At 51.4% G+C, this 115,343-nt stretch carries 102 protein-coding genes, 1 tRNA gene and 3 pseudogenes (2 of these 106 running past the window's edge); 59 read left to right on the top strand and 47 right to left on the bottom strand.

Features of this window, described 5'->3' with window-relative positions; genetic code table 11:
- Positions 1-56, top strand: the 3' portion of a protein-coding gene (locus tag E3U44_RS14135) for a DsrE family protein (protein WP_134358779.1). It extends 493 nt beyond the left edge of the window; the window shows 56 of its 549 coding nt (coding positions 494-549); the start codon falls outside the window, past its left edge; its stop codon occupies positions 54-56.
- 94 nt (positions 57-150) lie between these two features.
- Here E3U44_RS14135 and E3U44_RS14130 read toward each other — a convergent pair whose 3' ends face one another.
- Together E3U44_RS14130 and E3U44_RS14125 are read right to left on the bottom strand one after the other, a co-directional pair.
- A complete protein-coding gene (locus E3U44_RS14130; RefSeq protein ID WP_240761514.1) occupies positions 151-987 on the bottom strand; it encodes a family 1 encapsulin nanocompartment shell protein in 837 nt (278 codons plus the stop codon).
- Positions 974-1,339, bottom strand: coding sequence for an encapsulin-associated ferritin-like protein (locus E3U44_RS14125; protein ID WP_134358778.1), 366 nt, complete (start codon positions 1,337-1,339; stop codon positions 974-976). The genes E3U44_RS14130 and E3U44_RS14125 overlap by 14 nt, the downstream gene beginning before the upstream one ends.
- A gap of 373 nt (positions 1,340-1,712) precedes the next feature.
- Between E3U44_RS14125 and E3U44_RS14120 the strand changes: the two genes are divergently transcribed.
- Complete coding sequence (locus E3U44_RS14120) at positions 1,713-2,510, top strand: CAP domain-containing protein (RefSeq protein ID WP_134358777.1); 798 nt, start codon at positions 1,713-1,715, stop codon at positions 2,508-2,510.
- Between the two features lie 174 nt (positions 2,511-2,684).
- Positions 2,685-2,849, top strand: a complete 165-nt coding sequence (locus E3U44_RS20705) for a Rho termination factor N-terminal domain-containing protein (RefSeq protein ID WP_134358776.1) — start codon at positions 2,685-2,687, stop codon at positions 2,847-2,849.
- A gap of 123 nt (positions 2,850-2,972) precedes the next feature.
- Here the strand turns inward: E3U44_RS20705 and E3U44_RS14110 are convergent, their stop codons facing one another.
- The 3 genes from E3U44_RS14110 to gltB all read right to left on the bottom strand — a co-directional run bounded on the left by E3U44_RS14110 (position 2,973) and on the right by gltB (position 10,155).
- Positions 2,973-3,776 carry an aldo/keto reductase gene (locus tag E3U44_RS14110; RefSeq protein WP_134358775.1) on the bottom strand — a complete coding sequence of 268 codons (804 nt, stop codon included), beginning with the start codon at positions 3,774-3,776 and terminating at the stop codon, positions 2,973-2,975.
- A gap of 296 nt (positions 3,777-4,072) precedes the next feature.
- Positions 4,073-5,515 carry a glutamate synthase subunit beta gene (locus E3U44_RS14105; RefSeq protein WP_134358774.1) on the bottom strand — a complete coding sequence of 481 codons (1,443 nt, stop codon included), beginning with the start codon at positions 5,513-5,515 and terminating at the stop codon, positions 4,073-4,075.
- Positions 5,515-10,155: a glutamate synthase large subunit gene (gene gltB / locus E3U44_RS14100; protein ID WP_134358773.1), complete on the bottom strand. Its 4,641-nt coding sequence runs from the start codon at positions 10,153-10,155 to the stop codon at positions 5,515-5,517. Before gltB ends, E3U44_RS14105 begins: the two co-directional genes overlap by 1 nt.
- Positions 10,156-10,688: 533 nt before the next feature.
- Between gltB and E3U44_RS14095 the strand changes: the two genes are divergently transcribed.
- Positions 10,689-11,165, top strand: coding sequence for a YbhB/YbcL family Raf kinase inhibitor-like protein (locus E3U44_RS14095; protein WP_134358772.1), 477 nt, complete (start codon positions 10,689-10,691; stop codon positions 11,163-11,165).
- Between the two features lie 41 nt (positions 11,166-11,206).
- The gene (locus E3U44_RS14090; RefSeq protein WP_134358771.1) at positions 11,207-12,124 is read left to right on the top strand and encodes an ADP-ribosylglycohydrolase family protein; all 918 of its coding nucleotides are present in this window, start codon (positions 11,207-11,209) and stop codon (positions 12,122-12,124) included.
- A gap of 41 nt (positions 12,125-12,165) precedes the next feature.
- Here E3U44_RS14090 and gshA read toward each other — a convergent pair whose 3' ends face one another.
- A complete protein-coding gene (gene gshA / locus E3U44_RS14085) occupies positions 12,166-13,734 on the bottom strand; it encodes a glutamate--cysteine ligase (protein ID WP_134358770.1) in 1,569 nt (522 codons plus the stop codon).
- 182 nt (positions 13,735-13,916) lie between these two features.
- On the opposite strand from gshA, the gene E3U44_RS14080 reads away from it, so the two are divergent.
- A complete protein-coding gene (locus tag E3U44_RS14080) occupies positions 13,917-14,426 on the top strand; it encodes an STAS domain-containing protein (protein ID WP_134358769.1) in 510 nt (169 codons plus the stop codon).
- A gap of 59 nt (positions 14,427-14,485) precedes the next feature.
- On the opposite strand, the gene E3U44_RS14075 is transcribed toward E3U44_RS14080, so the two are convergent.
- The 3 genes from E3U44_RS14075 to E3U44_RS14065 form a co-directional block, all read right to left on the bottom strand.
- Positions 14,486-14,806, bottom strand: coding sequence for a hypothetical protein (locus E3U44_RS14075; protein WP_134358768.1), 321 nt, complete (start codon positions 14,804-14,806; stop codon positions 14,486-14,488).
- 75 nt (positions 14,807-14,881) lie between these two features.
- A complete protein-coding gene (gene gor, locus E3U44_RS14070) occupies positions 14,882-16,240 on the bottom strand; it encodes a glutathione-disulfide reductase (protein ID WP_134358767.1) in 1,359 nt (452 codons plus the stop codon).
- Positions 16,221-19,067 (bottom strand): bifunctional diguanylate cyclase/phosphodiesterase, encoded by a 2,847-nt coding sequence (locus tag E3U44_RS14065; protein ID WP_134358766.1) that lies wholly within the window; start codon positions 19,065-19,067, stop codon positions 16,221-16,223. Before E3U44_RS14065 ends, gor begins: the two co-directional genes overlap by 20 nt.
- Before the next feature lie 373 nt (positions 19,068-19,440).
- On the opposite strand from E3U44_RS14065, the gene E3U44_RS14060 reads away from it, so the two are divergent.
- Positions 19,441-20,004, top strand: coding sequence for a hypothetical protein (locus E3U44_RS14060; protein ID WP_134358765.1), 564 nt, complete (start codon positions 19,441-19,443; stop codon positions 20,002-20,004).
- A gap of 93 nt (positions 20,005-20,097) precedes the next feature.
- Here E3U44_RS14060 and E3U44_RS14055 read toward each other — a convergent pair whose 3' ends face one another.
- Entirely contained in the window at positions 20,098-21,123 is a 1,026-nt protein-coding gene (locus E3U44_RS14055; protein WP_134358764.1) for a GlxA family transcriptional regulator, read from the bottom strand.
- 188 nt (positions 21,124-21,311) lie between these two features.
- On the opposite strand from E3U44_RS14055, the gene E3U44_RS14050 reads away from it, so the two are divergent.
- Both E3U44_RS14050 and E3U44_RS14045 read left to right on the top strand, forming a co-directional pair.
- Positions 21,312-22,274, top strand: a complete 963-nt coding sequence (locus E3U44_RS14050; RefSeq protein WP_240761512.1) for a homocysteine S-methyltransferase family protein — start codon at positions 21,312-21,314, stop codon at positions 22,272-22,274.
- Positions 22,275-22,720: 446 nt separating this feature from the next.
- Positions 22,721-23,299, top strand: coding sequence for a DUF2780 domain-containing protein (locus E3U44_RS14045; RefSeq protein WP_134358763.1), 579 nt, complete (start codon positions 22,721-22,723; stop codon positions 23,297-23,299).
- A 90-nt stretch (positions 23,300-23,389) separates the two neighbouring features.
- On the opposite strand, the gene E3U44_RS14040 is transcribed toward E3U44_RS14045, so the two are convergent.
- Positions 23,390-23,821 (bottom strand): DNA polymerase III subunit chi, encoded by a 432-nt coding sequence (locus E3U44_RS14040; RefSeq protein WP_134358762.1) that lies wholly within the window; start codon positions 23,819-23,821, stop codon positions 23,390-23,392.
- Between the two features lie 13 nt (positions 23,822-23,834).
- Positions 23,835-25,343: a leucyl aminopeptidase gene (locus E3U44_RS14035; protein ID WP_134358761.1), complete on the bottom strand. Its 1,509-nt coding sequence runs from the start codon at positions 25,341-25,343 to the stop codon at positions 23,835-23,837.
- A 340-nt stretch (positions 25,344-25,683) separates the two neighbouring features.
- On the opposite strand from E3U44_RS14035, the gene lptF reads away from it, so the two are divergent.
- Together lptF and lptG are read left to right on the top strand one after the other, a co-directional pair.
- Positions 25,684-26,799 (top strand): LPS export ABC transporter permease LptF, encoded by a 1,116-nt coding sequence (lptF, locus tag E3U44_RS14030; RefSeq protein WP_134358760.1) that lies wholly within the window; start codon positions 25,684-25,686, stop codon positions 26,797-26,799.
- Positions 26,796-27,860, top strand: coding sequence for an LPS export ABC transporter permease LptG (gene lptG / locus E3U44_RS14025; protein ID WP_134358759.1), 1,065 nt, complete (start codon positions 26,796-26,798; stop codon positions 27,858-27,860). Before lptF ends, lptG begins: the two co-directional genes overlap by 4 nt.
- Before the next feature lie 20 nt (positions 27,861-27,880).
- On the opposite strand, the gene E3U44_RS14020 is transcribed toward lptG, so the two are convergent.
- Positions 27,881-28,330 (bottom strand): RDD family protein, encoded by a 450-nt coding sequence (locus tag E3U44_RS14020; protein WP_134358758.1) that lies wholly within the window; start codon positions 28,328-28,330, stop codon positions 27,881-27,883.
- A 48-nt stretch (positions 28,331-28,378) separates the two neighbouring features.
- Between E3U44_RS14020 and purL the strand changes: the two genes are divergently transcribed.
- Positions 28,379-32,281, top strand: coding sequence for a phosphoribosylformylglycinamidine synthase (purL, locus tag E3U44_RS14015; protein ID WP_134358757.1), 3,903 nt, complete (start codon positions 28,379-28,381; stop codon positions 32,279-32,281).
- A 7-nt stretch (positions 32,282-32,288) separates the two neighbouring features.
- Here the strand turns inward: purL and E3U44_RS14010 are convergent, their stop codons facing one another.
- Entirely contained in the window at positions 32,289-32,837 is a 549-nt protein-coding gene (locus tag E3U44_RS14010; protein WP_134358756.1) for a Smr/MutS family protein, read from the bottom strand.
- Between the two features lie 173 nt (positions 32,838-33,010).
- Here E3U44_RS14010 and E3U44_RS14005 point away from each other — a divergent pair, with 173 nt between their 5' ends.
- Together E3U44_RS14005 and E3U44_RS14000 are read left to right on the top strand one after the other, a co-directional pair.
- Positions 33,011-35,017, top strand: a complete 2,007-nt coding sequence (locus tag E3U44_RS14005; protein WP_134358755.1) for a sodium-translocating pyrophosphatase — start codon at positions 33,011-33,013, stop codon at positions 35,015-35,017.
- Positions 35,018-35,189: 172 nt separating this feature from the next.
- Positions 35,190-35,265 (top strand) — tRNA-Thr (locus E3U44_RS14000).
- A gap of 72 nt (positions 35,266-35,337) precedes the next feature.
- Here E3U44_RS14000 and E3U44_RS20700 read toward each other — a convergent pair.
- Together E3U44_RS20700 and E3U44_RS13990 are read right to left on the bottom strand one after the other, a co-directional pair.
- A pseudogene (locus tag E3U44_RS20700) lies at positions 35,338-35,822 on the bottom strand (transposase); the annotation flags it as partial.
- A pseudogene (locus tag E3U44_RS13990) lies at positions 35,779-35,988 on the bottom strand (type II toxin-antitoxin system HicA family toxin); the annotation flags it as partial. The pseudogenes E3U44_RS20700 and E3U44_RS13990, both read right to left, overlap by 44 nt.
- A 71-nt stretch (positions 35,989-36,059) precedes the next feature.
- Between E3U44_RS13990 and E3U44_RS13985 the strand changes: the two are divergent.
- Positions 36,060-37,151, top strand: a complete 1,092-nt coding sequence (locus E3U44_RS13985) for a porin (RefSeq protein ID WP_206054804.1) — start codon at positions 36,060-36,062, stop codon at positions 37,149-37,151.
- 222 nt (positions 37,152-37,373) lie between these two features.
- A complete protein-coding gene (locus E3U44_RS20405) occupies positions 37,374-37,502 on the top strand; it encodes a hypothetical protein (protein ID WP_276321939.1) in 129 nt (42 codons plus the stop codon).
- A gap of 289 nt (positions 37,503-37,791) precedes the next feature.
- On the opposite strand, the gene E3U44_RS13980 is transcribed toward E3U44_RS20405, so the two are convergent.
- A complete protein-coding gene (locus E3U44_RS13980) occupies positions 37,792-38,412 on the bottom strand; it encodes a PRC-barrel domain-containing protein (protein WP_134358752.1) in 621 nt (206 codons plus the stop codon).
- Positions 38,413-38,705: 293 nt separating this feature from the next.
- On the opposite strand from E3U44_RS13980, the gene E3U44_RS13975 reads away from it, so the two are divergent.
- Positions 38,706-39,173 carry a cell wall hydrolase gene (locus E3U44_RS13975; protein ID WP_134358751.1) on the top strand — a complete coding sequence of 156 codons (468 nt, stop codon included), beginning with the start codon at positions 38,706-38,708 and terminating at the stop codon, positions 39,171-39,173.
- A gap of 58 nt (positions 39,174-39,231) precedes the next feature.
- On the opposite strand, the gene E3U44_RS13970 is transcribed toward E3U44_RS13975, so the two are convergent.
- Genes E3U44_RS13970 through atpD form a run of 8 tightly spaced genes read right to left on the bottom strand, consistent with a single transcriptional unit; the run spans position 39,232 to position 47,687 of the window.
- The gene (locus E3U44_RS13970) at positions 39,232-41,526 is read right to left on the bottom strand and encodes a response regulator (protein WP_134358750.1); all 2,295 of its coding nucleotides are present in this window, start codon (positions 41,524-41,526) and stop codon (positions 39,232-39,234) included.
- A 4-nt stretch (positions 41,527-41,530) separates the two neighbouring features.
- Complete coding sequence (locus E3U44_RS13965) at positions 41,531-41,968, bottom strand: response regulator (RefSeq protein ID WP_134358749.1); 438 nt, start codon at positions 41,966-41,968, stop codon at positions 41,531-41,533.
- 2 nt (positions 41,969-41,970) lie between these two features.
- Positions 41,971-43,863 carry a sensor histidine kinase gene (locus E3U44_RS13960; protein WP_166805089.1) on the bottom strand — a complete coding sequence of 631 codons (1,893 nt, stop codon included), beginning with the start codon at positions 43,861-43,863 and terminating at the stop codon, positions 41,971-41,973.
- Positions 43,860-45,098 (bottom strand): ABC transporter substrate-binding protein, encoded by a 1,239-nt coding sequence (locus tag E3U44_RS13955; RefSeq protein ID WP_240761510.1) that lies wholly within the window; start codon positions 45,096-45,098, stop codon positions 43,860-43,862. The genes E3U44_RS13960 and E3U44_RS13955 overlap by 4 nt, the downstream gene beginning before the upstream one ends.
- Positions 45,095-45,565 (bottom strand): cation:proton antiporter domain-containing protein, encoded by a 471-nt coding sequence (locus E3U44_RS13950; protein WP_134358747.1) that lies wholly within the window; start codon positions 45,563-45,565, stop codon positions 45,095-45,097. Before E3U44_RS13950 ends, E3U44_RS13955 begins: the two co-directional genes overlap by 4 nt.
- Positions 45,555-45,875, bottom strand: coding sequence for an AtpZ/AtpI family protein (locus tag E3U44_RS13945; protein ID WP_134358746.1), 321 nt, complete (start codon positions 45,873-45,875; stop codon positions 45,555-45,557). Before E3U44_RS13945 ends, E3U44_RS13950 begins: the two co-directional genes overlap by 11 nt.
- Before the next feature lie 4 nt (positions 45,876-45,879).
- Entirely contained in the window at positions 45,880-46,278 is a 399-nt protein-coding gene (locus E3U44_RS13940; RefSeq protein ID WP_206054802.1) for a F0F1 ATP synthase subunit epsilon, read from the bottom strand.
- Positions 46,275-47,687: a F0F1 ATP synthase subunit beta gene (gene atpD, locus E3U44_RS13935; protein ID WP_134358745.1), complete on the bottom strand. Its 1,413-nt coding sequence runs from the start codon at positions 47,685-47,687 to the stop codon at positions 46,275-46,277. Before atpD ends, E3U44_RS13940 begins: the two co-directional genes overlap by 4 nt.
- Before the next feature lie 119 nt (positions 47,688-47,806).
- Between atpD and E3U44_RS13930 the strand changes: the two genes are divergently transcribed.
- Positions 47,807-48,316: a hydrogenase maturation protease gene (locus E3U44_RS13930; protein WP_134358744.1), complete on the top strand. Its 510-nt coding sequence runs from the start codon at positions 47,807-47,809 to the stop codon at positions 48,314-48,316.
- 3 nt (positions 48,317-48,319) lie between these two features.
- Positions 48,320-49,750, top strand: a complete 1,431-nt coding sequence (gene nhaA / locus E3U44_RS13925; RefSeq protein WP_134358743.1) for a Na+/H+ antiporter NhaA — start codon at positions 48,320-48,322, stop codon at positions 49,748-49,750.
- Between the two features lie 41 nt (positions 49,751-49,791).
- Here nhaA and E3U44_RS13920 read toward each other — a convergent pair whose 3' ends face one another.
- From E3U44_RS13920 to polX, 4 genes are all read right to left on the bottom strand, one after another.
- Positions 49,792-51,075: an MFS transporter gene (locus tag E3U44_RS13920; RefSeq protein WP_134358742.1), complete on the bottom strand. Its 1,284-nt coding sequence runs from the start codon at positions 51,073-51,075 to the stop codon at positions 49,792-49,794.
- A 50-nt stretch (positions 51,076-51,125) separates the two neighbouring features.
- Positions 51,126-52,340, bottom strand: coding sequence for a site-2 protease family protein (locus E3U44_RS13915; RefSeq protein ID WP_134358741.1), 1,215 nt, complete (start codon positions 52,338-52,340; stop codon positions 51,126-51,128).
- A 165-nt stretch (positions 52,341-52,505) separates the two neighbouring features.
- Complete coding sequence (locus E3U44_RS13910) at positions 52,506-53,564, bottom strand: hypothetical protein (RefSeq protein ID WP_134358740.1); 1,059 nt, start codon at positions 53,562-53,564, stop codon at positions 52,506-52,508.
- 133 nt (positions 53,565-53,697) lie between these two features.
- Positions 53,698-55,419, bottom strand: coding sequence for a DNA polymerase/3'-5' exonuclease PolX (polX, locus tag E3U44_RS13905; RefSeq protein WP_134358739.1), 1,722 nt, complete (start codon positions 55,417-55,419; stop codon positions 53,698-53,700).
- A 157-nt stretch (positions 55,420-55,576) separates the two neighbouring features.
- Between polX and E3U44_RS19375 the strand changes: the two genes are divergently transcribed.
- Complete coding sequence (locus E3U44_RS19375; RefSeq protein ID WP_166805088.1) at positions 55,577-55,738, top strand: hypothetical protein; 162 nt, start codon at positions 55,577-55,579, stop codon at positions 55,736-55,738.
- A 454-nt stretch (positions 55,739-56,192) separates the two neighbouring features.
- Positions 56,193-56,552, top strand: coding sequence for a hypothetical protein (locus tag E3U44_RS13900; RefSeq protein WP_134358738.1), 360 nt, complete (start codon positions 56,193-56,195; stop codon positions 56,550-56,552).
- Positions 56,553-56,676: 124 nt separating this feature from the next.
- On the opposite strand, the gene E3U44_RS13895 is transcribed toward E3U44_RS13900, so the two are convergent.
- A complete protein-coding gene (locus tag E3U44_RS13895) occupies positions 56,677-57,072 on the bottom strand; it encodes a four-helix bundle copper-binding protein (protein WP_134358737.1) in 396 nt (131 codons plus the stop codon).
- A 246-nt stretch (positions 57,073-57,318) separates the two neighbouring features.
- On the opposite strand from E3U44_RS13895, the gene leuD reads away from it, so the two are divergent.
- The 10 genes from leuD to folC all read left to right on the top strand — a co-directional run bounded on the left by leuD (position 57,319) and on the right by folC (position 69,093).
- Positions 57,319-57,969: a 3-isopropylmalate dehydratase small subunit gene (gene leuD, locus E3U44_RS13890; RefSeq protein WP_134358736.1), complete on the top strand. Its 651-nt coding sequence runs from the start codon at positions 57,319-57,321 to the stop codon at positions 57,967-57,969.
- Entirely contained in the window at positions 57,970-59,058 is a 1,089-nt protein-coding gene (gene leuB / locus E3U44_RS13885) for a 3-isopropylmalate dehydrogenase (protein ID WP_134358735.1), read from the top strand.
- A gap of 43 nt (positions 59,059-59,101) precedes the next feature.
- The gene (locus tag E3U44_RS13880) at positions 59,102-60,124 is read left to right on the top strand and encodes an aspartate-semialdehyde dehydrogenase (protein WP_134358734.1); all 1,023 of its coding nucleotides are present in this window, start codon (positions 59,102-59,104) and stop codon (positions 60,122-60,124) included.
- A 101-nt stretch (positions 60,125-60,225) separates the two neighbouring features.
- Positions 60,226-62,946: a FimV/HubP family polar landmark protein gene (locus E3U44_RS13875; protein ID WP_134358733.1), complete on the top strand. Its 2,721-nt coding sequence runs from the start codon at positions 60,226-60,228 to the stop codon at positions 62,944-62,946.
- A 340-nt stretch (positions 62,947-63,286) separates the two neighbouring features.
- A complete protein-coding gene (truA, locus tag E3U44_RS13870) occupies positions 63,287-64,066 on the top strand; it encodes a tRNA pseudouridine(38-40) synthase TruA (protein WP_134358732.1) in 780 nt (259 codons plus the stop codon).
- Between the two features lie 20 nt (positions 64,067-64,086).
- Positions 64,087-64,707 (top strand): phosphoribosylanthranilate isomerase, encoded by a 621-nt coding sequence (locus tag E3U44_RS13865; RefSeq protein ID WP_134358731.1) that lies wholly within the window; start codon positions 64,087-64,089, stop codon positions 64,705-64,707.
- Positions 64,708-64,744: 37 nt separating this feature from the next.
- Positions 64,745-65,929: a tryptophan synthase subunit beta gene (gene trpB / locus E3U44_RS13860; protein WP_166805167.1), complete on the top strand. Its 1,185-nt coding sequence runs from the start codon at positions 64,745-64,747 to the stop codon at positions 65,927-65,929.
- Positions 65,926-66,741 carry a tryptophan synthase subunit alpha gene (trpA, locus tag E3U44_RS13855; protein WP_134358729.1) on the top strand — a complete coding sequence of 272 codons (816 nt, stop codon included), beginning with the start codon at positions 65,926-65,928 and terminating at the stop codon, positions 66,739-66,741. Before trpB ends, trpA begins: the two co-directional genes overlap by 4 nt.
- Before the next feature lie 9 nt (positions 66,742-66,750).
- Positions 66,751-67,611, top strand: coding sequence for an acetyl-CoA carboxylase, carboxyltransferase subunit beta (gene accD / locus E3U44_RS13850; RefSeq protein WP_134358728.1), 861 nt, complete (start codon positions 66,751-66,753; stop codon positions 67,609-67,611).
- Positions 67,612-67,785: 174 nt separating this feature from the next.
- On the top strand, positions 67,786-69,093 hold the full coding sequence (gene folC / locus E3U44_RS13845; RefSeq protein WP_134358727.1) for a bifunctional tetrahydrofolate synthase/dihydrofolate synthase: 1,308 nt from the start codon (positions 67,786-67,788) through the stop codon (positions 69,091-69,093).
- Between the two features lie 11 nt (positions 69,094-69,104).
- On the opposite strand, the gene trmB is transcribed toward folC, so the two are convergent.
- The gene (gene trmB, locus E3U44_RS13840; protein ID WP_134358726.1) at positions 69,105-69,827 is read right to left on the bottom strand and encodes a tRNA (guanosine(46)-N7)-methyltransferase TrmB; all 723 of its coding nucleotides are present in this window, start codon (positions 69,825-69,827) and stop codon (positions 69,105-69,107) included.
- Between the two features lie 44 nt (positions 69,828-69,871).
- The gene (locus E3U44_RS13835; protein ID WP_134358725.1) at positions 69,872-70,393 is read right to left on the bottom strand and encodes a MarR family winged helix-turn-helix transcriptional regulator; all 522 of its coding nucleotides are present in this window, start codon (positions 70,391-70,393) and stop codon (positions 69,872-69,874) included.
- A 216-nt stretch (positions 70,394-70,609) separates the two neighbouring features.
- Between E3U44_RS13835 and E3U44_RS13830 the strand changes: the two genes are divergently transcribed.
- Both E3U44_RS13830 and E3U44_RS13825 read left to right on the top strand, forming a co-directional pair.
- On the top strand, positions 70,610-71,011 hold the full coding sequence (locus E3U44_RS13830; RefSeq protein WP_134358724.1) for an ectoine synthase: 402 nt from the start codon (positions 70,610-70,612) through the stop codon (positions 71,009-71,011).
- A gap of 67 nt (positions 71,012-71,078) precedes the next feature.
- On the top strand, positions 71,079-72,539 hold the full coding sequence (locus E3U44_RS13825) for an aspartate kinase (protein ID WP_240761508.1): 1,461 nt from the start codon (positions 71,079-71,081) through the stop codon (positions 72,537-72,539).
- An 11-nt stretch (positions 72,540-72,550) separates the two neighbouring features.
- Here E3U44_RS13825 and E3U44_RS13820 read toward each other — a convergent pair whose 3' ends face one another.
- Complete coding sequence (locus E3U44_RS13820; protein WP_134358723.1) at positions 72,551-74,902, bottom strand: hybrid sensor histidine kinase/response regulator; 2,352 nt, start codon at positions 74,900-74,902, stop codon at positions 72,551-72,553.
- Between the two features lie 90 nt (positions 74,903-74,992).
- Between E3U44_RS13820 and sbcD the strand changes: the two genes are divergently transcribed.
- The 3 genes from sbcD (at position 74,993) to E3U44_RS13805 (ending at position 80,341) form a co-directional block, all read left to right on the top strand.
- Entirely contained in the window at positions 74,993-76,249 is a 1,257-nt protein-coding gene (gene sbcD / locus E3U44_RS13815; protein ID WP_240761506.1) for an exonuclease subunit SbcD, read from the top strand.
- On the top strand, positions 76,246-79,905 hold the full coding sequence (locus E3U44_RS13810; RefSeq protein WP_134358721.1) for an AAA family ATPase: 3,660 nt from the start codon (positions 76,246-76,248) through the stop codon (positions 79,903-79,905). The genes sbcD and E3U44_RS13810 overlap by 4 nt, the downstream gene beginning before the upstream one ends.
- A gap of 64 nt (positions 79,906-79,969) precedes the next feature.
- Positions 79,970-80,341: a hypothetical protein gene (locus E3U44_RS13805; RefSeq protein WP_134358720.1), complete on the top strand. Its 372-nt coding sequence runs from the start codon at positions 79,970-79,972 to the stop codon at positions 80,339-80,341.
- A gap of 199 nt (positions 80,342-80,540) precedes the next feature.
- On the opposite strand, the gene E3U44_RS13800 is transcribed toward E3U44_RS13805, so the two are convergent.
- Positions 80,541-80,810: a hypothetical protein gene (locus tag E3U44_RS13800; protein ID WP_134358719.1), complete on the bottom strand. Its 270-nt coding sequence runs from the start codon at positions 80,808-80,810 to the stop codon at positions 80,541-80,543.
- Between the two features lie 64 nt (positions 80,811-80,874).
- Complete coding sequence (locus tag E3U44_RS13795; RefSeq protein WP_134358718.1) at positions 80,875-81,165, bottom strand: hypothetical protein; 291 nt, start codon at positions 81,163-81,165, stop codon at positions 80,875-80,877.
- A 534-nt stretch (positions 81,166-81,699) separates the two neighbouring features.
- Here E3U44_RS13795 and E3U44_RS13790 point away from each other — a divergent pair.
- The 6 genes from E3U44_RS13790 to E3U44_RS13765 all read left to right on the top strand — a co-directional run bounded on the left by E3U44_RS13790 (position 81,700) and on the right by E3U44_RS13765 (position 91,181).
- Positions 81,700-83,796, top strand: coding sequence for a type I restriction-modification system subunit M (locus tag E3U44_RS13790; RefSeq protein WP_134358717.1), 2,097 nt, complete (start codon positions 81,700-81,702; stop codon positions 83,794-83,796).
- Entirely contained in the window at positions 83,793-85,148 is a 1,356-nt protein-coding gene (locus tag E3U44_RS13785; protein ID WP_134358716.1) for a restriction endonuclease subunit S, read from the top strand. The genes E3U44_RS13790 and E3U44_RS13785 overlap by 4 nt, the downstream gene beginning before the upstream one ends.
- A 143-nt stretch (positions 85,149-85,291) precedes the next feature.
- Positions 85,292-86,389 (top strand): Fic family protein, encoded by a 1,098-nt coding sequence (locus tag E3U44_RS13780; RefSeq protein WP_134358715.1) that lies wholly within the window; start codon positions 85,292-85,294, stop codon positions 86,387-86,389.
- Positions 86,390-86,392: 3 nt separating this feature from the next.
- Complete coding sequence (locus E3U44_RS13775) at positions 86,393-90,193, top strand: HsdR family type I site-specific deoxyribonuclease (RefSeq protein WP_134358714.1); 3,801 nt, start codon at positions 86,393-86,395, stop codon at positions 90,191-90,193.
- Between the two features lie 97 nt (positions 90,194-90,290).
- On the top strand, positions 90,291-90,641 hold the full coding sequence (locus E3U44_RS19695; protein ID WP_206054801.1) for a hypothetical protein: 351 nt from the start codon (positions 90,291-90,293) through the stop codon (positions 90,639-90,641).
- 237 nt (positions 90,642-90,878) lie between these two features.
- Positions 90,879-91,181 carry an Rdx family protein gene (locus tag E3U44_RS13765; RefSeq protein WP_134358713.1) on the top strand — a complete coding sequence of 101 codons (303 nt, stop codon included), beginning with the start codon at positions 90,879-90,881 and terminating at the stop codon, positions 91,179-91,181.
- Positions 91,182-91,287: 106 nt separating this feature from the next.
- Here the strand turns inward: E3U44_RS13765 and E3U44_RS13760 are convergent, their stop codons facing one another.
- From E3U44_RS13760 to E3U44_RS13750, 3 genes are all read right to left on the bottom strand, one after another.
- Positions 91,288-92,148 carry a helix-hairpin-helix domain-containing protein gene (locus E3U44_RS13760; RefSeq protein WP_134358712.1) on the bottom strand — a complete coding sequence of 287 codons (861 nt, stop codon included), beginning with the start codon at positions 92,146-92,148 and terminating at the stop codon, positions 91,288-91,290.
- 203 nt (positions 92,149-92,351) lie between these two features.
- Complete coding sequence (locus E3U44_RS13755) at positions 92,352-92,699, bottom strand: hypothetical protein (RefSeq protein WP_240761498.1); 348 nt, start codon at positions 92,697-92,699, stop codon at positions 92,352-92,354.
- A gap of 35 nt (positions 92,700-92,734) precedes the next feature.
- Positions 92,735-94,072, bottom strand: a complete 1,338-nt coding sequence (locus E3U44_RS13750) for an FAD-binding oxidoreductase (protein WP_134358710.1) — start codon at positions 94,070-94,072, stop codon at positions 92,735-92,737.
- A gap of 386 nt (positions 94,073-94,458) precedes the next feature.
- Between E3U44_RS13750 and E3U44_RS13745 the strand changes: the two genes are divergently transcribed.
- From E3U44_RS13745 to E3U44_RS13735, 3 genes are read left to right on the top strand one after another with little or no spacing between them, the layout of a single operon-like run.
- A complete protein-coding gene (locus E3U44_RS13745; RefSeq protein WP_166805087.1) occupies positions 94,459-95,118 on the top strand; it encodes a PspA/IM30 family protein in 660 nt (219 codons plus the stop codon).
- Positions 95,108-96,460, top strand: a complete 1,353-nt coding sequence (locus tag E3U44_RS13740) for a hypothetical protein (RefSeq protein WP_134358708.1) — start codon at positions 95,108-95,110, stop codon at positions 96,458-96,460. Before E3U44_RS13745 ends, E3U44_RS13740 begins: the two co-directional genes overlap by 11 nt.
- A gap of 43 nt (positions 96,461-96,503) precedes the next feature.
- Positions 96,504-98,048 carry a sigma-54-dependent transcriptional regulator gene (locus E3U44_RS13735; protein WP_134358707.1) on the top strand — a complete coding sequence of 515 codons (1,545 nt, stop codon included), beginning with the start codon at positions 96,504-96,506 and terminating at the stop codon, positions 98,046-98,048.
- A 71-nt stretch (positions 98,049-98,119) separates the two neighbouring features.
- On the opposite strand, the gene E3U44_RS13730 is transcribed toward E3U44_RS13735, so the two are convergent.
- The gene (locus tag E3U44_RS13730; protein WP_134358706.1) at positions 98,120-98,980 is read right to left on the bottom strand and encodes an MBL fold metallo-hydrolase; all 861 of its coding nucleotides are present in this window, start codon (positions 98,978-98,980) and stop codon (positions 98,120-98,122) included.
- Between the two features lie 141 nt (positions 98,981-99,121).
- Between E3U44_RS13730 and E3U44_RS13725 the strand changes: the two genes are divergently transcribed.
- Positions 99,122-99,628, top strand: a complete 507-nt coding sequence (locus E3U44_RS13725) for a ZIP family metal transporter (protein WP_134358705.1) — start codon at positions 99,122-99,124, stop codon at positions 99,626-99,628.
- Between the two features lie 21 nt (positions 99,629-99,649).
- On the opposite strand, the gene E3U44_RS13720 is transcribed toward E3U44_RS13725, so the two are convergent.
- Complete coding sequence (locus tag E3U44_RS13720) at positions 99,650-100,102, bottom strand: hemerythrin domain-containing protein (protein WP_134358704.1); 453 nt, start codon at positions 100,100-100,102, stop codon at positions 99,650-99,652.
- 738 nt (positions 100,103-100,840) lie between these two features.
- Here E3U44_RS13720 and E3U44_RS13710 point away from each other — a divergent pair.
- Together E3U44_RS13710 and E3U44_RS13705 are read left to right on the top strand one after the other, a co-directional pair.
- Positions 100,841-101,197: pseudogene (locus tag E3U44_RS13710) on the top strand (transposase); the annotation flags it as partial.
- A 6-nt stretch (positions 101,198-101,203) separates the two neighbouring features.
- Entirely contained in the window at positions 101,204-101,425 is a 222-nt protein-coding gene (locus E3U44_RS13705) for a hypothetical protein (RefSeq protein ID WP_240761496.1), read from the top strand.
- Between the two features lie 13 nt (positions 101,426-101,438).
- Here E3U44_RS13705 and E3U44_RS13700 read toward each other — a convergent pair whose 3' ends face one another.
- Together E3U44_RS13700 and thiS are read right to left on the bottom strand one after the other, a co-directional pair.
- The gene (locus E3U44_RS13700) at positions 101,439-102,227 is read right to left on the bottom strand and encodes a thiazole synthase (RefSeq protein ID WP_134358702.1); all 789 of its coding nucleotides are present in this window, start codon (positions 102,225-102,227) and stop codon (positions 101,439-101,441) included.
- A 45-nt stretch (positions 102,228-102,272) separates the two neighbouring features.
- Positions 102,273-102,503, bottom strand: a complete 231-nt coding sequence (gene thiS, locus E3U44_RS13695; protein WP_134358701.1) for a sulfur carrier protein ThiS — start codon at positions 102,501-102,503, stop codon at positions 102,273-102,275.
- 85 nt (positions 102,504-102,588) lie between these two features.
- Here thiS and E3U44_RS13690 point away from each other — a divergent pair, with 85 nt between their 5' ends.
- From E3U44_RS13690 to E3U44_RS13680, 3 genes are read left to right on the top strand one after another with little or no spacing between them, the layout of a single operon-like run.
- The gene (locus E3U44_RS13690) at positions 102,589-103,950 is read left to right on the top strand and encodes an NfeD family protein (protein ID WP_206054981.1); all 1,362 of its coding nucleotides are present in this window, start codon (positions 102,589-102,591) and stop codon (positions 103,948-103,950) included.
- Positions 103,943-104,713, top strand: a complete 771-nt coding sequence (locus E3U44_RS13685; RefSeq protein ID WP_134358699.1) for a slipin family protein — start codon at positions 103,943-103,945, stop codon at positions 104,711-104,713. The genes E3U44_RS13690 and E3U44_RS13685 overlap by 8 nt, the downstream gene beginning before the upstream one ends.
- Positions 104,714-104,727: 14 nt before the next feature.
- Positions 104,728-106,107, top strand: coding sequence for a YhjD/YihY/BrkB family envelope integrity protein (locus E3U44_RS13680; RefSeq protein WP_240761495.1), 1,380 nt, complete (start codon positions 104,728-104,730; stop codon positions 106,105-106,107).
- Positions 106,108-106,135: 28 nt separating this feature from the next.
- Here E3U44_RS13680 and yhbY read toward each other — a convergent pair whose 3' ends face one another.
- Entirely contained in the window at positions 106,136-106,426 is a 291-nt protein-coding gene (gene yhbY / locus E3U44_RS13675; protein WP_134358698.1) for a ribosome assembly RNA-binding protein YhbY, read from the bottom strand.
- A 439-nt stretch (positions 106,427-106,865) separates the two neighbouring features.
- Between yhbY and E3U44_RS13670 the strand changes: the two genes are divergently transcribed.
- From E3U44_RS13670 to E3U44_RS13650, 7 genes are all read left to right on the top strand, one after another.
- Positions 106,866-107,399 carry a hypothetical protein gene (locus E3U44_RS13670; protein WP_134358697.1) on the top strand — a complete coding sequence of 178 codons (534 nt, stop codon included), beginning with the start codon at positions 106,866-106,868 and terminating at the stop codon, positions 107,397-107,399.
- Positions 107,400-107,562: 163 nt separating this feature from the next.
- The gene (locus E3U44_RS20105; RefSeq protein WP_240761493.1) at positions 107,563-108,438 is read left to right on the top strand and encodes a potassium transporter TrkG; all 876 of its coding nucleotides are present in this window, start codon (positions 107,563-107,565) and stop codon (positions 108,436-108,438) included.
- The gene (locus E3U44_RS20100) at positions 108,398-108,937 is read left to right on the top strand and encodes a potassium transporter TrkG (RefSeq protein WP_240761491.1); all 540 of its coding nucleotides are present in this window, start codon (positions 108,398-108,400) and stop codon (positions 108,935-108,937) included. Before E3U44_RS20105 ends, E3U44_RS20100 begins: the two co-directional genes overlap by 41 nt.
- Before the next feature lie 49 nt (positions 108,938-108,986).
- Positions 108,987-109,256 (top strand): NAD-binding protein, encoded by a 270-nt coding sequence (locus E3U44_RS20095; protein ID WP_240761489.1) that lies wholly within the window; start codon positions 108,987-108,989, stop codon positions 109,254-109,256.
- A complete protein-coding gene (locus E3U44_RS20090; protein WP_240761488.1) occupies positions 109,253-109,513 on the top strand; it encodes a TrkA C-terminal domain-containing protein in 261 nt (86 codons plus the stop codon). The genes E3U44_RS20095 and E3U44_RS20090 overlap by 4 nt, the downstream gene beginning before the upstream one ends.
- 2 nt (positions 109,514-109,515) lie before the next feature.
- Positions 109,516-110,463, top strand: coding sequence for a DnaJ C-terminal domain-containing protein (locus E3U44_RS13655; protein WP_134358696.1), 948 nt, complete (start codon positions 109,516-109,518; stop codon positions 110,461-110,463).
- 3 nt (positions 110,464-110,466) lie between these two features.
- Positions 110,467-110,787, top strand: a complete 321-nt coding sequence (locus tag E3U44_RS13650) for a chaperone modulator CbpM (protein ID WP_134358695.1) — start codon at positions 110,467-110,469, stop codon at positions 110,785-110,787.
- A 69-nt stretch (positions 110,788-110,856) separates the two neighbouring features.
- Here E3U44_RS13650 and E3U44_RS13645 read toward each other — a convergent pair whose 3' ends face one another.
- The 3 genes from E3U44_RS13645 to E3U44_RS13635 all read right to left on the bottom strand — a co-directional run bounded on the left by E3U44_RS13645 (position 110,857) and on the right by E3U44_RS13635 (position 112,668).
- Positions 110,857-111,606: an MBL fold metallo-hydrolase gene (locus tag E3U44_RS13645; RefSeq protein ID WP_134358694.1), complete on the bottom strand. Its 750-nt coding sequence runs from the start codon at positions 111,604-111,606 to the stop codon at positions 110,857-110,859.
- 200 nt (positions 111,607-111,806) lie between these two features.
- A complete protein-coding gene (locus E3U44_RS13640) occupies positions 111,807-112,244 on the bottom strand; it encodes a YeeE/YedE family protein (RefSeq protein ID WP_134358693.1) in 438 nt (145 codons plus the stop codon).
- A gap of 1 nt (position 112,245) precedes the next feature.
- On the bottom strand, positions 112,246-112,668 hold the full coding sequence (locus E3U44_RS13635) for a YeeE/YedE family protein (RefSeq protein WP_134358692.1): 423 nt from the start codon (positions 112,666-112,668) through the stop codon (positions 112,246-112,248).
- A gap of 304 nt (positions 112,669-112,972) precedes the next feature.
- Between E3U44_RS13635 and E3U44_RS13630 the strand changes: the two genes are divergently transcribed.
- Positions 112,973-113,257: a metal-sensing transcriptional repressor gene (locus tag E3U44_RS13630; RefSeq protein WP_134358691.1), complete on the top strand. Its 285-nt coding sequence runs from the start codon at positions 112,973-112,975 to the stop codon at positions 113,255-113,257.
- Between the two features lie 111 nt (positions 113,258-113,368).
- On the opposite strand, the gene mfd is transcribed toward E3U44_RS13630, so the two are convergent.
- Positions 113,369-115,343, bottom strand: the 3' portion of a protein-coding gene (gene mfd / locus E3U44_RS13625) for a transcription-repair coupling factor (protein ID WP_134358690.1). It continues 1,502 nt past the right edge of the window; the window shows 1,975 of its 3,477 coding nt (coding positions 1,503-3,477); its start codon lies beyond the right edge, outside the window; it ends in the stop codon at positions 113,369-113,371.

The following is a 115,343-nucleotide window of genomic DNA, read 5'->3' as shown; positions in this document are numbered from 1 at the left end:
CGTTGACGGTACTACCTGCCTATCAAAGACAAGGATATTCCCTGATCCCTCAGTGAGAAACCTCCTGGGTCCGGAGTGTCCATTTTCTCAGGATACCCCGCTGTACTGCCTCTGGACAAACCACTCCTTCTGGGCTAAACGCTTAAACTATCAGGGGGAGCTTTCCTCATAAACCAACGGTACTGCCGCCTCCGGTGATAGGAGCCGGAATGTGAGGCTCTCCTCTAGATATAGATCGACGGTAGTGGCGTTGTGAGAGGCGTAACCGATTGAAATATCACGGCCAACCACCATCTTGAAGTCGTTACCCCGCATGCTGAGCACGAGTGCACCATTGATTGACGGAGCGCGCACAATAGGCCCATCGAGTAGCCGTTCGACATGTTTAATCACTGGGTAGCCGCCCACGCCAGTAGTCCGGTTGAGGCCGATAAAGCAGCGCGTACCGAGGGCGATGGCATAGGGGCCCTCGATGGCGGCTTCGGTGAGGATTGCCAGTGCATGCGCGACTACCTCCGGGTAAGCATTGTAATCATTGGTGAGTGTCAGTGGCCTGTGCTTCGCGTGGGTGTAAATTCCGCGAATGCCGGCGTTCTCGTGACCATAGAAGATTAGTCGGTCTTCGGTATGCGCCAGATGCTGTGCTGCCTCAATTAGCGGCTCTAGATTGGCGTCCTCCGCGCCGCGGCCGATGGCATCGATCTCATCGCGTTTTAGTGTAAACGAGGCCCGCAGCTCGACTAAGGGCTGCACCTGGCGGATCAGTGCACGCACGCCCTGGCCACCAATATCAGGCAACAAATCAACGCGGCCCATCGGGACCGCCGACTTCGTCCAGCCGTGCGGACCGCTGAAATCCACCAGCTTGCGAGCGGCCAAAGATGCCTTGAGGGTGCGAGTGGCGTCGCCGGTAATTTCTTCCCAAGCCTTCTCCGAGATGGGGGCGAAGTCGCGATTCAGATCGCCAGCCATTTCATTTTTCTCCATGTAGGCTGCCAATATTGAGCGAGCCGTCGCTCATCATAGACTCGTCGTCGGTGCCTTCCTCTTCTTCGTGCTCAGAAATTGTCTCGGTAGTAAACAGATACTGCCGTAGCTTGGCGTCAAGTACTGGATCACAACGGCGCAACCACTCGAGCACCATCGCTGCGTGTTCCTTTTCCTCGTTGGCATTATGCTGGAGGATATTTGCCAATTCCGAATCCTGAGTGCTATCGATCCGCTGTTGATACCAATCGATCGCTTCCATCTCTTCCATCAACGAAATGATGGCGCGGTGCTTGTCCAGAGTCGCCTCACTCATGCGCTCCACCGGTTCGTGGAACATCTCACTGGCCATGTTAGGGGCTCCTTTTTGGTTTGCAGCAGACCGATGCCACGCCACAGCTTACGGCCAAGCGCAACCTGCGTATCGTGGCCTGGCAGTCGGCGGGAATGGAAATATAAATAATTTTTCCGATTTATTTGGTAAATAAATGTAGTAAAGGCCCGGTGAGGTGTCAATCATGCTCTTCATTTTAAAAGCGTATCTAATAGTGAATGCCCTGCGAGCCTTTCGCCTTATTTCCCCACCCCCATTGAGCGAGGGTTTATGGCGATTTTGCTAAACTTACAAGACGGCCAAGCTCTACCAGCGCGGTGGAAGCGCCTATGGGATTAGGCCTATTCGAGACAAACATATCACCTGCCAGTTAGCTGAGAGATAAAAACGGATGTACCGACAAATTTTCCTGGTTTTTGTTTTCGCTTGGTGTCTTCTTCCTGGGTTCACTTATGGTCAAGTCATAGAGGAGGACGAGCTCGAATCCATTGAGACCTTTGGAGGCAAACTCACCCAAGGAGAAAAGTCTCCCCCCTTAACCAAGGTGGTGAAAGAAATTATCAGTCGCACAAACCACTTCCGGCGAGAGAAAGGACGCCCAAAGTTGAAAGTGAACCCCAAGCTCATGGAAACCGCCCAGTATTTCGCAGAATTCATGGCTCGTACTGACCAATACGGCCACTACGCAGATGGTAATCGACCAGCGGAGCGCGCGAAAGAGCAGGGTTATAACTATTGCATTGTCTCTGAGAATATCGCCTCTCGGTTTAACACGGCAGGCTTTATCACCGAGGAATTGGTCCAAGGTTTCTTCCAAGGTTGGAAGTCCTCACCAGGCCACCGCAAGAACATACTCGATCCCGGTATTACGGAGATTGGAGTAGCAGTAGCGAAAAGTGAACAGAGTGGCTATTACTACGCCGTGCAGATGTTCGGCCGACCAAAGTCCCTGAGCATTGAGTTTCAAGTCACAAATAACTCAGTTACTACCATTCAGTATGAATTCGGCAACCGAACGTTCCCGCTTCCCCCACGGTACACACGAAGCCATCAGCTGTGCCGGTCGGAAGAATTGGTTTTTCATTGGCCGGACAAGCAAGAAAGTACTACTGTGCAACCGAATAAGGGGGATCATTATACGATCTGGCAGGAGGATGAAAAGTTTCGGATTAGGACAGGTGGCTATTAAAAATTACTTCGGAAAGTTGCTGACTCTATTTCTGTACTTACCTCTTTGAGTTATTCAGGAGATTATTCTATGGCTAAGACCCCTAAAATGCCTGATCCGCTGCTCAAAAAGCATGAAGAGTATGTAAAACTAAGCAGTGAGCAGGAAAAGAATCGAGAATAGCCCTCACAGCAAATGCCGGGTGGAAGAGGATATGATTTGCCGGAGTATGAGCGGTGGACAGAGGAGGAATTGCATGCTCTTGCACAAAGCCTCAGTATTCCTAATCATGAGAAGATGAACAGAGCAGATCTAATCGACGCCTTAATGGAATTAATGTCTCGACGAAAGCAAGAATAGGATCTTTATTATTTAATTACTTAGCCTATTATATATTGCCGCAACCTATCGAAATTATCTTTGCTTGCTGGCATTTTTCTGAAACAGTCTGGGAAAATAGTTGGCAAAGCTGGAATGTTGCCATTAGATATAAGGCAAAGATCCTAGTGATGAATATTCTTCGTTCAGATTGCTGAGAATTTCCATGTCTTGAGTGCTTATTTCGAAATCAAAAAAGCCAAGATTTTCTTCTAAATGTCTTTTCTGATTAGCTTTCGGTAAAGGAACTGTACCGAGCTGGATATTCCAGCGAAGCATCATTTGCGCGGGTGTTTTATGGTACTTGCTGGCTATTTGATTAAGCGTCTTATTATCAAGCCTGTTACCACGGGTCAGGGGGCTGTATGCTTGAATAATGATGTTATTCCTAATGCAAAAATTCTTGAAATCTCTACTATGGCCGAACGGACTCCATTCAATTTGGTTCACAGTAGGGACTTCGTTACTGGCATCGATCAGTTTCTGACTGAGTTCAGCCGAGTAGTTGCTTACCCCAATATCCTTTGTAAGGCCCTCTTTTTTAGCGCGAATTAAACCGTCCCATAGCTCCTCACCAGCGCCTCTGGCGGGTGGACGATGAATAAGCATCAGATCGGCATATTCCAAATCCATTTCATTCAAATATTCTTTGGTGGCTTGGTAAGCATCGTCGGTTTCCTCTACTTTCGTTACGATATAGAGGCTATCGCGGCTGATGTGGCTTCTTTTTATTGCTTCACCAATGCCTGGCTGCGTACCGTAATCGCTGGAGGTGTCAATCATCCGGTATCCGAGCTCTAAGGCGTAGGCGACGGTGTCTGCAGTATCAATTGTTAATTGCCAAGTACCCAAACCAAGAATCGGCATGGCATTTCCACTGTGAAGCTGGACAGTTGATTGTGCGTTCATGGAATCCTCTCCAAGACAACTTAAGTATCTTAGTAAAAGTTTTGAAGTATTCCTGGGGCGAGCCGGTGGTGTGGAGCCAGGGGACAGGGAAGTCCCCGCAAACCCTTTTTTCAGGGAGGAAAAACGGGTTTGCGGAACACCACCAGCTCGCTCCTAAAACACCTCATATTTTATTCATAGGTACTTAACCCTTTAAACCCTAGCCAAGGGTTTTTCCCTAATCTCCCAGCGCTGCACTGCAGCCCACTGGGGCATATCCCCACAGTTAGCCGGAGTGTTTAGCAGGTGAGAGGTCGTTAGCGAGGCAAGCTCGAGTGGCCCATGAGAAATTCATCCACGGCTCGGGCGGCCTGGCGACCTTCACGAATGGCCCAAACCACGAGGGATTGACCGCGGCGCATATCGCCAGCAGCAAAGATCTTCGGGATTGAAGTTTGGTAGCTTTCAGTATCTGCTTGCACGTTGCCGCGTCCATCTAGGGCAGTGCCAAGCTCCTGCAGCACGCCTTCGTGCACGGGATGAATAAAACCCATCGCCAGTAAGACTAAATCGGCAGGAAGCTCAAATTCGGTATTGGGGATCTCCTGCATTTTCCAATGTCCTTCTTGGTTCTGACGCCATTCAAGGTGCACCACCTGGAGGGCCGTGACCTGGCCGTTTTCGCCTAGAAAGGTCTTGGTCGCTACTGCCCAATCCCGTGAGGCGCCTTCTGCTTGGGAACTGGAAGTGCGGAGTTTATAAGGCCAGTTAGGCCAGCTGAGAAGCTTATCCTCTTTTTCCGGGGGTTGAGGCATAATTTCCAATTGGGTGACAGAGAGGGCACCCTGGCGGAAAGAAGTCCCAATACAGTCTGAGCCTGTATCACCGCCGCCAATGACAACCACATGTTTATCCTTGGCGCAGATGCTCTCTTGTTCGGGAAGGGTATCTCCGGCCACTCGGCGGTTTTGCTGGATTAGAAAATCCATTGCAAAATGAATTCCCATGAACTCCCGCCCGGGGATGGGAAGGTCCCGGGGATGTTCCGCACCTCCAGTGAGGACCACTGCATCGTATGTCTCAACCAGTTGGCGTGCAGGAATGTCTCTCCCAATGTGCGTATCTGGGTGGAATTGCACGCCCTCTGCTTGCATCTGGGCCATACGCTGGTCGATGAGGGATTTACTCATCTTGAAGTCCGGAATCCCATAGCGAAGCAGACCACCAATCCGATTGTTTTTTTCAAATACCTCGACCTGATGTCCCGCCCTAGCCAGTTGTTGGGCACACGCTAATCCCGCTGGACCTGAACCCACGATGGCCACCCGCTTTCCTGTCTTGTGGGCAGGTACGTCTGGTGTAATCCAGCCTTCTTCCCAGCCTTTATCGACGATAGCACATTCGATAGTTTTAATGGTGACCGGTTCATCGGTCAGATTCAGGGTGCATGAGGCTTCGCAAGGAGCGGGACAGATACGTCCGGTGAATTCCGGGAAATTGTTGGTAGAGTGGAGGACCTCTAGGGCTTGACGCCAGTCATCCCGGTACACCAAATCGTTCCAGTCGGGGATGATGTTATTGACGGGGCAAGCGGGATGGCAAAAGGGAATACCGCAATCCATGCAACGTGCCCCTTGCTCTCTGAGTTCGCCCTCGCTTAAGGGAATGACAAACTCCCGAAAATGCTGAGTCCGGTCTGCCACCGGAGCATCGGTCCGGTCCCGGCGCGGAATCTCCATAAATCCAGTAGGTTTACCCATTAACCTAGAGCCTCCTTTTTCATGGCATGGACGGTTTTTCGGGCAGCTTGTGCCCGTTCCATTTCCTGCAAGGCGCGCCGGTAATCCACTGGCATGACTTTTACAAATTTGGGCAAATAATCGCTCCAGTTTTCTAGGATTTGGCGGGCCCGCTTGCTGCTGGTGTACTGCTGATGCTTCTCAATAAGACCTCTGAGGCGTTGAGCATCGAAGCGGCTAATATGGTGGCTGATATCCACTCGACCATGGGTTTCTAGATCACCGCCTTGGTGCTCTAGGTGCTCTAAAGCCTCATCCTCTTCGGCAATGGGTTCCAATTCCACCATAGCTAGATTACAACGCTGCTCAAAATCTCCGCTCTCATCCAATACGTAAGCAATGCCGCCACTCATGCCAGCAGCAAAATTGCGTCCAGTTTTACCTAGCACCGCCACTATACCGCCTGTCATATATTCACAGCCATGGTCCCCCACGCCTTCCACCACGGCAGTGACCCCCGAGTTCCGCACGGCGAAACGTTCACCAGCTACTCCGCGGAAGTAACACTCGCCGCTGATGGCGCCATAGAGTACCGTGTTGCCAATGATAATATTCTCCTCCGGTACAATGGGACATTCAGGAGGGGGGCTGATTATCAAACGGCCGCCAGAGAGTCCTTTTCCTACATAGTCATTCGCTTCACCGATAAGTTCCATGGAAATGCCATGGGCGAGGAAAGCGCCAAAGCTCTGTCCGGCCGTCCCTCGAGCCCTGATCTGGATGGTATTCTCTGGGAGGCCTTTATGGCCATAACGTTGGGCGACTTCCCCGGAAAGCATGGCGCCGACTGTCCGGTGGGTATTGCGCACCGGAATCTCAATTTGCACCGGCTCCTGGCGCTCTAGGGCCGCTTGGGCTTGGATAATGAGCTGTCGATCCACGATCTTATCCAACCCATGATCCTGAGTTTCTCTATTATAGATAGCCACCTTCGGGTTTACGGCGGGCTGGTAAAGGATTCGGGAGAAATCTAATCCCTTGGCTTTCCAATGCTCGATGGCCCGCCGCGTATCCAGGACATCTAAGCGTCCGATCATTTCATCAAAGCGACGAAAACCTAACTTGGCCATCAACTGCCTGACCTCTTCGGCAACGAAGAAGAAGTAATTGACCACGTAGTCAGGTTTGCCGACAAAACGTTTGCGCAATTCTGGATCTTGGGTGGCTACTCCTACCGGGCAGGTATTTAAATGGCATTTGCGCATCATGATACAACCTTCCACAATGAGTGGCGCGGTAGAGAAGCCAAATTCATCCGCTCCAAGAAGGGCCCCGATGACGACATCGCGCCCGGTACGCAGGCCCCCGTCCACTTGGACGGAGATGCGACCACGAAGCTGATTCAGTACCAAAGTTTGTTGGGTCTCAGCAAGGCCAATTTCCCAAGGTAAGCCGGCATGCTTGATAGAGGTCAGGGGGCTGGCGCCTGTCCCGCCATCATGTCCGGCAATGGTGACATGGTCCGCGTGGGCTTTGGATACACCAGCAGCTACTGTGCCCACCCCAACCTCGGAGACCAATTTGACGCTGATTCTTGCCCGGGGATTAACATTCTTAAGATCAAAGATGAGTTGTGCCAGATCTTCAATGGAGTAGATGTCGTGATGGGGTGGGGGAGAAATGAGTCCCACGCCAGGGGTCGAGTGACGCACCTGAGCAATAACGGCATCTACCTTATGTCCTGGAAGTTGCCCCCCTTCGCCAGGTTTAGCCCCTTGAGCCATTTTAATCTGGATGTCATCCGCATTGACCAGATACTCAGTCGTGACACCAAAGCGACCGGAGGCCACTTGCTTGATTGCTGAACGCATGGAGTCCCCATTGGGTAGGGGCTTAAAGCGCTCGGGTTCTTCACCCCCTTCACCCGTATTGGATTTGCCGCCAATGCGGTTCATGGCGATGGCAAGCGTGGTGTGGGCCTCATGGGAAATAGCCCCAAAGGACATGGCTCCCGTGGCAAAGCGCTTGACAATCTCGCTGGCCGGCTCCACTTCCTCCAACGGGATGGATTTCTCGGCAAAACGGAACTCGAATAAGCCCCGCAAGGTGAGCAACCGTTTATTTTGCTCGTTCACCAACTGGGCATACTCTTGATAAGTCTTGGCTTCATTGGCGCGGGTGGCATGCTGGAGTTTGGAGATGGTTTCAAAGGTCCACATATGGTCTTCGCCGCGCAGGCGGTAGGCGTAGTAACCCCCCACATCCAATTCATGGCGGTAGATGGGCGCATTGCTATAGGCGTCCCGGTGCCAGCGAAATGCTTCTTCAGCAATTTCGTTAAGCCCTGCACCTTCGATAGTAGAAGCCGTACCGGTAAAGTACTTTTCTATAAAATCACTGGAGAGCCCCACTGCGTCGAAGATCTGAGCGCCGCAATAGGACTGATAGGTGGAAATGCCCATCTTAGACATGATTTTCAATAAGCCTTTACCCACTGCTTTAATGTAGCGCTTTTGGACTTCTTCTTCGCTGACCACCTCAGGGAACTTGGTGCGTAGGGCTGAGAGGGTTTCAAAAGCCAGGTAAGGGTTAATGGCCTCAGCCCCATAGCCTGCTAATACGGCAAAATGATGCACTTCGCGGGCAGCCCCTGTTTCTACCACTAAGCCCGTCTCGGTCCGCAACCCTGTCTGCACCAGGTGATGGTGCACGGCCGAGGTGGCGAGTAGTGCTGGAATGGCGATATGGTCAATGTCTATGCTGCGATCTGAAAGGATCAGAATATTGAACCCTTTATGGACAGCTTGCTCGGCCTTTTGGCAGAGGTTTTGTAGAGCCGCTTTCATGCCGCCAGCACCTTCTGTTACCGGGTAACAAATATTCAAGGTATGGGTACGAAAGGCCCCGCCTGTATGGTCTTCAATACGCCGTATCCGCTCTAGGTCGGTATTGGTGAGGACGGGTTGGCTTACTTCCAGCCGCTTATGGGTTCCAGCTTGGGCGTGTCCCAACAGATTAGGCCGTGGCCCAATCAGGGAGACCAAGGACATCACCAATTCTTCCCGGATGGGATCAATCGGTGGATTGGTCACCTGGGCAAAGCGCTGCTTGAAATAATTGGATAAGGGGATGGCCCGGTTGGAAAGCACCGCCAGGGGTTCATCAGCGCCCATGGAACCAACCGCTTCCTGGCCCGTAACAGCCATGGGAGTCATGAGAAACTTAAGGTCTTCTTGAGTATAGCCAAAGGCCTGTTGGCGGTCCAAGAGAGTCTCTGGAGCAGGGGGCATGGGTCCCGTCTCGGCAGGTAGCTGTTCAATCTGGATTTGAGTCCGATCCAGCCATTCTTGATAGGGTTCGGCATCCGCCAGCTTTCTTTTCAGCTCGTCATCATCGATGATGCGCCCCTCTTCCAGGTCGATGAGCAGCATCTTGCCAGGTTGTAGTCGCCATTTTTTGACAATCCGCTCCTCGGGGATATCCAGAACCCCCATTTCTGATGCCATGACCACGAGATCATCCTTGGTCACCAGGTAACGGGCAGGGCGCAAGCCATTACGGTCCAGGGTGGCCCCAATCATGCGCCCATCGGTAAAGGCCATTGCCGCTGGACCATCCCAGGGTTCCATCAGGGCCGCATGATATTCATAGAAGGCACGCTGCTTCTCATCCATTAGGGGATTGCCGGCCCAGGCTTCGGGGATGAGCAGCATCATTGCGTGGGCAAGAGGATAGCCGCCAGTGACTAGGAGCTCGAGGGCATTGTCAAAGCAGGCGGAGTCGGATTGTCCTTCCGCAATCAGAGGCCAAAGTTTTTTAAGATCATCGCCTAGTAGTTCGGAAGTCATAGAATGGCGTCGCGCAGCCATCCAGTTGATATTCCCCCGCAAGGTATTTATTTCCCCATTGTGGGCGATCATCCGAAAGGGCTGGGCTAGATCCCAAGAGGGGAAAGTATTGGTAGAAAAGCGTTGATGGACCAGGGACAGAGCGGTAGTCATGCGCTCGTCTTTCAGATCCAGAAAAAAGGAAGCCACTTGATTGGCCAGGAGCATGCCTTTGTACACCAAGATCCGAGAGGACATGGAGGGAATGCTAAAGGCCGCATCTAAGTTATGTACGGCGTTTTCTATCTGTTTACGGATTACAAACAGCTTGCGCTCAAAGGAATCACCTGAAGGGCTATTTTCGCCACGGCCAATAAAGACTTGCCGGACTACCGGTTCTACCGCCTTAACACTTTCCCCTAGCTTGGTGTTATCGGTGGGTACATCTCGCCAACCAAGCAGGGTCTGACCTTCGGCTTTGATGTAATGGTTAATCTGTTCCTCACAGGCAACCCGGCTATCAGTCCCTTGGGGGAGAAAAAGCATGCCGACGCCATACTCGCCCACGGGCGGCAGCTTTATTCCTTGGGTTGCGCATTCCTCACGGAGGAACCGGTCAGGCATCTGAATCAGGATTCCCGCGCCATCTCCGGCCAGCGGATCTGCGCCCACAGCACCGCGATGAGTTAGGTTTTCCAGAATCCGCAGACCCTGTCGGATAAGGTCATGGCTCTTGTGACCTTTGACATTGGCGACAAAACCAACACCACAAGAGTCGTGTTCATTCTGAGGGTCGTATAGACCCTGCTTAAGTGGTAGGGCCTCGTCACGCATATCCAACCTCTTTCAATTTCTTGGATCCCAACCGGTGGGGTAGGACAACAGGAGATTTGAATGGGGCATCGAAGCTCGTCTCAGGAGGTTATAGTGCTCCAGGACCCAGCTCCGTCATTCTTTCCTGTCTTGCTAAGTAAGTTTACCCCAGTAATAACCAACAAAAGGACTAAATTATACAACTTTATCACTTCTAAGCTGAACTTTGTCTATTTCCTGGCTAGGCTTTATCAGTGTCAGTACTGATCCTGCGGTGTGGCAGGGGATTTTTGATTAAGATGCAGGGGGTGTTTAAATTATCTATTTTTGCTTCCAATCGCTGTGTTTAGAACTCTGCAGGAGGCCCGTAATGGGCAGTACAGATAGAAATAGTGTGCTCTCTCCTAAAGTATAAATGCTCAGCTTAAAGTTGTTCTGCTCCAATCAACTTTCCTAATTTTACGGTAATGGACATTTTATATAAAGACTTTTTGGGTATTCTGCTGATGTCCCTAGTCGCGAGTACCCTCACTGTTGCCAGAGGAGATACTTTGATGAACCTTACGCTTACCTCTCCAGCTTTCAATCATCAGGGAGAAATTCCCCCTGAATATACTTGTGATGATCAAGATATTTCCCCTGAGTTGTCCTGGTCAAACATCCCTGAGGGAACCCAGAGTTTGGCTTTAATCATCGATGATCCAGATGCGCCTGATCCTGCGGCACCAAAAATGACATGGGTCCATTGGGTGCTTTATAACATCCCCCCATCGGCGACAGGTCTTCCCCGGGGAGTGGCCTCAACAGAGCTGCCCGCTGGAACACAGGAAGGTCTGAATGACTGGAACCGCACCGGCTATGGTGGACCTTGCCCTCCCATAGGTCGACACCGTTATTTCCATAAACTTTATGCGTTAGATGTGGCGTTACCGGATCTGAAAAGGCCGACTAAAGAGGCCCTAGAGGAAGCGATGGTTGGCCACATACTCGCGGAGGCAGAGCTTATAGGTATCTATCAACGAACAAAGTAAGCGGTTGCTTTTTAAAATAGCTTCTAGGAGGGATACTCTTCATGAGTTTGGAGTCGCGCTTTATTGGATGTCTAGTAGGCAGTGCCATTGGAGATGCCATTGGAGAAATGGCTTTCTCCTTTCCTGAACGAGAAGCTTTGCTAAGTGCCCTCGGCGATGCCCCTGAGTTGTCCTATACCGATGATACAGCAATGGCTTTGGCCTTGGGAGAATCCCTGCTTATGGTTGGTGATGTGGATGAGCAGCATTTGGGAGAAACTTTTCGTCGTCATTACCGGCAGGAGCCTTGGCGTGGTTATGGACCAGGGCCGCCTACCATCTTTGCCGCGGTAGAGCAGGAAGGGTTTTCCTACCGGGAGGCAGCTCACTATTTATATGGTAATGGTTCCTTAGGCAATGGCGCGGCTATGCGAATCGCGCCGCTAGGGCTTTTCTTTTACCGCAGCGCTGATTTGGTGGAGAAAGCCCGTTTGAGTGCCACTGTCACCCATGTCCATCCAATAGGCATGGATGGTGCGGCTATCCAGACGTTAGCCATAGCGCGAGCCTTGTCTCTAGCTCCTGGGCAAGCCCCTGATTTTCCGATTTTTTTACAGCAGATAATGTTCCCTGGGCTGGTTCCAGAATTAAGAGAAAAATTAAAGATGGTGGAAGCTTTGCTGGCCCGGAAAGTATCTGCTCAGGAAGCAGCCCGCATCCTTGGGCGTAGCGTCCGGGTTGACGAATCCTTGCCTTTTGCTCTCTATGCTTTTTTGCGCTATCCCTGCCATTTTGAAGATTGTTTATGGTGTGCGATTCTAAATGGCGGCGACCGGGATACTTTAGGAACGATGGCAGGGGCAGTGTGTGGCGCCTTCCTTGGGGTGGAGGCTATCCCGGCCTATTGGCGGGGCAAGTTGGAAAATAGAGCCCTCCTGGAAAACCTGGCGCTAGATTTGTTGGCGCGATGTAGTGGCTGATGGAGTGGCTTTTTTCTGTTACCAGGGGCTGAATGACTCCCTTAGTGCTGGGCGAAGTAGCGTGCAAGATATTCTTGGAAGGACATATTGTCGGCTGCCTCAATAGCGTGTTGTTGTTGCCAAGATTCCTGGGCTAATTCAGTAAGATACTGATATTGGTCTTCCTTTAAGGGCAATTTTTTGAAATATTCAGCATGAATTGTGGACAAGCGCGTTGCAAAATCATTAAAAGGTTCTTGCCTGTGGGCCATCTCCGCTAGTATCCGGGCAGAAGGAGTCCTCTCTCCATGGGGAAGAACTTCCATTTGTTGTTCAAGGGCTTTGGTGTAAGGTCGGTGTGCTTCTCCTTGATCTAATAATTCACATATCCCTGCCATTTCATCGCAGATTTCGTGGGCCCAATGCAGGAGGAGCCGAGTTCGTCCATTTTGTTTCAGCTTAAGATGGGGGTCCCGTCCGCAGCATGCAGCAAGCTGCTGATTATGGTCAGCGGCTTGCTGTTGATCGGTATCCATAGGGGGACTTTCTTTAAGCAAGCACAGAATAAGTAAGGCTTCCAGGAAACGCAGTTGGGGTTCATTGACTCCTAAAGGATCGTAAGCGCTAACGTCCAAGGCTCTAACTTCTACGTATTGTACTCCTCGGCGTTGCAGGGCGAGGGTGGGTTTTTCTCCCGATTGGGTGATCTGCTTAGGACGTATGAAACTGTAATATTCGTTTTCAATTTGGAGGATATTGGTATTAAGTTGACGATATTTACCGTTGACTACCACGCCAATTTTTTCATAGGGGGGATAGGGCGTTTCAATGGCTTGCGTAAGGCCGTCAATATATTCCGAAAGGCTATTATAGGAAATACCCAGGTTGGCCTGATTTTTATTTTTATAGCCGATGTCGCTCATGCGCAACGAAGTCGCATAAGGCAAAAAATAGGTTCCCCGGTCGAACTTTGCAAACCCCGCTGGTCTTTCTTTTAGAAAAGATTTGCAAACTGCTGGAGAAGCGCCAAACAGATACGGAATTAACCAACCGAGACGCTGGAAATTACGAATCAGACAAAAGTAGCGATCATCAATGAATTCACGTAAAGGCCGAGTATCATTTTCTAGCTCTTGGAATACCGGCCAGAAGGTTTCAGGCAAGGAATAGTTAAAATGGACTCCGGCGATAGTTTGCATGATTCGTCCATAGCGGTGACCTAGTCCTTGTCGGTAAATATGCTTCATCTTCCCCACGTTAGAGCGACCATAGCGGGCAATAGGAACACTGTGGTCATCTCTCACAGCGCAGGGCATACTTGTCGCCCAGAGAATTTCCTGATCCAGGTGATGGTAGACAAATTGATGGATAAGGGATAAAAACGCTAAGGTTTCTTGTACCTCTGAATAGGGAGGTGTGATAAACTCCAATAAGGCCTCGGAATAATCGGTAGTGATATAGGGATGGGTGAGCGCAGACCCTAGTTTGCTTGGATGGGCAGTTTGGGCTAATTTCCCCTCAAGATTAATCCGTAGACTTTCTTTTTCTATGCCTTTTTTGCCCCCTTTAAGTAATCCTCCTGGGGAAGTGCTAATGAGCCGCTGCAGGCGGTATTGCAAGAGCTTATCCAAGGCTTGATTTTCCTTTTGGTTGACTGCTAGTTGAGATTAACAAAATGCTTGAAGCGGTAGTAAGGCTAGCCGCTAACGACTACAATTTGAATCTATTATTGATTTAACGGCGGAGCTTGGTGTGGATATGTGTTATCCACTTTCTGAAAGCAACAGCATATTGATACTGGTCTGACGCAACCATGGCTGAAGGTAAAATTTTGCATGCCACTTATGATGGGGTCCATGTGTTGCGCTTTTTGGGTGATGTGCGTTATCCCTTAAGTCCATCATTGGATCATTTTTTGCAAAATCTATTTGCCGAAGTGACGCCCCAGGGCTTTGTGATTGACTTAACGGAAACCCGAAGCATTGATAGCACCAACTTAGGGCTATTAGTCCGTATTGCCAAGTTCATGCAGCGATTTGGTAGGCCTAGGGTCACAATTATCTCCAACCGGAAGGAAATTAATGAAGTGCTGACTTGCCTGGGCTTTGATAAGGTCTTTAATATTGTTGAGCATGGCGATATCGAACCTCCTGAAGGGGAAGCATTAGCTGTAGAAGAAGTCGACAGCGCTGCTATGTCGGACACGCTTTTGAAAGCTCATCGGACACTGATGAGTCTCAATGAGCAGAACAAGGAGCAGTTCCGCGATGTGGTTGCGATACTGGAGCAAGAGCAGGCAGATAAATCCTCTGCTTCCCAGTGATGAGGGTAAGAATAGAAAGGATACACAGTAGATAATGGAAAATTCCGGTGAGATCTTGCTTAAAGCTGCCGCAGTAGATTAGCGATAAAAGGTCCCCAAGCCAGTAACAAGGCGAAGAACAAAAAGAATTCTAACCAGAGGATACGCCGGTAGCGGAGACGTTGGGCGCCTTCGGTATCGGTCATAAAGATACGGCTCATCATCATATCAAGGGGGAGGACAAATAGCATAATGACCGTCAGCGACGGGGCGACAGTCCCTACTATCGCGCCCCAGCCAGAGAAGCTAGCCTCGCTGGCAAAGGGAGCCATTCCAATGAGAATAAAAGTAAATAACGCCAGCGCAATGCGCATTGGCCCAACATATTTAATGAACTTCATGACCTGTTCTTTATCGCTAAGATGTAGATGTGTTTCGGAAAGCTGCTTTGATAATATCCCTTTTAAGAGGGAATACTATAATTCTTGGACAGGTTGACGCAAGGTCACAAACTCCTCGGCGGCAGTAGGATGAATTCCTAGGGTGTTGTCGAATACTGTTTTTGTTGCCCCTGCCTTGATAGCAATAGCAATGCCTTGGATAATTTCACCTGCATCGGGCCCTAACATGTGCGCCCCTACCACCCGATCAGTGGCTTTTTCCACGATAAGTTTTACCATCATGCGCTCATCTCTGCCGCTTAGGGTGTGTTTTAAGGGGCGAAAGGCAGAGCGATAAACGTTAATCTCACCACAGTGCTCCCGGGCCTGTTCTTCGGTGAGCCCGACCGTGGCCACATTCGGCTGGCTAAAAACACAGGCCGGGATATTGCCATAATCGAGTTGGGAATATTGGCCTCCGTAGAGGTTGCGGGCTAAAACCATTGCTTCCGCTAGGGCTACCGGGGTGAGATTAATCCGGTGAGTGACATCTCCGATCCCATAGATAGAAGGAATAGCGCTTTGGTAATCCCCATTGACGACGATGGCCCCGTTCCAACTAAGTTCTACACCCAACTCTTCTAGCCCTAGCCCCGCAGTATTTGGGGTGCGACCAGTGGCATACATGACAGTATCCACTTTGAGTGCTTCTCCATGATGAAGTTTAATGACAAACCCCTGTTGCTCCTTCTCTACAGCTTCCACTTCAGTATTGAAACGAAGTTTAATATTTCGTTTAGTCATTTCCTGGGCTAAACCCTCTCGTAGGTCTTCATCAAAACCACGAAGGAAGAGAGGACCACGATAGAGTAAGGTGGTATTGCTGCCTAGTCCATTAAAGATACTGGCAAATTCTACAGCGATATAGCCCCCGCCAACAATGGCAACCTGCCCTGGAAAGTTATCAAGGAAGAACGCCTCATTCGAGGTAATGACATGCTCCCGCCCGGGAAACTCAGGAATAGCGGGCCAACTGCCGGTAGCAATCAAAATGCGTTCTGCCGTATAACGTTGACCTTTGACAAGAACGGTATGGGGTGTTTCCAGGCAGGCGCGGCCATTGATGAGAGTGACCCCTGCTTTTCTTAATAAATTTTCATAAATTTGGTTGAGACGTTGAATTTCTGCATTCTTGTTTTGAATCAGTGTGGACCAATCGAACTGGTGTTGTCCCACCGTCCAGCCAAAACCTGCTGCGTCCTCAAAATCTTCGGAAAAATGAGCTCCGTAAAGGAGCAATTTTTTAGGGACGCAGCCCACATTGACACAGGTGCCACCTAGGTGCCGTTCCTCGGCGATAGCAACCCGGGCGCCAAAACTTGCCGACATGCGGGCGGCCCGCACCCCCCCGGAGCCAGCACCAATCACAAATAGATCAAAGTCGTAGGAGGTCATGATTGATATAGTGTTTTTCCTGTAACAGCTGGGTAAGGTTCTCAGCAGGGGCTGGGTAACTGATAAAATAACCTTGTACCCCATTAACGCCGATATTATCCAAAAACTCTAACTGCTCCTGTGTTTCTACACCTTCTGCCACTACCTTACGCCTCAAACTGTGCGCCATAGTGGTCACTGCTGTGGTGATGGCCGCATCATCTGGATCAATGCTAATATCCCGAACAAAGGAATGATCAATTTTAACAGTGTCTATGGGAAAGCGTTTCAGATAGGCCAGGGAAGAATACCCTGTTCCAAAATCATCCAATGATATTTGGCAGCCCATTTTTTTTAATGCATTGAGGGTTTCCAGGCTAGCATCCATATTGTCCATAATCATGCTTTCCGTCAGCTCTAGTTCCAGGCGATTGGGGAGAAGCTCCGTTTTTTTAAGGATATCAAGCATTCTTTCTAAAAAGTCAATTTGTTGGAATTGGCGAGCGGATAGATTAATGGCTATCCGTAAAGGATATGTATTTTCTTGATTCCATATTTTAGCTTGGGCGCAGGCTGTTTGTAATACCCATTCTCCGATAGGGATAATCAGTCCAGTTTCCTCCGCTAAAGGAATGAATTTATCGGGATGGATTAATCCTAATTCAGGATTAATCCATCGGATTAAGGCTTCCACTGAGACAATAGCGCCACTTTCCATATCCATAATGGGTTGATAATACAGCTGAAATTCCTCTTGGGCAATTGCCTTTCGGAGACGGTTCTCAAGGGCAAGATGCTCCGCGGCAGCAGCATTGATTTCAGGAGTAAAAAATTGATAGCTATTTTTACCTTTTTCTTTGGCACGATACATGGCCGCATCGGCATGCTGTAGGAGCATACCCGCATCATAACCATCCTCTGGATAAAGGCTAATCCCAATACTGGCAGAGACAAACAACTCCTTACCATTGATGTTGAACGGTTTCTCGCATGCATTAATAATTTTTCGAGCAATCAGAGGGATTACCGAAGTATCAGTAAAGCTTTCGATAATCACCGTAAATTCATCGCCTCCTAATCTGGCAATGGTATCTTCAGTACGAATATTCGCCTGCATGCGTTTGGCGACTTGTTTTAACAAAATATCACCAATGCGATGACCCAGGGTGTCGTTAATAAATTTAAAACGATCAAGATCGATAAATAAAACGGCAACCCGATGGTTACGACGATGGGCCTGACTAATGGCATGCTTAAGACGATCGAGAAATAAGGTGCGGTTAGGTAATCCTGTTAAAGTATCATGATGAGCTAGATAATAGAGTCGTTGTTCGGTCTGTTTGCGTATTGTGATATCGGAAAAAACGGCAACATAATGGGTAATTTCTTCCTTTGAATTTCTGACCGCACTGACTGTCATCCAAGCAGGGAAAGTCTCTCCATTTTGACGTTGACTCCATAGCTCGCCTTGCCATTGACCAGTGCTTTTAATGGAACGCCATATTTTTTGAAAAGAGATCGGCTCTTCTTGTTTGGTACGGAGGACACTGAGGTGTTGGCCAATGATTTCCCGCCTTACAACACCAGTGATGTGAGTAAAGGCTTTATTGACATCTAGAATGTAGGCTCTGGCGTCGGTAATAATGACTCCTTCAATAGTGCTTTCAAACACCTTAGCGGTAAGCCGGAGACGGCTTTCTGCATCTCTTCGGCGCTGGTCGTTATGGTAAGCATCAAGAATACTTCCACAGGTGGAAAGCAGAGGATCGAGATATTCAATTAATCGCTTATCATAGGGTTTATGACGATTAGCGACCCCGACGATGCCAAGCAGAGAGCCATGATGATAAAAGGGAAGACCCAGAAAGCGTTTTATTTGAGAATCACTACTCAGTACTCCACTTATTTGAGGATCGTTAGGGACATTATTAGCAATGACAGCTTTACCATTGGTAATGGCATCACAAAAAAGTGTCTTTAGCTTGGCAAGTTCTGCACCGCTTAGTGAACACGTCGCCTGGAGATAACATTGGCCATTATCGCAAGTGGTGTTGCCGATAGCCAGGGTTCTAAGGTAGGAGGTACCGGTTTTTTTATAACGAACTTCGCTGAGAAAGCCGAGCTGGCTTTCTGAAAGCGCAAGCGCCTCTTGCAGGACATTGCCAAATAGCACGGAAGGGTTTGCATCCTGGATAAAAAGCGATTGAATCCGACCAATCGCATCAAAAAGTTGATGGTGGGAGCGTTCCTTGGAGAGGAGACGTTCTAGTTGGTGTCGATTTTTTTCCTGATCTCGGGTGATACTCTCCCAACTAATGGCGGCACCAAAGATACTTGCTAAAGTTTTAAGAGCATTTTCCTCTGCTAGGGAAAATAGCCGCTCATGACGGGTATTATCAAAGCCAATAAAACCCCACCAGCCGTCCCGTACGAAAATGGGGACTACAGCAGTTGATTGGATGCCATGGCGCAGTAGAATTGCGCTTTCAGGAGAAGGAAAATCACGACTTCGACCATGGATCACGTGGTCTTTGCTAAGTAATGTTATCCAACGCTGGAATCCGCCTGCCTCATAGGAGAAATTTTGCAGCTCGGGGTTATTGATTTGGGGTTGGACTCCGGGGGCTGCCCATTCATAACGTTGACTAGTTAAGAGTTGACCCTCTTTGTCGCGGTGGTTTTCGAAAACAAAGGTTCGGCAGGCTCCTACGGTTTTACCTAGTCGCTCTAGAACATTGTGAATGTTTTTTTCCCAATGGGGAGAATATAAAAGTTGCTCGGCGGCATGCGCCATCATCTCTAGGAGCACATCATAGCGATGCGAAACCTCCACTTTTTTATTTATCATTGGGGTTTTAATTATTTTAAGCTGATTTTCGGGGATGGGAATAGGGGAGAGGGCTAAAAGGGCGAAGAATCTTTTCTAGCCACAGTATTTTCAAGATTATTCAAATGCTTGGTTAATAATAGAGCAAGCAACGTGAAAACCTTGTATCTAAACTGTCGTATAGTCATAATGTTATGATTTTAATATTAATTTATAGCAAAACAAGTACTTGCGCATATGGGGTTGACCTGGCCCCTGAGCTATTTTCTGCCTGTATCAACATACATTATAGAAATAGTAGGAATTTAATCATAGATTAAAGGCTGGTCAAAGAATTCTTGTTTTAGATGCCATTTTGGATGAATCTTCAAACTCGCTTTAACGAGATATCTTTATGGGTTGGTTAGAATTTGTTGCGGAGATTGTAAAGACAATTGCATGGCCGCTCGCCTTCATTGTGTTTGTAATTCTCTTTAAGCTGGAACTCTCCGAATTAATAGCCTCGCTGGTAAGGCGAGCACTGCACGCAAAGTGGGGAGATAAGCAACTGGACTTTGATGCAGTAGAAGTGAGGGAAAAAGCGATAGATGCTAGAAAAAAGGCCCAAAGTCTGCCAACACTTTCAAAAGAGGAAGTCGAGGAAGCGGTGAGTAGCCTGCTGCGGAAGGCACGAACAAGGCCCAAGACTGCATTGATCGATTCTTGGGAAAGTTTAAAGACATCAGCATCAGCGGCTACCGGAGGTAAGGGACCAGATCTTGATATTGGTATCGCTTTGAAGGATGCTGGAGTGATTGATGAAGAGCAGCTCAAGCTCTTTACGGATCTTAAAGAGGTAAAGGATAAAGTTAAATTTCTTCCGGAATATGCCTTAGACGCTGAGACTGCCGCCAACTATGCAGAAGCTTCCAGTAAACTTGAAAAATACATCTCAAAACGAACCTCTAGCCCTCATTGACTTTACCTTCAAAAAATAGGGATCAGCACCGAGTGCAAGGGGACAGTGAGGTTCCTTGTTAGTCCCGAACAGATCCAGAGGCGATGATATTCTTTAGGTGGACGAGAGAGATTTACGTAGTGCGCCAAAACGTTTGCGGTACTGGGCTGGAGTGAGGTTCACTTTGCGCCGAAACAGCCGACTGAAAAAGGCTGCGTCTTCATAACCTACCTCGTTAGCAATGTTTTCGATGGGCAGATCGCTCGCTTCGAGCATCTGCTTAGCTTCTTCAAGTCTCAGCGCGTGCACATATTCGAGCGGCGACATACCGGTTGCCTGTTGAAAGCGGCGTTTGAAGGTGCGTTCGGCAAGGCCGGACAGTCGCACCATCGCGTTGACGGGATTGTGCTCCTGGTAGTGTTCAGCGATCCAGATCTGACAATGGGCGATGACCGCGTCCTCCACTTGTCGCGTACGGGCAAGGCGGGCAAAGGGCTGCTGGCCGATGTTATGCCAGTCAATAAGGTTCACACGGGCGACCTGCATGGCGGGCTCTAGACCCACGGTGCGGGCGATGAGATAGAGCGCTAGATCTAGCCAGGAGGTGCCGCCCCCCGCCATAACCAAGCGCTGGCCTTCACCGGAGACCACGAGGGCGCGTTGGGGATGCACCTTGGTTTTCGGGAAACGATGGCGCATCACGTCGCACCAGGCCCAATGGGTGGTGGCTTCGCAGCCATCCAACAGTCCTGCCTCGGCAAACAGCATCGCCCCTGAGCAGGCCGAGGCGAGTACGGCACCTTCCGCGTAACGCTGTTTGAGCCAGCTGATCTCCTCATGATAACGGCTGGCAAGGGAGGCGCCTGGTGGTAGGTTGACTTCCGGCACGCAGATGAGCGCATTCTCCGGGCACTGGGCCATTGTGGTATGGGGCGCCATATGCACCCCATTGCCCGCAGCGAAGGGTTCCTGTTGCTTGGCAACCAGTAGCGGTCGAATTAGTTCTGGGCTAGGGCGGCCCTCCGTGACGATACTCCAATCCCGCCCAGCCGATAGGAACAAGTCGTACATGCCGTAAACCACCGAGCCAGTAGTCTCGGGGAATACCAGGATTGCGATGTTGACGGGCGCCGTAGACATGGCCGATCTGTCCGGTTTTTTGCACAAACGGCTTTAGTGAAGAGAGCAGACTGGGAGTAACTTTTTGTACGTCATTTTAAATGATTGTAGCTGAGATAGGCATCCTAACAGATAAGCCCAGCCATGGCGACGCCCAACTCACCTGGCAATCTGGAAGCTAATCATGAACACGCAACACCAAGGAGTATATGATGAGACAATACCGTAATCGATTGCCGCAACTCCGGGACGATCTGTTCATTACCGATGGCGGCCTCGAAACTACGTTGATCTTTCACGAGGGCATTGCCCTGCCTTATTTTGCCGCTTTCCATCTCCTTAAGGACGATACCGGGTTTGATACGTTGTTTCACTATTTTACCCGCTATGTCAAAATCGCGCGCCGGTGGGGATTTGGCATTGTGCTGGAGGCTCCCACTTGGCGCGCAAATCCAGACTGGGGGGCGAAGCTGGGTTACGATGCCGTAACTCTCGCCGACGCTAATCGTAAGGCCATCGGCCTGTTGCTCGAGATCCGCGCGGCTTATGAGACATTGGAGACGCCGATAGTTATCAGTGGCAATCTGGGTCCACGGGGTGATGGCTATCGCGCTGATTCCCAAATGAGTATAGACGTAGCATGGGAGTACCATAGGCCACAGATCGAGACCTTTGCACAGACCGATGCCGACATGGTTTCGGCGTTGACCCTGAACTATGTGGAGGAAGCAATTGGTATCGTCCAGGCGGCTCGGGATGCCGCTATGCCGGTGGCAATTTCCTTCACAGTGGAGACTGATGGACACCTGCCTTCTGGCGACCGACTGGCTGAAGCCATCCAACGCACCGAGCAGGAAACTAACGGCTATGTTGCCTATTACCTGATTAACTGCGCCCATCCCACGCACTTCGAACAGGCATTGCAGGAAGATGGCCACTGGCGCAAGCGCATTCGTGGCCTGCGCGCTAACGCCTCCAAACGCAGCCATGCAGAACTGGATGAAAGCGCAGATCTGGATATCGGCAATCCCCAGAAACTGGGCGAACAGTACCGTAGGCTACGTGATTTGCTGCCGTGCTTGACTGTGCTCGGTGGTTGCTGCGGCACCGATCACCGGCATGTGGAAGCCATCTGCGATGCCTGCCATGCCCATGTTGAAATCTCCTTGTAGAGAGATTGCCACCCAATTGGGAATAATAGCTGCTTGGAACTGCGGCTCAATCCCATTGCAGAGAGGAGGGTGGAAGATACGATTTCGTAAGGGCATGGCACTGATTCGGATAGCGCTGTGGGGGAGAGCAAGCCCCTGATAAGGGGGCAAACCAGCTCTCCCCCCAGAAATATTTTATGCCAGATCACAGTCTAGGACAGGGTTCAACCAAGCCTCTGTGGAACATCAGCTTGAGTGCTTTGTTGTCGCAGCAAGTGGGTAACACACTTATAGGCGTAGGCATGGGCCTGGGGGGCTTTGCTAAGCCGGGGGCCGGCCACGTTTTTGTGTTGATGAATAGAGTTTGCCACTAGTCTAAGCTTTAATCGGGTGTTTGGGATTGCATCGGGGTAAGTATACTGCAAAGGGCTTACCCAATAGCTCCCTTTTACGCATAGAGGTTGCAGATGAAAAAAATAAATTACATAAAAATAGGTACTTTGATATTGACCCTGTCCGGTGTGGGATGTGCCACCAACGGGGGAAGTGGAAATGTCGTGGGTTCTGTGGATAGCGGCTTAGCAACGGTTGAGCAAACAGCGCGAAGCGGAAGGCAAGCGATTGAAACAGGGACGACTGCCGCTAATAATATGGGAACCAGCCAAACGGGTTTGACGGATATTTTGATGAATCAATTAGGCGTTTCTCAGCGGCAAGCTTTAGGGGGTGCCGGCGCCATTTTTCAAGCGGCGAAAACTAATATGGACCCCCAAGCGTTCACAACGTTGTCTCAATCGGTACCAGGGATGAATGAGATGCTGAGCGTAGCGCCTAATATGTCTAATGTGACCGGTAGTATTTCCTCCATGATGGGAGATGCGAACAATGCACTGGGAAGCATGGCTTCATTGGCTGCTTCTTTTAAACAATTGAATCTTTCTCCCGATATGGTTGGCCAATTTATTCCTGTAGTAACGACTTATGTGAGGAATACGAGCGGGCAAGCGATGGCTAATTTATTACAGTCGGCTTTAAGGGCACCTTGAGTCTCGATAATTACCCTGCAAATGAGCAGGCAGGGGGAAATAGATGGCTATTTCCCCCCTAACAATAAGCCTCCTATTGATCTCAGTGCCTCAAATGCTTAACTGGTGAGTTTCCAGTGAACAGCCTTGGTCGCGGTAGTCACGATAACGCTGTCGTCCGGCATGGCGATTGTTCTCATCCTGGTCGATAATTTCCGCCACCCGCGGAAAATGAGAAAAAAACTGAGGGACTTCCCTGCAGAGATTAATCAAGAGTTCCATCCCGGCTCCCGGTTCGCCTTCATAGCCAATGAGCACCGGGGTTTCGGCCGCTCCCTCGGTATCCATCAGGGCATGAGGGACAAAACTACCTTGGCGGAAAGTCCATAGGAGATCGTCCATTTTTTGTGCTTGGCTCTGATCTTCCACCTGGATATGGACCCGATGGCCGAGTCGGTAGGCCTTTTCCGTTAATTTACAGGCAAATCGCTCCCGAATTTGAGGCTGATGACTCGTGAGCAAATAGAAATCGACCTTGGTCATGGGTTATGAGTTATTATAAACTCTTTGTTTCCTCGGCGCGCTGAATTAGGTATTGGGTGAGCAGGGGCACGGGGCGCCCGGTGGCTCCTTTCTCCTTACCGCTGAGCCAGGCAGTGCCGGCAATGTCCAAGTGGGTCCAGGAAAACTCTTCCGTAAAGCGCGCCAGGAAACAAGCGCCGGTAATGGTACCGGCTTCCCGCCCGCCAATGTTGGCCATGTCCGCAAAATTGCTGTCCAGTTGCTGCTGGTACTCTTCCCATAGGGGGAGTTGCCAAGCCCGGTCACCGCTGATTTGTCCGGCGGCAAGTAAGCTCTCCGCCAGGGTTTGATCATTACTTAACAGGCCACTGGCTTGGGCGCCTAAGGCGATCACACAGGCCCCTGTCAGGGTCGCCACATCAATGACCACTTCTGGACTGTAGCGTTTGCTGTAGGTGAGGGCATCACAAAGAATCAATCGACCTTCCGCATCCGTATTCAGAACCTCAATGGTTTGGCCCGATAAGCTGGTGATGACGTCTCCTGGTTTGTTGGCGGCGCCATCAGGGAGATTCTCAGAACTGGGCACGACGGCAACCACATTGAGGGGCAATTCCAATTCGGCGCAAGCTTTCATGGTTCCGAGAACACCTGCCCCACCGCACATGTCGTACTTCATTTCATCCATGCGCTCAGCAGGTTTGATTGAAATGCCGCCGGAATCGAAAGTCAGCCCTTTCCCCACCAGGACGATGGGTTTTTGTTTGTTGGAAGCCCCTTTATACTCCAGGGTGATGAGTTTAGGTGGTTGCCGGCTGCCCCGGGCCACAGCAAGCAGCGCCCCCATCCCCAATTTTTCCATGTCCTCCTGCTCCAGGATTTTTACCTTTAGGGATTTATATTCCTTGGCTAACTTGCGGGCCTCATCGGCCAAGTAGGTGGGCGTGCAAATGTTTCCAGGTAGGTTGCCCAGATTTCGAGCTAGACTCACTCCTTTGGCTATGGCCTGGCCCCAGCAAGTTCCCTGTTCTGCCGCCGGCTGTTGGGAGCGTTGCTCTAGCAGCAGGGTGAGCTTCTTGAGAGGCTGTGGGGGCGGTTCTTTTTTGCTTTTGGTTTGGTCATAGCGATAGGAGGCCTGTTCAGCGGCCTCTACCAGGAGTCGCGCCCGCTGGGCGATATCCTCATCCTCCTTGACCTTAAGATCCAGCAGGCAGGCCACTGCATCGGTAGTGCCGCACTCTTGTAATACCTTAACGGCACTCGACCAGTTCTGGCGCAGATGTTTAGCCTCCAGCTTGTCTTTCTGGCCACACCCCATCAGTAGGACTCGCTCGGCTTTGACTCCTGGAAGAGCAAAGAGCAGGAGGGTTTGTCCTTTTTTACCGGAAAAATCGCCTTGCTTGATGAGCTTAGACAAGTAACCTTCACTAGCTTTGTCAATTCGTTGGGCGGAAGGGGACAGTTTCCCGCCCTCGTAGATGCCCACCACAAGGGCACCGGTGCGTTGTTTTTCCGGGGTGCCGCTGGCGACGGTGTAATTCATAGCTGCTCCTGAAGAGGGATTATCGTTGGTGTTTTATCTTCACAAAATAAAAGCTAAAAATGGTAAGACATTTTAAAGGAATTGACGACCAATAGTTCAATAATGGGGGATTCGATTTTATGATAATAATAGTTCTGTTGCCAACAGGATATTCCCTTTCATGGGCTGCCATTATCAAGGCTGAAGGAGTTACTCCTTAATCTACGGATTTTCTCAGATGACGTTCCGCTCACTCGCGCTACATCCCAAGCTTTTGCGATACCCTTTAAAATGTAATTTTTTTGTATCCTTCGTGCCCTTGTGGTGATCTCGTAATTTATCCGGATAGATAATGGAAGGGATGTTCAAATTTCGTATTGTGGATCGTTACATTCTCAAGGAATTGAGCCTCAATGTGACGGCGGTCACTCTAGTTTTGTTGCTTATCTTCGGCGGGATTCGCTTCATCCGTTTTTTAGGCCAGGCAACGGAAGGGAAGGTTCCAGGGGAGACCATTTTAGCGCTTTCCGCGTACGAGGCCATAGGGGCTTTGGTATTGCTGCTGCCGTTAGCCGCTTTCCTGGCGGTGATTCTAGTATTAGGCCGGATGGCTAATGACAGTGAAATTGTTGTCTTATTTGCCTGCGGTATAAGTCGGGGCCATTTGCTGCGGGTGGTGTTGACTTTTGGATTAGTGCTGGCCATAGGTGTAGGTTGCATTTCTTTGTATCTCGGGCCGCTAGCCTCGGCAGAGGGCTACCGTCTCAAGCAACAGGCCATACTTGCCGCTGAGACCAGTGGTTTGGTGGCTGGCAATTTTAAGAAAATCAAGGGGGGACAATGGGTATTTTATGCCGAGAGCTTAACAGAAGATCGGTTGGGAATGAGAAACGTCTTTATCCAGGTACGAGAACCTACTCAGAAAATCCTTTTCCGGGCTGCAAGAGGCCGCCTTCAAACAGATGGGAGCACCGGTGACAAACACTTGATACTGGAGGAAGGTTACCGCTACGACCTGGCCGGTGATGGCGTGGGGGTACGGATCTCTCGCTTTGAGCGCCATGGTATTCTGGTAAAGAAGGGGGGAGCGCAAGAATTCCGCATTCGTCATCAAACCCTTCCCACTTTGACCCTCTGGGAAATGGGGGCTCCCAAGGATATTGCAGAAGTGCAGTGGCGGGTTTCCATGCCTATTGCGACCCTCCTGTTAGTAATATTGGCGGCCCCCCTCGCGCGCTTAGGCCCCCGGCAAGGGCGCTATGCAGGGTTGGTGCCCGCCGTCTTGGTGTATGTGATTTATAGCAACATGCTCGGGATATCCCGTAACTGGGTGGAGCATGAAGTCATCCCTGCCTCTCTTGGGCTATGGTGGGTCCATGGGCAGATGCTCTTGGTGGTGTTGATATTGCTCTGGCCTCAGCCTTTGTGGCGGCTGTTACACCAACTGCGCCGGTTCCTTGCCTGGATGAGGCGATGAAAATTTTAGACCGTTATGTGGCCAAAGCGGTGATCAGCTATACCTTGCTGGTTCTGCTAGTATTAATTGCGCTTTATACCTTTGTGGAGTTTATCACTGAGCTGGAGGAAGTGGGGGAAGGGGATTACGGGGTCTTGGATGCACTGCGGTATACTGCCTATTCCATCCCTCAATATATTTATGATTTATTGCCCGTGGCTGCCTTACTAGGGAGTGTATTGGGGTTGGGTTCCTTGGCCGGTCAAAGTGAGTTGGTGGCCATGCGAGCCGCCGGTTTCTCCGTGAGTCGTATTACCCGTTCCGCCTTAGCAACGGGCATGATCTTTGTGGTAGTGACGGTTCTCATGGGGGAAGTTTTGGCACCGCCCGCAAAGCAAGCGGCCAATACACTTCGCTCTCTGGCTAAAACGGGTCGTTTGAGTGACCAAGCAGAGCGAGGTTTCTGGACCAGAAATGAGAACAATTTTAACCGCATCGGCCGAGTTCTGCCCAATGGGCAATACCAAGACATTGAAATCTTTGAATTTGATGAACAACATCGCCTTCGGATCGTCAGCCAAGCTGCCCGCGCCACCTATCATGAGGATGGTTGGCACTTGAGCGATATTACCCAGCGGATTATCAGTAGCAAGGGCATCACCACCCGCAGATTGTCCGAGGCCCTTTGGGAGTCAGGCTTGAGCCCGGAAATGTTGGATGTGGTCCTTGTGGACCCCCAGCAACTTTCTGCTTGGGGGTTATACCGCTACATCGAGTATTTGCAGGAGAATAAACAAGCCACGGAACAATACCAACTGGCCTTTTGGAGTAAGGTATTTGCTCCTTTCAATACCTTAATCATGATGTTTTTAGCCATTCCTTTTATCTTTGGTCCGCTGCGCTCGGTTAGCATGGGGCAGCGAATCTTAGTCGGTGCCTTGGTGGGAATTGGTTTTTTTCTTTTTAATCGCCTTTTTAATCAGTTAGGATTGGTCTTTGAGTTTCCCTCCTGGGTAAGTGCGGCTTTTCCCTCGCTCCTGTTCCTTGGTTTGGGTATGGTTATGATGCGCCGGATTTATTGAGGAATCTCTGATGAATTCCATCAGAGATTCTTGAGTTTTTTGGGCATCAGGACGAGTTCGGTTTCTGAAAAGCGGTCGTGCCAGGTCTTGCTTTCTTTGTCGATGAGCGCCCACCAAAAGCCTGCGCCAAGAGGAAGCCACGAAACTAAAGCGAATCCGAAGCGAAGCAGCGCTTGGCGCCAGGTGATGGTTTGGCCATTGAGTTGTTGGACTTTGATGCGCCAGGCACGCATTCCCAGCGTTTGTCCGCCATGGGTCCAAAAGCCTCCAAAAAAAGCTATAGCTATTAGTAGGAGATAAAAGCGATAGATGGCGTTGCCTGCGGGAATGGCTTGGCCAGCGGTGAGCGGCAAGGTAAAAATAGTCAGTAAAAACCAGGTGGCCATAAGTAATAAGCTGTCGTAGAAAATGGCTCCTAAGCGACGGAGTAACCCTGGTGTAGACGGTAAGTGATGGCTGGTGGCTTTCATGTGGGTGAAGTATCATGCCTATTGATTTAAGGAAAACGTATAGTAAAGATGTTGCAGTTACGTGGCCAGTCGGCTTTATCTTCTTTTCGGCTTAAAAGATTGCTTGCCAGATTACAAGGGGTGGTGGCGGAAGTGGCCTCCGTGGAGGCGGATAATTTTTATTTCGTGGATTTAAGTCAATCCCTTACCCCGGAAGAATCCCGTTCCTTAGCCCATCTCTTGGAAGCTGAATATTTTACCTCCAGGCAGATTCCTGAGGACAATTTATTATTAGTGGTGCCTCGTCCTGGCACCATTTCTCCCTGGTCAAGCAAGGCGACCGATATTGCTCATCTCTGTGGTCTGAAAAAGATTAAGCGGGTGGAACGCGGCGTGGGCTATTGGGTCCGCAAGCGCAATGGTGATTCTTTTTCGGCCGCCGAGCGCCAGCGTCTTTTGCCCTGGGTTTATGACCGGATGACAGAAAAAACTTTCGAGCGTCTAGAGGAAGCGGAGGCTCTCTTTTACCACCAGGAACCGACTCCCTTAACCACAGTAGATATCTTAGGCGGGGGGCAAGTAGCCTTGGAGCTGGCCAATAGCCAAATGGGGCTGGCTTTGGCGGAGGACGAAATCAGCTACTTGGTAGAGAATTTCCTGGCCTTGGGCCGTAATCCCACGGATGTGGAATTGATGATGTTTGCCCAGGCCAACTCCGAGCATTGCCGTCATAAGATCTTCAATGCTAGCTGGATCATTGATGGCGCGGCTCAAGACCGCAGTTTGTTTGCCATGATCCGTCATACTTACGAAAGTCACCCGGCGGGTATTTTGTCTGCTTATCGGGATAATGCGGCGGTCATTGCGGGTCCTCGGGTGGCTCATTTCATGACCGGGGTCGGGGGTGATCCGGGTTATGATTATTGGGAAGATGAACGCCACCTACTGATGAAGGTGGAAACCCATAATCATCCCACTGCCATTTCTCCCTTTCCAGGAGCAGCGACTGGGGCGGGGGGAGAGATCCGAGATGAAGGGGCTACCGGACGGGGAGGGAAACCCAAAGCCGGGTTAGTTGGATTTAGCGTTTCTAACCTGCGGATTCCGGGATTTGAGCAGCCTTGGGAACAGGATCATGGCAAACCCGGACGGATAGCCTCGGCCTTGGAGATCATGGTGGAGGGGCCGATTGGTGCCGCTGCTTTCAACAATGAATTTGGACGGCCTAATTTGTGCGGCTATTTCCGCACTTATGAAGCCCGGGTGCCGGGGCCTAGGGGTGGGGAGTTGCGGGGTTACCATAAGCCCATCATGATTGCGGGAGGTCTGGGCAATATCCGCCCTGGTCAGGTTAAAAAGACCTTTTTAGCACCAAGAACACCGCTATTGGTGATCGGCGGCCCTGCCATGCTCATTGGTTTAGGAGGAGGAGCTGCTTCTAGTGTGGCCTCAGGGGAGAGTGAGGAGGCGCTAGATTTTGCCTCGGTGCAGCGGGGTAATCCGGAGATGCAGCGGCGCTGCCAAGAGGTCATTGACCGTTGTATCGCCTTGGGGGAGGGTAGCCCCATCCTTTCTATTCATGATGTGGGCGCGGGGGGGCTTTCTAATGCCCTACCCGAGCTGGTCCACGATAGCGGCTGCGGTGGCCGGTTTGAGTTGCGGGTCATTCCCAGCGACGAGCCAGGACTTTCCCCCATGGAGATCTGGTCCAATGAGGCCCAGGAACGCTACGTGTTGGCCGTTGCTCCCCAGCGATTGTCGCTCTTCCAAGCCCTCTGCGAGCGGGAGCGCTGTCCCTGGGCAGTGGTGGGGGAAGCCGCGGAGGAGGGGCAGCTGATCGTCGGGGACGGCTATTTCGATAACCTGCCTGTGGACATCTCCATGGAACTCCTCTTTGGCAAACCGCCAAAGCTACTCAAGGAGGTCCATCATCAGCCTTTTCATAAACCGGATTTGGACTGTAAGGGGATGACTCTGCCTCAGGCCGCCGAGCGGGTATTGGGTTTGCCGGCAGTGGCCAGTAAGAATTTTTTGATTACCATTGGGGATCGCTCTATTACGGGGCTGGTTGCCCGTGACCAGATGGTCGGTCCATGGCAGGTCCCGGTGGCCGACTGTGCCGTAACTTTTTCTGGCTATCGTTCCTATGAGGGCGAGGCCATGGCCATGGGAGAACGCCCACCCTTGGCGCTCATCCACCCGGTGGCTTCCGGACGCATGGCGGTGGGAGAGGCGATTACCAATATTGCCAGTGCCCCTATTCAATCCCTGGGGGAGGTGAAACTGTCGGCGAATTGGATGGCTGCTTGTGGTCATCCCGGTGAAGATGCGGCTTTATTTGATACGGTCAAGGCCGTGGCCATGGAACTTTGCCCCCGGCTGGGGATCGCCATCCCGGTGGGGAAGGATTCTCTGTCCATGAAGACCGTCTGGCAGGAAGGGGACGAAGAGCGGGTGATGACGGCTCCCCTTTCTTTGATCGTCAGCGCCTTTGCCCCCGTGCTGGATGTTCGCCGCTCCTTGACTCCTCAGCTGCGCACCGATGTAGGTGAGACCATCTTGATTTTGATCGACCTGGGAAAAGGCAAAAATCGCCTGGGGGGAACGGCTTTAGCTCAGGTTTATCAGCAGCTGGGCCACTACCCTCCCGATTTGGATGACCCGGAGGCCTTGGTTCGTTTTTTCACGGCGATTCAAGGGTTGAATGCCGACGGCCTCTTACTGGCCTATCATGATCGTTCCGATGGGGGATTGTGGGTGACTCTTTGCGAGATGGCTTTTGCGGGCCATTGCGGAATCCAGGTGCATTTAGATGCCTTGGGCGCCGATCCCCTCGCCGCCTTGTTTAACGAAGAGCTGGGGGCGGTAATTCAGATCCGGCGTCAAGACCAGGAACAAGTTTTGGCCTGCTTCCAAAAAGCTGGATTAGGCCGCTACTGCCATGCCCTTGGGGGGGTGGACTCCCAAGATCAGATCCGGGTCTTGTTTCAGGGTCAGGAACTGTTGGCGGAAAGCCGAACCGACTATCAACGGCTGTGGTCAGAGACCAGCTATCGGCTGCAGTCGTTGCGGGACAATCCTGAGTGTGCCCAGCAGGAATTTGAAGCCTTGCTGGATAAGGCCGATCCCGGCCTTAATTCCTCCTTAACCTTTGACCCTGCGGAAGATATTGCTGCCCCTTATATTGCCATTGGGGTCCGTCCTCCGGTGGCGATTTTGAGAGAGCAGGGGGTGAATGGTCAAGTGGAAATGGCCGCGGCCTTTGAACGGGCTGGTTTTGCCGCCGTGGATGTCCACATGAGCGATATTTTAGCGGGACGGGTGAGTTTGGCTGAGGTCAAGGGCTTAGTGGCCTGTGGCGGTTTTTCCTATGGGGATGTGCTGGGGGCAGGGCGCGGCTGGGCGAGCACGGTGCTGATGAACCCCCGTGCCCGGGATGAGTTTGCCGACTTTTTTGCTCGCCAGGACAGTTTTGCCCTTGGGGTGTGTAATGGTTGCCAGATGTTTTCCCACTTAAGGGAACTGATTCCTGGAACTACTTTGTGGCCAAAGTTTTTGCGCAATCAATCGGAGCAGTTTGAAGCCCGCTTGGTGACAGTGGAAGTGCTAGAGTCCCCTTCTTTGTTCTGGCAAGGAATGGCAGGTTCCCGTCTTCCTATTACGGTGGCTCATGGGGAAGGACGGGCTTATTTTGGGGAGACCGGCACGGCCGAAGAAGCCTTCACTGCCCGCATTGCAGGATTGCGTTTTGTTGACAATTATGGCCAACTTACTGAGCGCTATCCTGCCAATCCCAATGGTTCGCCGGGGGGAATGACCGGCCTGACGAGTGAGGATGGGCGCTTTACCATCATGATGCCCCATCCCGAGCGGGTTTTCCTGAGCGTGCAGTATTCCTGGCATCCCTTAGCATGGGGGGAGGAAGGCCCCTGGTTGCGAATGTTCCGAAATGCCCGCCGGTGGGTAGGTTAAAGGGGAATTATCGGCGCCGTTTGAGGAGCACATAAATCGCCCCTGTACCTCCATCCGCGGAGCGGGCTGAGCAAAAGGCCAGCACTTGGTCTTTTTGTTGTAGCCAGGCGTTTACTTTCCCCTTAAGAATAGGTTCCTTTTGGTAGGAGCCCCGCCCTTTGCCGTGAATGATGCGAAGGCTACGAATGTCGTTTCTCTCACATTCTCTCAGGAAACTGGCGAGCGCCTGGCGGGCCATGGGAACATTCATTCCATGGAGGTCAAGCTCGGCGCCAATACTATACTTTCCCTGCCGCAATTGGCGGAGCAGCCGCTTTGGCACTCCTGGTCGGAGATAGAGTAACTCCTCGCCGGTTTCCAACTCAGCCGCCTCAAAAGTCTCGGACATCATATCCTGAATCACGAGGGCTTCGTCCCGTTCCCGCTGTTGGGGTATGGGGGGGAGATGGTGTTGAAAGGGCATCACCTTATCCTGATTTAACGGCAATACATCTTTCATCGCCTCCCGGAAAAGTTCTCTATCGTGAATGGAAATCGATTTCTTTTTGCGGCTCATGAATGAATGCCCAAGTTCCGAATAGGGCCATTTTAACGAACCATACATGGGTTTGTGCTTGCAGGCCCAGCGGTAGCCCTGTACCATGCGCCGACGGCAGATAACTTATCTATTTAGTCCTCTTAAATAAATCACGTGCCGTCAAATTCGAGTACAAATTCGGGGAGGAGTTAATGTCGGTTGCATATCTAATTCCACCTTTACTGGGTGGGTTGGGACTTTATGCCGCTTATCGCTTGTATGGGATGATCATGGAACGGCCCTCTGGTGAAGGGCGGGTTACCGAAATTGCTGAGCAGATCCAGCTTGGCGCCATGGTGTTCCTGAAGCGGGAGTATATGACCCTAGGGATTTTTTCCGCGGTGGTCTTAGTGCTGCTTTATATTTACTTAGGGGTAGGCACAGCTTTTGCCTTTCTCGTCGGCGCATTGAGCTCATCGGTGGCGGGTTATGCGGGAATGTACGCGGCGACGCGGGCCAATGTCCGGACCACCGTGGCGGCTAACAAGGAGGGGGCCGCTGCTGCTTTGACGGTCGCCTTCTTTGGCGGTTCCGTCATGGGGCTTACGGTGGCTTCCATGGGGCTTCTGGGTCTTGGTATTCTCTATTTGTTCTTCGGGGGCGATCCGGAGACTGCCCATGCCATCCACGGGTTTGGCGTAGGGGCTTCTTCGGTCGCTTTATTCTCCCGTGTGGGCGGAGGTATCTATACCAAAAGTGCCGATGTGGGGGCTGATTTGGTAGGTAAAGTCGAGGCGGGGATTCCCGAAGATGATCCTCGCAACCCGGGAGTGATTGCGGATAACGTAGGGGATAATGTGGGGGACGTGGCCGGCATGGGTTCCGATATTTTCGAATCCTACTGCGGTGCTATGATTGCCACTATCGCCATTGCCGCAACTTTAACCTTGGGCGAAATTGAATCATTGGGGGGAGATCAAGGGGGGCTAATGTTTTTACCCCTAGCCCTTTCCTCAGCCGGGTTGCTTTGCTCTATTGGGGGGATTGCTCTGGTCCGGCGTTTCTCCGATAAATCTCCGGATGTGGCCTTACGCCTAGGGACCATTGGGGCTTCGGTGTTGTTTATCCTCGTTGCCTATGTGGTGATTCTCAGCGCGGGAGTGAATACCCAAGTATGGGGTGCCGTCATTACCGGGGCTGTGGGCGGAATCATTATTGGATTGATTACCGAATATTACACAGGGGGAGCCCCCATCCGTAAAATTGCTGATTCTGGTGAGACGGGTGCCGCTACGGTAATGATCTCGGGCCTGTCTGTCGGTATGCAGTCGGTTGTCGTGCCCTTGTTGACTATCGCAGCAATTATCTTTTTTGCCAGTGAGATTGCCGGGCTCTATGGCGTGGGAATCGCCGCAGTAGGTATGCTGGCCACGGTGGGGATCACCATGGCGATTGATGCCTATGGACCGGTCGCCGATAATGCCGGTGGTATTGCGGAAATGGCGGAGCTAGGACCGGATACCCGAAAAATTACCGACTCTCTGGATGAGCTGGGGAATACCACCGCGGCTATTGGAAAAGGGTTTGCTATTGGTGCGGCGGCACTGGCGGCCTTAACCATTATTACCGCCTATGTTCAAACCGTGGGCCATAATAACCCAGGATTTCTGCTCAACCTTAACAGCCCCCAAGTACTGATAGGGCTGCTGATTGGGGGAGTTATTCCCTTTCTCATAGGGTCTATTACCATGACTGCAGTAGGCGATGCAGCCTTTGATATGATCAAAGAAATCCGGCGCCAATTTAAGGAGATACCTGGCCTTTTGGAAGGCACCGGAAAACCGGATACGGCCCGCTGTGTGGATATTGCCACTACGGCGGCTCTGAGGCGGATGATCATTCCTGGCGTGATTGCAGTGTTTACCCCCGTTATTGTGGGCTTTGGACTGGGGCCGGAGTCCTTAGGGGGGATGCTAGGTGGGGCCCTTTTAGGCTGTGTACTTCTGGCTCTGACGATGGCCAACGCGGGAGGGGCTTGGGATAATGCCAAAAAATATGTGGAGAAAGGAAATCTAGGCGGTAAAGGCTCCGATGTTCATAAAGCCTGTGTAGTGGGGGATACTGTCGGAGATCCCTTCAAAGACACCTCAGGACCTTCTATGAATATTCTTATCAATGTGATGGCTATCGTGAGTTTGACCATCGCCCCCTTGCTGTAAGAAAAAGACACAGGGCCTTTCCTTCAAATGACAAAGGAAAGGCCCAAAAGTCGTTATGGGGTATAAATTCTGAAACATTTGTTGCAGGGGTGGATGCCATCGTGACAGGAGGGGGGGAATTTCTTTATACTAAGCCCGAGCTGGCCTAGTACCTTATTAGATAAGGCAATTTGCCGGGATAGCTCAGTTGGTAGAGCAGGGCATTCGTAATGCCAAGGTCGCAGGTTCGACTCCTGTTCCCGGCACCAAGTATATCAAAAACCCACTTTTTTAAGGGGGATTTTTTTTAAATCCTACTCTTAATATCAATCACTGTTTACTAAGTAGAGTAGAGTTGTTTTTTGGTCTTTTTTGATATTCTGAGACCCAAGAAAGACCCCAACAACATACAAAATGGGGTAGACGGCCGATAGGGGCCGGCTTTGCCAGACCCGCACCTCCTCTAACACCGCATCGGTCACGTTGGAAATCAATGTCAGGGAGGCCTCCACGCCATAGCGCTCCTCCAGCTGCGCTTTAATCTCTCGGGTCGAGAGCCCCCGAGCATACAGCGCCAGCACCTTCTCATCAAAGCCCTCCAGCTGCCGCTGATGTTTCTTCACTCTCTGCGCGGCTCAAAATTCCTGTTGCGGCCCCGCAGTACCTCAATTTCAAACGCTTCCGCCTCACTTTGAACTCGCTTCTTGCTCTTGCCGTTGCGGCTGTTGCCACTGCCCCAATCTCCCCGAGCATGGGGAGCGTACCCTAAGTGTTCAGTCAGCTCAGCCTCCAAAGCCCGCTCCACCATATGCATCGTCATCGACTCCTAGCCGGTATTTCAGAATCACGGCACGCACTTGACGAATTTGATAGGGTTTGGCTTTAGCACCTTCACGCTGAAGATGTAAGCGCTCTTCCACATCGGCGCGGCGATAAATGTGATGACTGCCACGAATACGCTCTTCAAAACCGAGACTTTTCAGCAATGAGCGTAATTCTTTGGCTTGGAGAAGTTAGCATATGTAGTCTTTGTCCCAGATAGCCTTTTTGTATGCAAACTATCGTGAAGATATTATTTGGTTTGATAGTGTTTGGTCTAAGCTGCTTGAGTCCTTCGGCCAGCGCTCAAGAGAAAGCAGCCTATTTCCAGAAACCGACGATAGCGTTCAGCGGTTTTTTAGATGTGTATTATGGCTTTGACTTTAATCAACCGCCAGACAGTCACAGACCGGACTTTCTTTTCAACCATCATCGGCATAATGCAGTCGATATCAATCTCGGGCTCCTCCAAGCCCATGTAGATGGCGGTAAATACCAGGCCAATCTCGGGTTAATGGTGGGCACTTATCCGCAGCAAAACCTGGCCCATGAGCCAGAATGGCTAAGAAATATCTTTGCCGCCAATGTCGGCATTGCCCTTATTCAAGACGATCGCCTATGGCTCGATGTGGGGATTTTCGAGTCCCATATTGGATTTGAAAGTGCACTTTCTGCCGACAATTGGACCTTGACCCGCTCGCTCGTGGCGGAAAATTCCCCCTATTATTTAGCCGGCGCTAAACTTACCTGGAATCCAAGCACACAGTGGCAACTAGCGGCGTTAATGGTCAATGGCTGGCAGCGCATCCAGCGGGTTTCTGGCAGCACTTTACCGAGCTTTGGTACCCAGACCACTTATACCTTTAGCGAAAACGCGCGCCTGAATTGGAGTACCTTCATAGGTACGGATGATCCGGATAAAACACGGCGGATGCGCTACTTCAGCAACAGCTATGGCCAATTTCAACTTACCGAAAAAATAGGCCTGATTGCCGGGATAGATGTGGGTTTCCAGCAAACCGCTAAAGGCCGCTCCGACCATGATGTCTGGTTCGGCACTGTGCTGATCGCGCGTTATGCTTTTTCTAAAACATGGGCCATGGCAGTGCGGGGCGAATATTATAGGGACAACACTGAAGTGATAGTGACTACTGAGCAGATGGAGGGATTTGAAACCGCCGGCTTCTCCGCCAACATCGATTATAATGCTCACAAAAACGTCTTCTGCCGCCTTGAAATCCGCTGGTTGAAGAGTAGTAACGCCATTTTTGCAAAGAATACCACCATGTCCCACAATAATGTGTTGCTAATCGGCTCTATTGCACTTCGATTCTGATGAGCTAGGGAGCAAATGCAATCAGCTTTGTTGTGATTATCCGGACACTAGGTGTAGCGGCCTGCAAAAAGATAAGATTCGACCCGCAAACAACTCCGGTTTTGAAACCCCATTATCTGCAAATAAGTCGACCCTCAGGTCCACTTTAGTTGCGGACAGGCCCATATTAGACGCAACCAACCCGCAAACAACAGGCTCGACCAAGGAATTGGAGTGCATCCGATGACCCTCTCCGCCCCAATCGGCAGTCGCTTGAAAGCCCGCTTGGGCAATATTCTCACCGCCAACGGCTATCGCACCGATGCGGGGCAGAATATGGCCCTGGATTGGCGCCATCAGGATAATTCATAATTTATGCTCAAGACTACGCCAAAGGATCCATAGTTCCTTCTCCCTCTGGAGGGTGTCGCAAAAGGGGCTTATTTCTTCTCCCGGTGATAGAAGGAGCACAATGCGTAAGTCCTGTTCTCTTTATCTGGAGCACCGGGAAGGAAATGGGAGCAAAAGTTAGGCTGAAGAGCTTCCTTGAGGCTTTTCGATGCGCTTTCCAAGGCAAGGGGAGTGAGCTGCTATGAAGTATAAAGCTGGATCAGCGGGCTTCCCGCTGATCCAGCTGTGTTCTAAAGTTTTTAATCAGGAATTAATATTGGGGAGATTCTCTCTCTTCTTCCCTTTGTGGAGATTGTTCACCCCTTTCGGCTGGCTCTTCGAATTGGCGGGATCTCTGTTGCTCGCTTTCTTGTTCAAAGGCGGCAAAGTCGCTGATGGGCCGGTCCTTTTGCGTGATTTCCGAATATCGAACCGCTTCTTCCTTGTATTCCGGTCTCTGCTCTAGTTGCTCCTGCGTCAAAGCTGTTTTTAGTTTGTCCTCTTGCAGTTGCAGTTCATTCAACGGAACGGTTACTTTCTTACCGCCCATGCCAAGGATTTGGCCTGTGGCAATTACGGCTTCCACATTATTCGTATCCCTGTTCTGGACCAGATTGTCCACCTCGCCGATTTGCTCATCCTGCGTACCGATGACCTCCATCCCGATAATCTCGTCGGCAGTCTTGTTATATAGCTCCGAGGACATGGCAGCGCCTTGCCCCACCTCTTGTCTTTGGCTGGCCCATCCTTCTCTACCCGTCTGCTCAGTGCTCCTTTCTCTTTCCATTCCTTGGCCTCCTTGCCCCTCAGTGCCAACACTCCATACAGGTCCTGCAATGAGAGCCATCAAAACTGCACTGATAAAACTGGTTTTCCATTTGACTGTATTCATCACATGCCTCCATTCCTAATCTAAAGCTTCTGTTAGATAGATTAGCGTTCTACATTGTGTTCACGACAACACTCGGATAACTTGTCGCTTACATGCATAAAGGCAAAAAACGCGCCACAATTTTTTGTTCCCAGACTACTCTTGAAATCTTTTCGTAGGACACTCTTTCATGGGCATTGGAACGTTTAAAATAGTGCTTCGTCTTGTTGTAAATTTTACAAATGTTGTAATTCTTCAAATTCTCCTTATATGTTAGTATAGATAGATGATAATTAAGGATTTAAAAAATCAGTATGATTGTTTTGAGAATGGCGGTTTTGATCACGCTTGTTTTATCCTTAGGGTGGGTAAAGCCATCCCAAGCGACAAACCTTAATGAGAAAGAAGTTCGCTGTTTGGCTCTCAATCTCTATTGGGAGGCTAGATCGGAAGGCCGCGAGGGAATGATTGCCGTAGGCTGGATAGTGCTAAACCGAATGGATGACAGTCGCTTTCCGGCTAAGGTTTGCTCTATTATACATCAAGGGGGAGAAAGCCCGCCTTGCGAATGGAACTGGTGGTGCGATGGCCGCAGTGACCGCCCACGGGAAAAGAAAGCTTGGAAAAAGGCCCAGAAAGTTGCCCAATTATTGTTGACTCATCCGCCGCCTGATCCAACTCGGGGGGCACTTTGGTATCACCATACTTCGACTAAAACGCCTCCCTGGTTGAAGAAGCGTAAGAAAACAGCGCTTATTGGTAAGCATGTTTTTTTTCGTTAGTGTACAGGTCTATTGGTATGAAATTTATTGTCTGCTCGATCTTGTCTTCCAAAATTTTTCAGCCCTGGGTTTTCGACAGCACTTCCCGGACCTTTTGCGCGAGATCTGTTCGCCGATAGGGTTTCTGCAGCAGGGGAAAATCCTTATTCGTGCAGCTATGGTGAACGAAAATTTTCTCCGAAAAGCCAGAGGTATAGAGGACTCTTAACTGGGGTTGAAGCCTCGTTGCTGCTTCCACCAACTGGCGACCGTTCATTCCGCCAGGCATAATCACATCGGTAAAGAGCAGATCAATATTTGCGGTTTCCTGGACAATCTCCATTGCCTCTGGCCCATTTCGCGCCGAAAGCACGCGATAACCAAGTTCGGTAAGCTGACTTTCCGCATGGCGCCGTACCAGATCGTCGTCCTCTACTACTAAAACCGTTTCCGATCCCCCAGGATCAGGAGCCGAAATAAATTTTTCCGCAATGGTTTCACTTGGCCAATCGGTTCTCGGCAGATACAGTTTTACAGTAGTGCCCTGCCCAACTTCTGAGTAGATCTTTATATAGCCTTGAGATTGCCTGACAAAGCCATAAATCATGCTGAGGCCCAGACCTGTTCCTTTACCCTTTTCCTTGGTGGTGAAGAACGGTTCAAAGACTCGATCCAGGTTTTCCGCTGGAATACCTGTTCCCGTGTCGGACACTGTAATCATAATGTATTGACCAGGAGGCACACCCACCTGCTCCTGGTCAAGCCAAATATTTTCAGTCTCGATGATCAATCGTCCCCCCCTCTCCATGGCGTCTTTGGCGTTAATGGCTAGGTTCAGCAGCGCAGCTTCAAGCTGGATTGGATCAACAAACGCTCCCCAAAGTCCCTCAGCCTGAATGATCTCAATATCAATCTCTTCAGTTAACGTCCGCTGCAATAAGCCATCTATGCTGGAAACGAGGCGATTCACATCAACAGTCTGGGGTTCCAGAGGCTGGCGTCGCGCGAAGGCAAGCAGCCGACGAATGAGCTCGGCACCTTGTAGAGCAGCCGATTGGATAATTTCTGCCAGCGCCGTATGTCGGTGCTGGTCGGCAGACAATTGCTTGAGCAGAATCTCGGCATTACAGAGAATAACCGTCAGCAGGTTGTTAAAATCATGGGCTATACCACCGGTAAGTTGACCAATTGCATCTAGGCGCTGGGACTGACGGAGCTGTTCTTCTAAAGCCAGGCGTTCAGTAATGTCGGTATTGATCGCAAAGATCGCTTGCGGTTGGTTTTGATCGTCTCGCACCAAAGTCCAATGGGCTTCAACTGTCAATAGCCTGCCATCCTTGTGCCGTTGTTCAATTTGGCCCACCCATTCGCCCGTTTCCAGCAGGTGGTGGGTCGCCTCAAGAAACGTAGTAGAGTCCTCGTACAATAATTTTTCCATGGAGCGGCCGATTGCTTCCGCAGCTGTCCAGCCATATAGACGCTCGGCGCTACTGTTCCAATAATGAATCTGATGGTTAATGCCGCGGACGACAATAGCGTCCTTCGCTTTGTCGAGCAGTGACGCCTGCTCGCGGATGCGCGCCTCGGCCTCTTTCTGCTCTGTGATGTCTTGGAGTGCCCCTTGGACCCGCGTGATCGTTCCGCTGCTGTCGCGTACTGCCTGGCCAATGGCGCGCACCCAGAGGCGGCGGCCTTTAGTGGTGACGATCTGCAGCTCCTCATCGTAAGGTGTGCCTTCGTGGGCACAGGCATTAAAGACTTTCTTGATTTTTTCGCGCCACTCTGGTGGATAGTAGCTAAATACTTCTTCTGTTGTTGGCGAGGTACCCGGCGGCTCCTCATGGATTGCACAAACTTCATCCGACCAAATCACCCGGTAGTTGGGCAGTTCTATCACCCATCCACCTAAGCGCGCTATGCGGCCTGCAATCTGGAGGAGGGCCTGACTCTGGCGTAATTCCACTTCGGCTCGTCGCCGCCTTCGGCCTTCTTCGAGTTCCTGCAAGGCACGTTTTATTGCGGGAACCAGCCGTTCCAGCCGTTGTTTGAGCAGGTAGTCTGTTGCCCCCAGGTGCAGGCATTTCACTGCCTCTTCCTCGCCTAATACCCCGGAAATGATAATTACCGGTGTATTCGGTTGTTTCTCTCGCGCTAGCTTTAAGGCGGAGAAACCATCGTAACCTGGGAAATTGTAGTCGCAGAGGATGAGATCGAACGATTCCTTGGCCACGGTAGCTTCAAAATGTTCCCTGCTATCCAGGGAGAGGATATTGCACTCCAAATCGCTTGTTTCTAGCTTATCTTGGATTATCTCGGCATCTCGTGGACTATCTTCCAGGTGTAGGATTCGGATAGGGTATTTTGTCTCTGGCATGAAATTAGCTAGACAGCGGCTGATTAAGGACGGCCCAGAACGCACCTACTTGCTTCACCGCCTCAAGGAATTCCTGAAATTTCACTGGCTTGACCACAAAGGCATTGACCCCCAATTGATAGCTGCGGATCAAATCCTGCTCTTCGCGCGAAGAGGTCATCACAACGACGGGAATCACCTTTAACGCAGGATCACCCTTAATCTGGTGTAGAACTTCTAGACCATCCACCTTGGGCATCTTTAAGTCCAGTAGGACAACCGCTGGCTGGCTATCTGTGCATTTAGAAAATCTACCGCGCCGATAAAGGTAATCGAGGGCTTCAGCACCGTCTTGAAGACAGACGATTTCATTAGATAGACGGTAAGCTTCAAGCGCGTCAAGGGCCAGTTCAGTATCGCGTGGACTGTCATCTACAAGCAGGATGCGTTTAAGTCCATTCATAATTATCCTCCCAACGGCAATCTTAGCGTGAAATAAAAGGTTGCACCGTGGTTCACCGCGCCTTCTGCCCAGATGCGCCCACCATGGCGGGCAATGATTCGCCGCACGGTGGCCAAGCCAATACCCGTGCCTTCAAACTCATCGGCCCGGTGTAATCGTTGGAACACGCCAAAGAGTTTATGGGCATACTGCATATCAAAACCCGCGCCATTGTCGCGCACGAACAGAATGCTTTGTCCATTTTCCTCACCGGCGCAACCAATCTCGATTTCTGCCAAATCCCGCTGGCGACTATATTTAAGCGCATTATCTAGGAGATTTGTAAACACTTGCTTGAGCAAAGAAGGATCGCCGAGCGCTGGTGGCAGTGGAGCGATCTTCCAAAGGATATTCCGGCCCTGCATTGCTATTTCCAGCCCCCGGATCGCGTCCTGCACCAGTTCATCCAAGATAACGCGATTTTCATACAGCTCAATCCGACTAATACGGGAGAAGGTGAGTAGGTCATCAATGAGCTGCCCCATCTCCATGCTAGCGTCCGTGATAGTCTCCAAGTACTGCTGGGCTTTAGCAGAAAGCTGGCCAGAGCTAGCCCTCGTCAACATTTCAGCATAACCTTGGATGTGTCGCAATGGGGCCCGCAGATCATGGGAAACGGAATAAGAAAAGGATTCCAATTCTTTATTGGCAGCCTCAAGTTGTCTTTGGGCCTGCTTCTGCTGGGAGATTCGATCTGAGAGTTCAGCAGCCATGGTGTTAAATGAAACAGCCAGTTGCCCTAGCTCATCCTGCCCTGCAGGGGGGACCCGCTGTTGGAGATTGCCTGCAGCAATCTCTTGCGCGCTGTGGCTGAGGTTTTGCAATGGCATAACGATACGGCGGCCGAGCAGCACGGCCCCTACAAGAGCGGCAAAAAGCGCCAGGCCAAGAATGATCAGGCTAAAGGTGCGCACCCGATAAACCGGAGCAAGCGCTTCTTCCACATCCGTCTTGACAGCCATACCCCAACCCATCCGGGGTAGATAGCGCCAGGCTGCAACTACTTTTACGCCACGGTAATCCGTTATTATTCCGCTGCCACGCCGGCCGAGGATAGCATTGCCGATTGCCGTGGCAAGCTGCGGGTTGTGGAGAGGAATCTTGCGCTTTAATGCTGCATCGGATTGATGGGTTAGGGGAGCCATTACCAGCGCGGTGTGGGCATTCTCAGAGCGTGCAACTACAGTCTCGCCGCTGGCCCCGAGTCCGACATTATCAGTCAGCACCTGCCACAGGCGCACATTATTGATTTGCAATGCTAGAATGCCTAAGAGTTTATTTTGTTGCATGACTGGCGCCGCAATAAACGCCACAATTGCATCTCCCGACAGCGGATAATAGTCAAAATCCGAAATACTGCTTTCCAAAGTACTGAGTACTTGCCGAGAGACCTGGGCAAGGCCACTATGGGAATAGGGACCGGTAAACAGGTTGGAAGCAAAATCAGATTTATGGAGCTGGGAATACACCACTGCGCCCTGCGGCGAAACCAGGAAAAGATCACAATAGTTTGCCTCATCGATGAGGCGCTGGAAGTAGTCATGGTAGTGGACGTCCAATTGGTGATAAGCAGCAGCTTCCATTCCGCTTTGGGCAAAGACTTGCGCAAATTCAACCATGGCCTGGCGAGTGGTTTTCAATTTGCTCAAGGCCCTGGCGTCTAAAACCCGTTCCAGTAAGTCTTTATCAATTTGATCGGCTTTCTTGTCGGCAATGGCCGACACTTGCTGAGCGACCATGGTCTCCATTTCAGTTTTAAAAACCCGCAAAAGGCTATAGCCAATGACGAGTATTGGCAGCAACGAGACTGCCATGAACCAAACTGAAAAACGTTGCGTGAGAGAGGTAAACCTCACGGGCTTACTCCTTCTACGGATTGCAGCAGCTGCATCCATTCATCGCGGCGGCGATAGGACGGAAATGGTGCCGGTTCGAGCGGCCGCCCAGAATCCCAGAGGATCTCGAATTGCCCGTTATCCCGGGCTTTGCCAATACGTGCCATTTTCCACAAATGGCGGGTCGCTCGGTCGACAGAGACTACGCCTTCAGGGGCAAGTAGACTCTGCCGTAGAATAGTATGTTGTACCGAAGCGGGCTCCGCCGAGCTGGCTTCTCGTGCCGCTTGAACCCATAGATGCAAGCCAATATAGGAGGCCTCCATCGGATCACTGAGCACGGTTTGTTGGCCAAAACGGGCGTGAAATCGCTGCACGAAGGCCTGATTCTGCGCTGATTTAATGCTCTGGAAATAATTCCATGCCGCAAAGTGTCCCACCATCATCTGGGTGTCCTGAGCTTTTAGCTCCACCTCGGCAATACTAAACGATAGCACCGGTATCTTGTCCGGGGTAATGCCCGCCTTAGCCAGCGATCGGAAAAAGCTAATATTGCTGTCGCCATTGAGGGTGTTCAAGACTACATCCGGACGCTGTTTGATGATATCGGCTATCAGCTCGTCCGCGGCGCTCTTTCCCAGCGGCACATAGCGTTCTCCGACAAGCACCGCATCTTTTGCAACCAATAGATCTTTAATGATGATATTTGCCATGCGCGGGAAGACATAATCGGACCCAACCAGATAGATGCGTGTACCTAACTTCTCCAGCGCCCAGATCACGGCGGGAATGATCTGCTGGTTGGGCGCAGCACCCGTGTAAATAATATTGGGCGACTGTTCCATGCCTTCATATTGCACTGGGTAAAATAAGAGATGTTGGTACTTTTCAACCACCGGCTTTACAGCCTTTCGGCAAGCGGAAGTCCAACAGCCGAACAGAGCCTGGACTTCTTCCTGGGTGATCAGGCGTTCTGCTTGATAGGCGCATTCTATAGGATCGGAACGGCAATCGACGGCGACTGCCTTGATCTTTTGCCCATTGATACCGCCAGTTGCATTGGCTTCTTCGATGGCTAGTTGGAGCGCATTTACCAGCGGTTTTTCGCTGACTGCCATGGTGCCTGAAAGTGAATGCAGTACACCCACTTGAATGACGGGTTGATTTTCAGAAGGGGCATACCATAGCCACACCAAAATGGACAGTACTGCTAAAGAAACCAGACTCAGCAAACCCATTTTAGGTGGTATATTCAATTATCTAATCCATTAGGGGAATTTATGGCTTGCTGCCAAGCAGCGACCGAAACGCCGACGCTGGTGGCCGTTAATGCGGTGGCGACTACCAGTGAAGGAATTAGTGGAAGCCTTAATCCGTAATAAGCACCGGCGTAGCCGAACAGGGCAGAGAGTGTGATATCGCCTAACCAGATAAAGCTGGCCCGTGGCAATTTCTGCGCCAGTGCTGCGGGATGACTTTTCAGCCCTACTTCGAAGAGCAAAGCCACCACGCCCATGTCCGCAAGAAAAGCAAATGCATAGCGGACCGGTTCAGTGAGCAGGCCCCAACGTAGGTCAGCTAAGCGCAGTAAGAAACCTAACAAGAGGTAGCCCGCTAAAGCGGGAATGCCCATACGGGCAAAGAGGGTTTTAATTAAAGCTGCCAGGACTACGGTAGCCCCTACCAGAGACACCCAGAGCGCATGGGGGACCTCAGTCCCCATTACGCCGGCTTTCCTGTTTGACCCAGTACCAGGCGTTTAGGCAGCCAATGATGATTCCCACAATGAGTAAGTTCAGGGTCCAAGACACTGTGGTGGGCCAAGTCGCATCAATCCATATTCCTAGGGTAACTCCTATCAGAGTCGGTATGGCGACTGACCAGCCAACTAAGCCAAACATCCCCAGCCAGAACCAGGTAGGTGGGTTTTTTCCCTTTTTGGCTCGGACTTTTCTTTCTGCTTTACGGCCTACGTTTTTGCCGAAGTTGTTTTCGGGTGTAACCGGCTTTGGGTCTTCTTGATTTTTAGCCATCGGGTTATTGCTCTAGTTCCATAAAGCGGCGAATGACGCCGGCTTCCAGTCGGGCCAATGCCGTTCGGGTGATTCGCTCATACTCATCCAAGTGCAGAAAATTTTCTTCAACGGTAGCCTTTAAGCTTTCCAGATCAGTACTGCGGACGCCATTGAGGGTAGAGATCAATACTTCCTGGCCGCACTTGATTAAAGTCCCTTCATCAACAGCCAGATAATTTTCTTTTTTGTCCTCGGTAGTAAACACAAGAATGCCCGGCACCAGGGCAGCGACGAAATCAATATGTCGTGGCAGCAGACAAAAGGAGCCATTTCGGGCTTCGGCGGTGACTTTACTGGCTACTTCATCAGCGAGGACTTCCGTGGGGAGAAGTACCTTCAGGTGCATCTTGTTTTTCATCATGCTTTTGCTTTCTTAGTCTCCGCCTCTTCAATGGGGCCAATCATATAGAGGTCTTTTTCCCCATAATCAGCAAACTTTCCAGCTAAGATCTCCTCGCAGCCTGCAATGGTCTGCTCCAGAGGCACCATTTTCCCGGTATAGCCGGTAAACTGCTCGGTGGTGAAGAAGGGCTGTGTCAAAAAACGTTCCAGGCGACGGGCCTGGCTCACTGTTTGCCGATCCTTTTGGGACAGTTCCTCAATCCCTAGCATGGAAATGATATCTTTGAGTTCTTCATACTCTGCCAGAGTGCGCCGCACCTCTTGGGCAACCTTGTAATGGCGCCTGCCGACTACTCCGGGAGTCAGCATTTTAGAGTCCGATTGCAGGGGGTCTATGGCCGGGTAAAATCCCTGGCTGGCCCTTTTACGAGACAGCACAATGGACGCCGAGAGATGGGCAAACGTATGGGTAGCAGAAGGATCGGTGAGATCATCAGCGGGAACATAAACCGCTTGAACCGAAGTAATAGAACCACTGGCAGAACTGCAGATTCGCTCTTCCAGCTCTGCCAATTCGGTCCCCAAGGTCGGTTGGTAGCCGACTCGGGAAGGAATCTTCCCCATGAGTCCAGAAACCTCGGTGCCCGACTGAATGAAGCGAAAGATGTTATCAATAAGCAACAACACATTGCGCTTGGCAATATCGCGGAAATATTCGGCCACGGTAAGCGCTGCATGACCCACTCGGAACCGGGCGCCAGGGGGTTCATTCATCTGGCCAAAGAGCATGATGGTATTGTCCAACACCCCCGCTTCTTTCATGTCTCGGTAAAGTTCTTCGGCTTCACGGCTGCGTTCGCCAATGCCACAAAATAGGCTAATCCCCTGGTAGCGTCCCACCATGTTATGAATCATCTCAGTAATGAGTACAGTTTTACCCACCCCAGCGCCCCCAAAGAGTCCTGCTTTACCCCCTTCTTCCAGCGGCGCCAACAGGTCCACGGCTTTAATACCGGTTTCAAAGATCTTGCGGGTGGTGACCCGTTGGGCCAGGGGGAGAGGAGTACGATGGATAGGAAGACGCTCGGAGGCATCTAGAGTGCCTTTATTATCGATAGGTTCACCAAAAACGTTGAGCATTCGGCCTAACAGGGCTTTTCCTACAGGGATATCCAGCATCTTTTCCGTATCAATCACTGATGCGCCGCGAGCCAACCCCCGGGTCGTGGTCAAAGCAATGCAGCGAGCCCTATTGGCGCTAAGATGGGACTGGATCTCTAGAATGATATCCCCTTGGCCTCCTTTGGTCCGTAACTGGCGATAACGGGGCGGTAGTCGGGAGAATTGGACATCGACCACATTTCCTCGCACGGCAACGACCTGCCCAGGGTTAGTGGCTGATTTTTTTAGTGAGAATGGTTGCGACACTGTGGACTCTTTAGGTTGACAGCAGGAATTACTCGGCTCTAAAGGCATATCTAAGTAACTAGAATATATTTAAGGAACCGTCTATTTCAATCTAACTGGGGTAGAAGAATTATTGAGTCATGGCAACGCCAATACGCATTTGTGGAGTGGGTTCTCCCTTTGGAGATGATCAGATCGGTTGGCAGGCCGTTGAGGCTCTAAAACGGTCTAAAGTATTAGAGGTCCTGCCTGCGGGCACGGCTATGACTTACCTTTGTGATCGCCCTGGTCCCCGATTGCTAGAAATTTTAAAGGGGGCAGAACTAGGCATTATTATTGATGCCATGGTGTCTGGCGCTACTCCTGGCACCCTCAAATGTGTCCAGTTCGACTCCCTTTCGATGCTGGAAAGTCCCTATTCGACTCACGGATTTGATTTGGCCTCCACATTGGCTTTAGGAGCAGCCTTGGGAGAATTGCCCCACCAGCTCTTTATTTATGGCATCGAGATTGAGCCGCCCACAGTTAGCTTACAAAACATCGCTCCTAATCCAACTCTAGCCGTAGCAATGCCAAAATTAATCACGAATATTGAAAATACCTTAAAAGTTTTTTGCCAACGCCCCTTTTTAAAAGCACAAAAAGGTTGACTTATGCCTATCCCCCCAAGAGCACAAGGCAAAGCCTATGTGCGGTCGGAGATTTCTACGCCTACACGTAAATATTCAATTCCCATTCAACAGCTTATGTATGCTGAGCAGGCTAGTGGCTTGTCGCTGCTAATTGGGACAGTGGTCGCGTTGATTTGGGTTAATTCACCTTGGGCTCATGTTTATCATCAGCTTTGGGGGACGGTACTCACCATTGATCTGAATGTGCTTCAAATCTCGTTGGATGCCCACCATTGGGTTAATAAGGGCCTAATGGTTTTATTTTTTTTTCTTATGGGCTTGGAGATCAAACGAGAACTTGTGCATGGCCAACTCTCTATCTGGCGTCAAGCTGCTTTGCCTGCTATTGCCGCCGTGGGGGGAATGATTCTTCCCACCTTGATTTATTTGGCTTTCACTTGGAATAGCGAAGGAGCCACAGCGTGGGGTATTCCCATTGCAACCGACATTGCTTTTGCCTTGGGATTATTGGCGTTGCTGGGAAGCCGAATTCCGAGGGAACTCAAAATTTTTCTGCTTGCCTTTGCTGTTGCGGATGATATAGGAGGAGTTCTTGTTATTGCTCTCTTCTATACTAGGGAACTTTCCCTATGGGCGATAGGTGCGGCGTTAGTTCTGATTGTTTTCTGGTTGGGATTGCGGCGATTTGAGATACAAAATCGTGGTATTTACGTCCTCATCGCTATTTTACTTTGGCTTGCAGTGCTCAAATCGGGCATCCACCCAACCATTGTTGGAGTCATTATTGGCCTTCTCACGCCGGCGCACCGCTATTATCGATATGAAGAGTTTACTTACTATGCGGGGCGCCTTGTTGAAGAGGCTCGGGGTGCTATCCAGCAAGGTGAGCACGAACGAACGTCCATGTTACTCGGACAATTGGAAGAACTCACTCGATATACAGAAGAGTCAGTGGAGCGTTTGGAGCGACTGATACGCCCCTGGGTGAGCTACTGTGTACTGCCTATTTTTGCTCTTGCAAATGCGGGAATTGTGTTGTCAATAGAAGGAGTTGAAGCAGCGCTGGGAAGTCCGCTGGCCCTAGGTATTTTGGTTGCACTGATAGTCGGTAAGCCTATGGGTATTTTGGGGGGTAGCTGGCTAGCCGTTCGTTTAAAGTTGGCGGTTTTACCTCCCCAGGTGAGCTGGTCCCATATAACCGGAGTAGCACTGCTAGGGGGCATGGGTTTTACAGTGGCCTTGTTTATCACCAGCTTAGCGGTTGAAGCTGTTTCCTTGGTCAGCGAGGCGAGAGTGGGTATTTTTATAGCCTCTATCACGGCTGGCTTATTGGGCTATTTTTTTCTTCTCCTTTACGGGACTAGACCCCCTCTCCAGGAACAGGAACTTGATGACAAGCAAAAAAGGACTGTGTGGGCTATTATTTTGTCTCGTTTATGTGCGAGGAAGTGACTCGACCGTTACCGCGAAAGCTAAACGGTTCATCGACGGTTTTATCCTTGTTTTTTAGCGGCTGGGACGCTCAGCATTAATGCAAAACCGATGAGAAAAAAAATGACGATGGTACTCATGCCCATTCGTTGACTGCCCGATAGGTAAGTCCCCCAACCCACCAAGAGGGGGCCGAGAAAGGAAGTTACCTTACCGGAAAGAGCGAACAGCCCGAACATTTCATTCCGCAAGGATTCGGGAGCCGCACGTGCTAGATAAGATCGGCTGGCGGCCTGTGCCGGGCCCACAAATATCCCCAGCAGGAGTCCAAAGCTCCAAAAGGCAGTTGAAGTCTCTACGACCAAGACCATGGTTCCTAGTAGGATTAAGCCGGTAAGGGACAGCAAGATGGTCTGTTTGCTGCCAATCCAATCATCCACCCAGGCAAAAGCCGCAGCACCCAGGCCGGCTGTGATGTTTAGGGTAATTCCAAAGAGGAGGATTTCCTGCTCGTTCATATCGAAGGTTCCGGCAGCATAGACGCCACCAAAAGCAAATAGGGTCGCTAGGCCATCGATATAAAACATGCGTGCGATGAGAAAGCGTACAATATGGCTGTAATGGCGTACATGGCGAATGGAATCATAGAGTTGTCGCATTCCGTCCGGCACCGCCCGCCATAGGGATTTGCCAGTGCCCCGGGTGTCTGGGGTAATAAGAAATAGAGGGATGGCAAATAGCAAATACCACACAGAAACTAATGGAAAAGTAGCGCGGACGGGCTCAGCGGAAGCGGGATCCAACCCAAGCCAATGGTTGCCTCCCTGAATAAAAGCGAGAAGGGCAATGATCAGACAGACGACCCCGCCTGCATAACCAATACTCCAGCCCCAGCCGGACCATCGCCCCACATACTTTGGCCCGGCCAATCCAGGCAGCATGGCATTGTAAAAGATGAAGGCAAACTCAGAACCCAGCGTGCCTAAGCCGACGAGCAGCAGCGCCAACCAGACATAACTGGATGCAGGTTTGATAAGCCATAGAAGCGCCGTGGCCGTTACGCATAGCAGAGTGAAGAGGATAATCCAGGGTTTGCGGCGGCCCCCTTGGTCAGCCACGGCCCCTAAGATAGGTCCCCCGATGGCAATAATAAATCCAGCGATAGCTAGCATGTAGCCCCATTGGGCGCTACCGAGGGTCTCATTTTCTGCCACTTGCCGGGTAAAGTAGGCAGCGAACACAAACGTGGTAATCACGGCCGCAAAGGCGCTATTGGCCCAATCATATAAGGCCCAGGAGACCAGGCCAGCTTTAGAGACGGGGGTTGAACGGGCACATTGTTCCATTATTTTTTTTTTAAATTTTTGTCAATTCGAGACTAATTCTGGTTCGGTTTTTATCCAGGAAAAGCCTGTTTGCTTTCCAACTCTTCAAGGTGTTGCTTGCCATAGATAGAGAGCCATTTGAGCAGGTCTTCCCGCCGAATAAGCCCGCGGATCCTATCCCTTTCAACCACGGGCAGTTGATTTACATTGCGATGGGCCAAGGTGAAGAGGGCCTCTGCTGCATCTTTCTCCGGTGAGATTAAGGCGATTTCGCTCGCTGGCGTCATAATGTCACGAATAGTAGTGCTTGTCCAAACTTCCCGGCTAATCTTGCGGACGTCTGGAAGGCAGACCATACCGGCGAGACGGTTATTTTCCTCCACAGGAAAGGCGCGCTGATCGGTGCGCATCAGATGTTCGTCCACAAAAGTACTGACCTGCATCTCGGGGGTTACCTTGATAAAATCGGTTTGCATAATTTGAGATACTGGAACATCTTCTAGAACTTCCCGTACTAGCAATTGCCGGTAGCTGACAAGGGCAGCATTATTTAAGAACCAACCAATGAAGGCCAGCCACAACCCACCCACGAGACCGGTTCCAAAGAAAGGGACCTGAAAGCCCAACATCATGGCAAAGCCAGCGATAATGAGCATCCAAGCAAAGGCCTGTCCAGCCCCGGAAGCCCAACGGGTCGCCTGCCGAAGGTTGCCGGTGATTCCCCACATGATTGCCCGCAGGACCCGGCCCCCGTCTAAGGGAAATCCGGGGACTAAATTAAAAAGTCCTAGAATAATGTTGACTGGACCTAACCATAGCAACAATGTCGATAGGGGACTTAACGCTGCAAAAAGTTCCGCAGGATTTTCTGGTTCGACTTCCAGGGGGCCTGCAGTGAGTCCAGCTAGGAAGAGAAATATCAAACCTAGAAGGAGACTGGTAATGGGGCCGGCAATGGCCATCCAAAGTTCAGCGCGCCAGGCCCCAGGTTCTTTTTCCAGCTGTGCGATGCCGCCAAAGATAAAAAGGGTAATACGTTTGATTTCAACACCATAGGCGCGGCCTACGAGGGCATGGGAAAGTTCGTGGGTAAAAACTGAGGCGAGAAAAAGTATAGCTGCTGCAACAGCGGTCCCCCAGGTCACCCCTGGGGTCCAATCCGGATGCCAGCGGGGGAACACGCCCATAGCCAGGCTAAAGGTGAGCAACAAGAATATAATCGAGAGGCTCCAATCAAGATAAATATTAATTCCAGCAATGCGGCCAATGCGAATTCCACTGGGCATTTTAAACCTCCTTTCTGATAGTGGATGTGTTGGAAGGGCATAGTTACACTCCCCCTTCTCTGAAATGTTGAAGTGCTCCTTGTGATTTACTTTTTAAACCTTCTATTAATAGCTTAGTTCATTACCGACTTGCTGGGAGCGAGTCGGGACACCCGAAGGATGCCCTCAGGGGACGCGCGAGGGAAAGCGCGCATCAAGAAGGGAATATTTTCCTGCAAGTTGGAGGTATTCCTTAGCCCGGCGGGTCCATTTAGACTGCTGTCGGACCGCAGAGTCTTTTAGATGCCAGATGGCCAATTTGGCCCGGAGGGAGGCCCGGTAGCTCTTATAGAAGCGGATCAATTCTTCGGCAGGGTAGTCGTGGGTTACGTGTTGATAAGTATTAAAAACAATATCGCCCACAAAGCCGGCTCCGGCATGTTCGCATTCGATGGCCAAAAAACTGAGTTCGTCCACCGGGTCCAGAAGACGGAATTCCCGCTTGAATTCCAAGCAATCAATAAAGACTGGCTCGGGGGTGAGACAAATATGTTCTGGCCGGAGGTCGCCATGGGCCTCGATGATTTTTTTCTGATTAACCCGCTGGTCGAACAGCTCAGGAGCTTGTTCTAAAAGTTGGAGTTGCGCCTGGGTAATGGTCCTAACTTGATCCAAGGCTAGCTTGAAGTCGGGATGGGATAATGCCTCTTGGTTGGCTTTGATATCCCGTTTGAAGCGCTGCCGATATTGCCAGGGAGTGATGGGTATGGGGTCGGCATGGCGGTAGAAGTTCGCCAGTTTCTGGGTAAATCTGCGGATGTCCCTTTCTTGGACGGTCTGTTTTTGGAGTGCATTATCGAGCATACGATCTGCGGGCAGGCGACGCATCTGAACCAACCAGTCTACGGGAAAGCTGTCTTTTCCTAACTGTAGGTTTCCTTGGGCATCCACAGTAAGGGGGATAATGCCAAGATAGACATCACCAGCTAGGCGGCGGTTTAATCGAATTTCCTCTAGGCAGTCCCGATGGCGGGCAGCAACGGTGCTGAAATCGAGAAACTCGTAACAGACCGGTTTTTTGAGCTTATAGACCCGATGGGGAGTGATGAAGACCCAGGACATGTGGGTCTCCACCACCTCTACGCGGAGCGGCTGCTCCGGATAGTTTTCCGGTTGTCTTAAAAAGGCAACCTTGGCCTCAATATCCACGGTTAGGGCTCTCTCCCGGATGCTTTGATCAGACATAAAATAGTTGAAAATCGCCTAATTTTTAAAATAAAAGAAATAGGTCTTGCTTGATTAGAGGCCCGGTAGAGATTAATAGGGGGGCAGAAACAAGCACTATTTGAAGGTTTCGACCTCGGCTAACGCTGGCATCCTAGTCCCGTTCCAGCAGCTTTTTTAGCTCACTAAGAGGACGTGTGTTCAGCACATCTTCGGGCTCTAACCATCCTCGGCGCGCTTGGCCAATACCCAACCGCATATAATCCAAGTGGGTGATGCTGTGAGCATCGGTGGAGATAACGACTTTCAGCCCTAGGTCTTTTGCTGTCTTGCAGTGAATATCGGTGAGATCAAGGCGGGCAGGTTGGGCATTGACCTCTAAGAAACAACCGCGCTCCTTGGCTCCCATCATAATTCTTTCTAGATCAATGGGGTAAGGTTCGCGTTCATTGATAAGTCGGCCAGAAGGATGAGCCAGGATATTAAAATAAGGGTTATCCATAGCTCGCAGGATACGTTCTGTTTGTTTCTTACGGGATAAACCCAATGGGTAATGGATTGCACAGACCGTCAGGTCAAGTTCCTTGAGGATGGCATCGGGAAGATCAAGGGAGCCATCTTCCAGAATGTCTAACTCAATGGATTTTAATAGGACAATGCCGTCAAGTTTTTCATTGAGACGATCAACTTCTTTAATGTGGCGCGCGAGCTGCTTCTCATTCAAACCATGGGCTACAGAGACGCGCTTGGAGTGATCAGTAATGGCTAGGTACTCATAGCCGCGCTCGGCAGCAGCCTGGGCCATCTCTTCTAGACTGTTACTGCCATCCGTGGCTTTAGTATGACTATGGAGATCGCCACGAATATCCTCTAGGGTAATGAGCCGAGGCAAGGTGCCTTGTAATGCGGCCTCGATTTCTCCCCGATCCTCACGCAGCTCTGGTTCAATATAGGGAAGACCCACTTGCTCAAATATTTCTTGTTCGGTTTTTCCCCCCACCCGCTGCTCTCCTTTGAATACGCCATATTCGTTGATTTTTAGATTTTTTTTGATGCCTATCTGACGTACGGCGATGTTATGGGCCTGGGAGCCAGTGAAATAGTGCAGGGCGGCACCATAACTAACTTGAGGGACCAGCCGCAGGTCGACCTGGATTCCTGTGCGCAGGATGACGGTGGCCCGGGTCTCCCCCTGGGAAAGTACCTTTTTTATTTCCTCATAGTTTACAAAGCCTTCCATAACAGGAGAACCCTGCTTGCAGGTGATCAGGATATCCAGATCCCCCACTGTTTCTTTCCTGCGTCGGTAACTGCCGGCAACTTCAACATCCTTGCCCCCTTCAATGGTTGCGAGATAGGCAAGTAGCGGCTTGACAATGGACTCGGCTTGCAGCAAGGAGAAGCGCTTTTCACTGTTTTCAATGCGCTCGATCCCTGTTTTGATTAACTCTTCTGTTTTCTTGCCAAACCCTTCTAGCTCCCGGACCTTGCCCATCCGTACTACCCGTTTTAGATCCTCTAGGCTGTCGACCTGGAGCTCTCGATGCAGGGCAGCGATCCGCTTGGCGCCAAGGCCAGGGATAGCCATGAGCTTGCTGAGGGCCTCAGGGGTGCGCTGCTCGACCTCCTCTAGGAGGGGCAATCGGCCTGTGTCTGCAATGGTCTGAATCTTATCTGCCAGATCGGGGCCAATATGGGGCAGCTCAGTCAGATCCTTTCCTTCTTTAAGGAGGGTAGGAATGTTTTGAGAAAGTCCTCCTACGGTGCGGGCCCCATTGCGGTAAGCGCGCACCCGGAAGGGATTGGCGCCTTCGATTTCAAGCAGATCTGCTAATTTGTTAAAAATTTCAGCAATGTCAGTATTGGGTATGGCCATGAAAGCAGGTCTTGGTAGCAAGCTAAGAAGAGGCTTTTTATTGCTGGGGGAGTAGGGATATTACCGGTCTCCTCTTTTGAAGATAGCAGATCTCAAATTTGGTTACCTAATGGGTGTTGAGCCAAAAGAGTCTCCCCAGAGGACGACAGAGGAGGGCATGCCGGTATCCCCGGTTCAAGTAGAGATTACGGAAGAAGTGGATGACGCTACCAAGGAGCCTGCCACTGCTGAAGGGTTAACCACAAAAGAGGGTGCTCCGGTTTCTCCGATGCAGGTTGAGACCACTAAAGAAATAGAACCCAAGGAAGTAGAGCCCTGAGAGAGTGAGGAAAATTCAGATCAATCAGCACCGTATTTTCTTATAATTGGCTTTGAACTATCTTTTATAAATAAGTACCTCAGTGAAAGTTTTGAAGTATTCCTGGAGCGAGCCGGTGGCGTGGGGACAGGGAAGTCCCCGCACCGATTCGCCGGGAGCGAATCGGGACATCCGGAGGAGGCCCCTCAGGGGGCGCGCCAGGGAGGGCGCGCCTCATACCAATTTCATGTAATTTTGCACTGTATAGATCTAATGTAAACAAACACTTACAACCTTAATAAATTGCATTCTTTCTTAATAAATTGCATTCTTTTGTTAAATTGGTATCAAACCCTTTTTTCAGGGAGGAAAAACGGGGTTGCGGAATGCCACCGGCTCGCTCCTAAAATACCTCATATTTTATTCATAGGTACTTAAACAAACTCTTATGTTTGAATTTTTAGGAGAAGCATCAATGAAACCACATCTTGTTGCAGCGGGTGTTTTAGTTGCCCTAGTAGGGACCATTGCTCAGGCGGAAGAACGTGAGGACTTGGCTGGATCAGGTGGTACCCAAATGGAGGAACGCGACGGTCGCGGCGGCATGATGGGCGGCCAGAGAGAAGGCGGTGGTCGCGGCGGCATGATGGGCGGCCAGAGAGAAGGCGGTGGTCGCGGCGGCATGATGGGCGGCCAGAGAGAAGGCGGTGGTCGCGGCGGCATGATGGGCGGCCAGAGAGAAGGTGGTGGTCGTGGCGGTATGATGGGTGGCCAAGGTCAAAGTGAAAGTGAAAGCGGGGGTCATAGCGATTTACTAGAGAAAGAAAAAGACTAATCATACCCACCCCCACGTAGTCTCAAGTGGGCAGTAGTGTACTTTGAAGGTTAACTGGAGCCGGCAGGTCGCGCCGGCTCCTCCTCTTTTGGTATCCTGAAAAAAAGCCGACGGAGATACGAGGTTAGAGGGCGGCTAAGAGTTCCTGGCACGCCTTTTCACAGGCGCTGCAAGATGTGGCACACAGTTGACAATGTTTATGCTTTCCAGCATGGTTCTCGCACTCCTTCGCGCAAATATTGCAAGCGGCGACACAGGCTTCTAACTGCGGGCGCAACAGCCCATAGTCTGTTTCGGTTTGTCGGGCCACGACTTGTCCAGTCGTTTCGCAAATAGCAGCGCAATCAAGACATATCCGAATGCAGCGTTGGAGGTCGGCTACCTCTTGTTCAGCTAAACAGGCATCGGCACAAAGAGTGCAAGCCTCCGAGCAGGCGTAGCAAGCCTTAACGCAGGCGGTTACTTTCTCTATATTAGAAAGGGATCGAGGGTGAGCTTGCAAAAAATCATTAACATTCATTATTTCTCTCCTAGATAGGGCATAGAGTACTGAGCACCTATCCTAGTGAAGTGCTTAGAGGGGAGGGTTTACAATAAGGGTTATCCCTAATTTCCAGTACAAAGAAATTGTTGCGCTCGTCTTAATTCGTTATTTATATTGATTATCCAAGCTAAGATCTACTGAATCTCTATAGATTCGGGATTGTGAAAAGTGCGTGAGAGATGAGGTTTAAGGTAAAATTATACTCTTTAAGAGTGCTTCACTATGGAATCGTTTACTGTAGTAAAAGGTGTGGTGGTCCCCTTCAATCGGGCCAATGTCGATACCGATGCGATTATTCCAAAGCAATTTCTAAAGTCGATCAAACGCACTGGGTTTGGTCCCAACCTGTTCGATGAATGGCGTTATTTAGATCATGGAGAACCTGGAAAGGACTGTCGCAACCGGCCTATCAATCCGGAATTCGTCCTTAATCAGCCTCGTTATCAGGAAGCAAGTATTTTGCTTGCAAGAAATAATTTTGGTTGTGGATCAAGCCGGGAACATGCCGTCTGGGCATTGGTGGATTATGGCTTTCGAGTCGTGATTGCCCCAAGTTTTGCGGATATTTTCCATAACAATGCGTTTAAAAATGGTCTCCTGCCGATTACCCTAGATGAGGGGGTTGTGGATGATCTGTTTAATCAGGTCGAAGCCACCCCGGGTTACCGCCTACGAGTCGATTTACCCGCCCAGGAAGTGACCACCCCTGAAGGGAAGGTGATTTCCTTTGCTATTGATGAATTCCGCAAGCATTGTCTTATCGAAGGGTTGGACGAGATTGGTTTGACCTTGCAGTATGTGGATGAGATTCGTGCTTATGAAGAGCGGCGGCGGGTAGAAGCACCATGGTTATTTGAAGAGAAAAGATTTTAAATGAGAAAAAAAGTAGCCATTTTAGCTGGCGATGGGATTGGCCCCGAGATCACCGCCGAAGCGGTCAAAGTATTGACAGCACTGCAGGAGCACTGGGGACTAGATTGGGTTATGGAGTCGGGTCTGATCGGTGGTGCCGCCTATGACGCCACCGGGACCCCTCTGCCTGATGATACCCTTGCTCTGGCCCAGGATTCGGATGCGATCTTGCTGGGAGCGGTGGGGGGGCCAAAGTGGGAAACTTTAGATATCAGTATACGCCCTGAAAAGGGGTTACTCGGTATTCGTTCTGCGCTTCAGCTTTTTGCTAATCTGCGTCCCGCTATCCTTTATCCGCAGCTGGTTGGGGCCTCCACCCTTAAGCCGGAAGTGGTGTCAGGGTTGGATATAATGATAGTGCGGGAATTGACCGGTGGAATCTATTTTGGGCAACCCCGGGGGGTGCAACGCCTTGAAAATGGCGAGCGGGAGGGATTTAATACCTTGGTTTACAAAGAATCGGAAATCCGTCGCATTGCCCAGGTCGCCTTTACTATCGCTATGAAACGGGGGCGTCGGGTTTGCTCCGTAGACAAAGCCAATGTGCTTGAATCTACCGAGCTGTGGCGTGAGGTGGTGAATGAGGTGGCTAAAGAGTTCCCTGAGGTGGAGCTGAGCCATATGTATGTGGACAATGCTGCCATGCAGCTCGTTCGGGCCCCCAAACAATTTGATGTCCTGGTGACCACGAATATGTTTGGGGATATTCTGTCAGATTGCGCCGCAATGTTGACGGGATCAATTGGGATGTTGCCTTCCGCCTCCCTGGATCAGAGCGGGAAGGGAATGTATGAGCCCATCCACGGCTCCGCGCCGGATATCGCCGGTCAAGGGATCGCCAATCCCCTGGCGACTATTCTCTCTGTGGCGATGATGTTGCGCTATTCTCTCAATGAGTCCGCCCCTGCCACATGCCTCGAAAAGGCTGTGGGTACCGTGCTAGACCGCGGGTTGCGAACCCCCGATATTTATTCTCCAGGAATGAGCCAGGTGAGCACCGGGGCTATGGGGGATGCTGTCGTGGAAGCCTTAATTAACACGCCTGATTAATTTTAATGTGGAGTATTAACATTAACCTAAAAACGGAGTTTGTATGAGTAGAACATTTGATGTGGCAGTCGTCGGGGCAACTGGAGCTGTGGGACAGGCCATGATGGAGATCCTGGATCAGCGGGATTTTCCCATCCGTACGCTTTACCCTTTGGCGAGCGAGCGCTCTGCGGGTGAAGAGTTGTCATTTGGCCGGAAAAAAGTGGTCGTGGAGAATCTGGCTGACTTTGACTTTTCTAAGGTTCAGATTGGCTTGTTTTCTGCGGGTGCTAAAGTCTCAGCCGAGTATGCTCCTAAAGCTGCTGCTGCAGGTTGCGTTGTGGTGGATAACACCTCTCAGTTTCGCTATGACGACGAGATTCCCTTAGTGGTCCCCGAGGTTAATCCTCAGGCCATTGAAGGTTATAAGGACCATGGAATTATTGCCAATCCCAATTGTTCGACTATCCAAATGGTGGTGGCTCTAAAGCCTATTTATGATGCGGTGGGTATTGAACGCATTAATGTGGCCACCTACCAAGCGGTTTCTGGCACTGGCAAAGAAGCCATTGAGGAGTTGGCACAGCAAACTTCCGCATTACTGAATGGGCGCCCCATTTCGCCAAAAGCTTATCCCAAGCAAATAGCCTTTAATGTATTGCCCCACATCGACGCATTTCAGGACAACGGTTATACCCGGGAAGAGATGAAAATGATGTGGGAGACACAAAAAATCCTTGATAATAAGTCAATTTTGCTGAATCCAACTGCAGTGCGGGTACCCGTTTTTTATGGCCATTCCGAAGCCGTGCACTTGGAGACCCGGACCAAAATTACAGCGCCCGAGGTTAAATCTCTGTTGCAGAAAGCACCGGGTATTGTAGTTTTTGATGAGCACAAAAATGGAGGGTATCCCACTGCGGTCACCGAGGCTTCGGGCAAGGATCCTGTCTTTGTGGGACGCATTCGGGAAGATATTTCCCACCCCAGGGGTATAGACCTGTGGATTGTGGCCGATAACGTCCGCAAGGGCGCGGCGTTAAATAGCATCCAAATCGCGGAATTGCTAATTAAAGATTACCTATAACCCTTTGTAATAAAAACGCTTGGCCTAAGTCAATTAGGTCCTGATGCGATCGCCGCGCGGTTCTAGATCGGAGCTCTGGATTGTAGATGGGGAGCAAGTGAATGGTGCGGAAGACGATCGTCAGCGTATCGGTAGCGGGGTTGTTAGCGGCCTCTTCACCCTGGGAGGCTTATTCTCTGGGGTTAGGGGGAATCGAGCTGAAATCAGGGCTTAATCAGCGGTTTAGAGCAGAGATTGCGCTGCATGCGGTGCGGGATACATCCTTAGAGGATATTAATGTAAAACTGGCGTCCAGTGAAGATTTTTTTCGGGCAGGACTCGATCGTGCTTTGGTGCTGAGCACGCTCCGTTTTCGCCCGTTACGTAAAGAGACGGGGGATATTGTTGTTGAAGTGACTTCGCAGGGTCCTATTCGCGAGCCCTTTCTTAATTTCTTGCTCGCTGTGGCTTGGCCGCAGGGCCAGCTACTGCGGGAATACACCGTGCTCTTGGATCCTCCCTTCCTGCTAGAGCCAGGGCCTTCTATTGCCAGCTCCGCTGCCAGTGGCCAGACTCCAGAAGAGGCGGCTGTACCGCAGAAGGCAGCTCCCCCCCTAATGGCCCAGACCTCAGAGCCAAATGCTGAGCCCGTCAGAGCTTCTTCAACGGCTGAGGCGGGTTTTTCTACCTATGGGCCTACTCAGTCAGCTGAGACATTGTGGCCCATTGCGCAACAGGTGCGGCCCAGTTCCTCCCTTACCCCTCAACAGATGATGCTGGCCCTGCAGCGGGCTAACCCGGATGCTTTCCTGCAAAATAATATCAATGGCTTGAAAGTCGGTCAGGTGCTCAAAGTACCGATAGAGGAGGAAGTGCTAGAGTTCACCCCCGCAGAGGCAGTAAATCAAGTACAACAGCAAAATGAAGTCTGGGCAACGCTTTTGGAGAAAGAGGCAGCACTAGAAAGCGAGCTTCAAGCCTCCGAGGCAGCAGGTCCTAAAGAGAGGGATGCCCAGGGGAGTATGTCAGAGGGTGAAGTCAAGATTTTAGCTACCTCGGCATCTCCTTTTCAGCTCCAGGAGGGAGTGCCGAAGGCCCAAGAAGGCGGTGAGATTGCCCATTTGCAGACACAGTTGGCTTTAGCCCAGGAAACTCTTGAGACTCGGACCCAGGAAAACGAAGGGCTGCAAGTTCGTCTCCAGGAATTGGAAGCCCAGGTGAAAACCCTGCAGCAACTGTTAGCGGCGAAGGATGCTCAGCTAGCAGAGTTGGAGGAAACCCCAGAAGAGATGATCCAGGAAGCGCAAAGCTTAGCGGTACAAGGAGGGGAGCTTGAGTTGATTGATGCCTTGACCCTTTCGGCTGAGGAATTAGAGAATTCAGCCTCGCCTTCTTCTGGGGATGTAGCATCTCCCCCCTCTGGGGGAGAACTTCCCGAGACAGCGCCTGTTGTTTCTTCTGATTCTCTTGATTCTCTATCGGCCCGGGAAGTCGTAGCCAACCAAGCGCCTCAGGAGGCCAAGCTTGCCGGGGAAGTCCTTTCTGAGGAAAAGGAAAGCAAGCTCGAGGGTGTCTTCAGCACCTGGATGAATCTGAAAAATCTCCTTTTGCTCGGTGGCAGCAGCGTGCTGCTCTTGGCCTTAGCTGTTTTGCGCTTGCGCAAACGCAAAACCACTGAAGAGCCGACCCCTGCCATGGCTGGCCAAGAAATGGAGGAGGATGAGCCTGTCCAAGTCTTTGCTGAAAAAATGGAACAAGTATCTCCATTAGAGCAGGAAGCGGTCGATAGAGATGATGTCCCGGCTTCTCCAGCTTCGGCACCGATAGAGAATCACGAGGCTATGGCCGAGGCTGATGGGTACCTTGCTTCCGGGCGCCATCACAAGGCAGCAAAGGTGCTCAAGGAGGCTTTAATTGAGGAGCCCCATCGCCAGGATCTAAAGCTAAAACTGGCCGAAGTTTACCATGCGGCGGGTAATGGGAACGCCTTTGCCGCGTTAGTTGAGGAATGGGCCCCGAGCCAAGATAAAGACGATCCCCTGTGGGCTGATTTGATGGCAATGGGAAGGGATTTGAATCCTAGCCATCCTCTCTTTGCAAGCTCACCACAGGATAATGAAGAAAATTTAGAAATTACCTATCACGAGGTCTTGGAAATAACTTCCGATGAGGATTCATCTGAGAATTCATCGGACCTAAGCCCCTGGTCTCTTACCTCTGATGAAGATACGACAGCATTATTTTCTCCCTCTGAGGAAAAGACACCAGAGGTGCAGCTCTCTCAAGCCGGGGATGAGACATCTTACCTAGAGGATGTAGGCCTGGAATTTGATCTAGGAGGGATGACATTAGCCGAGCCTAATACCTTAGCCGATGGAACGGCGGATAGGTCTGTGGAAGCTGAGGGGGAAGAGGGCGGAATAGAGTTCACGCTTGAGGACTCTTTCTCCCCGCTTGGGATAGAAGAGAACTTAGGAGAGTCGCTGGAAGCCTTGTCCCCTAATTTCCCCGAATTTGAGTCCCCGGAAAACGCCCCTGAATCACTGGTGCAAGGAATCGACACTGGCGATAAGGAGTCCCCCTCCTTGGAAGCGGATGATTTTACCCCTGTAGCTCCCTTAGGGGATGACAGTCGGGAGGAGAGTGAGGAGTTTTCCCCCGGAAAGACGCTGATGGAGGATCTTGACGAGATGGAAATCAAGTTGGATTTGGCACGAGCCTATATGGACATGGGGGATGCTGACGGGGCTCGTAGTATCCTAGAAGAAGTTGTAGTCGCTGGCAATGAACAGCAGCGGAATACAGGCCAGGAACTACTTACTGAGCTCGCGAAAGCTTCTTAAACGAGTTTAAAACGGATAGGGAAGTCCCCACACTGATTTGCCGGGAGTAAATCGGTACATCCAGAGGGTACCCTCAGGGAGCGCGCCAGGGAGGGCGCGCATCAAACCCTTTTTCAGGGAGGAAAAACAGGCTTGCGGAACATCACCGACTCACTCCTAAAATACTTCATAATTCTCAATCTATCTTTCCATAAAGAATTTTTTACCCGGCGAGTTTTGATAACAAGGAGTATTGTTGTGGTCGCCATTCTCCTTGCTTGATATTAGACAATACCTGAAGCGAGAAGGTACTCTATGGAATTTCAGGCCTTGAGGGCTTTCCCTTCCCTATTTAAATTTGATGAGAATTGCGTTTGGTGTCGAGTATGAAGGATCCAACTTTTGCGGCTGGCAGTCGCAAAGGGGGGCGCCTACGGTTCAGGCCACCTTGGAAGAGGCTATTGCCAGAGTGGCCGATGAGCCGGTCACTGTCATCACAGCAGGACGCACCGATGCAGGGGTGCATGCCACGGCACAGGTCGTTCATTTTGATACCAAGGCTTCCCGTTTAGAGCATAACTGGATTTTTGGATGCAATGTAAACCTACCACCGGAGGTGGTGGTATTATGGGCCCAGCCTGTGGGTGAGACTTTTCATGCCCGGTTTTCGGCGGTAGCACGACACTATCGATATGTTATCCTTAATCGCAGGGTACGGTCGGCTATCGCGAATCGCCGCGTAACATGGTATTGTCATCCATTATCTGTCTCGAGGATGAGGGAAGCGGGTGCCTATCTGATTGGTGAGCATGACTTCTCCTCCTTTCGGGCCAAGGCTTGCCAGGCTAAGAGCCCAGTCAGGAACGTATACCGCCTGGAGGTGAGGCGGCAAGAGGATTTTATCGTGATCGATATCTCGGCCAATGCTTTTCTGCACCATATGGTGCGTAATATCGTTGGGGCGTTGATGGCCGTAGGGAGGGGGGAACAGCCGCCCCATTGGGTGGAGGAGGTTTTACAGGCCCGCTGCCGTGCTTTGGGAAGTGTCACTGCCCGGCCTGATGGTTTGTACTTGGTGGGCGTGGATTACCCCGATCATTTCAACCTTCCTAGGTTTTCACGTCCCATTACGGTTTGGTAACCTTTTAGATTTTGGTGGGGATGCGTACACGGGTAAAATTTTGTGGCATTACGCGTAGAGAGGATGCTATCCATGCCACTCGCTTAGGTGCGGATGCCATTGGCTTAGTTTTTTATCCCCACAGTCCACGGGCGGTTAGTCCACAGCAGGCTTGCCAAATTGTGCGGGAATTGCCACCTTTTGTGACGGTGGTCGGGTTGTTTGTGAACGCTGCTGCTGATTATCTTCACCAGGTATTAGCTAGGGTGCCGATCGATATCCTCCAGTTCCATGGGGAGGAGTCTCCTGAAGAATGCAGTCGTTATGGCCGGCCCTATGTGAAGGCCATTCGGATGGCGGAGGGAGTGGATCTCTTGGGGCTGGAGCGGGTCTATGGGAGTGCTGCAGCCTTGTTATTGGATACCTATCAGGTAGGGGTGGCCGGGGGGACGGGGCAGGTCTTTGATTGGAGCCGCGTTCCTGAGGGCCTTTCCAAGGGGATTATCTTAGCCGGGGGCTTAACTCCCGAAAATGTTGCCCAGGCGGTGATGAAGGTACGGCCCTATGCTGTGGATGTCAGTGGCGGAGTCGAACAAACTAAAGGCGTGAAAGATGCCGCCAAAATGGCGGCCTTTATGCGAGGTGTATACAGTGTCAATTGAAGCCCAGGCTTTAGCGGCCGGCAGAAATTATGACCAAATGCCTGATGAAAAAGGTCATTTTGGTCCCTATGGTGGTCGTTTTGTGGCAGAAACCTTGATGGGGCCCATTGAAGAGCTCCGTCAAGCCTATGAACGTTACCGTAATGATCCGGACTTTCAGGCTGAATTGGAAGCTGATCTCGCTCATTATGTGGGGCGGCCGACACCACTGTATTTTGCCAAGCGTTGGAGTGAGCAGTTGGGAGGTGCCCGCATCTTTCTGAAGCGAGAGGACCTTAATCATACCGGGGCCCACAAGATCAATAATACTGTGGGGCAGGCCCTATTGGCTCGGCGGATGGGAAAAACCCGCTTGATTGCTGAAACGGGAGCAGGACAACATGGAGTCGCTACGGCTACAGTAGCCGCCCGTTTTGGGTTGGAATGTGTGATCTATATGGGGGCCGAGGATATGGAACGGCAAGCCCCCAATGTTTACCGAATGCGCCTATTGGGGGCGGAGGTGGTGCCCGTGACCTCGGGCTCTCAGACCTTAAAGGATGCCCTCAATGAGGCCATGCGCGATTGGGTCACTCATGTGGATAACACCTTTTATGTTATTGGGACGGTGGCGGGTCCTCATCCCTACCCCGCTATGGTACGGGATTTTCAGACCATTATTGGGCGCGAGGCCCGAGCCCAAATTCTGGAGCAGACGGGGGCCCTTCCCCATGCTTTAGTCGCTTGCGTGGGGGGAGGTTCCAACGCGATTGGTTTATTCCATCCTTTTCTCAAAGATGAGCAGGTTGCCCTCTATGGGGTTGAGGCGGCAGGATTAGGATTGGAGACCGGCCAGCATGCTGCTCCCCTCTGTGCTGGCAAGCCGGGTGTTCTTCATGGTAATCGGACTTATCTGATGGAAGATAAGCATGGTCAGATTTTAGATACCCACTCCCTGTCGGCCGGCCTTGATTATCCCGGGGTAGGTCCCGAGCATGCGTGGTTAAGGGATGTGGGGCGGGCCACTTATGTGGCCATCGGAGACGAGGAAGCCTTGGCGGCATTCCGTGCCCTGACCCGAATTGAAGGTATTATTCCTGCTTTGGAGAGTTGCCATGCTTTGGCTTACGCCATGCAATTGGCGCCGACTCTGACCCAGGACCAGGGGATTATCGTGAACCTTTCAGGGCGAGGGGATAAGGATATCAATACAGTTGCCCGGATTGAGGGGATCTCACTGTGAGCCGGATTGCTGAGTGTTTTGCTGCTCTTCAAGAGCAGGGGAGAAAAGCGCTGATTCCTTATATTACTGCCGGTGATCCCAACCCCCAAGTCACGGTCCCTTTAATGCATGCCATGGTGACGGCTGGAGCTGATATCCTGGAACTAGGGGTTCCTTTTTCCGATCCGATGGCCGATGGCCCGGTGATTCAAAAGGCCTGTGAACGTGCTTTGGCTTCGGGGACCTCCTTGGAGGATGTCTTAGCCATGGTAGCTGAGTTTCGTCAAAGGGATCAGGATACTCCGGTGGTGCTGATGGGTTACCTTAATCCTATTGAAATCATGGGCTACCAAACTTTTGCCCAACAAGCGGCTGCCCAAGGAGTTGATGGGGTTCTGACGGTGGATATGCCACCGGAGGAGGCCGAACCGTTGGTTATGGCTTGTCAGGAGCAAGGACTAGACCGGATTTTTTTGTTGGCGCCCACTAGCTCCTCTGAGCGTATGAAACAAATTTGCGCTTTGGGCAGTGGCTTTGTCTACTACGTCTCTTTAAAAGGGGTGACGGGGGCCCTTACCCTGGATGTGGATGATGTGGGTCAGCACGTGGCTATGATCCGGCGCCATACTTCCTTGCCGGTAGGGGTGGGATTTGGCATTCGGGATGCTGAATCGGCGTCCAAAATAGCAACTATCGCCGATGCTGTGGTGGTGGGCAGTACCCTGGTTAAGCGTATTGAGCAACACCAGGACAAACCTGAGGCGATTCCAGAGGAAATTGGCGCCCTATTGCGGGCGATGCGTGAAGCTATTGATGCCATTGAGGGCGCTTAACCGAAAATTATGAGTTGGCTTGGCAAACTTCTTCCCTCCAAAATCCGCACCGAAGGGCCTAAACGTAAATCAGTACCGGAAGGTTTGTGGACTAAGTGCAACGCCTGTGATGCGATTCTGTACCGTGTGGAATTGGAACGTAACATGGATGTGTGTCCTAAGTGTGGTGCCCACAAACGAATTAGTGCTCGCCGGCGCTTAAATGTCTTCCTTGATGAAGGATATCGAAAAGAAATTGGTGCTAATTTGCAGCCGGTGGATACCCTCAAATTTAAGGACAGCAAGAAGTACAAGGACCGATTATCACAAACCCAAAAGGCCGTTCAGGAAAGCGATTCCCTGGTGGTTATGGAAGGACAGATCAGGGAGCTGCCGGTAGTGGCTGCTGCCTTTGAATTTAGTTTTATGGGGGGGTCTATGGGGTCCGTGGTGGGGGAGCGCTTTGTTCGGGGCGTAGAAGCCGCCATTGAGCAACGGATACCGATGGTGTGTTTTTCCGCCAGTGGAGGTGCCCGGATGCAGGAAGGCTTATTCTCACTCATGCAAATGAGCAAGACCAGTGCTGCTCTTGCTCGCCTAAGCAAGCAAGGCCTTCCTTTTATTTCGGTGCTTACCGATCCCACGATGGGGGGCGTGAGTGCTAGTCTGGCCATGTTGGGAGATATTAATATTGCCGAACCGGGTGCTTTGATTGGTTTTGCTGGCCCCCGTGTGATTGAGCAGACTGTGCACCAGAAATTGCCGGAGGGCTTTCAACGGAGCGAGTTTTTGTTAGAACACGGTGCCATTGACATGATTGTCGATCGACGTGACCTCCCGGATCGCATAGCTAGGATGCTGGCTATACTGACTCACCGACCCTCTATCTAGGGTCTGTTAACCTCATTTTTCGGCCAGCAAGATAGAAGGAGTGATGTGTAGTGAGCCTATATGAAAGAGTGATAACGCCGTTGGCCGGAAAAATGGCCCCGGCCCTGGGGGTTGCGGTTGAAAAAGCGCCACTCAGCGTTGTTCGTCGCTCATTGAGTGTTAACAGGCCCTAGAGTGGCCCGCTTCTCCCGACTTCCAGATTGGCTGGCGTGGCAGGAAAGTGCCCACTGGCCCCGGATTGATCCCGGCCTAATACGAGCCAGTACCGTGCTCCGACGCATGGCACTCCACCAGCCGTCTTTCCCGGTAGTGACTGTGGCGGGCACTAATGGGAAGGGATCTACGGTGGCGATGCTAGAAGCCATCCTGTTAGCAGCCGGTTACCGGGTTGGGAGCTATACTTCCCCCCACCTATTGCGCTATAACGAGCGGATTAAAGTGCAGGGGGAAGCGGTGGAGGATGAGACCATTTGCCAGTCCTTTGCCCGCATCGATACCGCTCGCCAAGAGGTTTCCCTGACTTATTTTGAATTTGGCACTTTAGCAGCTATCGATATTTTTCATCAGAGGGAATTGGATATAGTCCTGTTAGAGGTTGGCTTGGGAGGGCGCCTGGATGCGGTGAATGCCTTGGATGCGGATGTGGCCGCCATTACCACGGTGGATATGGATCATGTCCACCTACTGGGGCATAATCGCGAGGCTATCGGATTTGAAAAAGCGGGTATTTTTCGCCCCCGTCGTCCTGCCGTTTGTGGTGATTTGGATCCTCCTGCAAGTGTCTCAGCCCATGCCAGGCGATTATCAACCCCACTTTATCAAATAGGCCGCGATTTTCATTACCAAATGAGCGATGGGAAGTGGCTCTGGCAAAGTAATGGGAGCCATTACGCGGATTTGCCTTGCCCAAGCCTTAAGGGAGTTTACCAGCATCAGAATGCGGCCACTGCGTTGATGGTGTTGAAGCTTTTAGGGGAGCGGCTGCCTGTTTCAGAGGCTGCGATCCGAGGCGGTTTGCATGCGGTTTGTCTGCCGGGGCGTTTCCAGTGCCTCCAAGGTCCGGTGGAACGGATTTTTGATGTGGCCCATAATCCCCAGGGAGCCCGCTGGTTGGCTCATTCTCTAGCCCAAAGGGCTAGCGATGGGCGGACCTATGGGGTCATAGGGATGCTGGCAGACAAGGATGTGGCAGGCGTGGTGGGCAGTTTGGAGGATGCCCTCGATGTTTGGTTCGTGGGCGGGCTTGAAGGTGAGCGGGGGCTATCGGGCAAGGCTTTGGCCGAGCAAATGGGCAATGTGACCCCCTTTGCCATTCATATTCATCAAACTGTAGCTGAGGCTTACCAGGCTGCTTTAGCGGTCGCCCAGCCAGGTGATCGGGTGCTCGTCTTGGGTTCCTTCCACACGGTGGAGGCGGTGATGCGGTTAGAGGGATTGGATTCTTCTTCTGATTCTGAGCTTTGCATCGACGCCTCAGCTTGAGGGAGCGCTTGTTAAGAAGGGGCTAACAGTTTTGTAAACTTTAAGTCCCACACTGGGTGTCCTTGCCGTTGGCCTCGGCGTTCAAATTTGGTTGAGGGTCTTTCGCCAGGACCCTGGGCAAAGCGGCCTTCACCGGCTAGGTTGCCAAAGCCAGGATGTTGGCTTAATACCCTCATCATCTGATCGGCATAATTTTGCCAATCAGTGGCGAGATGAATCCAGCCATTGGGCTTAAGCTTATGCCATAGGAGGTCCACAAATGGGGGTTGAATCAATCTTCGTTTGTGATGTCGCTTTTTGGGCCAGGGATCGGGAAAGAAGATCTGGACTCCCTGCAAAGATTGTTCTGGAAGGTGGTGTTGCAGGACTTTCCAGGCATCGTCACCAATAACCCGAATATTTTCCAACCCCTCTGCTTCAAGGCATAACAGCAGATGACCTACCCCTGGGCGATGGACCTCAATGCCTAGAAAATCCTTCTCGGGAGCGAGGCGGGCCTGCTGGATAAGGGAGTCCCCATTACCAAACCCGATTTCCAGAATTCGCTCTGCGTTCCGGTTGAAGATTGCTTCTAGCTCTAAGGGTTCCGTTCCCAGATCTATTCCATAATGAGGCCACAATTGCGCCAAGGCCTTTTTTTGAGCCGGGGTGATACGGCCTTCCCGGCGCACAAAGCTCTGTATTGAACGGCATTGAGAAATGTCCTCTGGCTGGGTTTTTGCTGAAGTAGGCATAACATTCAGAGAGAAAAGGGGGGTGCTGTAGGCTGGCGGTAGGGTCAACCGGCAGCACGGGTTTTGTAAGGTTCTTTATTGGCCTCCACCTGTTGGAGATCGCTCAGTTCGCCGATTTCCAGATAGGGGGAAGCTTCTATATCCGTTGCATTCATCATCTCGGCAACCCGTTGCAATGCTGAGATAATCATGTGCTGTTCCCAATCCTGCAAATTCTCAAATTGTTTAATGAAGCTGGCTTGAAGTGGCGCGGGGGACTTTCGGATCACTTCTTCACCCGTGGGGGTGAGTTGGGCGTATACCTTACGCTTGTCTGTTTCGCCCCGTTGGCGGTAGATCAGACCCCGTTTTTCTAAACGATCCAGAATGGTGGTGACCGTGGCTTGGCTCAGGCTGACCTCTTTGGCCAAGGTGCCAATGGCAACTTCGCCGATCCGTCGGATAGTTTGCATGATAAGAAGCTGAGGCGCTGTCAGCCCCGAAACCTTACTCAGTTTTTTGGAGTGAAGGTCCGTGGCCCGGATAATTCGCCGCAGTGCGATGAGGACTTCATTAGTATCTTTCATTACGACTATTGCCGCAGTTGGGTTAAAAATTTCATCGTTTAGAGAAGCTTAATTACTTATAACACTAAAGCATTTAATATCTTTTTGTTAGTATAAATTATACGTAATTAGAAAGTTAAGCTATTTTACAAATAAAAATATATTTAGTACACTAAGCTTTATAAATTGAAAGCAGGTTGGCCTGCGCATCAACTAGAGATTTGAGAGGTTCAATGAATGATCGTCAGAGACTATAACAAAGCCAAAGAAACGGACCGGCGGGTAGTGGCAACTCAGTGGGAGAGCGTACGGTTGTTGCTCAAGCACGATAATATGGGCTTCTCCTTTCATATCACTACCATTTATGAAGGTGCTGAGATTCCCATGCACTATCAGCACCATTTGGAGTCGGTCTACTGTCTTTCTGGCGAAGGGGAAATAGAGACCTTGGCTGATGGTAAAGTTTACCCCATCCGACCGGGGGTAATTTACATCCTCGACCAACATGACCGGCATATTTTGCGTGCTAAAACCGAAATGCAGATGGCCTGCGTATTCAATCCGCCACTGACCGGTAAAGAGGTACACGATTCCTCCGGCGCTTATCCCTTGGAAGCCGAGGCGATTACTGCCGACTAGGGGCTATCGAGGAAGGTTGGATGGCCTTCGACGATTTCAGCAATATTTCCAAACACTGATCACAGCAATGATTGATAATCGAGACATGAATGGGCATACGGTAGAAAAGATTGGCGGGACTTCCATGTCACGTTTCCAAGAAGCGCTAGATAATATCCTGGTTGGTCACCGCAAGGGCCAGGAACTCTATAACCGAATCTTCGTGGTGTCCGCCTACGGTGGCGTCACCGATATGTTGCTAGAGCATAAAAAGTCTGGTTCTCCGGGTGTTTATGGGCTCTACACAGGGGCTGAGTCGGACTGGGCCTGGGGCGACCTGCTGAATAAGGTTGGCGAGCGTATGTGCGAGATCAATACAGACATTTTCGAGGATGATCTTAACCGCCAAAAAGCCGACCAGTTTGTCAGAGAGCGTATTGAGGGTGTTCGCTCTTGCTTGATTGATTTGCACCGGCTGTGCTCTTATGGTCATTTCCAGTTGGATGAGCATTTGATCACGGTACGGGAGATGCTCGCCGCTATTGGTGAGGCCCATAGCGCTTTTAATACAGCGCTACGGTTACAGCAGCAGGGCATCAATGCTCACTTTATTGACCTTACCGGTTGGCGTGAACTAGACAATCTCACTTTAGATGAGCGTATCAAACAGGCCTTCAGCTCCATTGACCTGGAGCGGGAATTGCCTATCGTCACGGGCTACCCTCGATGCAAGGAAGGCACTATGCAAACTTATGACCGGGGCTATTCGGAGATTACCTTCTCCAAAGTTGCGGTGCTGACTGAGGCCCGGGAGGCCATTATCCATAAGGAATATCATCTCTCCAGCGCTGATCCCAAGGTGGTGGGCAGGGATAAGGTTGAGCCCATTGGTCGCACCAACTACGATGTGGCTGACCAACTCTCCAATCTAGGCATGGAAGCAATTCACCCTCGGGCCGCCAAGGGCCTTCGCCAGCGGGATATTCCGCTCAGAGTCAAAAATGCTTTTGAGCCAGAACATGCGGGTACCCTCATTGACGGCAATTATAAGAGCGATACCCCTTGTGTGGAAATTATTGCCGGTCGCAAAGGCGTTTTTGCCATTGAATTCTTTGAGCAGGACATGGTGGGAAGCTATGGCTATGATACCCAACTGCTTAATATCCTGGAGAAATTTAAACTCAAGATCTTGGCTAAGGATACCAATGCCAATACCATCACCCATTTTGTGGCGGGCTCATTGGAATTAATCAAACGCACGACCCAGGCGATGAAGGAGCGATTTCCTTCCGCCACGGTTTCGGTGTGCAAGGTGGCCTTTATCTCGGCCATCGGTTCTAACATGAATGTGCCTGGGCTGCTGTCCAATGCTGCCAGTGCTCTAGCCAAAGCGAGTATTAATATATTGGCGCTGCATCAATCCATGCGGCAGGTGGATATGCAGTTTGTGGTGGATGAAAAAGATTATGAATCGGCGATCATTTATCTCCATGAGCATCTTATCGAGCGCTGTTCTATGCCTGCTCCTGTTTCCCTTGGGGCTGCTTAGGAAGCATTGAGTTAGAACTTGCCTTGTTTAGGCTTGGAGTTACCCTCAGGTGAGCCGGTGGATAGTTTAGAGGTATTTAGCACCTGGATTAAAGTCCGGAGATTAACGGGTTTGACCAGGTGATTATCGAAGCCCGCTTCGCGGCTGCGTTGTCGATCGGCCTCTTGGCCCCAGCCGGTTAAGGCAATAAGTACTGGTCGTTCCTCCCTCGGCCATTGCTGCAGCCGCTTTGCCACCTCATAACCATTCATCCCCGGCATTCCCAGATCTAATAGAATGAGGGTGGGTCCATATTCCCGGACTGCCTCCAGGGTAGCTTCCCCATGATAAGCCGTGCGTACCTGATAGCCTAAATTCTGCAGCACTTCTGCCATGGAATCGGCGGCATCTACATTGTCGTCTACTACCAAGATCCGGTGTGCTAGGGGTTCCTCTCCCGTTTCCTTTGGCCAATTTTCCAAGGGTTGCTCGGTAGCTTCCTCTGAGGCTAGGGGGAGTCGTATCGTAAAAGTACTGCCCTGACCAAGACCCGGGCTCGCCGCTTCTGCCTGGCCGCCATGTAACTCTACCAGGCCTTTTACCAGCGGCAGACCAATCCCCAAGCCTCCTGATGCATATCCTCCTGAGCGCTCAGCCTGGACAAACATATCGAAGATTCGAGGGAGTAATTTCTGCTCGATGCCGATGCCATCATCTTGTACGGTAATTACCACTTGCTGGTTTTCACACCAGGCTGTGAGTTGAATGTGACCCCCTGGCGGGGTGTATTTGGCAGCATTGATAAGCAGGTTTGAAACTGCCTGCGCTAATCGGGTCAAATCCGCTTGGAGTAATATCGGCATTTCAGGCATCTCCACACGCAGGGTATGTTCGCCGGCTTTAATATGGGAGCGGCTGATCTCAAGGGCGCTTTTAATGATGGTGTCCAATGTCACTTGTTCTTTGCGGAGCTGGATTTTGCCCCGGGTAATGCGGGAGACATCCAGCAGATCCTCCACCAAATGTACCAAATGTTGGAGTTGCCGTTCGGAAATGGACACCGCTTTCTCGAGGGCCTCGGGATTATTGCCTACCTGCTTGAGAATTTGGAGGGAGGTGGCAATGGGGGCGAGGGGATTGCGAAGCTCATGGGCTAGAGTAGCGAGAAATTCATCCTTGCGCCGGTCGGTTTCTGTGAGCAGTTCCGCCTGTTGGCGCAATTGCTCTTGTTGGTGCTTGTATTCGGTAATGTCACGGGCGATCTTCGAGGCGCCGATGAGCCGGCCTTGGCTATCTTGGAGGGGGGAGATAGTGAGTGAAATGGTGGCTTCACTGCCGTCCTTGCGCAGGCGCACTGTCTCGTAGGGAGCAACTCGTTCACCGCGCTGGATGTGCTCCCGCATCTGGATTTCTTCTTCCTTGTGATGGGGGGGGATGAGGAGAGTGATCGGCCGGCCAATCACCTCTTCGGCTCTATAGCCGAAGAGGTGCTCGGCACCTTGATTCCAACTCTGAATGATGCCATTGAGATCCTGGCTGAAAATGGCATCGCTAGAGGATTCGACAATGGCCGATAGCTGCGCTGCACGTTCAGAGAGTTTTCTAGGCTCGGTGAGGTCAATAACGATAGCGGAGAACCCTAAGACATGGCCGTCAATGATATCGGGGATATATTGGGCGTGCACATAGCAAGATCCGATTTCATCATAGGGGAGTTCCTTGGTATAGACCACCACTTCACCCTTTAAGGCTCGTTGCACATGTTCTTCTATGGTAGCGAAGGCATTTTTCCCGAGTATTTCCCACATGTATCGGCCCTGGATGTCTTCCAGGGGCCGTTGAAATCGTTTCTCATAGCTGGAGCTGACGTATTGATAGCGCAGATTCCGATCTAAATAGGAGATCAGGACCGAAGCCGCATCGGTGACCCGCTGTAGCATCTCCTCGCTGCGACGGAGTGCTTCTTCAGCTTTCACTTGTTGGGTGATCTCTTGGCAAGTGCCAGCAACAAACCAGGGTGCACCCGTTGGATGGTAAAAGGTTTTCCCTCGGGCCAGGAGCCAGTGGGTGGAACCGTCCGGCCATCGGCAGCGGAACCGTACTTCCACCCTTTCCTTGACCTGCTCTGCCGCTTGAGCGGTGGCCAGCACTTTGTTTTGATCTTGGGGATGAATGAATTTAAGGGCTTCTTCCAGGTGGTGAATGGGTTGTTCCGTCGGGAGCCCAAAGAGTTGATAGAGGGTCTCATCCCACTCCATCCGATCACTTTGAAAATCCCAGCGAAAGACGCCTATTCCTGAGGCAGCAAAAGCAGTGCGATAGTCCTCACCCTGAAAAAAGGATTGACTCCAGCTCACTGAGCCCGTTTTAGTAGTATCGATCATATCATTGTGCCGTTATTCTATCTTTTTGGGTACTGCCTCTGAGACTACTTTGAATTCTAATATTAGCCTAAGGGGGAAATGGGTTCAGCAATGCGGATTATGCACACTTCCGACTGGCATCTAGGGCAATATTTTATGGGAAAGAGCCGAGAACAAGAACACCAGGCCTTTCTGGATTGGCTACTGGTGCAAATCAAAGAACAGGGGGTCGATGCTCTAATTGTGGCCGGAGATATTTTCGATACGGGTACGCCGCCTAGTTATGCCCGGGCCCTGTACAATAATTTTGTGGTCTCTTTGCAACCGACGGGTTGTCAGTTAGTGGTCATCGGTGGCAATCATGATTCCGTGGCTACCCTGCATGAATCCCGGCAGTTGTTGGCGTGCCTCAATGCCCAGGTCGTAGGGGGGATAGATGGGTCTTTGGCGCAGCAGGTGAGGGTCTTGAAGCGGCGTGATGGTCAGCCGGGAGCCGTGCTGTGCGCTGTTCCCTATCTCCGTCCGCGGGAAGTATTAACCAGTCAGGCTGGGGAAAGTGGACAAGACAAACGACAAGCCCTGCAGAGTGCCATCCAGGTCCATTATGACCGTCTTTATCAATTGGCTTGCGAACAGCGGGATAGCCAGGGAGAACAATTGCCCATTATTGCCACCGGGCACCTCACCACGGTAGGAGGGGAAATATCAGAATCGGTGCGGGAAATTTATATCGGGACTTTGGAGGCGTTTCCCGCTAGCGCCTTTCCCCCGGCCGATTATATTGCCCTAGGACATTTGCACCAAGCCCAAAGGGTGGGCCAACACGATCATATTCGTTATTCCGGTTCTCCTATTCCCCTTAGCTTTGATGAGGCGGCGAGCCCTAAACAGGTGCTTTTGGCGGATTTTGCCCAAGGTAGATTGCAACAAGTGGAACCGCTACCAGTGCCCCGCTTCCAACACCTGCAAATTCTGCAAGGGAGCTTGTCGGAGATTGAAGAACAGCTCAATGAACTCATGACTTCGGTGCCCCCCCAGGAAAGCCTATGGTTGGAAGTGGAGGTGGCGGGGGATGATTACCTCAGTGATCTGCAAAATCGGGTTCAGGCTTTGTGCGAGGGCAAGCCCGTTGATCTGCTCAGGGTGCGGCGCCAGCGCCGGGGGCGGCCGGCGGCCCTGAGACGAGAGGCCAAGGAGACTTTAACAGAGCTCACTATCGAGGAGGTTTTTGAGCGGCGGTTATCCTTGGAAGATTTTCAGGATGAAGCCCTGGTTGCTAACCTGAAAACTGCGTTCCAACAGATCGCAGCAGAACTAGCGCCCGGCCAGTCAGCTAGGGAAGACTCCCAGAAGTGGGGCCGCTTATGAAAATCCTGAGCCTGCGGTTGAAAAATATTAATTCTCTCAAAGGGGAGTGGAAAATCGATTTTACGGTACCGGAATTTGCCGCCAACGGCCTCTTTGCTATTACCGGACCGACGGGGGCAGGGAAATCTAGCCTGTTGGATGCTATTTGCTTGGCCCTCTATCATCAAACCCCCCGCCTTAAGGTATCAGGAGAGAGTAATGAACTGATGACCCGACATACGGGGGAAGCCCTCGCCGAAGTGGACTTTGAAGTCAAGGGGGAGGCCTATCGGGCTTTTTGGAGCCAGCGCCGGGCCCACTATAAACCGGAAGGCAAATTGCAATCTCCCCAAGTGGAATTGGCCAAAGCCGACGGGACCATCATTGCTGATAAAATCGGTGAAAAGCTTCATCTCATCAGCGAGCTTACGGGATTGGATTTTGGCCGTTTCACCAAATCCATGTTGCTCGCCCAGGGGGGCTTTGCCGCCTTTCTCAACGCTATTCCCAATGAGCGGGCGGAACTTTTGGAAGAACTCACCGGCACTGAGATCTATGGCGAAATTTCCCGCCGGGTTTATGAGCGTAAGCGCCAGGAGGAAGTGCGGTTTAATGTGCTAAAAGCAAAGATTGAGGGGGTGGAACTGTTGGACAAGGAAGCCCTCGCTACCCTAAGGCGGGAGCAACACACTCTCGAAGAGCAGGAAAAAACACTAAAGCAAGATTTGCAGCAATTGACGGAACAAAAACAATGGCTAGAGAAAATAGAAGAGGCAGAAACCCAACGGGTTCAAGCCCGGAGTCATTGGCAAGGAGTGCAGGAGAAGATCAAAGCCCAGCAAGGGGCATTGCAAAATTTGGAGCAGGCACTGCCGGCCCTGAAGCTAAGGCCTCACTATTTGGAAGTGCAAGCTAGCCAAAAAGCCTTGGCGGAAGCAGAGCATAATCGGGAAGTTGAACAACAAAAAGCGGCAAAAAAGGACAGAGCACTGGCTGCAATTAAACAATACGTCCAGCAACAACAGACCCGGTTTGCACAACAGCGAGAGGTATGGGAAAAAACGGAAAACTTGCTCAATGAACAGGTGGTGCCTCTGGATAATCAGATTGCAGATCTTTACCGGGAGAAAAATAAACTTCAACTGAGCATTAAAGAAACCTCGGACCGGCAAGCAGCCCTGGATGAACAAGCCCAAAAACTCCAGCAACAACAGGCCCACACCCAAAGGACTTTAAAAACGGCAACAGAATATTTGCAAGCCCACGCCTCACAGGAGAAATTGGGAGAACAGCTCCCCTTATGGCGGGAACAATTCGATCGCCGGCAGCAGTTGTTTCAACAACAGCAACAACTTCAAGCTGCCCTTGAAATTCAGCAAGAAGAAATTTTAAAAAGCGATGTCCGTATCCAACAACAGACCGAAGTGATAAACCAAGGAGAACAAGCCTTAAAAGCCCTAGAAGCTCAATACCAAAAAACCTTGGCGGATAAAAACGGTCTCTTAAACCACACTCCAGAAGCCCAATGGCGGGAGCGTCAGCAACAATTGATGGAGGCCGCCCCCCACCGTTTCAAGCTCACCACCCTTCACTCCCAATACCGGGAAAGACAAGAACGCCAAGGGCAACAGGCAGCCACCTTGGTTGAGAGTCAGCAGAAATTAAAAATCCAGCAAACGGCCTTGGAAGAAACACAACAGTGTTATTGCCGGGAACAACAAAGCCTCAATGATTTGCATCGCGTGTTGGAACTGGAACAACGCATTGTGAGCCTAGAGCAGCACCGGGACCAATTACAAGAAGGGGAAGCCTGTCCCCTATGCGGCTCCAAAGCACATCCGGCGGTGGCGGCCTATCAGCAGATCGATCTCTCTGTCACTCAACAGCGCCAGCAGCAACAGAAACAGCAATTGGAATCCCTGCGTGCCCAAGAGGAACAACAAAAAGCAGCCGTTATACAGTGGGAAAATGAATGTCGCCATTTGGAACAGGCTTTAAAGGAAGGTCATCAGGTACTGGAAAATCTACAGGGAGAATGGACGCAAACCACCGCCCCGTTGGGAGTCTCTTTGAGCCTCGACCATCCCCAGGACATTGCCCGGTGGTTAGCACAAAGGGAGCAGGAAGCGGCGCAGCTTAAGCAACTGATCGGCCGGCTGGATGATTTTGATCAGCAATTGGGGGAGCAAAAGGAGGCCCTTATCCAGGCTCGCCAATCCCTTTCCGATGTCCAACACCAGCAGGCTTTAGTCGAGCAACAAAAAACCGCCCAGATGAAATCCTGTCAAGAACAGCAGCAGCATTTAAAGGGAAGACAAAAAGAATTCCAAGAACTGGAAAATAAACTGTCCGGCTCCTTGGGAGAGCTGCCTGCCTTGGACACTCAAACCCAATGGCTAGCACGGCAGCAAGGGTTATGGCGGACCTATCAGGGGATGGCGCAACAACGGCAGGAGCGGCAAACCGAGTTGACTCAACTGCACATGGAACAAACTCAACTGGAACGGGAGCAAAACCAGAATCAGAAAGAAAAAAATCAATTGTCGGAACAACTCAGCCGGATGGAGACCCGGCTTGCCCAAGACATCAAACAACGTCAGCAATTATTGGGCAATCGCACCGTGACGGAAGAAAGAAGCCGAGGGCGTGAAGCCCTGGCAACTGCCGAACAAGCGCTGTCCCAGAGCAAGCAGCAGCAAGAAAGGGCACAGGCTGAGATGAATCAATTACAGGGAGCGCTTGAAACCCTCAAGCATACTATTCAAACCCAACAGACCCACTACCAGAAAGCGCGGCAGGAATGGCAGGCGGCCTTGCAGGCAAGCCACTTTCCCAATCAGGAAAGTTTCGAGCAGGCCCTGTTGCCGCCGGAGGAATATGATCGACTCGCACAACTCAAAGAACAACTCAGCCGGGAAGCCGGCCAGGCTGAAGTCCTCTATCAGAAAGCGGAAAAAACACTCCAGTCATTACGCCAAACGCCGCTTACCCCGCAACCGCCTGCCCAGGTCCGGGAAAATTTGGAGCAGCGCCAACAGCAGTTGCACCAATTGATGAAGCGCCAGGGGGAGATCAAACAAACCTTAACCGCTGATCGGGGACGACGGGAGGCGCAGAACAAAAATCTCATGGAGATTGAGCGGCAGCAAGAGACCTATGATCTCTGGACCCAGTTAAGCAGTCTAATTGGTTCCCAAAAAGGAGATAAATTCCGCCGCTTTGCCCAGGGATTGACCCTGGATCACTTGGTGTATCTGGCTAATCGCCAACTGGAACGGCTATATGGCCGTTATTTGCTGAATCGTAAAGCGGGCGAAGAACTGGCCTTGGAGGTGGTGGATACTTGGCAAGCGGATGTGGTGCGGGACACCAAGACCTTATCCGGGGGGGAAAGCTTTCTAGTGAGTTTGGCCTTGGCCTTGGCTCTCTCGGATCTGGTCAGTCATAAAACCAGTATTGATTCTTTATTCTTGGACGAGGGTTTTGGCGCCTTGGATGGGGAAACCCTGGAAACGGCCTTGGATGCTTTGGACCACCTGAACGCCGGTGGCAAGATGATTGGGGTGATCTCCCACATTGAGGCCCTTAAAGAGCGTATTCCCACCCAGATTAATGTGAAAAAAGGAAACGGCTTAGGCTATAGCACGCTGGATAAACGTTTTGCTGTAATTGGGTGAGGCCTTTTTTGGGCAAGAGAAAAATGCCGCAGAAAGAAATGATCTAACTGTGAGGGGAGGGATTATGATGATCATGATTGTTTTGCTGATAGGGATACTCATCACCGGCATGGGGGTGGCTGTTTTGATCTCACCGGCCCGGCTGCGGTGGCTGCTGGATTGGTTTCTAGAGCGTAAAAATTTCTACTGGGTTGCCGCCATTCGTATTATCACCGGCGGGGTCTTTATCCTTGCCGCCCCGGAAACTCGAATGCCGACCTTGATCCTCACTTTGGGCGTGCTGTTCATTGCGGCGGGAATAACGATCCTGTTCCTCGGAAAGGAGCGGATTGATCGGCTGGCGGCGTGGTGGCTTACCCAATCTAATAGCATCTTGAGACTATGGGCGCTTGCCGCCGTGGCCTTTGGCGGGCTGATTATTTGGTGTGCGGTGTGAAAGGATCATTAACAACGCTAGTGAAATGATCCGGTTATAAAGCCCCACGAAAAGTTTCTTTCCATTCCTTCTTCCCTGGCGGGAGAAGGGTAGGATGAGGGGGAATAGAGTTCATTGCTAAGCTTTTCCTCCCCTACTGGCACTTTCAGAACAGCTGCAAACACCCAGCCCCCGGAAGGGGGCTTAGTGGTGAAGAGCTTTAGCTAAATAAGTTTGCATCCAAGCGGGCATTCTGGTTCACCGTGGGGCTGATGTTGGGGGCAAACAAGCCAAAGTTGGCCACGTTATTGGCCGCATTGATATTCAGGGATTGGAACTGATTAATCTCCTGGTTCAGATCGATATCAACGGCCACATTGGCAAAACTCAAGCCGGGAAGTCCGAGGGCCTTCCCGCCCCGCAGGGTGGACATCTGCCGGGAGTCCAGGGTTCTGTTTTCAGCTAAATCGGCAATGGTAATGGACGTCATGTTACTTTCCTCTGTCAAGCGGGGGGGCCGTTGGCCCCCCTCGTTCATCTAGGCCGGGTTGAGTTTAGAGAAGAAACCCACCCACATTCACATTGTTCTGGGCATGCTGGTTCTGAGTGTTGGTGTTGCGCACATCAGAGAACCCGAAGTTGGCCACATTGTTGCCCACCGCATTATTAATGCCCTGGAACTGGTCGATGGACTGGACCGGATTGACGCTAACGAAGCGGTCCCCCATGGGTCCCCAGTACAGGCTGCGGCTTTTAAGGGCGCGCATACCGCCGCGGATGGAAGTCATGGCGTCCTGGTCCAGGGTTTTGCTCTCGGCCAAGTCAGCGATAAAGAGTGTGCTCATAGTGTGTTCTCCTTTAAATTGAAAGTTAAGTCGTTCATTAAGCTTTAAATTGGGAACCGAAATTTTTTCGGTGCTTGCCCAACAGAATGCAGTTGCCGTGCCAAGCGGGTGGTTGGGAGGGTGTGATATTTTTAAGTTTTTGATTTAAAATAGATTATATTTTTAATCCAGGATATGCCTGATGACTTAATGGAAGAGTAATATTTGAAAAGTTGGTTTGTTGGCAACAATAAAGACGGGGTGTTTGTTGGCGGGTTGCTTTCGGGAGCAAAGGGCAAAGAAAATATGGAAAGGGGTTGTGGGTGGGGGATGACAGGGAAGTAAGTCCCCGCCGCTTGGGGGGCGTTTGCTTATCCATAGCAATCCTAGAGAAATTGTGGCTCTCTGTATAACTTATTGTTATTACTGGGTAATTAAAGGCGTACTGAGTAAAGTACCAATTTCTTATGGCTAGAAAGTTTCTGTTATAACATAGATTTTTTATATCTATCCGATGCTTGGCAATCCCCCAAAACCAAAAAAGCAGGTCAATAATTGAACAGAGAACAACTGAAACAACTGGAAGACGATCTTTGGTCGGCCGCCGACAACCTGCGCGCCAATTCCGACCTCAAAGCCTCTGAATACAGCACCCCGGTGCTGGGGCTGATCTTCCTCAAGTTTGCCGACATCAATTACCGGCGACACGAGGCAGCTATTCTTAAGGAATACCAAAAGCTCAAAGGCGGGCGTCGGGAAAAATCGCTGAATGAAATCGCGGTGGCCAAGTGCGGCTTTTACCTGCCGGATCACGCCCGTTACAGCCACCTGCTGAACCTGCCCGAAAGCCGGGACATCGCCAAGGCCATTGAAAAGGCAATGGAAGCCATCGAGGAGTATAAGCCCGAGCTCCAGGGCAGCCTGCCCAAGGACGGGTATTACCGGCTGACCCGCACCCAGGAAACCAAACTACTGCCCTTCGACCTGCTGCGTCAGTTTGACAACATCCCGGACGACGCCGGCGGCGATGTGTTCGGCCAGATCTACGAGTATTTTCTTGGCAAATTCGCCCTTGCCGAAGGCCAGGGCGGCGGAGAGTTCTTTACCCCGCGCTCGGTGGTGCGGCTGATGGTGGAGATCATCGAGCCCCACGGCGGCACGGTGTTCGATCCCGCCTGCGGTTCCGGCGGCATGTTCGTGCAATCGGCGCAGTTTATCGAAAGACACCGTGAAGAGTTTGAAGCCCGGGGCGAAGACACCAGCGTGTTCGTCTCCGGGCAGGAAAAAAGCTCGGAAACGGTCAAGCTGGCGCGCATGAACCTGGCCGTCAACGGCCTGCGCGGGCAGATCCTGCAGGGCATTTCCTACTACGACGATCACTTCGGCTCTTTCGGCAAGTTCGACTATGTGCTGGCCAATCCGCCGTTCAACGTGGATGAAGTGTCGCTCTCCGGGGTGGAAAAAGACCCGCGCTTCAACACCTACGGCATTCCGCGCAAAAAGACCAAGGCGAAGAAATCCGAACGGGGCAAGGAGACGGTGCCCAACGCCAACTACCTGTGGATCAACCTGTTCGCCACCTCGCTCCGTGAGCCCGACGACAAGCATCCCGGCGGGCGCGCCGCGCTGGTCATGGCCAACTCCGCCTCCGATGCGCGCCACTCCGAGGCCGACATCCGCCGGACCCTAATCGAAAACAACCTCATCTACGGCATGCTCACCCTGCCGTCGAATATGTTCTACACCGTCACCCTGCCCGCCACCCTGTGGTTCTTCGACAAGGGCAAGACGGACGAGCGCATTCTGTTTATCGATGCGCGCAATATCTTTACCCCCATCGACCGCGCCCACCGCGAATTCTCGGAAGAGCAAATCCAGAACATCGCCATCATCAGCCGCCTGCACAAAGGCCGCCGCGACGAATTCATCGCGCTTATCGACCACTATTTCGAGCAGGGCATGGCGCGGCTGGCGGACAATCGCCGGCAGGTGGAGCCGGTGGCCGAACAACTGCTGGCGGTGCTGGATGACGAGGCCGGTAAAAGAGCCGTGGCCGGCCTGGTGGAGACCTGGGGCGGCCTCGCGCCCCTGGAAAAAGCCTGGGCCGACTATCAGAAGAAACACACTGGCAAGGCGTCCGTCGATAAAAAGAACCGCGCCCAGCAAACCCTGCGCGCCACCTTCGACCCGTTTTTCACCGCCCTGCACGACAGCCTCAAGCAGATCGACAAGGCCGTGCGCCGCCACGAAAAAACGCTGGCGGAAGCCGCCAAACAGGCCGGCAAACGCCAGAGCGCCGACCGCGTCACCCGGCAACTCAAAGCCGCGTTGGAAGAATTGCACAAGGAAGTGAAAAACGCCGAAAGCAGCTTCGGCCATATCCATTGGTTGCAGGAACGCTTCCCCGAAGCGAAATACGAAGATGTCACCGGCCTGTGCAAACTGGCCAGTCTGGCCGAAGTGAAAGAGCAGGACTATTCGCTGAATCCGGGGCGTTATGTGGGTGTGGTGATTGAGGAAGATGGGAAGACGGAGGAGGAGTTTATTGCTGATTTGGTTTCGTTTCAGGAGCAGCTAAACGTGCTCACTGAACAATCAGCCCATCTCGAGAATACCATAGCGCAGAATATTTCTAAAATTGTAGGCGAATGAACACGTCTGTTCCAATGATAACGATTGGCGACTTAGTCGAACAGAAGGAGGCAAAGATTCAAACTGGGCCTTTTGGCACCCAATTGAAGGCTTCCGAATACGTCGATTGCGGCATACCTGTGATCAATGTCCGAAACGTAGGCTTTGGGGATATAAGGGACGCTGACCTAGAGTTCATCACAAATGCCAAAGCTGAAAAGCTTAATGCCCACCGTCTGCAAAAAGGTGACATCGTTTTTGGAAGGAAGGGAGCAGTTGAGAGGCATGCTTTAATTGGCGCGAAGCAAGATGGCTGGGTACAAGGTTCGGATTGTCTCCGATTACGTTTGAACGGCACTACGATTTGTGGAAGATATGCATCGTACTACCTTAGAACGCGCGCTCACCAAGACTGGATGCAGGCGCTGTGCTCCTTTGGGGCGACTATGGCATCACTGAATCATGATATCGTTAAACGAATAGCGATACCGCTTCCTAGTCGCACCACCCAACGCAAAATCGCCGCTATCCTGACGGCCTACGACGATCTAATCGAAGTCAACAAGCGCCGCATCGCGCTGCTGGAAAAAATGGCCGAGGAACTTTACCGCGAATGGTTTGTGCGCCTGCGCTTTCCCGGTTATCAGGACACCCGTTTTGTGAAAGGTGTGCCGGAGGGGTGGCCTTTCGATGTTGGCGCGGTTTTCTTCGATCATATCAAAGGAAAGTCATATGCTTCACATGAGATTTCGGATGAAGACGGCGCCTGCTTCTTTATTACACTGAAGTCTTTTCATCGTCGGGGCGGCTACCGAAAGGAAGGACTGAAATATTTTTCAGGTTCTTATAAAGAAGGTCAGTGCGTAGAGGCGGGTGACGTGGTTATGGCTGTAACCGATATGACACAAGACCGCGCAGTTGTCGGTGAAGTTGCCCGTATACCGAATTTGTATGGAAAAAAAGCGGTGATTTCACTCGACGTTATTCGATTGATGCCTAAAAAGATGTCAACGACATTTCTTTACTCGTATATGCGATATTCGGGGTTTGCGAATTACATTAAGGAGTTCGCCAATGGCGCAAATGTACTCCATTTGAAGCCTGACTTGATAGGAAAGCAAAAGTTACTTTTCCCACCTGCTGACTTACGAGATAAATTTTCTAACCTTGTTGAGCCTTTTTACCAGGAAATAGATGCGTTGGAGGAAGCGAATGGAGTGCTCACCAAAACCCGCGACCTCCTCCTTCCCCGCCTGATCTCCGGCAAGCTCTCAGTGGAAGACCTGGACATCCAGTTCCCGCCCAGCATGCAGGAAGACACGCCAGCCGCCCCAGCCGAACAGGAGGCCTCACCAGAGACCCGCTATGCCTGAAGCGCCAATAAACAATAGCCGGAACGCCGCCAGGTTCCCGGCGACTGTTCAAAACAGCGCAAATCTGAGAAGATGCCGGATGACTTTCTCAAAAATCGCTATTTTTGAGCAGGTCCGCCCATCAACCCGCAGGGACCTTTGCTATGGTGCTGACCATCCGGGAACACTTTCCTCCCAAGGGGCTACTGGAAACCCCGGCGGTGTTGCGGGCGCTGGTGGCGGCGCATCGTCATCTAGCCGAGCTGAAAGGCGTGGCGCGCAGCATCCCCAACGAGCGGTTGCTGGTGTCCACCCTGTCACTGCAGGAGGCGCAAAGCAGCTCGGAAATCGAGAACATCATCACCACCCAGGACGCGCTGTACCGCTATCAGGTCCAACCCGGCTCGGTGGACCCGGCCGGCAAGGAGGTGGCCTGGTATGCCCAGAGTCTGGAGGTCGGTTTTCAGGAAGTGCGTGCGTCCGGGCTGTTGCGCTTAAGCACCATTCTCAAGGTGCAGGCCACGCTGGAGGGCAACGACGCCGGCTTGCGTCGCACCCCCGGCACCGTGCTGAAGAACGAACGCAGCGGTGAGGTGGTGTATGAACCGCCGTCGCCGGAACAGTTGCCCGCCCTGATGGACGAGCTGGTGAGCTGGATTCATGCCGATACCGATGCCGGAAACGGGCTGGACCCGCTGGTGCGCATGGCCGTGATGCACCATCAATTCGAGACCATCCATCCTTTCTATGACGGCAATGGCCGCACCGGGCGCATTCTCAATATCCTGTTTCTGGTGCGCGCCGGGTTGCTGGACTCACCCATCCTGTATCTGAGCCGCTACATCAGCCAGACCAAGGCGGAGTATTACGCCGGGTTGCGGAAGGTGCGCGACAGCGGCGAATGGGAAGGCTGGCTGCTCTACCTGCTGCGCGGTATCGCGGTGACCGCGCGCCACACCACCGCGCTGGTGGAACAGATCGCCCGCTTGCTGCAAAAGCAAAAGCACGGCATTCGCGCCCATTACCGCTTTTACAGCCAGGATCTGATCAACAATATTTTTTACCATCCCTATACCAAGGTGGCCTTTGTCGAGCAGGACCTGGGCGTATCGCGCGCCACCGCCAGCCGCTATCTGGATGAGCTTGACCGGGGCGGTATTCTCGACAAGCATCGACTGGGACGCGAAAACTACTATATCAACCGGGAGCTGGTGCAACTGCTGTTCAACCTGCCGCCCTTGGACATGAACACAGAGCACTAGCCAATGCCTAACTTCCTGTCTGAAGACAACATCGAACAGGCCATGGTGCAGCGTTTGCAGCATCTGTATGGCTACGATGTGCTGGATTGCTACACCAGTGATGCCGCGGACCTTAATGACGGCTCACAGCGCGCGGACAAGCGCGAGGTGATTTTGCGTGATCGTCTGAAAGCCGCAGCGGTGCGCCTCAATCCGGAGATTCCCGAAGCCGCCATTGACGATGCGCTGGACCAGGTCTGCGACCAACGCCAGGCCATGGCCACCATGGTGGCCAACCGCGAGCTGGATAGCCTGATCCGGGATGGTGTGCGGGTCGAGTTCAAGGACAGTGAGGGTCGTAACCGCAAAGAGCGGGTCAAGCTGATTGACTTTGAAGCGCCGGAGAATAACCACTTTCTCGCGGTGACTCAGCTATGGATTCAAAGTACCGGCGCGGCGGCCAAGGCGGGCTATCGGCGGCCGGACATTCTGCTGTATATCAATGGGCTGCCATTAGTGTTTATCGAGTTGAAGAACTCCAACGTCAAGCTGCGTAGTGCCTACGACGACAACTTGACCAATTACAAGGCCGACATTCCACAGTTGTTCCTCACCAATGTGTTTTGTGTATTCAGTAACGGCCTGGAAACACGCCTGGGCAGCCTGAGTGCCGAGTGGGAGCACTTTTTCCATTGGCTGCGCCCGGAAGACGAAAAGGAAAAAATACGTCGCGAGCAGATTCGCGAGCAGGGCACCAGTAGCGAGCGCTTTCTGCAGGGCCTGTGCGCCAAAGACAAACTGCTGGACTATGTGGAAAACTTTGTCATTTACCACAAGGGCACGCAGAAAATCATTGCCCAGAACCACCAGTTCCTTGGCGTTAATCGGGCTTTCAGGGTATTTGTTGAGCGGCGAGGGTGGCTTGAACAGCAGAAGGGTTTAGCAGACAAGGAACCCCTCACCCCGGCCCTCTCCCAGGGGGAGAGGGAGAAAACAGGCGCTCACTATCGGGCAGGGTATGACTTTTCGGGTCTGGTAACTCGTGCCCGGGAACTCCGTCAACGACAGACACCTGCTGAGGACGTTCTATGGCAGTTGCTGAGAAACCGGCAATTCCTCGGCCTGAAATTTCGCAGACAGCATCAGCTTGGAGATTTCATTGCCGATTTCTACTGCGATGAGCACAAGCTGGTTGTTGAAGTGGACGGCAGTATCCATGCAACGGTAGAAAAAACACAGCATGACAGAACTCGTCAATTGATACTCGAAGGGCAGGGTTTCCAGGTTATCCAACTCTCCAACGAATTAATCCTCAATAATCCCGAAGCAGCGCTTGAATCAATCGCCGCAAAGCTCCCCCTTCCTGATGAAAGCGCGGCCGACGAGCGCACGACGCCGAACAAACCCCAACCGCAAAACCGCCCCTCTCCCTCTGGGAGAGGGGCTGGGGGTGAGGGTAAGACGCCGTTCAAGGCCAACAGGCTGGGCGTCTTTTGGCATACCCAGGGCTCGGGCAAGAGTTTTTCGATGATCTTCTACGCGCGCAAGATCATCCGCAAGGTGCCGGGCAATTACAGCTTTTTGGTGGTGACCGACCGCGACGACCTCGACCGGCAGATTTATCGCAACTTCCTCAATACCGAAACCGTCAAGAAGGCCGATGCCGCCCAGCCCAAAGACAGCGAACAAATGCGCGCCTTTCTCGGCCAGAACAAGAAACTGGTGTTTACCCTGATTCAGAAATTCCGCTGGCCCAAGGGCAAGCGCTACCCGCTGCTGTCGGATCGCGACGACATTATTGTGATTGTGGATGAGGCACACCGGACCCAGTACAAGACCCTGGCCGAGAACATGCGCGCCGGCCTGCCCCATGCCCAGTACCTGGCCTTTACCGGCACGCCCCTGCTGGGGCGCGAGCGCAAGACCAACGACTGGTTTGGTGATTATGTATCGGAATACAGCTTCAGCCAGTCCATGGACGATGGCGCCACTGTGCCGCTGTTCTACAAAAAACGCGTGCCGGAGGTCTTGAACCAGAACGAGGAACTAAGCGACGATTTTTACGAGATTCTGGAGGACGAAAACCTCGACGAAGCGCAGCAGGAAAAGCTGGAGCGTCGTTTTGCCACGGAACTGCAAGTGATCAAACGCGATGACCGGCTGGAGACCATCGCCCGGGATCTGGTCTACCACTTCCCGCGCCGTGGTTATCTTGGCAAGGGCATGCTGATCGCCGTGGACAAGTTCACCGCCGTGAAGATGTACGACAAGGTACAACGGCTGTGGAAAGAGGACATCAAATCGCTGCGCGGCGAGATCAAGAAAAGCGTAGACGAGGTGCACAAGGCGCGCTTGCAGAGGCAGCTCGACTGGATGCGCAAGGTGGAAATGGCGGTGGTGGTCAGTGCCGAGAACGGCGAGGAAGAAAAATTCGACGCCCAGGGCCTGGACATCCGCCCGCATCGCAAACGCATGGTTCAACTGGACGCCCACGGCCACGATCTGGAATACAGCTACAAAGACCCGGAGCACCCGCTGCAACTGGTGTTCGTGTGCGCCATGTGGCTGACCGGATTTGATGCGCCGACAGTCTCAACGCTCTACCTCGATAAGCCACAGAAAGACCACACACTGATGCAGACCATCGCCCGTGCCAACCGGGTGAGCTCGCATCGCATCAACGGTGTGGAGAAGACCAACGGCGAAATCGTCGATTATTACGGCGTCATCGGCCGCCTCAGGAAAGCAATTAAGGATTACGGCCAGGGTGACGACGGGCTAGATGAACCACCAGTCAAGGATAAGGAGGAACTGTTTTGCTTGCTGGCCGATGCCATTGAGCAGGCGCGCCTCTTCTGTGCCGAGCGCGAGATTGTTATCGACGCGGCACTGGCAGCAGACGATGTGTTCAAGCAGGTCAGCCTGTTTGAAGAATGGGCAGACACCTTGCTCTCGAAAGATGAATGGCGGCAATCCTTCAAGGTGTTAGAGAATACTATTACCGCGCTTTATGAAGCCTGCAAGCCGGAGATTCTGGGTGATCCAGTCGTGCGCAAGGTGGCTTTATTTCAATATCTACGCGGCGTGCTTGACAGCATTATTCAGCAGCAGGACATTGATCCTGCTACCAAAAAAATTAACGAGTTGCTCGATGAAAGCCTGATTGTGGATGATCAGAAATTCAGCCAGGTCAAAGAGGAGTCGGGCGGATGGAAGATTGAACAGAAAGGCCAGACATGGGATCTGAGCAAAATCGACTTCGACAAACTGAAAGAAGACTTCAAACAGGCCAAGTACAAAAACATCGAAATTGCCGACTTGCGCGCCTTTCTGGAAAAGAAACTGCAGGACATGCTCAATAAAAACCGCACCCGACGAGATTTTGCCGAACGGCTACAGGAAATCATCGACAACTATAACGCGGGCAGTAATTCGGCGGACAGTGACTTTACCGAGCTGGTTAAATTCGCCGAATCACTCAAGCAAGAAGAAGATCGACATATCCGTGAAGGCTTGAGCGAGGACGAGCTGGAAATCTACGATTTGTTATGTAAGGAAAACATGACCAAGGCGGAGGAAAAGAAAGTGCGTTTGGCAGCCAGAGCCTTATTGAAACGCCTGACCGAAGAAAAGCCAAAAGTGTTGGTGCAGGACTGGTACAAAGACAGCCAGACACGGCTTGCTGTGCGTGATGAAGTGGGTGCGGTACTGGATGAGTACCTTCCCGAAGACAGCTATGACAAAGAGCTGTTTTTACTCAAGCGTGACAGGGTGTTTGAGCTGACGCTTGATCTGGCGATCAACCACCAGCGCTGGGCGGCATAGCGCTCACAATGCCTAACAAAGCGCTGCTTCCGGACAACTTTTCCGCTGAGCTCCAAATTTGCCGCAGAGCGCGGCGTTAAGTGCTACAAGGAAAATTATGGCCACTAAAGAAGATTTACCTGATTGGGTAGAGGCAGCTCTAAAGCATCAAGGCGGCAGCGCTCGGCTAGTAGATATTGCCAAATACATTTGGGAGCATCACGAATCAGAGCTTAGAGTTTCCGGAGATCTGTTTTATAAGCGGCAATACGATATGCGCTGGGCTGCTAACCAATTGCGCCGCACAGGAAAAATGAAAGCAGCATCGTTCATCTTGATAATGGAAAACATGAGACTCCTCCAGGTTGATGCTGGTAAGGTAGCAGAAGTCCCTATGCCCTTCCATCAGGTTTTCCCCCTCATCCTCGCCTTCTCCCGCCAGGGGAGAGGGGAGGGAAGGGAACATTGAAAGGGAATTAGACGATAGACCCGCCCATATTATGTCTTTTTTTCTAGGTGTCTTTTCTTGGTTCAATGGAATAAGGCGGGTTGAAAAGTTGGTTTAATGGCAACAATAAATGAAAATTGTTTGTTGTGTGGTAGCTTTGTTATAAACACTGAAAGCAGCTATAGTCCTCTATGAGTCGATTGGATTTGTCCCAACGAAGCCCTACTACCAGGTGTGATGTAATTGGAAGATAGATTTGTGAGGAAAAATAATAAAGTCGAAATCCGTTACTGCACTCAATGCCGTTGGCTACTGCGGGCTGCCTGGATGGCCCAGGAGTTATTAACCACCTTTGATCAAGAAGTCTCAGAACTGACCTTGCGGCCTGAAACGGGTGGCGTTTTCGAGGTGGTGGCAAATGGCAAGCTCATTTGGTCACGGAAAGAAGCAGGGCGATTTCCTGAAATTACTGAACTCAAGCAATTGGTCCGAGACCAAATCGCTCCCGGTAAGGATCTCGGCCATGTGGACAGGAAAGGTTCCCAATCTGCCAAAACATAATTGAGCTAGGGTTCGCGTACCGCCTATTTAGCCTTCGAAAATAGAGCATTGATGGATTTATGTGATAGAGATAGATCGCTCTGGATTGTAAAGGGAAACCCGCCCCCTAGGCACTTTCCTCCACCTGACGGTAGTACTCTTGGCACGCCGCCTCCCGGCCCCGCACCACCCGCTGGCCGGCCAGGGAACCTCGGGTCTCGGTCACCACCGTGTGCTGATTCTCGTAGTGGTGATCATCATAGAAGTACAGCACGACCCAATCCCGGGTACGCTCCAGTTCATGGGCCCGGGCTGTATTGGAATACAGGGCAGTGAAATGCCACTGTCCCCGTTGGGTATGCAGCACCGGCAGCCAAGCCTCGCCGGATGGATTGAACCGCCGCGGCGCAATAGTGGGCAGCCGGCCCGCTTCGGCCTTGTCCCGGTACTCCCGGTCCACATCCAGCAATATGTCCACCGGCGGACCTTTAGCTCCAGTGCTAGACGGGCGCCGCGGCCGCCGTCCGAGCATACTGGCTAGCGCCGCGCGGATTGCCGCCGCCCGGCGGCGCCCTACACCCTCCACCTGTTCTAGGCGGCCATCGTGGGCGGCGATTTCCAGCGCCTCTAGGCTGTCCACCTGGAGCGCCTCGTGGATCCGTTGGCCCAGCTTGGGACCAATGCCGGGGATGGATTGAAATACCTGTTCCGGTTCTAGGGCGCCGCGTAAGCTCTCCAACCGGCTCGAGCGACCTCGGGCGACAATCTCGTAGATTGCCCGGGCAATGCCGCTACCCACTCCGGGCAGGGCCGTGAGGCCCTCAATGCCCTCCTCCTCGACGATGCGCTCCACGCCATGCTTCAGTCCGGTGATTGTGTCTGCCGCCTTGCGGTAGGCGCTCACCCGGAAGGGATTCGCCCCCTGCTGTTCCAGCAGATCGGCGATCTCGTTGAGTTGTTGTATAACTTCCTGGTTGACTGATGGCATGGGTAAGGGCAGAGATGCCGTTCTATCTTAAGGCTGAATAGCGGTGATGAGCGCAGCATATTAGTCTATAGGGCATTATTCATCTCCTTTGATAGCCCTATTTCATTTATCAAATCAAGGTCGATAAAAGGCCATGACGTTGCTTAATGATCCCATTCCCCAAGCATTTTGGGCTCGGGAGTTTTAAGGGATTGGTATCTATATTAACTTCCTAGCCGATAAAAGACATAGGGGGCCACCATAATCCAGATCGGAACCAGGAGCCATAGGCGTCCAGCAAGGACATTATAATCATGAAAAAGTCGTCTCCAGGAATGCTTTGCCACGTAGTGCCCAAAGAGAAATTCAAACCCCACTGTGAGCCCCAGCCAGGTAAATCCCATGATCCATGCGTGCTGTGCGGAATCCAGGGGCCACAGACAGAGGAGTGCCCAAATGTAAAGGCTAAACAGGAGGAGGCCGCTGACGGTAGAGACTTGATGGGCCTGTAGCTCGCTGAGACGCTTGCCATACCAGGCTTTGCGGAGTGCCCCGTTGAGAATGGCGATCAATACCAGGGGGAGCCAAGCGAGAATAGATTGCCAGATTATTGGTTTTCTACCGCTTTATCAAACAAAGTGGGGGCACAGTGATGGGGATCATATTTTTGTTTGAGTCTGTCATAGGCAGCACCATTATAAAGGCAGTCAAAGGTTTTTTTATCTATAAAGGTCGAAGAGTAGAGCATTTTTAATCCCCCTAAGCGAAAGCATTCCTGATCCAATCGTTTGGTGTAGTAGAAATCCTCGTCTTCTCTGGGTTTGGGCGTGAGGCAGTAGCAGCCCAGATTAAAATAGAGGGTATGGGCCTGGAGGGGGTAGAGGGTGGGGGATTGGGAGGGGATAATGGGTAACGCCACCCAAGGCTGATCCTGCAAGTCGACATTTTCCAAAGCAAAATGGACTAAATTTTCTGCCTGTTCCCAGGGTACTTCCCAGTCTTGAATGAGCTGTTCGGTGCCCTCATCCGCATCAATGTGCAAAATTTTATAAAGTTTGTTTTTCCAGGTGGTATAGCGGTTATAAAAGCCGGAACTGCGCATTTTTAAGGGAGCAAGCTTGCGAAATAGCCAATAAAAGCCCGTTTCAGGTACATTCCAAAACCAGTCTGGATCATAACGGAAAATATACTGCTTGGTTGGTAAAAACATTTCGGCTTTCTGTCGCGCCGTTTTGTAGTAAATATTTTGATAAATATCGTCAAGCTGAGGGGCACTTTTAGTAAAATTTGCTTCTGTGAGATATAGTTCGTGGGGATTATAAAAAAGCCCTTCGATAAAATTCGCTTGGGCGAGCTCCACCGCCTTTTTCATGGCTTCTAAATAATCATGGACCTGATTAAATTGGGTATGGCGAATCTGTACATAAGGTTTTGCCGGGATTAACTTGATTTTAGCCCGCAAAATATAGCCGAGAGTGCCATAGGAGTTGGGCAGGGCGTGAAATAAGTCTGAATAGGCATTGTCGGCGGTACAGGTGATGATGCGGCCTTCGGGGAGGAGGACATCGGCTTCCATAAGGCCGTCATGGACAAAGCCATAACGATAACCCGCCGATTCGATCCCAATGCCTACCGTGGCCCCCCCAATAGTAATGTGTTTCAATTCGGGGGCAATGGTGGGTAAAAAACCGTGGGCTAGCGTTTCATCCACAATTTGCTCGTAAGTGGTTAAGCCCTCCACTTCCAAGGTTTGGGCGTGACGGTCAAGATGGAGAATATGATTAAAGTCTTGGAGTGAAACCACCTTGGTGGCTTCCGGTTGTCGGCCTTGATAACGGAATAAATTGGAAGTGGTGCGCTTTTTGATGCGAATTTTCTGGTGGGATGGGGGGCCAATGGCGTATTTTAGTTGTTGCAGGCGTTGTTGGTAAGCGGGTTGGGTCATGGGGTTGGGGTCGTGGCGGTAATTTTAAAGGTCTAGTTGTCGGAGCGCTTTGGCGACTTGGGCCAGCTTACGAATCTTGGCGGTAAGTGATTGGCGAGGACTCATTGATATTGAGGATAGGCTGAACCTCATCCAGTAGCAACACTAATAATCTATATGGTCCAGCAAAAGGTGGCAGGATAGCCGTTCGAGAAAGTACATTTTATGTACTTAGATACACAAAATATGTATATTTACACCCTTGTTATTGATTTCCCAATAAAGTCCTATTTGTATTTTATTTTTAATAAGCTATTGAATTATTAATGTTTTTGTCGTCAATGTTCGGGCTGGCACAGAAGTTGGATTATCTTCCGTGGGAAAGAAAAAACCATGAGGAGGTTATCATGTCTTTCTTTAGACGCCTATCTGCCAGCTTAACCGCCCGCATCGACCAGGTGGTTGCTCAGATGGAGAACCACGATGCCATCATTGAGGCTGCTATTCGGGAGGCCCGCCAAGCTACCGCCAAAGCCAAGGTTCGCTTGGCCCGGGTCCGCAGTGATGGTGAGCGGTTGGAAACCAAGCTCGCTGAGCTGCGAGAAGCTGAAATCAAATGGTCGGAGCGGGCCAGGCGCATTGCCAAAGAGGATGAGAATAGGGCGTTAGAATGCCTGCGCCGCCGCCGGGGATGTCAACGCCAGCGGGTCCAATTGGAAAAGGCGCGGGAAAATCACCAACAGGGGGAGGTTCGTTTGGTAGGGGATGTAAGAGAAGCGGAAGAGCGGGTTGCCGACATGACCCAGAAGCGTCATTTGATGCGTACCCGCCAGTCGGCGGCTGAGGCTCTCAATTCCATCACCCGTGTGGACTCCCGTATGGATGGCGATGTTGCCGATGCCTTTGAGCGGTGGGAGGTCCGTATCACCGAGGCCGAGTACGAGGCGGGCACCGCAGACTTTCTGGATAGCTTGGAACAACGTTTTGCCGATGCCGAGGAACAGGACGCCCTGCGCGCCGAATTGGATGAACTTTTGTTGAAGGAGGAGAACCATCATGAATGCTGAAACTCAAGTCCAGGTGGCGCAGCCTGCCGCGTCACAGCCCTCCGTCAGCCGCTTTAACTTTCAATTTTTACCCCGCTTGTTGCGGGGGGTGGGGGCCGTGGCTGTGGTGGCTTCTCTCTCTATTTTTTTGCTTCAGGGCTGGGAAAGCGGCAATGATAGTTACCGTTATTTGCTGCTGCTCGCCCATACCGCAGGTTTGGCAGTGATGGGCTTTGGCGCGGGTCACTGGCTGCGGGAAAGCAAGGGGGCCCGCCTTTTATTGCTGTTGGCATTGGTCTCGGTGCCGGCTAATTTCGCTATTCTGGGGGCCTTTGTTTATTCCGCTTCTGACGCCAATAGTACTGCCTATCCTGTCTTTGCCACCTGGCAGGCAGAAAGCTTTACGGTCACCTGGGGGCTGCTTGCCGGTGCCGTCCTGGTGTTGGCGCCGGTTGCCTGGTTAGGTTTTCGGGTATTGGCCCGGCATTCCGCTGGGCCTTTGACGGGACTCTTTTTGGCCACGAATGGGGTCTTACTGATTCCCTTGCGGGAAGAGACGTTTGTGGCTTGGGTATTGCTGGGATTGACGGTCTTTGTGCTCTGGTGGACTGCCCGTGTCGGGCACCGTGACACCGCCATGAAAACCCTGGAAGGAGCGTTTGCGCGGGGATTGCAGTTTTTGCCCCTGGCCCTATTGTTTGGGCGCACGGTTTGGCTTTATACCGCCGACGCCTTTTTGTTTACCGCCATGTCGGTAACGGCATTTCTTATGTTGCGCCAGGTGGCCCTGGAGCTGAATAGCCGCTCCAAGCTCCGCAGTTTTAGCGAGCAATTGGCCATCCTCCCCGCCTTGACCACCGGATTGGGATTGGCGGCGGTGGTGGATAAGGTCATCAAGGGAGGCGATGCCTACGCCTTTGCGGTGTTCTCCTGGGCGGCGGCAGCCATGATTTTTGAAATCAGTTTGCGTACCCCAGGCAGTGGGGCTAGTTACCGCCGCAAGGCGGCCGTGGTGATGACGGTGGGCTTATTGGCTAATTTAGTCCTCTATGAGGGGGTTGCCGCTGCCATTTTGTGTCTGCTGATGGGGATGGGCGTGCTGGTGTGTGGTTATCTCATGGAGCAGCGGTTGGTCTTTGGCATGGGCTTGGTAATGCTGATAGCCGGCCTTAGCTTCCAAGTGCAATATGCTATCACCGCGTTTGACCTGGGAAGCTGGGGAAGTTTGGCGGTGCTAGGGGTGGCCGCCATTCTCACCGGGTCGGTGATTGAACGCCATGGCCCCCAACTGAAGCTCCGTGGCCCCCAACTGAAGCTCCGTTTGACCCAGTGGGGGCAGCAATTTAAATCTTGGGAGTATTAGGAGGGGGGATCACTTTGAGTCCGATGACTTTCCTGCTGCACCGATGTCCCCCCGTGGGGGGAACATCGGTGTTCCTTTATTGCCCCTTTACTCCCAACCGGTGACGGTCAAACAGCAACCTTTGACTTCGGAAGAGCGGGAGTTCTTTGCTCTGCTCACCGAGGTCATCTTCTCCAATCCCTTTAGCTTTCAAAAAGACCGGTTGGCTTCCCTGGGAAGTCAAATCCAAGGTCCTACCCCAGTACCGGATGATCATCACTATAGTGCCCTGATTCCCCCTTTGGAACAGTGGCTGGCCCGTTTGGAGTCTCGCGGCCTTTGCCGTATTCAGGCAGTCCCACTCCAGGACCGTCGGCTGCTCCAGTATGCTTTTTTGTTCCAGCTCTATGATCGCTATGTGGCGCAATGGGATCAGTTAATTCAAACTCAAATGGTCAAGGGGGCAGCCCCCGCACCTGTTCCTTTTGCCGAAGAACTCATCGATAAACTCCAAAATCGCGGCTTTTCTATTGAGGAGGCGGGGCGTTATTTGGCCTTATTTTATCAATTGCGCCGCGCCTATTTTTTTATTGCCCATGCCCTGGTGGGGGATTCTCCCTCCATGACCCGTCTGCGCCATGCCCTGTGGAACAACGTCTTTACTACGGATGCCCGTTTCTATGCGGACCACCTTTGGGACCGGATGGAGGATTTCTCCACCCTGCTGCTGGGGGAGACTGGAACCGGTAAGGGGTCAGCGGCGGCGGCTATTGGCCGCTCGGGATTAATCCCCTTTGATCTTAAGAGCCGACGGTTTACCTATAGCTTTACCGAAACCTTCATCGCCATCAATTTATCTCAATTTCCGGAGAGCTTGATTGAATCGGAGCTGTTTGGCCACCGGAAGGGGGCCTTTACCGGCGCCATTGACAACCATAAGGGTCTTTTCCAGCGTTGCAGTCCCCATGGGGCCTTATTCCTGGATGAAATTGGCGATGTTTCGGTACCGGTGCAGATCAAACTGCTCAATGTGCTGCAAGAAAGGCAATTCACGCCGGTAGGGAGTCATTCCCCCCTCCGTTTTGCCGGGCGGGTGATTGCCGCCACCCATCGTTCCCTTCCAGCGCTGCGTCGGGAGGGGCAGTTTCGTGATGACTTTTATTACCGTCTCTCATCGGATGTCATTGAAGTCCCGCCCTTGCGGAGACGGCTTCAGGAATCTCCCGCCGAATTGAAGCAATTGGTGGGATTATTGGCCAAGCGGCTTACGGGCCAAGCCGCCGAGGATTTAATCGATCGAATCCTGCAAGTCCTGAATAAATGCCTGCCGGCGGATTACGCCTGGCCAGGCAATGTGCGAGAGTTAGAACAGGCGGTACGGCGGATTATTCTCAAAGGAGACTACCAGGGAGCCGAAGCGCCGACTGATCATGGATCTTGGTTGTGCCAGGCGACCCAGGGTAAATTGAGTGCGCCGCAACTGTTGGCTGCCTATTGCCAAATGCTGTATCGACGGCACGGAACCTATGAAGCTGTCGCCACCATCACCGCTCTTGATCGCCGCACGGTGAAAAAACATGTTCAAGCCGGCGCTTCGAAGGAAGACTAAATGGCCCTTCTCCGGATGGAGAAGGGTGCACAGCAGAGGTGCTGTGCACCGCCAAAAACTAAAGCTGAAAACTAAAGCTGATTGAGGGGAATTTTCAAATAACTGATGCCATTATCCTCCGGTGGGGGGAGTGCACCTGCGCGAATATTGATTTGCAGGGAAGGCAGGATCAGCACCGGTGGGGCCAAGTTGCGGTCTTTCTCGATTCGCTTGCGGATAAATTCTTCCTCACTGATTCCGGCCTTAACCAGAGGATTGTGGGCCTTTTCTTCGGCAATGGTGGTTTCCCAACGGGGTTCGCGCCCACCGGGCCGGTAGTCGTGACACATAAACAACCGGGTTTTGTCGGGCAGTTCGTAGATACGCTGGATTGAACGGTACATGGCCCTGGCGTCGCCCCCTGGAAAGTCCGCTCGCGCGGTGCCGTAGTCCGGCATAAATAGGGTATCTCCCACAAATGCCGCCTCGCCAATGAGGTAGGTGATACAAGCAGGGGTGTGTCCAGGGGTATAAAGGACGTGGGCCTCAAGGGCGCCGATTTGAAAACGTTCGCCATCGGAAAAGAGGTGATCAAATTGGGAGCCGTCGGTTTTGAAGTCAGGTCCTAGGTTGAACAGGTGGCTAAATTTTTTTTGGACCTGGGTAATATGTTCGCCAATACCAATGCGTCCTCCGAGTTGCTGCTTCAGATAATGGGCTGAACTTAAGTGGTCGGCATGGGCATGGGTTTCCAGAATCCATTCCACTTTTAACCCGTTCTCGCGCACGTAGTCAATCAGTTGATCCGCCGATGTGGTGCTGGTGCGGCCCGCCTTAGGGCTGTAGTCCAGAACCGGATCGATTAGGGCACATGCCGGGTCGCCTGGGGCCCGCACCACATAGGAAATGGTTGAAGTCCCAGAGTCAAAGAAAGCCTGTATATGGGGTTTCACGGGGGTTATCTCCTATCTACTTACTTGCTGCCGTTTTTGGCCGCATAGACACTCAACGCATCTATTTTATAGAGATTAATCCTGCTTTTTAAAGGTATTGCGGCTGGACCCAAACTAGCCTTTCCGGAAAGGTATACCCAATTGATTTGCCATGTGGATCATGCTTCCCAGTCCGCTGATGTCTGGAATAAATTTTTGGAAGATCCGGGGCCTATGGTGGTAGGGGTGGTGCAGGGGGTATCCTGCCGATTGCAATATCATGTGGTTTGGGTTTGCAAATACCGCCGCCGGGTTCTAAAACCCGGCGTTTGTGCTTATCTTCTTGCAGGCTTGTTTTTGTCTAATTATCCGGAGGCCCTTGCCAGCTCCCTGGGGATGCGCCAGCAAGGGTTATCCTTTTCCAGAATCCTCTTTATGTGGAGTTCCTTGATGGTTTTTACGGGCTTTGGCGCTGTTCTCGGCAGCCTGTTCTTTGGGGGGTTGCCGGTGCCGGTTTTCTCTGCCATGCAAGGGGTAGCAGCGGGCGCTATGCTGACAATGATCGCCGAAACCATGCTGCCAGAAGCCTACTCCAAAGGCGGCTCAGTGGTTGGGCTATCCACGCTATTCGGTTTTCTTGCCGCTATTTTCTCCCGTACGCTAGAGTAGTGCCAGCAAGTTATGCAACCGCTAGGCGCCAAGTTCAGCTTTTCGAGCTTGTATCTGCTTAGCAAGTTCTACTAAGTCTTCCTTGCTTAGCAGCTCTTTGGCACGTGGAAACATCTTTTTTTCTTCCTCATCAGCGTGGTGCTCGACGAGTTCCTTGAGTACCTTGGCACGGCCACTGAATTGATCGGTAGCGGGCGAGGTTGCTTGCAGGTCCGGTAAAACAAGTTCTCCCACCGCGCGGTGCTCTTCAAGGGCTTCAAAGTACAGCCTTTCATCCTCCACCTTTTTCCCTGCTTTTTTAATGGCGGGATAAAAGATTTCTTCCTCAACCCGGGTGTGGATTTCAATTTCTTTGCCGATGCGCGCAAGCAAATCCTGACGTTTCTTCTCGGCACGTTTGGTCGTAGAGGCAAGTTCATTGAGAAGCGCTTTGACGGCGTCATGATCAATTTTTAGTAGCTGAATGGCATCCATTGCAGGCTCCCAGAGCTTAAAGAAAGGTAAAGTGAGTATCCTTGTGCTCATTACAAAAAGCAAAATGGGTGCCAGGTCGGCTTAGCCCAAAAATAGAGGTAAATACAGGTTAAAGGGGCAACGATAGAGAGTAAATTTTACAGGCGATTGAAGAAATGTCCGTAGCCGAATAGAAGAAGCTTTTGTCAAAGATGACTTGTGTAGACCGCTCTAGGCAGTGCTGATCGACGCCACTTCGTTATTGCGAGCCTCTACACACCTAAAAAATTCTGCTTCATCCACTAGAACGCGGCGACCTACCCGTTTAAAGGCCGACTTAAAGTCGTTGGTTTCAGAAAAAAATATGAGATGACGGAGCCCACCTATTGGTGGCCATGGATGGTGATCGTTCCACTTGGTGACTGGGATGAGTGAGTTTTTAGATTCTTTTTGGTTTTGTGAGGACATAGATTGCTCCTAATTTTTCTGTCACGCGGCGGGTTGCCGTGTGTTGTTGGAGCAAATAATTTATTAAGAATTTACAGGCCCTAAGAGGTGAAGTTTTAATAGTTTTGGGGGCAGAATCCCCCTCTGGGAAATTTTCCCAATTAATCGCCAATAATTTCCCAGCCTTTCAGAGCATCCTTAACAATATCCTGGCTGATAGTTTTATTTTCCAATGCTACGGATGAGAGTCCTGCTAGGGTCCGATATAAGGGGCTTTTGAATTCCCATGTAAAATGTTTTGCCATCAATCGAATGATCATCAACGATGAAGGGGAACGGCTCGCCTTCAAGCTGACCCCAGCGAATGTCGATGACCGCCAACCCGTTCTCGAGATGACCCGAGGGAGGTTTGGAAAACTCTTCGGGGATAAAGGGTATATTTCTCAGCCCCTCTTCGAGCTCTTGTTTGAGCGGGACTTGCAACTCATTACTAAGCTCAAGAAAAACATGAAAAACAAACTCCTACCCCTGTTCGATAAGATCCTCACCCGAAAACGGGCCCTCATTGAAACGGTCAACGATCAATTCAAAAATATTTCCCAAATTGAGCACACCCGCCATCGCAGCATCGCTAACTTTATGGTCCATTGGGTCGCTGCCCTGATCGCTTAATATTTGCTCAAGAGCGAGCAAGTCACCGAACTCAAAGCCTTGGGGAAAGTGCTAGGGCGCCATCCCTCCACCCTTTATCCCTGGTTGGAGGGGTATCGGGCCCGCGGGTTAGCAGGCTTGCTGGAGCTTGGGACGGCGTACAATGGGCGTGCCCGAGCTATACCACCGGCGGTTGAGCAGGCCTTACTCATTGGGGGGAGGCGCTGGGTCGAGTTAATTTATTAATTCATTGAAAATTTTAGAAAAAAGTGCCTTCCAGGGGGGAGGAGGCACTGGCATAGCGTTTCCGCGGAATACGCCCGGCAAGGTAGGCTTTGCGCCCTGCTTCCACCGCTTTTTTCATCGCCGAGGCCATCAAAATGGGATCTTGAGCTCCGGCAATGGCGGTATTCATGAGCACCCCGTCACAGCCTAGCTCCATGGCAACCGCCGCATCGGAAGCGGTGCCCACCCCCGCGTCTACCAGGATAGGCACCGTGGCGTTCTGGATAATTTCCAGGATATTGTAGGGATTCCGAATACCCAGCCCGGAGCCGATGGGCGCTGCTAGGGGCATGACTGCAATACAGCCCATCTCTTCTAAGCGCTTAGCGGCAATCGGATCGTCATTGGTATAGACCATAATTTGGAAGCCTTCCTTGATGAGCACTTCAGCGGCCTTATAGGTCTCTACCAGATCGGGAAAAAGGGTTTTTTCGTCTCCCAGGACTTCCAGCTTCATCAAGTCATGGCCGTCTAGTAGCTCCCGGGCTAAGCGGCAGGTGCGCACCGCATCTTCAGCACTGTAACAGCCTGCGGTATTGGGGAGAAGGGTGTAGCGATGGGGGGGAATGACATCGAGCAGATTGGGTTCACCGGGATTTTGCCCAATGTTGCTTCGGCGAACCGCCACAGTGACGATCTCGGCACCGCTGGCTTCAATGGCCGCCTGAGTTTCCTTCAGGTCCCGGTATTTACCGGTCCCTACCAGGAGTCGGGAATGATAGGTTTGGCCTGCGACCGCTAACGGAGTATCAGCTGTGCTCATTTGATCTTCCCTCTTGGGATTTGCTCATGGGGCCTATTATACCGATTAAAGGCGGTTATCGCCGCTGTCTAGAGTTTGACCGCCGCCAATGGCATGGACGATCTCCACTTTATCGCCCGGTTGCAGACGCCAATGGGGATGTTCGCTGCGGGGGACGATTTCCTGGTTGATCTCCACTGCGAGCCGTTTTCCCTGGAGTTCCAATAGCATAATGAGCTCTGAGACTAGGCAGCCTTCCGGTACCTGGTGAGTTTTGCCGTTTAATAAAATTTCCATCGTGGTGCGATTACTAGCTAATGTTGTCTATTATTAAAACATAGTCATTAATCAATTTCTTAATGGAGCCGCACCTTTGTTCGCAATGAAACGCTATCTGTGGGTTTTGGGGTTCATTGCCTGTCTTTGTATAGGATTATCGGTGCCAGCGCAGCAAAATCAGGGCTCCAGGGGAACGGTCCTGTTATTGGATATCCAAGGTGTGATCGGGCCCGCTGTCAGTGGTTATGTCCAGCGAGCAATGGAAAGAGGGGGAGATAAGGGGGCGGCGCTTATCATCTTGCGGATGGACACCCCGGGGGGGCTGGATAGGGCCATGCGGGATATCATCCGGGATATCTTGGCTTCCCCTGTACCCGTGGTGGGGTACGTGGCCCCTAGTGGGGCCCGGGCGGCCAGTGCCGGTACCTACATCATGTACGCCAGTCATATCGCCGCTATGGCCCCCGCCACTAATCTGGGAGCAGCAACGCCTGTACAGCTTCCTATGGGGGCCCCGCCGTCGCCAGAGGAAGGGGAGGGAAAAGAAGAGGGGCAGTCATCCCAAGAGGCTATGGCCCATAAGGCGATCAATGATGCCGTGGCCTATATCAAAGGGCTAGCCGCCCAGCGGGGCCGGAATGCGGAATGGGCAGAGCAGGCGGTACGGGAGGCTGCCAGCCTTTCGGCCCAAGAGGCCCTAGAGCTAGGAGTTATCGATCTCATTGCTGCGGATATCCCCACTTTGCTCAAGCGTCTTGACGGACGGACCGTGAGTGTGGCAGGGGGTGAAACCACCTTACGTACTACCGGGATGACCATTAGTCGGGTTGAGCCCAACTGGCGGGATCGGCTACTGGCGATCATTGCCAATCCTAATGTGGCTTATATCTTAATGCTGGTGGGGGTTTATGGGCTGATTTTCGAACTGGCCAATCCGGGTTTTATCTTGCCGGGAGTGGTGGGGACCATCTCTCTTTTGCTCGCTTTCTATGCCTTTCAGGTTCTGCCCATCAGCTCTGCGGGGCTGGCGCTGATGGTGTTGGGGATCGCCTTTATGGTGGCTGAAGTATTTGTGCCGAGTTTTGGAGCCTTAGGGGTGGGCGGGGTTATTGCCTTTGTGATTGGTTCAGTCATCCTCTTGGATACCAATGTGCCAGGTTATGAGATTTCCTGGCCTTTGATTATTGCGGCGGCCTTGACCAGTGCGGCTTTTCTGTTTGTGGTGCTGTCCTTGGCGATCCGCTCCCAGCAGCGGCCGGTGGTGAGTGGGCGGGAACAGATGGTAGGGGCGGTGGGTAAGGTGATAGGGGTATCGGGGGACACAGCGACCGTTCGCCTTCACGGAGAGGTATGGTCGGCCCAGGCAGCTGAGCCGTTAGCGTTGGGCCAACGGGTACGGGTAACGGGATTGGAGGGATTAATGTTGAAAGTAAGGCCGGAACCGGAGGAAGATCATCATGATTGAGGCGCTCTATTATGTGCTGGCAGTGGTTGTTGCTTTTCTCGTTCTCGCTATCCGCATCCTGCGGGAGTATGAGCGGGGCGTTATTTTTATGCTGGGGCGGTTTTGGAAAGTAAAAGGGCCAGGACTGATTATTCTTATCCCTGGCATTCAACAGATGGTGAGAGTGGCGTTGCGGACTGTGGTGTTGGATGTGCCTAGCCAGGATGTCATTTCCCGAGACAACGTGTCCGTGAAGGTCAATGCGGTGATCTACTACCGGGTCGTTGACCCGGAGAATGCCATTATCCAAGTAGAAGATTACGATACGGCTATTAGCCAATTGTCCCAGACCACCTTACGTTCGGTATTAGGTCAGCATGATCTAGATGAGATGCTGGCTGAACGGGATAAGCTCAATAACGATATCCAACAGATTTTGGATGAACAAACTGATGCCTGGGGAGTCAAGGTGGCTAATGTAGAGATTAAACATGTGGATCTTGATGAAAGCATGATCCGTGCCATTGCTCAACAAGCGGAAGCCGAGCGTTCCCGGCGGGCTAAGATCATCAATGCGGAAGGGGAGAAACAAGCAGCCGACAAGCTGTTGGAGGCCGCTAAGATTTTGTCGGCGGATCCCAGAGCGATCCAGTTACGTTATCTGCAGACGCTCAAAGATATTTCTACCCACCAAAGTTCTACTGTAGTGTTTCCTTTACCCCTTGATTTGATTTCGCCCTTATTGGAGACTGCCACTAAGCGCAAGAATAAAATAGGAGAATAGGTTAGCTAGGCCCTATGATGGGAACCTTTTGGCAAGAAGCCAAGTCGCGTTTTAAGCAAGAATTGCAGCCTTCTGAAGGAGGAAAGGACCGCGGGTGGCGGGCTTTTTTGCGCCAAAAGTTTAATCTCATCCAGGTAATATCACAGAAAATTCTTGAGGGAGAGCTTACTTTGTGGGCTACTAGCTTAGTTTATACCACTTTGCTCTCCCTGGTCCCCTTGCTGGCAGTCAGTTTTTCGGTGCTCAAAGCCTTTGGTGTCCATAATCAGATAAAGCCAGTACTGCATCATTTTCTGCTGCCGTTAGGGCCGCGGAGTGAGGAGATTACTACTCAGATTATCCAGTACGTGGAAAATTTGAATGTCGGCGTGCTGGGATCCATAGGATTGGGACTACTTTTCTACACGGTGATCTCTCTTATCCAGAAGATTGAAAGCGCCTTTAATCAGGTCTGGCGGATTAAAGCAGAGCGCCCTTTTCTCCGGCGTTTTAGTGATTACCTTAGCGTGCTACTCATAGGCCCCGTGCTAGTATTTTCAGCGATAGGAGCGACCGTATCGGTCTTGCAAACTAGTTTCATTCAAACCCTCTTAGAGTTGGAATTTTTGGGTAGAGTTTTAGTGGCGATAAGTCAACTGCTGCCCTACCTACTCGTCATCGGCGGTTTTACCTTTGTTTATATCTTTCTCCCCAATACTAAAGTTAAGTTAGGCAGCGCTTTGGTGGGGGGAGCGGTAGCCGGGGTGTTATGGGAGACTACGGGGCTCCTTTTCGCTTTTTTTGTGGCCACCTCTACCAAATACGATGCCATTTATTCCGGTTTTGCCATTGTGATTCTCGTTATGATTTGGATCTATATTAGCTGGCTTATCCTGTTGATAGGGGCGCAGGTGGCGTATTACCACCAATATCCTCAAATGATAAGTTTGGCTAAGCAAGAGTCTTTGCGCCTGAGTAATCGTCTTAAAGAGCAAGTAGCGCTACTTATCCTGATTCAGGTAGGAGAAGCATTCCACCAGGGGCATTCCCCCCTTACACTAGAGAACTTGATTGAGCGGTTGGGTCTTCCCGGTTATTTAATGAAGGAAATTCTTGAATCCCTGGAAAAGGAGCATTGGATAACAGAAACTAGTGATGAGCCTCCCGGTTATTTGCTGAGCCAAGATCCAGATACCGTCACTATACGAAAAGTAGTGGAGATTATTCGGCGGATGGAAGAACAGGATTTTCCCTTGGAACAGGCGCCCCTTAAAATGCCCGCTGTGGATGGGGTAATAGAAAAAATTGAGCAGGCTTTGGACCAGGCGTTAAAGGAGGCCACCTTAAAAGATTTAATAAGGGGTAAATTTCAGGTTAAGTCGAAGACAAATGGGGGAGTAAACGCTCCTGCTTAGGGCACAGCATTTTTAGATGAATCACCTGCTAAGGCAGGGCCAATCGGGCTTTTTCCCCACGCCGGTAAAATACGCCAGTCCTGCCAATAATTTGCACCAACTCTGCTTCAGTCACCTCGAGGATATACTTAATCATTGCCGAGCGTTCTTCCCGTTCAGCACCATGGATTTTGATCTTAATAAGCTCATGGTGCTCTAAGGCGTTATTAATTTCTTCCAGCACGGCTTCCGTCACTCCGTTTTGGCCTATGATCACCACCGGTTTTAGAGAATGGGCTAGAGCTCGTAGGTAGCGTACTTGATTTTTGGTAAGTGGCATGATGGGTGAAGAAGACTTAAAGATAATTATCTGTTTTTAATTTTACCTAGGCCTTTAATTGAAGTATAGTTTTTTGTGACAATGTTAATCATAACAGTGACTTATTAGTTAATTTTAAAGTAAAAAATAGTATGTTTTGATGGGATGATATGGCACGAAGCAAGTTATTGCGTTATAGTCGCTTCTTCCTTAAACCCTGAGGGGAGATGGATTTCCTCGCTGATGAGGATAGGCAAGGGGAGAACGAAAGGTCGGGAGAGACGGCGAAAAGCGTGGGATATAGCGGTTTCCATTTAGATAGAATTCCATTGGACTTGGGGTCAGCGCGTTGCCCTAAACGCCTTTAAACGAGAAGTGCTATAGTGACAGAAAGGGTTGTTACCACTTTGGAAAAATAAGAAAACGCACCTCTAATGGTGCCTTGAAAGGTGGGCCGAAAATGTTCTCAAAAATGATTGATTTTGTCAAGACATTATATGTGATATGTCGGTTAGAGGCTGGACCGCAGAAGGTACCTTCTTCAACTGCGCTCCTTACTGGGAGCTTGATAGCCTATATCTTGGGCCGGATGTGGGTAGAAACGTTTGATCACTCAATAGCAGCCGCGGGGTTTTTGGGAGTATTCGATGCCATACTGCTTGCTTTGGTGGCTAGTGTGCCGTTGATGCTACTTAGATTCAATAATCGAATACTGCAAACGTTGACAGCGATGGCTAGCGCGGGCTTTGTGGTGTGTCTTGCCCAGTTGTTTCTTTTGTTTCTTTTAAGCGATTTACCCCTTCCTGAGGAACGTTTTTCTCGGGTAGTCACTTTTTTAACACTCCCGCTTTTGCTGTGGAAAATATTAATCAATACCGTTCTGCTAAAGACTGCTTTGGCTTGGAATTTTCTGCCAGCTCTTGGTCTATCTTTAGGGCACCTGTTGCTAGTGTTTCTAGTGGGTGGCCCCATGGCTTCTAGTTTGGTGGGGTGAGGCAAGTAGCCAAAGGAGCAGAGGGGACTTTGCCTTTTTCCCACAACAGATTTCTGTCTAGTCATCGTTTGGAGGAGAGGCGACTCTGGACGAAGGAACCTCGACTCTCAGCTATGCTGTTCACGGCCAGGTAGTTGCAAAGTACCTGGGTCAGTTAATCGCTATGCTGGCGATTCTGACCCTTCCTCCTCTCGGGGCATCGGTCATCTTCAGTGAGTATGAACTCAGCTTTCGTTATCTTGCTGTTATCTTTGTTCTAAGCTTCTTCGCCGTTCCCTGGGTACGATTGTCTGTACCGGCCCAGGTCCAGACCAATGAAGCTTTAGTCGTAGTTGCCCTTACTTTTATTCTAGCCCCTCTGTTCATGAGTTTTCCCCTCATGGGTGAAGGCCTTTCCTTTGTGGATGCCCTCTTTGAGGCTGTGTCTGCGGTCACGACGACGGGATTGTCCACCTTAGCCACCGTTGAGGATAAATCCCAGACCTTTCTCTTTGCCCGGGCTTGGATGCAATGGTACGGCGGGCTCGGGATTGTCGTGCTTTCTGCTGCTCTGCTCATGGGACAGCATGTGGCTGCCCGGCGCCTGACTGAACCCGTTGGGAGGGCTGAGGGTTTGATTGCTGAGGGTCTGATCACTACGGCAAGGACTCATGCTCGGCGGATGTTGGTGGTCTATGGAGTGTTGACTGGTTGGGGGTTGTGGGTGCTGTGGGCCATTCAGGGAGATTTTTTCAGTGCTCTGATCTACGGGCTCTCCGCCGTTTCCACGGGAGGATTTTCCCCTTCGGATGAAAGCTTGCTGGGATTAGATACCGACGTTGCCCGCTGGGCGGTGATCTTATTGGCTTTGGGGGGCGCCATACCCCTACCACTTTACTACCTTATTTATCACTTGGGTTGGCGCCAAGTTATTGATGGGGTTGGTTGGGGCAGGGATTCTGGCATGGCGCCTTCATGCCTTGGTGGGGTTATCTTGGGCGGAGAGTCTTCCCCAGAGCTTGCTGCTTGGCTTTTCTGCGCTGACCACAGCCGGTTTTAGTAACCTTGAGGTAGCCGATCTGGATCCTGCTTCGAAACTATTGTTGATGGGGATGATGAGTGTGGGAGGGGGGATCGGTTCTACCGCTGGTGGCATCAAGATACTGCGGCTATTGATTTTTTTGCGTTTGGTTCAGCTGCTTATTCAGCGTACGGCCCTCCCTCCCCAAGCTGTCCACAAGCCTAGGTTAGCGGGGAGAATTTTGCAGGAGGAGGAAATTCAGCAGATTCTGCTATTGATTATGCTATTCGGATTGGTGGTGGTGTTTTCATGGTTAGGGTTTGTGCTTTTGGGGGAGCCTTCCTTGAATGCGCTGTTCGAAGTGGTATCGGCAACGGGAACGGTGGGCCTTTCCACGGGAATTACTGGCCCCGGGCTGCATCCTTTCTTAAAGCTCTTGCTTTGTATCGATATGCTGCTCGGCCGGTTGGAGATTATTGCCTTGTTAGTTCTCTGCTATCCTCGTACTTGGATAGGGCGGCGGACTCAATCCCGGTGAGATAGCCAGCCGCTTTGCTATATTATTATCAAGAAGGCGATCTTGAACGATGCGAGCGGTTTTTATTGGGGCAAGTTCTTTGGCAGTGATGACAGCCCGCTTACTTTTTAAGCGCGGACATGAAGTGATTTTTGTTGAGCGCAGAAAGGAGCGAATCGATGCCTTGGCCGAAGAGCTTGACTGTGGGTTTTTACATGGCGATGGCAGTAAACCTGCTATCCTACGCCAAGCTGACCCAGCGGATACGCATATTTTATATTGTCTGACGGGTAATGATCAGGCCAATATCCTCGCTAGCCTTTGGAGCTTACCACGATGATCCGGGATGTAGCTCGGGTATTTTCATTCGTGGTTCGGGAGCAGGATAAAGGATCCATTGAAATGCTTAATTTACCTGAGAACAGTCGGGTGATTTGTATTTATCGGGATCACGAATTTCTTATTCCGGAACCGGAAACTTTGCTGGAAGCCAAAGATGAAGTGGTGATTATCACCCATCGGCAGAATTTGGCTAAGCTAGAGGAGCGTTGGACGCCTCAACGGCAGCAATCCACCTCTCAAGTTTTCCAAAAATAGCTATGGAATATAAGGATTATTACAAAATCATGGGGTTGCCTCGGACTGCGTCCCCGGAGGAAATTAAGCGGGCCTATCGGCGCTTGGCCCGCAAGTATCACCCGGATGTCAGCAAGGAACCTCAGGCTGAGGAGCATTTTAAGGAAATTAATGAAGCCTATGAGGTGCTCAAAGACCCGGAAAAACGGGCTGCTTACGATCAGTTGGGCTCAGGGTGGAGAACGGGAGAGGAATTTCGTCCACCACCGGAGTGGGAACAGCGCTATTGGTCCGGCCCTGGCGGTTTCGGTGCAGCGGATTTTGCCGATTTAGGGGAATTCTTTGAATCTCTTTTTGGTGGTGCGCCCTTTCGCCGGACGACTCGGACCACAACTGGATTTCCAAGGCCTGGTGAATCCCAACACGCCCGGTTAGAGGTCAGCTTAGAAGATAGCTATCAGGGGGCGACGCGCACGATTACCTTAGAAGTCCCTGAAGTCAGCCGCCAAGGGCAGGTGGTGAACCGTACTCGTAGTTTGCGGGTTAAGATCCCTAAAGGGGTGACCCAGGGTCAGCAGATCCGGTTACCAGGCCAGGGCTCACCAGGAATGGGTGGGGGACGCCCAGGGGATCTCTACTTGGAGGTGGTGTTTCAACCTCATCCCCTCTACCGCCCTGAGGGCAAGGATATTTATGTGGATTTACCTGTTGCCCCTTGGGAGGCTGCCTTGGGCGCAGATCTTTTCGTGCCGACCTTAGGCGGTGAGGTCAAAGTGAAGATCCCTCCAGGTTCTCAAAGCGGTCACCGCTTACGGCTCAAGGGCCGGGGTTTGCCAGGAAACCCACCTGGTGATCAATATGTGGTGCTACACGTGGTTTTGCCCCAGGCGGAGAGCGAAGCGGCACGGGAGGCTTATCGCCATCTTGCCAAAGCTATGCCTTTTAATCCTCGTCAGAAGTGGGGAATGTAACCCATGAAAAATTCAGTTGTGACAGGCGTAGTGATTGATGAGGATCACTTTACCCTAACGGAATTGACTGAGATCTGCGGAATTACTCCTGAAACTGTTTTCGAGATGGTAGAGCTGGGTTTGCTTAACCCCCAAGGTAGTCGGCCAGAGCGGTGGCTTTTCCCTGGTATCGCTGCCTGTCGTGTACGCCAAGTACTGCGTCTTTCCCAGGATCTAGAGGTTAATATGGCGGGGGCGGTATTGGCTGTCGAATTGCTAGAAGAGCGAGAACGGCTACAGGCCCAGATCCGCGAGTTAGAGTACCGTCTCTCGTTGCTCCGTTGATTAAGGGAGCGTTATAGGATAGGAAAATATCAAAACATATTGGGAGAATGACCTTAAGTTGTTTCCTCTTTATCCTTGCTGGCTGTGTTCCATGTGCTCGCAGTACTCTTGCAGGTGGTCGGGTAAATCAGCCGGGCAGACTCCGCATTGTCGGTTGCCAGGGACGGCATAATCAATGAACTTGGGATAGGCCAAGTCCAGGTTGCGCATAATATCGCGGAATTGTTCTAAACTCTTGCCCTGGCCTAGGCGTGGGTTGCGGTTTTTCTCTTGCGCAATCGTTGAAACGCGACGGTGATGGTAATCATGGGCTGGATAGACGAGATAATCGTCGGGAAGTATGAAAAGTTTATCAGTGACACTATGATAAAGAGAGTCCGTGTCGCCGTTTTGGAAATCTGTGCGTCCGCAGCCGTCGATCAGAAGAGCATCACCGGTGAAGACGTGGTTCTGAAAAATATACGCGAAATGGCCGTCCGTGTGGCCCGGCGTATAAAGTGGCTGAAACGTCAAGCTGCCTACTTGAAACGGTTTTCCTTCTTCAATGCCCACATCAATACAAGGCAAGCGATCAATCGCCGGTGCCGCAATTTTGCTACCGACTTTTTGCTTAAGCTGAAGCGCTGAGGTGATGTGATCAGCATGGATGTGTGTGTCCAGCGTATAGGCTAGCGTCAGCCCCAGCTTATTGACCTCAGCTAGGTCTCGCTCCAACGAATTGATGACCGGATCTACTAAGACAGCCAAACCAGTCTCCTCACAGCCCAGCAAATAAGTATAGGTGCTCGAAATGGGTTCATACAATTGTCGAAAGATCATCATTTATTCCTCGCCGGGGCTTCTACAGTTTCAGAAAAACAATATAGATTCAAGAAGACAAAAGGTACAGTCGTATCTCTTCCTCTAAGAAACGAACTTGCCAACCATCGTCTCGCGAAGACTCGGTAACCCCCAACGGCTGAAAATTCGCAATGTACGCCGGTTAGCTGGCCTGACATTCATGCCACGATGAAATTTCTTTAGGTTCTTTGTTCGAATATCAACTTGTGTGCAAAAGCTCCCGCAACCATTGCAGCAACGAAGCCAAGGACCGGCAATAGCCCAGTGGCAAGCGCAGTAATAGCCGGCCCGGGGCATAGGCCCGCCAGCCCCCAGCCCACCCCGAAAAGTATTGCGCCGGTTACTAGACGAGCATCTATATCCTGCTTTGTCGGCAAATAGAAACGTTTTGCAAATAAAGGATGCGGCCGCTTGAGAATGAGCCGGAACGCCGGAATTGTCACAAGCAGGGCGCCTCCCATCACGAAGGCCAAAGTCGGGTCCCATGTGCCGGCGACATCTAAAAAATTAAGAACCTTTGCCGGGTTCACCATTTGCGAAACGATTAGCCCCAGAGCAAACAGAATGCCTGAGACTAGCGATAGAATGAGTTGAAGCATGTTATTTCTTTGTGTCATGTTAACCTCCGAATATGTGACGTATCACAAAGGTTGTCATTCCAGCCGCCGCCATAAAGGTGAGGGTTGCTATCATTGAGCGGGGTGCCAGTCTTCCAATTCCGCAGACACCGTGACCACTGGTGCAGCCACTGCCAAGTCTCGTACCAAAGCCAACCAGAAGTCCCGCAAACAGCATGATTGGCCAGCTGACCTGCAAATCGACAGGCAAGGGATTTGCCAACAGAGGCCAGGTTGCTCCGCCCAGGATGAGCCCCCCCACAAACATGATGCGCCACCCCAAGTCCCCTTTAGCAGGAGTCAACAAACCGCCGTAAATTCCGCTAATTCCCGCAATGCGGCCTGCACCTAGAAGCATTAAAATGCTGGATAATCCAATCATTAGACCCCCGATGAGTCCACTGACAGGTGTAAATTCAGTCATGGTTTCCCCTTTAAGTACCTCAGTGAAAGTTTTGAAGTATTCCTAAAACACCTCATATTTTATTCATAGATACTTATAAGCACTCAATCTTTAGAATAACCCTATTCTGTTATACCCGCGGGGGTATATCAAGCTAATAAACTCCACTTTGGGTTTCCTATACTCAGGAAAACGTGGCTAATCCTCCGGAAAAATTACGACTTTTTCCGAATAACTGCAGACATATTACTGGTGTGTTATAGGCTTATCTTTATATACCCCCGCCTGTATAATATGTGCTCAGGAGTGTTTCCAGGAGATCTTCATGTCTGATTTAGACCGTCCAAAAGAAGTGCGTAAGAAAGCCCTGCTTTCCAGGCTGGCACGCGTGGAGGGCCAGATCCGGGCGATCCGTCGTATGATCGAGGAAGGCCAGCGCTGTGAATCGATTGCCCAGCAATTGGCCGCTTCTCGCACCGCCATGAATAAAGCCTTTTGTGAAATGATGGCTTGTGCCATCGAAGATGAAGTTGATAAGGAAGGTTTGCTCAATGACGCGGTCCAGAAAAAATTATCAGAGCTGACACGGATTCTCACCAAGTATGGATAAGTTGGGAAAGGCTGGTGTGCTTTCTGCGTGGGTCCGCCGTATCCTTGGTCTTGGCCCCCCTGCCGCCAATGTGTCGAATCACTTGGAAAAGTTGTTGCTGGAATAGGAAATTTAGGCCGCCTTTTTCATGGATAGCTCCTTAAGCAGTTTGTCTAGTGCTTCTAAGCGTGCCTGGGCATCCGGTAGTTCTTGGACAAAACGGAGTTTTTCCTGGCCATCTAGCTTATAGACGCTAGGTTGCTTTTGTATCAAGTTAATGATTGCCATGGGATCCACGTTGGGTTCTGGTCGGAAGTAGATCCGGCCACCATAGGCGTTTGCCTCAAGTTTGCGGATCCCAATTTCATTTGCCTTCAGGCGAAGTTCATGGATAGCAAATACGGTCTTAGTGGCCTCTGGCAATAAGCCAAAGCGATCAATCATCTCCACCTGAAGCTCCTGCAGTTCTTGATAGCTCTTGGCGGTGGCGATCCGTTTATAGAGCACTAAGCGGGTATGCACATCAGGAAGATAATCTTCCGGAATGAGGGCGGGGGCATGGAGGTCAACCTCTGGACCATGTTCTGCGGATTGTTCCAAATCCAAGGTTTGCCCGGATTTCAGGCTATTGACCGCCCGTTCCAGCAGGTCATTGTAAAGACTAAAACCGATCTCTTGCATTTGCCCACTTTGGTCTTTACCCAGCAGTTCTCCAGCTCCTCGGATCTCCATATCATGGGTGGCCAAGGTAAAACCAGCTCCCAGTTCTTCCAGGGACTCGATGGCCTCTAGGCGTTTGACCGCATCTGCGGTCATAACCGAGCGAGGGGGAACAATCAGATAGGCATAAGCTCGGTGATGGGAGCGTCCCACCCGTCCACGCAACTGATAAAGTTGGGCCAGGCCGAATTTATCAGCCCGATGGATGATGATGGTATTGGCACTGGGGATATCAATCCCCGTTTCGATGATAGTGGTGCAAACCAGGACATTAAAGCGCCGGTGGTAAAAATTTAGCATCACCTGTTCCAGTTCCCGCTCCCGCATTTGGCCATGGGCGACACCCACTTTGGCCTCGGGAAAGAGGGATTGAACCCTCTGGGCCATTTTATCGATGCTTTCCACTTCATTATGGAGAAAATAAATTTGTCCCCCGCGTTTGATTTCCCGCAGCAAGGCCTCTCGGAGGAGGTTGTCATCCCACTGCCGCACAAAAGTTTTAATAGCCAGGCGGCGCGCCGGTGGGGTGGCAATGATAGAAAGATCCCGGAGTCCTGAAAGAGACATATGTAGGGTTCGAGGAATAGGGGTCGCGGTTAAGGTGAGTATATCCACCTCGGCCCGTAAGGCCTTCATCCGTTCTTTTTGTCGGACTCCAAACCGGTGTTCTTCATCGATAATCACCAGTCCCAGGTCCTTGAAGCGGATGTTTTCCTGCAATAGTTTATGGGTGCCAATCACAATATCCACCCGGCCATCGGCAATGTCCCTGATCACAACCTCTTGCTCTTTGCGGGAGCGGAAGCGGGATATGACCTCTACCCGCACTGGCCAATCGGCAAAACGGTCCTTAAAGCTTTGATGGTGTTGTTGGGCTAGGAGCGTGGTGGGTACGAGCACGGCCACTTGTTTGCTTGACTGGGAGGCGATAAAGGCAGCCCGCATGGCTACTTCGGTTTTACCAAAACCCACATCCCCACAGACGAGACGATCCATGGGCTTATCTGAAGTTAGATCAGCAATCACTGCCTCAATAGCGTCGGCCTGATCGGGAGTTTCTTCAAAAGGAAAGGCTCGGGCGAAAGCGGCATAGTGGGAATCGGGAGGGGGCAGGGCAGGTTTTTTCCGTGCTGCCCGCTGGGCATAGATAGCTAGCAGCTCGGCAGCCACATCTCGGACCCGCTCCCGGGCCTTGCGTTTGGCCCGTTCCCAGTGACCGGAACCCAGTTTATGCAAGGGTGCAGCTTCGGGGGAGGCGCCGGTGTAACGGCTAATCAGGTGAAGAGAGGAGACGGGAACGTAGAGTTTATCCCCATCGGCGTATTCCAGTGCCATGAATTCGGTGCGGACTTTCCCCACTTCCAGGGTCTGTAACCCTAAATAGCGG

Origin of the sequence: Nitrosococcus wardiae, assembly GCF_004421105.1 — a bacterium.
Lineage (GTDB): Bacteria > Pseudomonadota > Gammaproteobacteria > Nitrosococcales > Nitrosococcaceae > Nitrosococcus > Nitrosococcus wardiae.
The sequence above is the reverse complement of the archived record's forward strand: the minus strand, read 5'-3'. Positions and strand labels throughout refer to the sequence as shown.

Excerpts from the sequence above, each read along its gene's own strand:
- E3U44_RS14130 (WP_240761514.1), bottom strand. The coding sequence starts at position 987 with ATGGAGAAAAATGAAATGGCTGGCGATCTGAATCGCGACTTCGCCCCC.
- E3U44_RS14125 (WP_134358778.1), bottom strand. The coding sequence starts at position 1,339 with ATGGCCAGTGAGATGTTCCACGAACCGGTGGAGCGCATGAGTGAGGCG.
- E3U44_RS14120 (WP_134358777.1), top strand. The coding sequence starts at position 1,713 with ATGTACCGACAAATTTTCCTGGTTTTTGTTTTCGCTTGGTGTCTTCTT.
- E3U44_RS20705 (WP_134358776.1), top strand. The coding sequence starts at position 2,685 with ATGCCGGGTGGAAGAGGATATGATTTGCCGGAGTATGAGCGGTGGACA.
- E3U44_RS14110 (WP_134358775.1), bottom strand. The coding sequence starts at position 3,776 with ATGAACGCACAATCAACTGTCCAGCTTCACAGTGGAAATGCCATGCCG.
- E3U44_RS14105 (WP_134358774.1), bottom strand. The coding sequence starts at position 5,515 with ATGGGTAAACCTACTGGATTTATGGAGATTCCGCGCCGGGACCGGACC.
- gltB (WP_134358773.1), bottom strand. The coding sequence starts at position 10,155 with ATGCGTGACGAGGCCCTACCACTTAAGCAGGGTCTATACGACCCTCAG.
- E3U44_RS14095 (WP_134358772.1), top strand. The coding sequence starts at position 10,689 with ATGAACCTTACGCTTACCTCTCCAGCTTTCAATCATCAGGGAGAAATT.
- E3U44_RS14090 (WP_134358771.1), top strand. The coding sequence starts at position 11,207 with ATGAGTTTGGAGTCGCGCTTTATTGGATGTCTAGTAGGCAGTGCCATT.
- E3U44_RS14080 (WP_134358769.1), top strand. The coding sequence starts at position 13,917 with ATGGCTGAAGGTAAAATTTTGCATGCCACTTATGATGGGGTCCATGTG.
- E3U44_RS14075 (WP_134358768.1), bottom strand. The coding sequence starts at position 14,806 with ATGAAGTTCATTAAATATGTTGGGCCAATGCGCATTGCGCTGGCGTTA.
- gor (WP_134358767.1), bottom strand. The coding sequence starts at position 16,240 with ATGACCTCCTACGACTTTGATCTATTTGTGATTGGTGCTGGCTCCGGG.
- E3U44_RS14065 (WP_134358766.1), bottom strand. The coding sequence starts at position 19,067 with ATGATAAATAAAAAAGTGGAGGTTTCGCATCGCTATGATGTGCTCCTA.
- E3U44_RS14060 (WP_134358765.1), top strand. The coding sequence starts at position 19,441 with ATGGGTTGGTTAGAATTTGTTGCGGAGATTGTAAAGACAATTGCATGG.
- E3U44_RS14055 (WP_134358764.1), bottom strand. The coding sequence starts at position 21,123 with ATGTCTACGGCGCCCGTCAACATCGCAATCCTGGTATTCCCCGAGACT.
- E3U44_RS14050 (WP_240761512.1), top strand. The coding sequence starts at position 21,312 with ATGATGAGACAATACCGTAATCGATTGCCGCAACTCCGGGACGATCTG.
- E3U44_RS14045 (WP_134358763.1), top strand. The coding sequence starts at position 22,721 with ATGAAAAAAATAAATTACATAAAAATAGGTACTTTGATATTGACCCTG.
- E3U44_RS14040 (WP_134358762.1), bottom strand. The coding sequence starts at position 23,821 with ATGACCAAGGTCGATTTCTATTTGCTCACGAGTCATCAGCCTCAAATT.
- E3U44_RS14035 (WP_134358761.1), bottom strand. The coding sequence starts at position 25,343 with ATGAATTACACCGTCGCCAGCGGCACCCCGGAAAAACAACGCACCGGT.
- lptF (WP_134358760.1), top strand. The coding sequence starts at position 25,684 with ATGTTCAAATTTCGTATTGTGGATCGTTACATTCTCAAGGAATTGAGC.
- lptG (WP_134358759.1), top strand. The coding sequence starts at position 26,796 with ATGAAAATTTTAGACCGTTATGTGGCCAAAGCGGTGATCAGCTATACC.
- E3U44_RS14020 (WP_134358758.1), bottom strand. The coding sequence starts at position 28,330 with ATGAAAGCCACCAGCCATCACTTACCGTCTACACCAGGGTTACTCCGT.
- purL (WP_134358757.1), top strand. The coding sequence starts at position 28,379 with ATGTTGCAGTTACGTGGCCAGTCGGCTTTATCTTCTTTTCGGCTTAAA.
- E3U44_RS14010 (WP_134358756.1), bottom strand. The coding sequence starts at position 32,837 with ATGAGCCGCAAAAAGAAATCGATTTCCATTCACGATAGAGAACTTTTC.
- E3U44_RS14005 (WP_134358755.1), top strand. The coding sequence starts at position 33,011 with ATGTCGGTTGCATATCTAATTCCACCTTTACTGGGTGGGTTGGGACTT.
- E3U44_RS20405 (WP_276321939.1), top strand. The coding sequence starts at position 37,374 with ATGACCCTCTCCGCCCCAATCGGCAGTCGCTTGAAAGCCCGCTTGGGC.
- E3U44_RS13980 (WP_134358752.1), bottom strand. The coding sequence starts at position 38,412 with ATGAATACAGTCAAATGGAAAACCAGTTTTATCAGTGCAGTTTTGATG.
- E3U44_RS13975 (WP_134358751.1), top strand. The coding sequence starts at position 38,706 with ATGATTGTTTTGAGAATGGCGGTTTTGATCACGCTTGTTTTATCCTTA.
- E3U44_RS13970 (WP_134358750.1), bottom strand. The coding sequence starts at position 41,526 with ATGCCAGAGACAAAATACCCTATCCGAATCCTACACCTGGAAGATAGT.
- E3U44_RS13965 (WP_134358749.1), bottom strand. The coding sequence starts at position 41,968 with ATGAATGGACTTAAACGCATCCTGCTTGTAGATGACAGTCCACGCGAT.
- E3U44_RS13950 (WP_134358747.1), bottom strand. The coding sequence starts at position 45,565 with ATGGGGACTGAGGTCCCCCATGCGCTCTGGGTGTCTCTGGTAGGGGCT.
- E3U44_RS13945 (WP_134358746.1), bottom strand. The coding sequence starts at position 45,875 with ATGGCTAAAAATCAAGAAGACCCAAAGCCGGTTACACCCGAAAACAAC.
- E3U44_RS13940 (WP_206054802.1), bottom strand. The coding sequence starts at position 46,278 with ATGATGAAAAACAAGATGCACCTGAAGGTACTTCTCCCCACGGAAGTC.
- E3U44_RS13930 (WP_134358744.1), top strand. The coding sequence starts at position 47,807 with ATGGCAACGCCAATACGCATTTGTGGAGTGGGTTCTCCCTTTGGAGAT.
- nhaA (WP_134358743.1), top strand. The coding sequence starts at position 48,320 with ATGCCTATCCCCCCAAGAGCACAAGGCAAAGCCTATGTGCGGTCGGAG.
- E3U44_RS13920 (WP_134358742.1), bottom strand. The coding sequence starts at position 51,075 with ATGGAACAATGTGCCCGTTCAACCCCCGTCTCTAAAGCTGGCCTGGTC.
- E3U44_RS13915 (WP_134358741.1), bottom strand. The coding sequence starts at position 52,340 with ATGCCCAGTGGAATTCGCATTGGCCGCATTGCTGGAATTAATATTTAT.
- E3U44_RS13910 (WP_134358740.1), bottom strand. The coding sequence starts at position 53,564 with ATGTCTGATCAAAGCATCCGGGAGAGAGCCCTAACCGTGGATATTGAG.
- polX (WP_134358739.1), bottom strand. The coding sequence starts at position 55,419 with ATGGCCATACCCAATACTGACATTGCTGAAATTTTTAACAAATTAGCA.
- E3U44_RS19375 (WP_166805088.1), top strand. The coding sequence starts at position 55,577 with ATGCCGGTATCCCCGGTTCAAGTAGAGATTACGGAAGAAGTGGATGAC.
- E3U44_RS13900 (WP_134358738.1), top strand. The coding sequence starts at position 56,193 with ATGAAACCACATCTTGTTGCAGCGGGTGTTTTAGTTGCCCTAGTAGGG.
- E3U44_RS13895 (WP_134358737.1), bottom strand. The coding sequence starts at position 57,072 with ATGAATGTTAATGATTTTTTGCAAGCTCACCCTCGATCCCTTTCTAAT.
- leuD (WP_134358736.1), top strand. The coding sequence starts at position 57,319 with ATGGAATCGTTTACTGTAGTAAAAGGTGTGGTGGTCCCCTTCAATCGG.
- leuB (WP_134358735.1), top strand. The coding sequence starts at position 57,970 with ATGAGAAAAAAAGTAGCCATTTTAGCTGGCGATGGGATTGGCCCCGAG.
- E3U44_RS13880 (WP_134358734.1), top strand. The coding sequence starts at position 59,102 with ATGAGTAGAACATTTGATGTGGCAGTCGTCGGGGCAACTGGAGCTGTG.
- E3U44_RS13875 (WP_134358733.1), top strand. The coding sequence starts at position 60,226 with ATGGTGCGGAAGACGATCGTCAGCGTATCGGTAGCGGGGTTGTTAGCG.
- truA (WP_134358732.1), top strand. The coding sequence starts at position 63,287 with ATGAGAATTGCGTTTGGTGTCGAGTATGAAGGATCCAACTTTTGCGGC.
- E3U44_RS13865 (WP_134358731.1), top strand. The coding sequence starts at position 64,087 with ATGCGTACACGGGTAAAATTTTGTGGCATTACGCGTAGAGAGGATGCT.
- trpB (WP_166805167.1), top strand. The coding sequence starts at position 64,745 with ATGCCTGATGAAAAAGGTCATTTTGGTCCCTATGGTGGTCGTTTTGTG.
- accD (WP_134358728.1), top strand. The coding sequence starts at position 66,751 with ATGAGTTGGCTTGGCAAACTTCTTCCCTCCAAAATCCGCACCGAAGGG.
- trmB (WP_134358726.1), bottom strand. The coding sequence starts at position 69,827 with ATGCCTACTTCAGCAAAAACCCAGCCAGAGGACATTTCTCAATGCCGT.
- E3U44_RS13835 (WP_134358725.1), bottom strand. The coding sequence starts at position 70,393 with ATGAAAGATACTAATGAAGTCCTCATCGCACTGCGGCGAATTATCCGG.
- E3U44_RS13830 (WP_134358724.1), top strand. The coding sequence starts at position 70,610 with ATGATCGTCAGAGACTATAACAAAGCCAAAGAAACGGACCGGCGGGTA.
- E3U44_RS13825 (WP_240761508.1), top strand. The coding sequence starts at position 71,079 with ATGATTGATAATCGAGACATGAATGGGCATACGGTAGAAAAGATTGGC.
- E3U44_RS13820 (WP_134358723.1), bottom strand. The coding sequence starts at position 74,902 with ATGATCGATACTACTAAAACGGGCTCAGTGAGCTGGAGTCAATCCTTT.
- sbcD (WP_240761506.1), top strand. The coding sequence starts at position 74,993 with ATGCGGATTATGCACACTTCCGACTGGCATCTAGGGCAATATTTTATG.
- E3U44_RS13810 (WP_134358721.1), top strand. The coding sequence starts at position 76,246 with ATGAAAATCCTGAGCCTGCGGTTGAAAAATATTAATTCTCTCAAAGGG.
- E3U44_RS13805 (WP_134358720.1), top strand. The coding sequence starts at position 79,970 with ATGATGATCATGATTGTTTTGCTGATAGGGATACTCATCACCGGCATG.
- E3U44_RS13800 (WP_134358719.1), bottom strand. The coding sequence starts at position 80,810 with ATGACGTCCATTACCATTGCCGATTTAGCTGAAAACAGAACCCTGGAC.
- E3U44_RS13795 (WP_134358718.1), bottom strand. The coding sequence starts at position 81,165 with ATGAGCACACTCTTTATCGCTGACTTGGCCGAGAGCAAAACCCTGGAC.
- E3U44_RS13785 (WP_134358716.1), top strand. The coding sequence starts at position 83,793 with ATGAACACGTCTGTTCCAATGATAACGATTGGCGACTTAGTCGAACAG.
- E3U44_RS13780 (WP_134358715.1), top strand. The coding sequence starts at position 85,292 with ATGGTGCTGACCATCCGGGAACACTTTCCTCCCAAGGGGCTACTGGAA.
- E3U44_RS13775 (WP_134358714.1), top strand. The coding sequence starts at position 86,393 with ATGCCTAACTTCCTGTCTGAAGACAACATCGAACAGGCCATGGTGCAG.
- E3U44_RS19695 (WP_206054801.1), top strand. The coding sequence starts at position 90,291 with ATGGCCACTAAAGAAGATTTACCTGATTGGGTAGAGGCAGCTCTAAAG.
- E3U44_RS13760 (WP_134358712.1), bottom strand. The coding sequence starts at position 92,148 with ATGCCATCAGTCAACCAGGAAGTTATACAACAACTCAACGAGATCGCC.
- E3U44_RS13750 (WP_134358710.1), bottom strand. The coding sequence starts at position 94,072 with ATGACCCAACCCGCTTACCAACAACGCCTGCAACAACTAAAATACGCC.
- E3U44_RS13745 (WP_166805087.1), top strand. The coding sequence starts at position 94,459 with ATGTCTTTCTTTAGACGCCTATCTGCCAGCTTAACCGCCCGCATCGAC.
- E3U44_RS13740 (WP_134358708.1), top strand. The coding sequence starts at position 95,108 with ATGAATGCTGAAACTCAAGTCCAGGTGGCGCAGCCTGCCGCGTCACAG.
- E3U44_RS13735 (WP_134358707.1), top strand. The coding sequence starts at position 96,504 with ATGTCCCCCCGTGGGGGGAACATCGGTGTTCCTTTATTGCCCCTTTAC.
- E3U44_RS13720 (WP_134358704.1), bottom strand. The coding sequence starts at position 100,102 with ATGGATGCCATTCAGCTACTAAAAATTGATCATGACGCCGTCAAAGCG.
- E3U44_RS13700 (WP_134358702.1), bottom strand. The coding sequence starts at position 102,227 with ATGAGCACAGCTGATACTCCGTTAGCGGTCGCAGGCCAAACCTATCAT.
- thiS (WP_134358701.1), bottom strand. The coding sequence starts at position 102,503 with ATGGAAATTTTATTAAACGGCAAAACTCACCAGGTACCGGAAGGCTGC.
- E3U44_RS13690 (WP_206054981.1), top strand. The coding sequence starts at position 102,589 with ATGAAACGCTATCTGTGGGTTTTGGGGTTCATTGCCTGTCTTTGTATA.
- E3U44_RS13685 (WP_134358699.1), top strand. The coding sequence starts at position 103,943 with ATGATTGAGGCGCTCTATTATGTGCTGGCAGTGGTTGTTGCTTTTCTC.
- E3U44_RS13680 (WP_240761495.1), top strand. The coding sequence starts at position 104,728 with ATGATGGGAACCTTTTGGCAAGAAGCCAAGTCGCGTTTTAAGCAAGAA.
- yhbY (WP_134358698.1), bottom strand. The coding sequence starts at position 106,426 with ATGCCACTTACCAAAAATCAAGTACGCTACCTACGAGCTCTAGCCCAT.
- E3U44_RS13670 (WP_134358697.1), top strand. The coding sequence starts at position 106,866 with ATGTTCTCAAAAATGATTGATTTTGTCAAGACATTATATGTGATATGT.
- E3U44_RS20105 (WP_240761493.1), top strand. The coding sequence starts at position 107,563 with ATGCTGGCGATTCTGACCCTTCCTCCTCTCGGGGCATCGGTCATCTTC.
- E3U44_RS20095 (WP_240761489.1), top strand. The coding sequence starts at position 108,987 with ATGCGAGCGGTTTTTATTGGGGCAAGTTCTTTGGCAGTGATGACAGCC.
- E3U44_RS20090 (WP_240761488.1), top strand. The coding sequence starts at position 109,253 with ATGATCCGGGATGTAGCTCGGGTATTTTCATTCGTGGTTCGGGAGCAG.
- E3U44_RS13655 (WP_134358696.1), top strand. The coding sequence starts at position 109,516 with ATGGAATATAAGGATTATTACAAAATCATGGGGTTGCCTCGGACTGCG.
- E3U44_RS13650 (WP_134358695.1), top strand. The coding sequence starts at position 110,467 with ATGAAAAATTCAGTTGTGACAGGCGTAGTGATTGATGAGGATCACTTT.
- E3U44_RS13645 (WP_134358694.1), bottom strand. The coding sequence starts at position 111,606 with ATGATCTTTCGACAATTGTATGAACCCATTTCGAGCACCTATACTTAT.
- E3U44_RS13640 (WP_134358693.1), bottom strand. The coding sequence starts at position 112,244 with ATGACACAAAGAAATAACATGCTTCAACTCATTCTATCGCTAGTCTCA.
- E3U44_RS13635 (WP_134358692.1), bottom strand. The coding sequence starts at position 112,668 with ATGACTGAATTTACACCTGTCAGTGGACTCATCGGGGGTCTAATGATT.
- E3U44_RS13630 (WP_134358691.1), top strand. The coding sequence starts at position 112,973 with ATGTCTGATTTAGACCGTCCAAAAGAAGTGCGTAAGAAAGCCCTGCTT.